The sequence below is a fragment of the Kribbella sp. NPDC002412 genome (assembly GCF_053592935.1).
In genome coordinates this window covers 1-109204 of sequence record NZ_JBSFBL010000001.1, presented here as the reverse complement: position 1 = coordinate 109204, position 109204 = coordinate 1, and the positions used below count along the sequence as shown (strand labels likewise).

116 protein-coding genes, 2 tRNA genes and 3 pseudogenes (1 of these 121 cut by a window edge) are annotated in these 109204 nt (G+C 68.4%); 61 read left to right on the top strand and 60 right to left on the bottom strand.

From position 1 onward, the window contains the following. On the top strand, positions 1-1360 hold the 3' portion of the coding sequence (locus ACWCOV_RS00605) for an MFS transporter (RefSeq protein ID WP_449827074.1). Its footprint begins 218 nt before the window's first position; the window shows 1360 of its 1578 coding nt (coding positions 219-1578); the start codon falls outside the window, past its left edge; it ends in the stop codon at positions 1358-1360. On the opposite strand, the gene ACWCOV_RS00600 is transcribed toward ACWCOV_RS00605, so the two are convergent. Further along, positions 1344-1880 (bottom strand): potassium channel family protein, encoded by a 537-nt coding sequence (locus ACWCOV_RS00600; RefSeq protein WP_449827073.1) that lies wholly within the window; start codon positions 1878-1880, stop codon positions 1344-1346. The genes ACWCOV_RS00605 and ACWCOV_RS00600 overlap by 17 nt on opposite strands. Before the next feature lie 179 nt (positions 1881-2059). Between ACWCOV_RS00600 and ACWCOV_RS00595 the strand changes: the two genes are divergently transcribed. After that, on the top strand, positions 2060-3508 hold the full coding sequence (locus ACWCOV_RS00595) for a DUF2252 domain-containing protein (protein WP_449827072.1): 1449 nt from the start codon (positions 2060-2062) through the stop codon (positions 3506-3508). A gap of 10 nt (positions 3509-3518) precedes the next feature. On the opposite strand, the gene ACWCOV_RS00590 is transcribed toward ACWCOV_RS00595, so the two are convergent. Continuing rightward, positions 3519-5654, bottom strand: a complete 2136-nt coding sequence (locus ACWCOV_RS00590) for a phage holin family protein (RefSeq protein WP_449827071.1) — start codon at positions 5652-5654, stop codon at positions 3519-3521. Between the two features lie 104 nt (positions 5655-5758). Next, positions 5759-6250, bottom strand: coding sequence for a DUF1269 domain-containing protein (locus tag ACWCOV_RS00585; protein WP_449827070.1), 492 nt, complete (start codon positions 6248-6250; stop codon positions 5759-5761). Positions 6251-6442: 192 nt separating this feature from the next. Here ACWCOV_RS00585 and ACWCOV_RS00580 point away from each other — a divergent pair, with 192 nt between their 5' ends. The 6 genes from ACWCOV_RS00580 to ctaD all read left to right on the top strand — a co-directional run bounded on the left by ACWCOV_RS00580 (position 6443) and on the right by ctaD (position 12031). Next, positions 6443-6928: a DUF6069 family protein gene (locus tag ACWCOV_RS00580; RefSeq protein ID WP_449827069.1), complete on the top strand. Its 486-nt coding sequence runs from the start codon at positions 6443-6445 to the stop codon at positions 6926-6928. 128 nt (positions 6929-7056) lie between these two features. Then, positions 7057-7260: a hypothetical protein gene (locus ACWCOV_RS00575; protein ID WP_449827068.1), complete on the top strand. Its 204-nt coding sequence runs from the start codon at positions 7057-7059 to the stop codon at positions 7258-7260. Between the two features lie 833 nt (positions 7261-8093). After that, on the top strand, positions 8094-8516 hold the full coding sequence (locus ACWCOV_RS00570; RefSeq protein ID WP_449827067.1) for a TraR/DksA family transcriptional regulator: 423 nt from the start codon (positions 8094-8096) through the stop codon (positions 8514-8516). A 60-nt stretch (positions 8517-8576) separates the two neighbouring features. Then, positions 8577-9521: a slipin family protein gene (locus ACWCOV_RS00565; protein WP_449827066.1), complete on the top strand. Its 945-nt coding sequence runs from the start codon at positions 8577-8579 to the stop codon at positions 9519-9521. 289 nt (positions 9522-9810) lie between these two features. Then, positions 9811-10005 carry a response regulator transcription factor gene (locus tag ACWCOV_RS00560; protein WP_449827291.1) on the top strand — a complete coding sequence of 65 codons (195 nt, stop codon included), beginning with the start codon at positions 9811-9813 and terminating at the stop codon, positions 10003-10005. Positions 10006-10300: 295 nt separating this feature from the next. Beyond that, a complete protein-coding gene (gene ctaD / locus ACWCOV_RS00555; RefSeq protein ID WP_449827290.1) occupies positions 10301-12031 on the top strand; it encodes an aa3-type cytochrome oxidase subunit I in 1731 nt (576 codons plus the stop codon). Between the two features lie 48 nt (positions 12032-12079). On the opposite strand, the gene ACWCOV_RS00550 is transcribed toward ctaD, so the two are convergent. Further along, entirely contained in the window at positions 12080-12778 is a 699-nt protein-coding gene (locus ACWCOV_RS00550) for a helix-turn-helix transcriptional regulator (RefSeq protein WP_449827065.1), read from the bottom strand. A gap of 88 nt (positions 12779-12866) precedes the next feature. Between ACWCOV_RS00550 and ACWCOV_RS00545 the strand changes: the two genes are divergently transcribed. Together ACWCOV_RS00545 and ACWCOV_RS00540 are read left to right on the top strand one after the other, a co-directional pair. After that, positions 12867-13298: a hypothetical protein gene (locus tag ACWCOV_RS00545; protein ID WP_449827064.1), complete on the top strand. Its 432-nt coding sequence runs from the start codon at positions 12867-12869 to the stop codon at positions 13296-13298. 2 nt (positions 13299-13300) lie between these two features. Continuing rightward, positions 13301-14533, top strand: coding sequence for an NAD(P)/FAD-dependent oxidoreductase (locus ACWCOV_RS00540; RefSeq protein ID WP_449827063.1), 1233 nt, complete (start codon positions 13301-13303; stop codon positions 14531-14533). 10 nt (positions 14534-14543) lie between these two features. Here the strand turns inward: ACWCOV_RS00540 and ACWCOV_RS00535 are convergent, their stop codons facing one another. Beyond that, positions 14544-14975 carry a hypothetical protein gene (locus tag ACWCOV_RS00535; RefSeq protein ID WP_449827062.1) on the bottom strand — a complete coding sequence of 144 codons (432 nt, stop codon included), beginning with the start codon at positions 14973-14975 and terminating at the stop codon, positions 14544-14546. Continuing rightward, on the bottom strand, positions 14972-15679 hold the full coding sequence (locus tag ACWCOV_RS00530; protein ID WP_449827061.1) for a helix-turn-helix transcriptional regulator: 708 nt from the start codon (positions 15677-15679) through the stop codon (positions 14972-14974). The genes ACWCOV_RS00535 and ACWCOV_RS00530 overlap by 4 nt, the downstream gene beginning before the upstream one ends. A gap of 249 nt (positions 15680-15928) precedes the next feature. Here ACWCOV_RS00530 and ACWCOV_RS00525 point away from each other — a divergent pair, with 249 nt between their 5' ends. Both ACWCOV_RS00525 and ACWCOV_RS00520 read left to right on the top strand, forming a co-directional pair. Then, the gene (locus ACWCOV_RS00525; protein WP_449827060.1) at positions 15929-16654 is read left to right on the top strand and encodes a DUF2249 domain-containing protein; all 726 of its coding nucleotides are present in this window, start codon (positions 15929-15931) and stop codon (positions 16652-16654) included. Continuing rightward, positions 16647-17051: a hypothetical protein gene (locus ACWCOV_RS00520; protein ID WP_449827059.1), complete on the top strand. Its 405-nt coding sequence runs from the start codon at positions 16647-16649 to the stop codon at positions 17049-17051. Before ACWCOV_RS00525 ends, ACWCOV_RS00520 begins: the two co-directional genes overlap by 8 nt. Positions 17052-17074: 23 nt before the next feature. On the opposite strand, the gene ACWCOV_RS00515 is transcribed toward ACWCOV_RS00520, so the two are convergent. After that, entirely contained in the window at positions 17075-17425 is a 351-nt protein-coding gene (locus tag ACWCOV_RS00515; protein ID WP_449827289.1) for a DUF488 domain-containing protein, read from the bottom strand. 417 nt (positions 17426-17842) lie between these two features. Between ACWCOV_RS00515 and ACWCOV_RS00510 the strand changes: the two genes are divergently transcribed. Next, positions 17843-18175 carry a transaldolase family protein gene (locus ACWCOV_RS00510; protein ID WP_449827058.1) on the top strand — a complete coding sequence of 111 codons (333 nt, stop codon included), beginning with the start codon at positions 17843-17845 and terminating at the stop codon, positions 18173-18175. 2 nt (positions 18176-18177) lie between these two features. Here the strand turns inward: ACWCOV_RS00510 and ACWCOV_RS00505 are convergent, their stop codons facing one another. Next, complete coding sequence (locus ACWCOV_RS00505; protein ID WP_449827057.1) at positions 18178-19152, bottom strand: universal stress protein; 975 nt, start codon at positions 19150-19152, stop codon at positions 18178-18180. A gap of 265 nt (positions 19153-19417) precedes the next feature. Between ACWCOV_RS00505 and ACWCOV_RS00500 the strand changes: the two genes are divergently transcribed. Beyond that, positions 19418-20167 (top strand): hypothetical protein, encoded by a 750-nt coding sequence (locus ACWCOV_RS00500; RefSeq protein ID WP_449827056.1) that lies wholly within the window; start codon positions 19418-19420, stop codon positions 20165-20167. A gap of 37 nt (positions 20168-20204) precedes the next feature. Here ACWCOV_RS00500 and ACWCOV_RS00495 read toward each other — a convergent pair whose 3' ends face one another. After that, complete coding sequence (locus tag ACWCOV_RS00495; protein ID WP_449827055.1) at positions 20205-21065, bottom strand: universal stress protein; 861 nt, start codon at positions 21063-21065, stop codon at positions 20205-20207. Continuing rightward, positions 21065-21214 (bottom strand): hypothetical protein, encoded by a 150-nt coding sequence (locus ACWCOV_RS00490; RefSeq protein WP_449827054.1) that lies wholly within the window; start codon positions 21212-21214, stop codon positions 21065-21067. The genes ACWCOV_RS00495 and ACWCOV_RS00490 overlap by 1 nt, the downstream gene beginning before the upstream one ends. 136 nt (positions 21215-21350) lie before the next feature. Here ACWCOV_RS00490 and ACWCOV_RS00485 point away from each other — a divergent pair, with 136 nt between their 5' ends. Genes ACWCOV_RS00485 through ACWCOV_RS00465 form a run of 5 tightly spaced genes read left to right on the top strand, consistent with a single transcriptional unit; the run spans position 21351 to position 23361 of the window. After that, on the top strand, positions 21351-21854 hold the full coding sequence (locus ACWCOV_RS00485; protein ID WP_449827053.1) for a Dps family protein: 504 nt from the start codon (positions 21351-21353) through the stop codon (positions 21852-21854). Next, positions 21854-22450: a sulfite oxidase-like oxidoreductase gene (locus tag ACWCOV_RS00480; protein WP_449827052.1), complete on the top strand. Its 597-nt coding sequence runs from the start codon at positions 21854-21856 to the stop codon at positions 22448-22450. The genes ACWCOV_RS00485 and ACWCOV_RS00480 overlap by 1 nt, the downstream gene beginning before the upstream one ends. 47 nt (positions 22451-22497) lie before the next feature. Beyond that, on the top strand, positions 22498-22908 hold the full coding sequence (locus ACWCOV_RS00475; RefSeq protein WP_449827051.1) for an FAD-binding oxidoreductase: 411 nt from the start codon (positions 22498-22500) through the stop codon (positions 22906-22908). Beyond that, the gene (locus tag ACWCOV_RS00470) at positions 22802-23152 is read left to right on the top strand and encodes a hypothetical protein (protein WP_449827050.1); all 351 of its coding nucleotides are present in this window, start codon (positions 22802-22804) and stop codon (positions 23150-23152) included. Before ACWCOV_RS00475 ends, ACWCOV_RS00470 begins: the two co-directional genes overlap by 107 nt. Then, a complete protein-coding gene (locus ACWCOV_RS00465) occupies positions 23098-23361 on the top strand; it encodes a hypothetical protein (protein WP_449827049.1) in 264 nt (87 codons plus the stop codon). Before ACWCOV_RS00470 ends, ACWCOV_RS00465 begins: the two co-directional genes overlap by 55 nt. A gap of 125 nt (positions 23362-23486) precedes the next feature. On the opposite strand, the gene ACWCOV_RS00460 is transcribed toward ACWCOV_RS00465, so the two are convergent. After that, on the bottom strand, positions 23487-24404 hold the full coding sequence (locus ACWCOV_RS00460; protein ID WP_449827048.1) for an NADP-dependent oxidoreductase: 918 nt from the start codon (positions 24402-24404) through the stop codon (positions 23487-23489). 218 nt (positions 24405-24622) lie between these two features. Here ACWCOV_RS00460 and ACWCOV_RS00455 point away from each other — a divergent pair, with 218 nt between their 5' ends. The 3 genes from ACWCOV_RS00455 (at position 24623) to msrA (ending at position 26048) form a co-directional block, all read left to right on the top strand. Next, positions 24623-24877, top strand: a complete 255-nt coding sequence (locus ACWCOV_RS00455; protein ID WP_449827047.1) for a hypothetical protein — start codon at positions 24623-24625, stop codon at positions 24875-24877. A gap of 131 nt (positions 24878-25008) precedes the next feature. After that, the gene (msrB, locus tag ACWCOV_RS00450) at positions 25009-25500 is read left to right on the top strand and encodes a peptide-methionine (R)-S-oxide reductase MsrB (RefSeq protein ID WP_449827046.1); all 492 of its coding nucleotides are present in this window, start codon (positions 25009-25011) and stop codon (positions 25498-25500) included. After that, entirely contained in the window at positions 25497-26048 is a 552-nt protein-coding gene (msrA, locus tag ACWCOV_RS00445) for a peptide-methionine (S)-S-oxide reductase MsrA (protein ID WP_449827045.1), read from the top strand. Before msrB ends, msrA begins: the two co-directional genes overlap by 4 nt. A 178-nt stretch (positions 26049-26226) precedes the next feature. Here the strand turns inward: msrA and ACWCOV_RS00440 are convergent, their stop codons facing one another. Both ACWCOV_RS00440 and ACWCOV_RS00435 read right to left on the bottom strand, forming a co-directional pair. Beyond that, positions 26227-26592: a uracil-DNA glycosylase family protein gene (locus tag ACWCOV_RS00440; protein WP_449827044.1), complete on the bottom strand. Its 366-nt coding sequence runs from the start codon at positions 26590-26592 to the stop codon at positions 26227-26229. Next, entirely contained in the window at positions 26540-26704 is a 165-nt protein-coding gene (locus ACWCOV_RS00435) for a hypothetical protein (protein WP_449827043.1), read from the bottom strand. The genes ACWCOV_RS00440 and ACWCOV_RS00435 overlap by 53 nt, the downstream gene beginning before the upstream one ends. Before the next feature lie 460 nt (positions 26705-27164). On the opposite strand from ACWCOV_RS00435, the gene ACWCOV_RS00430 reads away from it, so the two are divergent. Next, a complete protein-coding gene (locus ACWCOV_RS00430; protein ID WP_449827042.1) occupies positions 27165-27704 on the top strand; it encodes a sigma-70 family RNA polymerase sigma factor in 540 nt (179 codons plus the stop codon). A 124-nt stretch (positions 27705-27828) separates the two neighbouring features. Here the strand turns inward: ACWCOV_RS00430 and ACWCOV_RS00425 are convergent, their stop codons facing one another. The 3 genes from ACWCOV_RS00425 to ACWCOV_RS00415 all read right to left on the bottom strand — a co-directional run bounded on the left by ACWCOV_RS00425 (position 27829) and on the right by ACWCOV_RS00415 (position 30147). Continuing rightward, positions 27829-28131, bottom strand: a complete 303-nt coding sequence (locus ACWCOV_RS00425) for a DUF427 domain-containing protein (protein ID WP_449827041.1) — start codon at positions 28129-28131, stop codon at positions 27829-27831. Between the two features lie 160 nt (positions 28132-28291). After that, complete coding sequence (locus tag ACWCOV_RS00420) at positions 28292-29155, bottom strand: alpha/beta fold hydrolase (protein ID WP_449827040.1); 864 nt, start codon at positions 29153-29155, stop codon at positions 28292-28294. Positions 29156-29706: 551 nt separating this feature from the next. Further along, positions 29707-30147 (bottom strand): DUF5709 domain-containing protein, encoded by a 441-nt coding sequence (locus tag ACWCOV_RS00415; RefSeq protein ID WP_449827039.1) that lies wholly within the window; start codon positions 30145-30147, stop codon positions 29707-29709. A 181-nt stretch (positions 30148-30328) separates the two neighbouring features. Between ACWCOV_RS00415 and ACWCOV_RS00410 the strand changes: the two genes are divergently transcribed. Then, positions 30329-30967, top strand: a complete 639-nt coding sequence (locus tag ACWCOV_RS00410) for a TetR/AcrR family transcriptional regulator (protein WP_449827038.1) — start codon at positions 30329-30331, stop codon at positions 30965-30967. A 17-nt stretch (positions 30968-30984) separates the two neighbouring features. Here the strand turns inward: ACWCOV_RS00410 and ACWCOV_RS00405 are convergent, their stop codons facing one another. Both ACWCOV_RS00405 and ACWCOV_RS00400 read right to left on the bottom strand, forming a co-directional pair. After that, positions 30985-31299, bottom strand: coding sequence for a Rid family hydrolase (locus tag ACWCOV_RS00405; RefSeq protein WP_449827288.1), 315 nt, complete (start codon positions 31297-31299; stop codon positions 30985-30987). A gap of 81 nt (positions 31300-31380) precedes the next feature. Next, positions 31381-32178, bottom strand: a complete 798-nt coding sequence (locus ACWCOV_RS00400) for a GNAT family N-acetyltransferase (protein WP_449827037.1) — start codon at positions 32176-32178, stop codon at positions 31381-31383. Positions 32179-32422: 244 nt separating this feature from the next. Between ACWCOV_RS00400 and ACWCOV_RS00395 the strand changes: the two genes are divergently transcribed. Beyond that, positions 32423-32746, top strand: coding sequence for a hypothetical protein (locus tag ACWCOV_RS00395; protein WP_449827036.1), 324 nt, complete (start codon positions 32423-32425; stop codon positions 32744-32746). A 34-nt stretch (positions 32747-32780) separates the two neighbouring features. Here the strand turns inward: ACWCOV_RS00395 and ACWCOV_RS00390 are convergent, their stop codons facing one another. Together ACWCOV_RS00390 and ACWCOV_RS00385 are read right to left on the bottom strand one after the other, a co-directional pair. After that, positions 32781-33155 carry a GNAT family N-acetyltransferase gene (locus ACWCOV_RS00390; RefSeq protein WP_449827035.1) on the bottom strand — a complete coding sequence of 125 codons (375 nt, stop codon included), beginning with the start codon at positions 33153-33155 and terminating at the stop codon, positions 32781-32783. A gap of 4 nt (positions 33156-33159) precedes the next feature. Continuing rightward, positions 33160-34383, bottom strand: a complete 1224-nt coding sequence (locus ACWCOV_RS00385) for an MFS transporter (RefSeq protein ID WP_449827034.1) — start codon at positions 34381-34383, stop codon at positions 33160-33162. Positions 34384-34602: 219 nt separating this feature from the next. On the opposite strand from ACWCOV_RS00385, the gene ACWCOV_RS00380 reads away from it, so the two are divergent. Beyond that, entirely contained in the window at positions 34603-34983 is a 381-nt protein-coding gene (locus ACWCOV_RS00380; RefSeq protein ID WP_449827033.1) for a nuclear transport factor 2 family protein, read from the top strand. Positions 34984-35044: 61 nt separating this feature from the next. Here ACWCOV_RS00380 and ACWCOV_RS00375 read toward each other — a convergent pair whose 3' ends face one another. Then, positions 35045-35731 (bottom strand): SDR family oxidoreductase, encoded by a 687-nt coding sequence (locus tag ACWCOV_RS00375; RefSeq protein WP_449827032.1) that lies wholly within the window; start codon positions 35729-35731, stop codon positions 35045-35047. A 106-nt stretch (positions 35732-35837) separates the two neighbouring features. Here ACWCOV_RS00375 and ACWCOV_RS00370 point away from each other — a divergent pair, with 106 nt between their 5' ends. Next, entirely contained in the window at positions 35838-36446 is a 609-nt protein-coding gene (locus ACWCOV_RS00370; RefSeq protein ID WP_449827031.1) for a hypothetical protein, read from the top strand. Here the strand turns inward: ACWCOV_RS00370 and ACWCOV_RS00365 are convergent. Continuing rightward, a complete protein-coding gene (locus ACWCOV_RS00365; RefSeq protein WP_449827030.1) occupies positions 36339-38081 on the bottom strand; it encodes a DUF2207 domain-containing protein in 1743 nt (580 codons plus the stop codon). The genes ACWCOV_RS00370 and ACWCOV_RS00365 overlap by 108 nt on opposite strands. Positions 38082-38255: 174 nt before the next feature. On the opposite strand from ACWCOV_RS00365, the gene ACWCOV_RS00360 reads away from it, so the two are divergent. Together ACWCOV_RS00360 and ACWCOV_RS00355 are read left to right on the top strand one after the other, a co-directional pair. Then, the gene (locus ACWCOV_RS00360; RefSeq protein ID WP_449827029.1) at positions 38256-38669 is read left to right on the top strand and encodes a peptidoglycan-binding domain-containing protein; all 414 of its coding nucleotides are present in this window, start codon (positions 38256-38258) and stop codon (positions 38667-38669) included. Between the two features lie 327 nt (positions 38670-38996). Next, a complete protein-coding gene (locus ACWCOV_RS00355) occupies positions 38997-39212 on the top strand; it encodes a hypothetical protein (RefSeq protein WP_449827028.1) in 216 nt (71 codons plus the stop codon). A 132-nt stretch (positions 39213-39344) separates the two neighbouring features. On the opposite strand, the gene ACWCOV_RS00350 is transcribed toward ACWCOV_RS00355, so the two are convergent. The 3 genes and pseudogenes from ACWCOV_RS00350 to ACWCOV_RS00340 all read right to left on the bottom strand — a co-directional run bounded on the left by ACWCOV_RS00350 (position 39345) and on the right by ACWCOV_RS00340 (position 42089). Beyond that, positions 39345-40136, bottom strand: coding sequence for a class I SAM-dependent methyltransferase (locus ACWCOV_RS00350; protein WP_449827027.1), 792 nt, complete (start codon positions 40134-40136; stop codon positions 39345-39347). Between the two features lie 306 nt (positions 40137-40442). After that, a complete protein-coding gene (locus tag ACWCOV_RS00345; protein WP_449827026.1) occupies positions 40443-40913 on the bottom strand; it encodes a hypothetical protein in 471 nt (156 codons plus the stop codon). After that, positions 40910-42089: pseudogene (locus ACWCOV_RS00340) on the bottom strand (IS3 family transposase). Before ACWCOV_RS00340 ends, ACWCOV_RS00345 begins: the two are co-directional and overlap by 4 nt. A 346-nt stretch (positions 42090-42435) precedes the next feature. Between ACWCOV_RS00340 and ACWCOV_RS00335 the strand changes: the two are divergent. From ACWCOV_RS00335 to ACWCOV_RS00320, 4 genes are all read left to right on the top strand, one after another. Beyond that, complete coding sequence (locus ACWCOV_RS00335) at positions 42436-43191, top strand: class I SAM-dependent methyltransferase (RefSeq protein ID WP_449827025.1); 756 nt, start codon at positions 42436-42438, stop codon at positions 43189-43191. A gap of 293 nt (positions 43192-43484) precedes the next feature. Next, positions 43485-43745, top strand: a complete 261-nt coding sequence (locus ACWCOV_RS00330) for a hypothetical protein (RefSeq protein ID WP_449827024.1) — start codon at positions 43485-43487, stop codon at positions 43743-43745. Positions 43746-43886: 141 nt separating this feature from the next. After that, on the top strand, positions 43887-44018 hold the full coding sequence (locus ACWCOV_RS00325; protein WP_449827023.1) for a hypothetical protein: 132 nt from the start codon (positions 43887-43889) through the stop codon (positions 44016-44018). Positions 44019-44044: 26 nt separating this feature from the next. After that, the gene (locus ACWCOV_RS00320; RefSeq protein WP_449827022.1) at positions 44045-44863 is read left to right on the top strand and encodes a hypothetical protein; all 819 of its coding nucleotides are present in this window, start codon (positions 44045-44047) and stop codon (positions 44861-44863) included. Positions 44864-45102: 239 nt separating this feature from the next. On the opposite strand, the gene ACWCOV_RS00315 is transcribed toward ACWCOV_RS00320, so the two are convergent. After that, positions 45103-45420 carry a hypothetical protein gene (locus ACWCOV_RS00315; RefSeq protein WP_449827021.1) on the bottom strand — a complete coding sequence of 106 codons (318 nt, stop codon included), beginning with the start codon at positions 45418-45420 and terminating at the stop codon, positions 45103-45105. Between the two features lie 108 nt (positions 45421-45528). Here ACWCOV_RS00315 and ACWCOV_RS00310 point away from each other — a divergent pair, with 108 nt between their 5' ends. The 4 genes and pseudogenes from ACWCOV_RS00310 to ACWCOV_RS00295 all read left to right on the top strand — a co-directional run bounded on the left by ACWCOV_RS00310 (position 45529) and on the right by ACWCOV_RS00295 (position 49584). Beyond that, the gene (locus ACWCOV_RS00310; RefSeq protein WP_449827020.1) at positions 45529-45951 is read left to right on the top strand and encodes a site-specific integrase; all 423 of its coding nucleotides are present in this window, start codon (positions 45529-45531) and stop codon (positions 45949-45951) included. A 140-nt stretch (positions 45952-46091) separates the two neighbouring features. After that, on the top strand, positions 46092-48419 hold the full coding sequence (locus ACWCOV_RS00305) for a PKD domain-containing protein (protein ID WP_449827019.1): 2328 nt from the start codon (positions 46092-46094) through the stop codon (positions 48417-48419). Beyond that, positions 48420-48623: pseudogene (locus ACWCOV_RS00300) on the top strand (PKD domain-containing protein); the annotation flags it as partial. A gap of 121 nt (positions 48624-48744) precedes the next feature. Next, a complete protein-coding gene (locus ACWCOV_RS00295; protein ID WP_449827018.1) occupies positions 48745-49584 on the top strand; it encodes a galactose-binding domain-containing protein in 840 nt (279 codons plus the stop codon). Positions 49585-49798: 214 nt separating this feature from the next. On the opposite strand, the gene ACWCOV_RS00290 is transcribed toward ACWCOV_RS00295, so the two are convergent. The 5 genes from ACWCOV_RS00290 to tenA form a co-directional block, all read right to left on the bottom strand. Next, complete coding sequence (locus tag ACWCOV_RS00290; protein WP_449827017.1) at positions 49799-50359, bottom strand: helix-turn-helix domain-containing protein; 561 nt, start codon at positions 50357-50359, stop codon at positions 49799-49801. A gap of 162 nt (positions 50360-50521) precedes the next feature. Further along, the gene (locus tag ACWCOV_RS00285) at positions 50522-51025 is read right to left on the bottom strand and encodes a tyrosine-type recombinase/integrase (RefSeq protein ID WP_449827016.1); all 504 of its coding nucleotides are present in this window, start codon (positions 51023-51025) and stop codon (positions 50522-50524) included. A 222-nt stretch (positions 51026-51247) separates the two neighbouring features. Beyond that, positions 51248-51320: transfer RNA gene (locus ACWCOV_RS00280), tRNA-Lys, on the bottom strand. A gap of 71 nt (positions 51321-51391) precedes the next feature. Then, positions 51392-52939 carry a phytoene desaturase family protein gene (locus ACWCOV_RS00275; RefSeq protein WP_449827015.1) on the bottom strand — a complete coding sequence of 516 codons (1548 nt, stop codon included), beginning with the start codon at positions 52937-52939 and terminating at the stop codon, positions 51392-51394. Further along, positions 52936-53598 carry a thiaminase II gene (gene tenA / locus ACWCOV_RS00270; RefSeq protein WP_449827014.1) on the bottom strand — a complete coding sequence of 221 codons (663 nt, stop codon included), beginning with the start codon at positions 53596-53598 and terminating at the stop codon, positions 52936-52938. Before tenA ends, ACWCOV_RS00275 begins: the two co-directional genes overlap by 4 nt. Positions 53599-53692: 94 nt before the next feature. Between tenA and ACWCOV_RS00265 the strand changes: the two genes are divergently transcribed. The 4 genes from ACWCOV_RS00265 to ACWCOV_RS00250 all read left to right on the top strand — a co-directional run bounded on the left by ACWCOV_RS00265 (position 53693) and on the right by ACWCOV_RS00250 (position 58078). After that, positions 53693-55429 carry an aminotransferase class V-fold PLP-dependent enzyme gene (locus ACWCOV_RS00265; protein WP_449827013.1) on the top strand — a complete coding sequence of 579 codons (1737 nt, stop codon included), beginning with the start codon at positions 53693-53695 and terminating at the stop codon, positions 55427-55429. A gap of 63 nt (positions 55430-55492) precedes the next feature. Beyond that, complete coding sequence (locus ACWCOV_RS00260; RefSeq protein ID WP_449827012.1) at positions 55493-55660, top strand: hypothetical protein; 168 nt, start codon at positions 55493-55495, stop codon at positions 55658-55660. Then, the gene (locus ACWCOV_RS00255) at positions 55653-56777 is read left to right on the top strand and encodes a YcaO-like family protein (protein ID WP_449827011.1); all 1125 of its coding nucleotides are present in this window, start codon (positions 55653-55655) and stop codon (positions 56775-56777) included. Before ACWCOV_RS00260 ends, ACWCOV_RS00255 begins: the two co-directional genes overlap by 8 nt. Then, positions 56774-58078, top strand: coding sequence for a TfuA-like protein (locus ACWCOV_RS00250; protein ID WP_449827010.1), 1305 nt, complete (start codon positions 56774-56776; stop codon positions 58076-58078). The genes ACWCOV_RS00255 and ACWCOV_RS00250 overlap by 4 nt, the downstream gene beginning before the upstream one ends. On the opposite strand, the gene ACWCOV_RS00245 is transcribed toward ACWCOV_RS00250, so the two are convergent. Together ACWCOV_RS00245 and ACWCOV_RS00240 are read right to left on the bottom strand one after the other, a co-directional pair. Next, a complete protein-coding gene (locus ACWCOV_RS00245; protein WP_449827009.1) occupies positions 58075-59316 on the bottom strand; it encodes an amidase in 1242 nt (413 codons plus the stop codon). The genes ACWCOV_RS00250 and ACWCOV_RS00245 overlap by 4 nt on opposite strands. Next, on the bottom strand, positions 59313-60047 hold the full coding sequence (locus tag ACWCOV_RS00240) for a lipoate--protein ligase family protein (protein ID WP_449827008.1): 735 nt from the start codon (positions 60045-60047) through the stop codon (positions 59313-59315). The genes ACWCOV_RS00245 and ACWCOV_RS00240 overlap by 4 nt, the downstream gene beginning before the upstream one ends. Positions 60048-60087: 40 nt before the next feature. Here ACWCOV_RS00240 and ACWCOV_RS00235 point away from each other — a divergent pair, with 40 nt between their 5' ends. Then, positions 60088-60759: a DUF429 domain-containing protein gene (locus ACWCOV_RS00235; RefSeq protein ID WP_449827007.1), complete on the top strand. Its 672-nt coding sequence runs from the start codon at positions 60088-60090 to the stop codon at positions 60757-60759. On the opposite strand, the gene ACWCOV_RS00230 is transcribed toward ACWCOV_RS00235, so the two are convergent. Both ACWCOV_RS00230 and ACWCOV_RS00225 read right to left on the bottom strand, forming a co-directional pair. Next, positions 60756-61910, bottom strand: coding sequence for an ankyrin repeat domain-containing protein (locus ACWCOV_RS00230; RefSeq protein ID WP_449827006.1), 1155 nt, complete (start codon positions 61908-61910; stop codon positions 60756-60758). The two genes, ACWCOV_RS00235 and ACWCOV_RS00230, sit on opposite strands and share 4 nt — an antisense overlap. A gap of 17 nt (positions 61911-61927) precedes the next feature. Beyond that, positions 61928-62881 carry an SMP-30/gluconolactonase/LRE family protein gene (locus ACWCOV_RS00225; protein WP_449827005.1) on the bottom strand — a complete coding sequence of 318 codons (954 nt, stop codon included), beginning with the start codon at positions 62879-62881 and terminating at the stop codon, positions 61928-61930. A 138-nt stretch (positions 62882-63019) separates the two neighbouring features. Between ACWCOV_RS00225 and ACWCOV_RS00220 the strand changes: the two genes are divergently transcribed. Together ACWCOV_RS00220 and ACWCOV_RS00215 are read left to right on the top strand one after the other, a co-directional pair. After that, entirely contained in the window at positions 63020-64192 is a 1173-nt protein-coding gene (locus ACWCOV_RS00220) for a sensor histidine kinase (RefSeq protein ID WP_449827004.1), read from the top strand. Continuing rightward, positions 64189-64809 (top strand): response regulator, encoded by a 621-nt coding sequence (locus ACWCOV_RS00215; RefSeq protein WP_449827003.1) that lies wholly within the window; start codon positions 64189-64191, stop codon positions 64807-64809. Before ACWCOV_RS00220 ends, ACWCOV_RS00215 begins: the two co-directional genes overlap by 4 nt. Positions 64810-64965: 156 nt before the next feature. On the opposite strand, the gene ACWCOV_RS00210 is transcribed toward ACWCOV_RS00215, so the two are convergent. The 5 genes from ACWCOV_RS00210 to ACWCOV_RS00190 form a co-directional block, all read right to left on the bottom strand. After that, positions 64966-65751, bottom strand: coding sequence for a hypothetical protein (locus ACWCOV_RS00210; RefSeq protein WP_449827002.1), 786 nt, complete (start codon positions 65749-65751; stop codon positions 64966-64968). Between the two features lie 16 nt (positions 65752-65767). Beyond that, entirely contained in the window at positions 65768-66256 is a 489-nt protein-coding gene (locus tag ACWCOV_RS00205; protein ID WP_449827001.1) for a SigE family RNA polymerase sigma factor, read from the bottom strand. 611 nt (positions 66257-66867) lie between these two features. Then, a tRNA-His gene (locus ACWCOV_RS00200) sits at positions 66868-66940 on the bottom strand. Between the two features lie 31 nt (positions 66941-66971). Further along, a complete protein-coding gene (gene orn, locus ACWCOV_RS00195) occupies positions 66972-67619 on the bottom strand; it encodes an oligoribonuclease (protein ID WP_360526546.1) in 648 nt (215 codons plus the stop codon). Between the two features lie 51 nt (positions 67620-67670). Further along, positions 67671-68564 carry a class I SAM-dependent methyltransferase gene (locus tag ACWCOV_RS00190; RefSeq protein ID WP_449827000.1) on the bottom strand — a complete coding sequence of 298 codons (894 nt, stop codon included), beginning with the start codon at positions 68562-68564 and terminating at the stop codon, positions 67671-67673. Between the two features lie 217 nt (positions 68565-68781). On the opposite strand from ACWCOV_RS00190, the gene ACWCOV_RS00185 reads away from it, so the two are divergent. Genes ACWCOV_RS00185 through ACWCOV_RS00175 form a run of 3 tightly spaced genes read left to right on the top strand, consistent with a single transcriptional unit; the run spans position 68782 to position 72921 of the window. Then, complete coding sequence (locus ACWCOV_RS00185) at positions 68782-71985, top strand: tetratricopeptide repeat protein (protein ID WP_449826999.1); 3204 nt, start codon at positions 68782-68784, stop codon at positions 71983-71985. 33 nt (positions 71986-72018) lie between these two features. Beyond that, on the top strand, positions 72019-72432 hold the full coding sequence (locus tag ACWCOV_RS00180) for a M23 family metallopeptidase (RefSeq protein ID WP_449826998.1): 414 nt from the start codon (positions 72019-72021) through the stop codon (positions 72430-72432). A 9-nt stretch (positions 72433-72441) separates the two neighbouring features. Beyond that, the gene (locus tag ACWCOV_RS00175) at positions 72442-72921 is read left to right on the top strand and encodes a GNAT family N-acetyltransferase (RefSeq protein ID WP_449826997.1); all 480 of its coding nucleotides are present in this window, start codon (positions 72442-72444) and stop codon (positions 72919-72921) included. Positions 72922-72967: 46 nt separating this feature from the next. Here the strand turns inward: ACWCOV_RS00175 and ACWCOV_RS00170 are convergent, their stop codons facing one another. Further along, positions 72968-73171, bottom strand: a complete 204-nt coding sequence (locus tag ACWCOV_RS00170) for a cold-shock protein (RefSeq protein WP_396358985.1) — start codon at positions 73169-73171, stop codon at positions 72968-72970. Between the two features lie 354 nt (positions 73172-73525). Between ACWCOV_RS00170 and ACWCOV_RS00165 the strand changes: the two genes are divergently transcribed. Genes ACWCOV_RS00165 through ACWCOV_RS00155 form a run of 3 tightly spaced genes read left to right on the top strand, consistent with a single transcriptional unit; the run spans position 73526 to position 77091 of the window. Beyond that, positions 73526-74332 carry a hydroxypyruvate isomerase family protein gene (locus ACWCOV_RS00165; RefSeq protein ID WP_449826996.1) on the top strand — a complete coding sequence of 269 codons (807 nt, stop codon included), beginning with the start codon at positions 73526-73528 and terminating at the stop codon, positions 74330-74332. Positions 74333-74344: 12 nt separating this feature from the next. Beyond that, on the top strand, positions 74345-76114 hold the full coding sequence (gene gcl / locus ACWCOV_RS00160) for a glyoxylate carboligase (protein WP_449826995.1): 1770 nt from the start codon (positions 74345-74347) through the stop codon (positions 76112-76114). Beyond that, entirely contained in the window at positions 76114-77091 is a 978-nt protein-coding gene (locus ACWCOV_RS00155; protein ID WP_449826994.1) for a 2-dehydropantoate 2-reductase, read from the top strand. Before gcl ends, ACWCOV_RS00155 begins: the two co-directional genes overlap by 1 nt. A 47-nt stretch (positions 77092-77138) precedes the next feature. Here the strand turns inward: ACWCOV_RS00155 and ACWCOV_RS00150 are convergent, their stop codons facing one another. Genes ACWCOV_RS00150 through ACWCOV_RS00135 form a run of 4 tightly spaced genes read right to left on the bottom strand, consistent with a single transcriptional unit; the run spans position 77139 to position 82071 of the window. After that, the gene (locus tag ACWCOV_RS00150) at positions 77139-78887 is read right to left on the bottom strand and encodes a glycoside hydrolase family 35 protein (RefSeq protein WP_449826993.1); all 1749 of its coding nucleotides are present in this window, start codon (positions 78885-78887) and stop codon (positions 77139-77141) included. A 3-nt stretch (positions 78888-78890) separates the two neighbouring features. Next, on the bottom strand, positions 78891-80240 hold the full coding sequence (locus ACWCOV_RS00145; RefSeq protein ID WP_449826992.1) for an ABC transporter substrate-binding protein: 1350 nt from the start codon (positions 80238-80240) through the stop codon (positions 78891-78893). A gap of 11 nt (positions 80241-80251) precedes the next feature. Then, positions 80252-81169 (bottom strand): carbohydrate ABC transporter permease, encoded by a 918-nt coding sequence (locus tag ACWCOV_RS00140; RefSeq protein ID WP_449826991.1) that lies wholly within the window; start codon positions 81167-81169, stop codon positions 80252-80254. Beyond that, entirely contained in the window at positions 81166-82071 is a 906-nt protein-coding gene (locus tag ACWCOV_RS00135) for a carbohydrate ABC transporter permease (protein ID WP_449826990.1), read from the bottom strand. Before ACWCOV_RS00135 ends, ACWCOV_RS00140 begins: the two co-directional genes overlap by 4 nt. A gap of 125 nt (positions 82072-82196) precedes the next feature. On the opposite strand from ACWCOV_RS00135, the gene ACWCOV_RS00130 reads away from it, so the two are divergent. Next, positions 82197-83237 (top strand): LacI family DNA-binding transcriptional regulator, encoded by a 1041-nt coding sequence (locus tag ACWCOV_RS00130; protein ID WP_449826989.1) that lies wholly within the window; start codon positions 82197-82199, stop codon positions 83235-83237. On the opposite strand, the gene ACWCOV_RS00125 is transcribed toward ACWCOV_RS00130, so the two are convergent. The 3 genes from ACWCOV_RS00125 to sucC are packed head-to-tail and all read right to left on the bottom strand — an operon-like array spanning position 83226 to position 86156. Continuing rightward, positions 83226-84101, bottom strand: a complete 876-nt coding sequence (locus ACWCOV_RS00125) for a 2-hydroxy-3-oxopropionate reductase (RefSeq protein ID WP_449826988.1) — start codon at positions 84099-84101, stop codon at positions 83226-83228. The two genes, ACWCOV_RS00130 and ACWCOV_RS00125, sit on opposite strands and share 12 nt — an antisense overlap. Beyond that, on the bottom strand, positions 84098-84994 hold the full coding sequence (gene sucD / locus ACWCOV_RS00120; protein ID WP_449826987.1) for a succinate--CoA ligase subunit alpha: 897 nt from the start codon (positions 84992-84994) through the stop codon (positions 84098-84100). The genes ACWCOV_RS00125 and sucD overlap by 4 nt, the downstream gene beginning before the upstream one ends. Position 84995: 1 nt before the next feature. After that, positions 84996-86156, bottom strand: a complete 1161-nt coding sequence (sucC, locus tag ACWCOV_RS00115) for an ADP-forming succinate--CoA ligase subunit beta (RefSeq protein WP_449827287.1) — start codon at positions 86154-86156, stop codon at positions 84996-84998. A 136-nt stretch (positions 86157-86292) separates the two neighbouring features. On the opposite strand from sucC, the gene ACWCOV_RS00110 reads away from it, so the two are divergent. Further along, positions 86293-87669 (top strand): OFA family MFS transporter, encoded by a 1377-nt coding sequence (locus ACWCOV_RS00110; RefSeq protein ID WP_449826986.1) that lies wholly within the window; start codon positions 86293-86295, stop codon positions 87667-87669. Beyond that, positions 87666-88259, top strand: a complete 594-nt coding sequence (locus tag ACWCOV_RS00105; protein WP_449826985.1) for a hypothetical protein — start codon at positions 87666-87668, stop codon at positions 88257-88259. Before ACWCOV_RS00110 ends, ACWCOV_RS00105 begins: the two co-directional genes overlap by 4 nt. On the opposite strand, the gene ACWCOV_RS00100 is transcribed toward ACWCOV_RS00105, so the two are convergent. After that, entirely contained in the window at positions 88190-88468 is a 279-nt protein-coding gene (locus ACWCOV_RS00100; RefSeq protein ID WP_449826984.1) for a hypothetical protein, read from the bottom strand. The genes ACWCOV_RS00105 and ACWCOV_RS00100 overlap by 70 nt on opposite strands. A 137-nt stretch (positions 88469-88605) precedes the next feature. On the opposite strand from ACWCOV_RS00100, the gene ACWCOV_RS00095 reads away from it, so the two are divergent. From ACWCOV_RS00095 to ACWCOV_RS00075, 5 genes are all read left to right on the top strand, one after another. After that, entirely contained in the window at positions 88606-90324 is a 1719-nt protein-coding gene (locus tag ACWCOV_RS00095; protein WP_449826983.1) for a thiamine pyrophosphate-binding protein, read from the top strand. A gap of 12 nt (positions 90325-90336) precedes the next feature. After that, positions 90337-91563, top strand: coding sequence for a formyl-CoA transferase (frc, locus tag ACWCOV_RS00090; RefSeq protein ID WP_449826982.1), 1227 nt, complete (start codon positions 90337-90339; stop codon positions 91561-91563). A 24-nt stretch (positions 91564-91587) separates the two neighbouring features. Beyond that, the gene (locus tag ACWCOV_RS00085; RefSeq protein ID WP_449826981.1) at positions 91588-93729 is read left to right on the top strand and encodes an acetate--CoA ligase family protein; all 2142 of its coding nucleotides are present in this window, start codon (positions 91588-91590) and stop codon (positions 93727-93729) included. Between the two features lie 118 nt (positions 93730-93847). After that, complete coding sequence (locus tag ACWCOV_RS00080) at positions 93848-95347, top strand: Nramp family divalent metal transporter (protein WP_449826980.1); 1500 nt, start codon at positions 93848-93850, stop codon at positions 95345-95347. 2 nt (positions 95348-95349) lie between these two features. Then, positions 95350-95883, top strand: coding sequence for a hypothetical protein (locus ACWCOV_RS00075; protein ID WP_449826979.1), 534 nt, complete (start codon positions 95350-95352; stop codon positions 95881-95883). Between the two features lie 99 nt (positions 95884-95982). Here ACWCOV_RS00075 and ACWCOV_RS00070 read toward each other — a convergent pair whose 3' ends face one another. The 4 genes from ACWCOV_RS00070 to ACWCOV_RS00055 all read right to left on the bottom strand — a co-directional run bounded on the left by ACWCOV_RS00070 (position 95983) and on the right by ACWCOV_RS00055 (position 99337). After that, complete coding sequence (locus ACWCOV_RS00070; RefSeq protein WP_449826978.1) at positions 95983-96741, bottom strand: GntR family transcriptional regulator; 759 nt, start codon at positions 96739-96741, stop codon at positions 95983-95985. A 110-nt stretch (positions 96742-96851) separates the two neighbouring features. Next, a complete protein-coding gene (locus ACWCOV_RS00065) occupies positions 96852-97037 on the bottom strand; it encodes a hypothetical protein (RefSeq protein ID WP_449826977.1) in 186 nt (61 codons plus the stop codon). A 125-nt stretch (positions 97038-97162) separates the two neighbouring features. After that, on the bottom strand, positions 97163-98320 hold the full coding sequence (locus ACWCOV_RS00060; RefSeq protein WP_449826976.1) for an NAD-dependent formate dehydrogenase: 1158 nt from the start codon (positions 98318-98320) through the stop codon (positions 97163-97165). Between the two features lie 45 nt (positions 98321-98365). Beyond that, complete coding sequence (locus tag ACWCOV_RS00055) at positions 98366-99337, bottom strand: LysR family transcriptional regulator (protein WP_449826975.1); 972 nt, start codon at positions 99335-99337, stop codon at positions 98366-98368. Between the two features lie 197 nt (positions 99338-99534). Here ACWCOV_RS00055 and ACWCOV_RS00050 point away from each other — a divergent pair, with 197 nt between their 5' ends. After that, a complete protein-coding gene (locus ACWCOV_RS00050) occupies positions 99535-100302 on the top strand; it encodes an alpha/beta fold hydrolase (protein WP_449826974.1) in 768 nt (255 codons plus the stop codon). On the opposite strand, the gene ACWCOV_RS00045 is transcribed toward ACWCOV_RS00050, so the two are convergent. The 6 genes and pseudogenes from ACWCOV_RS00045 to ACWCOV_RS00020 all read right to left on the bottom strand — a co-directional run bounded on the left by ACWCOV_RS00045 (position 100284) and on the right by ACWCOV_RS00020 (position 105854). Continuing rightward, positions 100284-101345, bottom strand: coding sequence for an acyltransferase family protein (locus tag ACWCOV_RS00045; protein ID WP_449826973.1), 1062 nt, complete (start codon positions 101343-101345; stop codon positions 100284-100286). The two genes, ACWCOV_RS00050 and ACWCOV_RS00045, sit on opposite strands and share 19 nt — an antisense overlap. Positions 101346-101405: 60 nt before the next feature. After that, a complete protein-coding gene (locus ACWCOV_RS00040) occupies positions 101406-101696 on the bottom strand; it encodes a hypothetical protein (RefSeq protein WP_449827295.1) in 291 nt (96 codons plus the stop codon). Between the two features lie 17 nt (positions 101697-101713). Beyond that, positions 101714-102037 (bottom strand): annotated as a pseudogene (locus tag ACWCOV_RS00035) (YdcF family protein); the annotation flags it as partial. Positions 102038-102129: 92 nt separating this feature from the next. Continuing rightward, the gene (gene dnaN, locus ACWCOV_RS00030) at positions 102130-103263 is read right to left on the bottom strand and encodes a DNA polymerase III subunit beta (protein WP_449826972.1); all 1134 of its coding nucleotides are present in this window, start codon (positions 103261-103263) and stop codon (positions 102130-102132) included. 33 nt (positions 103264-103296) lie between these two features. Continuing rightward, complete coding sequence (locus ACWCOV_RS00025) at positions 103297-103947, bottom strand: response regulator transcription factor (RefSeq protein WP_449826971.1); 651 nt, start codon at positions 103945-103947, stop codon at positions 103297-103299. Continuing rightward, positions 103935-105854: a histidine kinase gene (locus ACWCOV_RS00020; protein WP_449826970.1), complete on the bottom strand. Its 1920-nt coding sequence runs from the start codon at positions 105852-105854 to the stop codon at positions 103935-103937. Before ACWCOV_RS00020 ends, ACWCOV_RS00025 begins: the two co-directional genes overlap by 13 nt. 137 nt (positions 105855-105991) lie before the next feature. Here ACWCOV_RS00020 and ACWCOV_RS00015 point away from each other — a divergent pair, with 137 nt between their 5' ends. Beyond that, positions 105992-106315, top strand: a complete 324-nt coding sequence (locus ACWCOV_RS00015) for a hypothetical protein (RefSeq protein ID WP_449826969.1) — start codon at positions 105992-105994, stop codon at positions 106313-106315. On the opposite strand, the gene ACWCOV_RS00010 is transcribed toward ACWCOV_RS00015, so the two are convergent. Next, positions 106312-108417 carry a galactose oxidase-like domain-containing protein gene (locus tag ACWCOV_RS00010; RefSeq protein WP_449826968.1) on the bottom strand — a complete coding sequence of 702 codons (2106 nt, stop codon included), beginning with the start codon at positions 108415-108417 and terminating at the stop codon, positions 106312-106314. The genes ACWCOV_RS00015 and ACWCOV_RS00010 overlap by 4 nt on opposite strands. A gap of 187 nt (positions 108418-108604) precedes the next feature. On the opposite strand from ACWCOV_RS00010, the gene ACWCOV_RS00005 reads away from it, so the two are divergent. Continuing rightward, positions 108605-109108 carry a hypothetical protein gene (locus tag ACWCOV_RS00005; protein ID WP_449826967.1) on the top strand — a complete coding sequence of 168 codons (504 nt, stop codon included), beginning with the start codon at positions 108605-108607 and terminating at the stop codon, positions 109106-109108. Positions 109109-109204: the final 96 nt, after the last annotated feature.

Sequence of the window (109204 nt, the reverse complement as noted above, 5' to 3'; positions counted from 1 at the left end):
CAAGGTCGGAGACCTGATCGGCCGCAAGCGCGCGTACCTGCTGGGACTGTGCGGCTACGCGGTCGGCGCCTTGGCGATGGCACTTGCGCAGAGCCTCTGGGCGATCATCGTCTTCTGGGCCTTGATCGGTGGCCTCGGGGCGTCGCTGCTGCTGCCCGCCATGCAGTCGCTGATCCACGGCAACTTCGAAGGAGCGGCGCAGACCAAGGCTTACGCGCTGGTCGGCGCCGCCGCCGCGCTGGCGGCCGCGATCGGACCGCTGCTCGGAGGCTTCATCACCACCTACTTGTCCTGGCGGGTGGCGTTCCTGCTCGAGGCCGCGGTGATCGCGGTCGTGCTGATCGGCCGGGGGCTCATCCACGACGCGCCGTACACCGGACCCAGGCGGGTGGACGTGGTCGGCGCCTGCCTGTCGGTCGTGGGGATGGGCGGCATCGTGCTGGGCATCCTGGTGTGGCAGGAAGGGGGCGAGTTCGTCGGCCTGATCCTGGCCATCGGCGTGGCCGGGCTCGCCGCGCTCGCCTACTGGCTGCTGCGACGCAAGCGCCGGGACGAGCCGACGCTCCTCGATCCGGGTCTCTTCAGCTCCGCCGTCTTCAAGCTGGGGGTCACCCAGCAGATGCTCCAGCAGATCGCGCTGGGCGGCACGATGATCGCGCTGCCGATCTATCTGCAGATGGTTCTCGAGTACAACGCGATGGAGGCCGGCCTGTCCCTGGCGCCGCTCTCGCTCAGCATGTTCGGGATGGCGATCCTCGCCGAGAAGCGGGCGGGACGGCGGCTGCCGGGCACCATCGTCAGGTGGGGATTCGCGCTCCTGACCACGGGCCTGGTGCTGCTGCTCCCGATCGTGCCCCGGGCCGACTCCGGCTGGGCCCTGGTCGGGCCGCTGCTGCTCGCGGGGATCGGTCTGGGCCTGCTCGTGTCCCAGCTCAACAACTACACGCTGTCGCCGATCTCGCAAGAACGGGTCAGCGAGGCGGCCGGCGTCAACTCCGCGGCGGGTTCGTTCGGACTGTCGTTCGGACTGGCGTTCGCCGGCGCCATCCTGCTGGCAACGCTGTCCTTCACGTTCACCAGCCTGGCGCAGTCGAGCACAGTCCTTCCGGCGGCGCAGCAGGAGCAGGTCGCAACCGCGCTGGAACAGGACGCGGAAGTCATGACCAACACCGAGCTCGAGAAGCTGCTCGCCACGCAGCCGGCGGAGATCCGCGAGGAGATCGTCGACATCAACACGACCGCGCGCCCGATCGCCCTGCAGGTGGCGCTGTGCATCCCGATTCTGGCCGGAATCGCCGGGCTGGTGAACTCGTTCCGGATGGTGCGCCTGCAGAAAGCGCCCGTCACTCCCGGCGACTGAGATTGTGCTGGACGGCGCCGAGAAGCGTGCGAGCGACCAGGCCGACCATGATCAGGTCGCCGAACATCTGGATCGTGGACACCGCCCGGGCCGGCCCGGACACGGGCACGATGTCGCCGAAGCCGACGGTCGCGAAGACGGTCACGGTGTAGTACGCCGAATCGAGCCGGCTCATCGGCTCGGAGAAGCTCGCCGGCTCGGCGGTGGCCATCAGGACGTAGGTCGTCGCGAACACCGCGAGGAAGAGCGGCACCGACGTCGCCAGCGCGCCGATCGCCCGGATCCGGGGGTAGGGCGACCGGGCGATGTCGAGGATCTGCCAGGCCAGCACGAGCCCCACGGCGACCAGCCCGACGACCAACGCGGCCACCGGCAGGCCGCTGTCGAGGCGCATGGGCAGGAGGAAGTACCCGGCGATGATGACCAGGCTCACCAGCAAGGAACGCAGCAGCGACCGCGTGGCGAGTCGCCGGCGGGTGCGCGGGGCGAGCTGCCGGTAGTCGATCTCGGCGCCTTTCACACGTCAAGTCAAGCCCGGACACCGCGCTGGTGGTTCATCCGGCGGGGGTGATGCTGGCTGGATCGGGTCAGGTGTTCGGTGGAGTTCTCACCGAGATCACGTGACTCGACCATGACCGGAGGGGGACGGGCAGCATGAGTGCATCGACGCCGATGGCGACGACATCGACCGCAGCGCGCATGACGAGGTCAGCCCGTGCCGGCAGCGGATCGGCGCCTGCTGTCCGTCGGCTCACCCCGTCCGACCGGGCCCGGTTGGGGCTCGCGGCGCGGGCATCGCTGCCGCCGCGCGAGCAGGCTGAACTCGTCCTGCCGTCGGATCGCCCGGACCCGGTCTCGCTGCTCGAGGACCAGGCCCGGTCCCGCCTTCCCGAGCTCGTGCCGGTGCGGTACGGCAGGATGATGGTGTCGCCGTTCGCCTTCTTCCGTGGCAACGCCCTCGGTATGGCGACCGATCTCGCCGTGGCGCCCGTGTCCGGCCTCGGAGTGCAACTGTGCGGTGACGCCCACCTGTCGAACTTCGGAGTGTTCGGATCTCCCGAGCGGCGCCTGCTCTTCGACGTCAACGACTTCGACGAGACCATCGCGGGTCCGTGGGAGTGGGACGTCAAACGCCTCGCCGCGAGCCTGGTCGTCGCCGGCCGGTCCAACGGGTTCTCGCGGAAGGAGCGCCGCAAGTGCGTCCTGGAGACGGTACGCCGCTATCGCGACGCAAGCGCCGAGTTCGGGACCATGCGGGCTCTCGACGTCTGGTACGCCCGCGCCGACATCGACGAGGTCCAGGAGATGCTGCGCGCCAAGATGAGCTCGAGCCGGCGCCGGAACGTCGACCAGGCCTTGCTGAAGGCACGCGGCAGCGGCAGCCTCAAGGCGTTCGCCAAGCTCACCGAGATGACCGACGACGGGGTTCGGATCAAGGCCGACCCGCCGCTGGTCGTGCCGGTCGCCGATCTCCTGCCCGACGTCGACCGGGAAGAGCTCCAGACCGGGATCAAGAACCTCCTGAACCTGTACCGCCGATCGCTGCCGGTCGAGCGGCGGGTGCTGTTCGACCAGTTCGAGTTCGTCGACATGGCCCGCAAGGTGGTCGGGGTGGGCAGCGTCGGCACCCGGTGCTGGATCGTCCTGCTGCGCGGCAGGGACGACGGTGACCCGCTCTTCCTGCAGGTCAAGGAGGCAGGGCCCTCGGTGCTGAAGGGGAAGGTCCCGACCGCGCTCCGGCAGCGGTCCGCCCCGCGCAACGACGGGGAGCGGGTCGTGGTGGGGCAACGCCTGATGCAGGCGGCCAGTGACATCTTCCTCGGCTGGCAGCGGGTCGACGGCATCGACGGACAGACCCGCGACTTCTACGTCCGGCAGTTGCGAGACATGAAGGGGTCGGCTGTGGTCGAGAAGATGGACCCGGGCGGCATGATGATGTACGGCCAGCTGTGCGGCTGGACGCTGGCGAGGGCCCACGCGCGTTCAGGTGACCGGATCGCGCTGGCGACGTACCTCAACAGCGACGACGCGTTCCCCGAAGCGATGGCCGAGTACGCCGAGGCGTACGCCGACCAGAACGAGCGCGACTACCAGGCGTTCCTGGACGCTGTCGGCAGCGGCCGGCTGGAGGCTTGGAGCGGGCTGTAGCCGGCACTGCTCAGGTTCCCGACTCCGCGGTGGACCGCGCGTCTCGCGGCACGCCGGCGCCATGCCCGCAGTACCGGAGGATGTCTTTCAGGGCGACGTGCAGGGCATCGGCTCCGACCACCCGTACAGCCGGGAACGGCACGTCCGCCGGAACGGCGACGAACGCGCGGTCCTGCCAGCCACCCAGCCCGCCGTGGCATCCGACGAGGCCCTCGAAAGCAGCGACCTCCTCGGTGCCGGGTTCGACCAGGCTGTTGACGTAGATGTCGGGCGCCTCGGGTCGCAGTGCCACCCGGCGGACGAAGGCCGGGGCGTTCGTCCCGAACGGGGCCAGCGGGTCGACTCCGTCGACGCGACCGTCGTTCAGCCGGTGCCGGCCCGCGGCGCCCAGCGCGACCGGCCCGGCGACCTCGTCGAGGACGACGACGAAGCCGACGCCCGGATGCGTGACCAGCCCGGCCACCAAGGCGGGATACCGGTCGTCGAGCTGACCCCGGGTCAGTCGCTGCCGGGCGCCGCGGACGTAGATGAGTCCGAGGTTCCCCGAGCCGAACACGTGGAACTCCTCGTCGCCCTCGGCCTTGCCCGTCCGGCGGCTGTCACCTGCGTCGACGGCGTCGGCCTCGTCGTGCCCGCGGCGCTGCATGGCCTCGGCGGCGTTGCGCATGGTCCGGCCGCTGACGCCGCTCCCGTCGGCCAGTTCGTCCACCAGGATCCGGGTCCGGCCCCACCCCTCGACCGGTGCGGACGACACGGCGACATCGGCCGCCGCCAGTCGCGACACGACGACCGCAAGCTCCTCGCCGTACCGGTCCGCGAAGGTCGTTCCCTGCGCCTGGCCGTGGTCGGACAGGACCACGAAGCGGTAGCGGCGTGGCGCGACGGACGCGATCAGCTCGAGCTGATGGAGCACCCGGTCGACCGCTTCCAGCGCCTCGAGGCTCTCCGGACGCAGGATTCCCGCGTGGTGGGCGACCTCGTCGTAGTCCACGTAGTCGACGTAGATCGACCTGGTGCCGTGCAGCATGTGGTATGCGACGAGCGCGGTGTTGAGGTCGCGCAGCGCGCCGTTGGTCACCGCGCGCAGGGCTGCCGTCGTCCACGAGCGGTGGCATCGTGGGCGAAGGTCTCGCCGAACACCACGGCGGGCCTGGAACCGGTCGCGCAGCAGTTCCGAGATCGAGCGGGACAGCCCCCGGGTCAGCCCGCTCGGGCTGGCGACGAACCGGGCGACCGCCTGCCTGGTGATCTCTCCGCGGCCGGCCCGCCGGCTCATTGTCAGAGCGGCCTGCGGGGCGTCGCCGGTGAACAGGTTGCTGATGCTGACACCGCCGTCCACGAGCAGACCCCGCCCGGTCGTGAGGGCCGCCTCGATCAGGGCGGCGTCGGCCGGGCGGTTCGCCACCAGGATCCTGTCGTTGGCACGGTCGTACCAGCGGAACGCGGGGATCCCGTCGATCACCCCGTGCAGGATGCCCATCTGACTCGCCGGTGTCGTGGCCGGCAGCTTCGGCGTCCACTCGTGCAGCCGGTGACTGCCCGAGCGGATCCAGCGCGTCAGTGTCGGCACCGTCCCGCCCGTGACCGCCATCTGGAGGACCGGGAACGGCACGCCGTCCAGCTGGACGAAGACCACGCCGTCCACCTCGGCGTCGTCGAGCTTGACCGGACGGCGACGGCCGGACGCCACGAGCCGCTCGACCAGGGCTTCGTCGGTGCCGGACGTACTGAGCCAGCCGACGACGGTGCCGACGATGCCGACGATCCAGGCGACGAAGAACGCAGGCCAGAAGCCGTCGACCCGCACTCGCGGCAGCAGCCAGGCGGCCACGAGGACGATCAACGCCTGCCCGACGAGCGCCAGGAACAGCACGCCGACCCAGCCCAGCCGCACGGCTCCGGCCACCAGCAGCGGCTGCAAGGTCATGCCCGCGATCCCCAGCACGATGGCGAATCCGAGCGGACCGAGCGGCCGGTCCGCGTGGAACCCGGGCACGATCGCGTCCGCGAGCAGGACCGCCAGTGCCGTGGCCACCAGCCACAGCGCCGCCGACGCCAGCGACGAGTACCACCGCCGGTGCCGCACGCCATGGGCCAGACGTCCGGCGAGCTCCGATCGCCGCCCGGCAGTGGCCGGTGACGTCATTCCACCTCCTCGTCGTCATCCCTGAGGTATGACCAGGACGTACGACGTCCGTCGTGTGGCCGCTCGACGATCCAGGCTGCGGCCACACGCGCGACGGCTCCGGGTTACTGTGCGAGCATCTCGCGAAGCTCAGCCTCCTGGTCGGCCGAAAGGTTGGACTGGATGAGCTCGGGCCGCAGCCCGCGCTCGGCGAACGCCGCCTTGACCTTCTCCGGCACGGCCTGGCTCGACATCACGAACAACGCCGAGGTTCCAGGGGTGATCTTGTCCCGGGCGGACTTGATGAAGTCGTCGTCGATGCCGACGTCGCTCATCGATCCGGCCAGCGCACCGGTCGCGGCGCCGATGGCCGCGCCGAACAGCGGAACGAAGAAGATCAGCCCGAAGAGCATCCCCCAGAACATGCCGCCCATCGCCCCGGCGCCGGCCAGGTTGTGCAGTTGCCGCGTCTTGGGCTTCTTCTTGCCCTCCTCCCACGACACCGTCGCCGCATCGTGCAGCTGGATCAACTCCTGCTTGGCCAGGGACTCCAACGTTTCGATCGCGTCGTCGGCTCCCGTCGGGCTGTCGAACTTCCACACCGTCAGTGTCGCCATCGTGTGCTCCTTGGATCGGTCGGTACGTCACCTGCAGCCTCGGCCGACAGCGGGGCGACCGCCTCATCCCCACCGGGTGAACGCAGCCGGGCCGGCCGCGCGTGAACCGGCGAATCATCCGTCCCGGGTGATGCGACCGGACCCGCGGCGTGGCCAAGGTCTGGAGAACGTCGCCGGACAGGAGACCGACGCATGACCATGCCACCGCCGCCGCACGCTGCCGACCGAGCGCCGCGAGTGAACGCCGGCCGCCTCTGGGCGGGCGGAGCGGCCACCGCTGTCGTGGCCGCGCTGGTCGCGGTCGTCGGGATCCTGCTCGCCCGCGGCGTCTTCGGCCTGGCCGTGCTCGCCCCCGAGGGCGAGGGGGTCTGGGGCGACGCGGACACCTGGACCTACGCAGCCTGCGCGGCCGCCGCCGCCCTCCTGGCCACCGGGCTCGTCCACCTCCTGATCCTGTCCACCCCCAGCCCGCTCCGCTTCTTCCGCTGGGTCGTCACCCTCGTCACCCTGGCCGCCATGCTCGCCCCCTTCGCCGCCGAACGCTCTTGGGAAACCGTGGCAACCGCCCTGATCAACCTCTCCCTCGGCATCACCATCGGCACCCTCCTCTCCACCACCGCCCGCAGCGCAACCACCACCACCCCAAGAGGCCCGTCCACCCCACCGCCGTACGTGTGAAACTCAAATCAGCTACCTGACCTGGGCTCAGGTGCGCCACCAGGGACTCGATCCCCAACCCGCTGATCGGCGCGTCGGTCGGCGTCGGTGGACAGGACTGGCATGGTCGTGATGATGAGCGTCGGGCGATGACCGGGAGCTCCGCGGCTGTTGAGCCGGCGGTCGAGCATGCGTGTCGCGCCGACGGCATCGACGACGCTGCCCCGGCGTACGGGGGAGTCGGGTTCGGTGGGTGTGATCGTGGGTGCGTCCACGACCAGGCCGCGGCCGGGCATCCAGGCCCGGGTCTGCGCGCTGCCGAGGTCGAGTGCGAGGTATCGGCGGGCGGATAGCTCCACAGGAGTTGGGCACTGATGGCGCGAGCGCATCGACTGCACCTGCCGTACTGCCCTGTGTTCATTTTGGCCGGCGCGGCCTCGATTTCCTCGAGCGCGCGCTGCGACTGCGAGTTTGCGACTGACCTCGATGTGCGGCGTGGAGCCTGCCCGGGACGCCCAGCCTGCTTCCTCCGGCAATCTCGCCCAGCTGCTGCAGCCGGAACCGCCGGTTCTCTTGCAGGGTCGCACGGAGCGCGCTCAGGTCGGCGTCGCCGAGCAGTTGGTTGTCGGCCGCCACATCCGAAGTACGCCGGATCCGCGCCGGGTGCGTGGTGTGCCCGGTGGCGTGCTGGGTCCTGCCCCCATCCGTTGTCATCTGGACCGAAGTCCTTCCGAACTGCCCGCGATGATGACAGCCGGCGTGCGCCTAGGAGGCATCGCACACGCCGGCTGAGGGACGCTGGTCGGGTTGGGTGACTGCGTCGTACCACCACCATGACCCAGGCCCTGGCCGGAGACCATCGGGCCTGACACCCATTTGTGCCGGGCGCGTGTTCAGCTCGGCCATCGAACCCTGCCGGACGGCGCATCGGCGAGACCCGGCCCTCCAACCCAGCTGCACTCGGCCGGTGCGTCGTCACAGCAACGTTCGATTCCAAATTAGGGCGCAGCACGATGCAAACCAAGCGTCGCCGGGAGGTTGCCGAGACTCGGCAGGCGGAGCGTCCGACGTTCGCCGACCGCGCCCGTACCGCGTCCGCGCGCCCGGCGCGATGGTGGCCTTGTGCGGACCGGAAGCCCGCCGCGGTGTCCGCGGCTGAGTGATCTGTCGCGCAGAGGAGGTTTCGATGAGTCATCTGGATCAGGCAGCGCCGCCCAGCAGACCACGTGGCCGAGACGCCATCGACCTGCAGTGGTTCCGCAGTGAGCTCGAACAGCAACGTCGATTTCGTCTCGACCAGCTCACCGACCTGTCGTACGAAGCGGCAGGCGTCGCCGACGACGCCCAGGCCGAGGTGACCGCCGCGCTGATGACCGGAGCCAGAGTCGTTCTGGCCGAGATCGACGCCGCTCTCTTCCGGCTCACGATCGGCTCGTTCGGCATGTGTCAACGCTGTGCTCGCGCAATCCCCGTGGACCGGCTGCAGGCCATCCCGATGGCGGGCCTTTGCCTGACGTGTCAGTACGCCAAGGAGTCTCACCGGCCCGACATCGTGGATGTCTGGGGCGCGGATTCTTTCCCGGCTAGCGATCCGCCGGCGAACTGGTGAGCAGACGCTGCCGACCTCCAGACGACGCCGACCTGTCGAGTCCTTCCCTACGGAGCAGAAATGATTGTGCTGGATGTGCTGCTTGTCGCCTTGATCGTCGGCGTGATCGGAATCGCGTCGAGTGTGCGCGTGGTCAGGCAGTTCGAGCGGGGCGTGGTGTTCCGATTCGGTCGGGTCCTTCCGAAGGTCCGCCGGCCCGGCTTGGTGCTCCTCGTGCCGGTCGTGGACCGGCTGCAGAAGGTCAACATGCAGATCATCACGATGCCGGTCCCCGCACAGGACGGCATCACCCGTGACAACGTCACGGTCCGAGTGGACGCCGTCGTGTATTTCAAGGTGATCGATCCGGTGCGCGCGGGCGTCGACGTCCAGGACTACATGTCCGCGGTCGGCCAGGTCGCGCAGACTTCGCTGCGGTCGATCATCGGCAAGAGCGAGCTCGATGATCTGCTCTCCAACCGGGAGCGCCTCAACGAGGGCATGGAGCTGATGATCGACAGCCCTGCCGTGGACTGGGGCGTGCACATCGAACGGGTCGAGATCAAGGACGTCGCGTTGCCGGAGACGATGAAGCGGTCGATGTCGCGTCAGGCCGAGGCGGAACGAGAGCGTCGTGCCCGCATCATCACCGCTGACGGCGAACTGCAGGCGTCGGAGAAACTGGGGCAGGCGGCCGAGGTGATGTCGCACCATCCGGCGGCGCTGCAGCTGCGGCTGCTGCAGACGGTCGTCGAGGTCGCGGCCGAGAAGAACTCGACGCTGGTGCTCCCGTTCCCGGTCGAACTGCTCCGCTTCCTGGAACGGTCGACGCCTCCTGAGGCCGCCAAGTCGAGTGGCGCCCGCGTGCCGGAGAACACCGAGCCGACGGCCGGCGACGCCGTACCGGCCCTGACGACAAGACCATCGGGAGCGGCGTTGGCCGCGCCCCCGGAGACCGCCGGGTTGGCACAACCAGAGTGGGGCGGACTACCCACCGGTTGTGCCGACCCGGCGTGGCAACCCTGAAGGCATTCCTGGCCTGGTGTTGCCTAGAGAGTACGGCGATGCCGACGTCACCACAGGTGCTTGGGATCCGAGCGCTGGCGTGCGGTGAGCTGAAGCTTCGGTCGCTGGAAGGAAGGCCATTCGCGGCAGTGGTCCGGCGGGAGCGGACAACGGCGACAGGACAGGCGGCGTGGTGCAACACGGCCTGGCTCACCGCAGCGAGCAACAGTATTTCTCCAGGCGCCGCGGGCCGGTGCCGCGGGATACGTGCTGATCCGCAACTACCTGAACCGGGTCCGGCTCGGACAGGATCCCGGAGCAGATCCTGACCGCCCGCGAGGAGGAGGTCCTCAAGCTCGTCGCGGAGGGACACTCCTCAAAGGAGATCGCCGAGACCCTGTTCATCAGTGTCAAACGGTCGAGCGGCACTGGGCGAACATGCTGCAGAAGCTGGGACTGCGCGACCGTTTGGAGCTCGCCCGCTACGCCGTCCGGGCCGGCCTGATCGAGCCTTGGGCACGGCAGCCGCGGATCGGCGACCAGATGAGCCGTTGCCGATGTCCGGCAACATCGCAGGGTGACCTTCGCCGGGGGAGCACCTACCTGGCCCCGACGCGGAGCGGCATCGTTGGCTCGTGTGTCCACGCCGGCAGGCGATCGCCGCCGCGATTCGTTGTGACGAGGAGGTGAGCCGGCCCGTGGGAACGACCCGAACCGGCGACGATTCCCTGAATGATCAGTTGACCCAGGTCGGTGCCCACCAGGACCGGCCGTGGTCGGTGGCGGACCGAGCCGGACCCATCGAACCCGCACCACTTCCGCGTCGCCGTCTTGGCGCCGCAGCCGTCAAGTGGCTGACCAGCACCGACCACAAGCTGATCGGGCACCTGTACCTGATCACATCGTTCGGCTTCTTCCTGATCGGCGGTGTGATGGCGCTGGTCATCCGCGCCGAGCTGGCCAAGCCGGGCCTGCAGATCGTGAACGAAGAGGTCTACAACCAGCTCTTCACCATGCACGGCACGATCATGCTGCTGCTGTTCGCGACGCCGCTGTTCGTCGGCTTCGCGAACGTGATCATGCCGGTCCAGATCGGCGCCCCCGACGTCGCGTTCCCGCGGCTCAACATGTTCAGCTATTGGCTGTTCCTGTTCGGCGGCCTCATTGCGTTCAGTGGCTTCCTGACCCCCGGGGGAGCTGCGGACTTCGGGTGGACGGGCTACGCCCCGCTGTCCGACGCCGTGCGCTCGCCGGGTGTCGGCGGTGACCTGTGGATCATGGGCCTGTGGATGGCCGGTCTGGGCACCATCCTCGGCGCGGTCAACTTCGTCACCACGATCATCACCATGCGGGCCCCGGGTATGACGATGTTCCGGATGCCGATCTTCACCTGGAACATCCTGGTGACGTCGATCCTGGTGCTGATCGCCTTCCCGATCCTCGCCGGTGCACTGTTGATGCTTGCCGCAGACAGGATGCTGGGAGCACATGTCTTCGACGCGGCCAACGGCGGGCCGTTGCTGTGGCAGCACCTGTTCTGGTTCTTCGGCCATCCCGAGGTGTACATCATCGCGCTGCCGTTCTTCGGCATCGTCACCGAGATCCTCCCAGTGTTCAGCCGCAAGCCGGTCTTCGGTTACATGGGCCTGGTCGGGGCAACCCTCGCGATCGCGGCGTTGTCAGCGACCGTTTGGGCCCACCACATGTTCGTCACCGGCGCGGTCAGTCTGCCGTTCTTCTCGTTCATGTCGTTCCTGATCGCGGTGCCGACCGGGGTGAAGTTCTTCAACTGGATCGGCACCATGTGGGGAGGCTCGGTATCACTCGAAACTCCCATGCTCTGGTCGATCGGCTTTATGACGACGTTCCTGTTCGGCGGTCTGACGGGGGTCATCCTGGCCTCACCCGTCCTGGACTACCAGGTCACAGACACCTACTTCGTGGTCGCGCACTTCCACTACGTGGTGTTCGGCACGGTGGTATTCGCGATGTTCGCCGGGTTCTACTTCTGGTGGCCGAAGATGACCGGCCGGATGCTCGACGAGCGGCTCGGCAAGCTGCACTTCTGGCTGCTGTTCATCGGCTTCCACACCACATTCCTCGTCCAGCACTGGCTGGGTGTCGAGGGCATGCCGCGGCGCTACGCGTCGTACGGCGCCAACGAAGGCTTCACCACGCTGAATCAGGTGTCCAGCATCGGCGCCTTCATCCTCGGCGCCTCGACTCTGCCGTTCCTTTACAACGTCTACAAGTCGCGCAAGGCGCGGCTCGTGGGCGTGGACGACCCGTGGGGTTGGGGCCGCTCGCTGGAGTGGGCGACCAGCTCGCCGCCGCCGCGGCACAACTTCGACCGGCTGCCGCGGATCCGGTCCGAGAGCCCGGCCTTCGACGTACACCATCCGCGCGTCGCGCTGGCGGAGTACCCGGACAACCGGGCGCCGAAGGACAAGCTGCTCGACGCCGGTGAGGACCAGGGCCGGGCCGAGAACCTGATGGAGAACGCCGAGACCGAGGGGAGCGTCGACAGGTAAGGCATGGGGGACAGTCCGCGATGTGCAGACGGTAGGTCGCGGGACCGATCAGCCGGATGCCGAGACGGGCTCTATGCGGACGCAGCAGTGGCCGGGTTCGGGCTTGAGGTGGGCCTGCAATTCGGTGGAATCCAGCCCTGTCAGCAGGCCGTCAAGCAGGCAGAGGTTCATCGCGCAGACCAGGTCGGTGTGCTGCTGGGCAAGCGTGTGGAACGGGCAGTTGCCGAGCACGATCGCGTCCTCGTCGGCTCGGGGTTCGAAGCCGTGCGCGTCGAGGATGCGCATCAGGGCTTCGGGGCCGGTTTCCGCTGGGGTGGCAGCTCGGGCTGCGGCGGCCAGTTCGTTGCCAACCTGCCGGGCGCGTCGGTCGAGCGCCTGTCGTGGTGAAACGCCGGTGGCTTCAGCATCTTCGATGGCCGTCGCCAGCAGGCGGCCGACCAGGTCGTAGCGATGCTCGGGCAGAGAGACCTCGACATGCCGCTCCGAACGTCGATACAACTTCGACGGCCGGCCGGCGCCCGGGCCGGAGCGGCCGGTTCGGCGCTCGTAGACCACGTCCAGCAGGCCCTCCTCGGCCAGCCGGTCGAGGTGGAATGCGGCAGTGGCCCGAGGCAGACCGAGTGCCCTGGCGGCCTCGTCGCGGGTCACCGCGGCGGTCTGCCGTACGACGTGGTCGTACAGGCGCCGCCGCGTTGGTTCCTCCAACGTGGCGACCGCCAAGATCCGCGCTTCCTTGCTGTCGTCCACAGCACGCATTCTAAAGCTAACTCCCATTGACGAAAACCCTGGCGACTTCTAAAGTCAAGATATATCTTCTTTAGAAGGAGTGATGGTCATGACAAGTGACGTGCACAGGCCTCGGACACCAGGCCGGGAGGCGCTGTCCGATCCGGCGTACCAGGCCTTCCTGGTGCTGCGGACGGTCTTCACGGTGGCGCCGATCCTGTTCGGTCTGGACAAGTTCGCCAACCTGCTCACCGACTGGCCCGGCTACCTGGCCCCGTGGATCAACGACCTCGTCCCCGGCTCCGGCCAGGACGCGATGTACGTCGTCGGGGTGATCGAGATCGTCGCCGGCGTTGCGGTAGCCCTGATTCCACGGTACGGCGGGCTGCTCGTCGCGGCCTGGCTCGCGGGCATCATCCTCAACCTGCTGACCATCCCCGGCTTCTACGACGTCGCGCTGCGCGACTTCGGCCTCATGGTCGCGGCCCTGGCGCTGTCGCGTCTTGCGGTCAAGTACGCACCGGCCCGGCACGGGTCCTGATCATGGACAACCGATCCACCTACCTCATTGTCGGCGCGAGTCTGGCGGGAGCCACGGCTGCTCAGACACTGCGGGAACAGGGTTTCGCGGGGCGGATCGTCCTGGTCGGCGACGAGACCGAGCTGCCGTACGAGCGGCCGCCGTTGTCGAAGGGCTATCTGCTGGGCAAGGAGGAGCGAGCGAAGATCTACCTCCACGACGAGCAGTGGTACGTCGAGCACGCGGTGGAGCTGCTGCTCGGCCGGCGCGTCACGTCGGTGGACCGCGAGGGCCATGAGGTCGAACTCGACACCGGTGACCGGATCGGCTACGGGAAGTTGCTTTTGGCAACAGGTTCGTCTCCCCGCCGCCTCCGGGTACCGGGGGCGGATCTGGAGGGCGTGCACTATCTGCGCCGGGCTGAGGATTCCGATCGGCTGCGCGAGGTGATCGGCGCCGGTGGGCGGATTGTCATCGTGGGTGCCGGCTGGATCGGTCTGGAGGCCGCGGCCGCAGCCCGGGAGTCCGGCTGCGACGTGACAGTCGTCGATCCGCAGCCGGTGCCGCTGCTCGCTGCGCTAGGTCGTGAGATGGGCGCGTTCTTCGCCGGGCTGCATCTGCGCCACGGTGTCGACCTACGGTTGAGTCACATGGTGAACGGGCTCGAGGGCAGCGGTCGCGTGACCGGTGTCCTGACCGAGACCGGCCGGTTCGACGCGGACGCCGTTGTCGTCGGAATCGGTGCGTCCCCGAACGTCGAGCTTGCGGAACGGGCGGACCTCAGCTGCGACAACGGGATCGTGGTCGACGAGTCGCTGTGCACTCAGGACCCGGACGTCTACGCGGTGGGCGATGCGGCGAATTCCTACCATCGCTTCTACGGTGGGCATCTGCGGACCGAGCACTGGGCGAACGCGTTGCGTGGGGCTCCGGTCGCGGCCAAGGCGATGCTCGGTCAGCAGGTAACTCATGATCGGTTGCCGTACTTCTTCACCGACCAGTACGACGTCGGGATGGAATTCGTCGGCTGGATCGGCCCGGGCGGCTATGACCGGGTGCTGACCCGTGGCGATGTCGACGAGCAGGCGTTCCATGCGTTCTGGCTGTCGGATGGCCGGGTAGTCGCCGGCATGCACGTCAACCGATGGGACGACGGCATCGCCCCGGTGGAGGAGTTGATTCGCAGTCGGCAATCCATCGACCCGGATCGGCTCGCAGACAACTCGGTGCCACTCGCCGCGCACGTCCTGGTCTAGTGCTGTCGAGTCAGCCAGTCATCAGGAGGCGGATGCCGAGTGCCACCAGGGCGATGACCTTCGCGGTCTCAAGGGCGACGTAGTACAGGTGAACTGTCGAACGGGGCAGGTCCTCGCCGGCCAGCACTCGGTCGGAGCGCCGGTTGAGCTGTGGACGGATGACCGTCAGTTGTCCGGCGAGGATGACTGCGACGGCTGCGGTAAGGGTGGCGGCCGCGGTCGAAGGCCGCCCGATGGCGATCGCTGCGAGCGTCACCGCAGACAGTGCGATCTCGGTGCGGTTGAGCGCCCGGAACACGATTCTCCCGATGCCGAGGCCGACCGGGATGGTGACGCCGGGCGCCCGGAACTTGAGCGGGGCCTCCAGGAACGAGATCGCCAGCACCATGCCAAGCCAGACGAAGACGGCGGCAGTTGCCACCGCAGTTGCGGTCGCGTTCACCTTGCTTCTCCCAGGATCCCGGTGGCCTGTGTGGTCTGGGCAGGGTCGCGGGTCGGGGCGAGGTGAACGATGCAGGCATCGGGCTCGGCGAACGGCTCGAGGCTGGTCGCCGTGATCGGTGCGCGGATCTCGGTGAGAGCGCCTTGCATCAGGCCTAGATGCAGCGGACACAAGGTGGACGAGTACTCCTCCGCGAGCTCGAGGAAGGGGCAATGCCGCAACCTGAGGCGCTCCGCTGCGTCGCCGCCGTACTCTGGGGCAAATCCCAGGTCGGTCATCATCGCGCTCAACCGTTGGGTGGCCTCGGCAACGTCGGGTTGATGGGACGGCGGGACGTGCTCGATCAGATAGCCGCCCCAGTTGCGGCCTGCCGCCTCGGCTGCGCCGCCTGCATCAGTACTCGTGGACAACTCACCGAGCAGGATCTTGGCCAGCAGTTGGTACTGGCGCTGCCCGCCACGGTCCATCCCAGGCCGTGGAGTGTGCACGGTCCGGGGCCTGCCCCGCCCGCTCGGCTTCTCCAGTCGCCGATCGACCAGTCCTTGCGTCACGAGCGCGTCGAGGTGGAAGCGGACCGTGTTGGGATGGATGCCAAGTCGTTCGGCGAGCTCAGTGACACCCACCGGTGCGTCGGAGCCTCGCAGAACTTCGAGCAGTGCCTGCCGACGTGGCTGGTCGCCGGCTGTCTGATCAGTCCTGGTCATGGCGGTCAGCTTGCCTGAGCCTGCCGCGGTAGCGCCGCGACGCGCGAATGGTCGTGTGCGACGGCGCCGATCCTGTAGGCCCCGCCAGGCGAGCCGATGACCGGGCACTCCTCGACGCAGGCGCGGTCCTGAGGTCTACGCATGGCAACGCGATCACGTACGTCACAGTCGGCTCCCTCACAGCGTCTTGTATTTACTACAAATATCACATGTAATAATTATAGAAAACCAGCTGAGGGGAGTGGCAGCATGCCGGCTTCGGAGATCTTCATCCAGGCGACCGAGACCGATCCGGACGTCATTGCCCGTGGCGCGATCCGAGAGGCCCATGAGCGGTTGCGATCCGGCCTGGCGGAGTTGACTGCGGCGCAGACGGGTGCCGGTGGTGCTCAACCACGGTCGGCCGAGTTGACGGACTACTGTCTCCATGAGGTGCGTCGGTACTTGGTGACCGCGGAGCGGGACCTGTACGCGCCCGCGGCCGGGGACGACGAGACCCGGCTCCTGGTCGACGCTCTCCGAGTCGGCGCCGCAGCACTCGACGCGCAGATCGACGAACTGACGGCGGCCGGCCCGGTTGACACGGCCAGGCTCGGCGTGATGATCGCGGCGGCCTTGGATGTTCACCTCCGGATCGAGGCGTCGGTGCTGCTCCCTGCGATCGCCGGCCTGCCGGGCGTGGACCCCGTGCTGCTGGCCGCTGACGTGCGGGCCTACCTCGCGGGGACGGATGCCGAACAGCCGGCGGTCATCGACGTACGGAACATCGCGCGAGGTGGACGCCACCCACGGGTCTTCGCTCACTACGCGCGGCTGGCGCCCGGAGAGGCGTTCATCCTGGTCAACAACCACGACCCCAAGCCGTTACGCCGGGAGTTCGAAGCCATCCACCGTGGCGCTGTCAGCTGGGACTACCTGCAGACCGGGCCGGAGGAATGGCGCGTCCGGATCGGCAAGGTCGCTGCTGATGTCTGAGGCGTCGCCGGTCGCTCCAGGCGTCGCGTTGCCGGAGCAGCCGACGGTGCGGGTTCTGGTGGACGTCAACGAACTCGTCGATGACTCGACCGTGCCGTCGGGCGCGCGGTGGACGCTCGCCGAGCCAGGACGCCAGCTCGACGCAAACCTCATCCATCTGCCTGCCGGGCACCGCGTGGACACCCACGTCGAGCCCGATCTTGACGTCGTCCTCGTCGTCGTCGCGGGTGGCGGCACGATAGGCACCCCTGACGGCGAGCAGGTTCTTGCCGACGGCAACGTCGTTTGGTTGCCTCGCGGCGCGACCCGCAACGTCACCGCGGGCAACGACGGCCTGTCCTACCTGACCATTCATCGACGCCGTCCGGGCCTGCAGATCAGGAAGCGCCGGGGTTAGCAGGCTCGGAGCTGACCTGCCACTCAGCGTGGCTCCTGCAGGCGCCGGGCAAGGACTGCGGCCTGGCTGTGGTCGACGTCCCTGGTCGCCGTCACCAAGGTCAGGGTGTCGCGTTCTGCCAGCGTTCGCAGGTGGTCCAGGGCCGCTCCTGCGGTGTCTGTTGCCAGTTCGTCGCGATAGCGTGCCTCGAACTGCGCGAACCTTTCCGGGATGTGGCCGTACCACTTGCGGAGCTCCGTGGACGGTGCGACGTCTTTGATCCATTCATCGATGCCGGCCGCATCCTTGCGGATCCCGCGGGGCCACACGCGATCGACCAGGACCCGGATGCCGTCGTCGGTCGCGGGTTCGTCGTAGATTCTGCGAACCCGGATCTTTCGGCGTCATACTTTGCCGCCGGCGGGTTCGTCCTTCATCGTGTCGGGCCGCATGTGATCACATCCTCAATCTAGTGGCCGGACCGGTCCTCGTGCTGTTGGGCTCCAGGAGACGCCTGTGCTGATTTCGGGGACGTGGACGGGCTGAGGTGCGCCTCATCGTGGAGTTGGGGGAGCACGATGTTGTCCAAGGCATTGACCTGTTTGCTGGTCCGGGCGATCTCCGTTGCCAGCGGCCAGCCGCGTCGACACCGAGGTCGACCGGCGCCTCGAAGCAATCGGGACCCCCGAGGCACTGGCGCTGCGCGGCCAGGCTGCGGTGGCCCAGGCCAAGCTGGCCTACAAGCTGTTCACAGACCGGTTCTCCAGCGACCGTTGGCACCAGTTGGTCGCCGGGGCGCAGACGTTCAGCGGTTGCTGTGGGCCTCGACGTCCAACAAGCGCCCGGGGGCGCGCGACACCCGCTACGTCGAGGAGCTCATCGGCGCCGACACCGTCACCACCTTGCCGGAGGCCACTGTCACCGCTTTCGAGGACCACGGCGCACTGAGCCGGACCGTCGACACCGACCTCCCGCGAGCCTCGGAAGTGATGTCGCGATTGGTGGCCCTGGGCATCGACCTGGACGACGTCGGCCGTGCCCTGGAGGTGAACGGCCTCGCGGTCTTCGATGCGGCGTACGACGACGTGCTGGCGGGCCCGTCCGAGTTGGCCGGCGTCGCCGCCACTTGGGCCGTACGACGCTGACGTCACAACAGTTCTTCTAGTTCGGGGAGCCGGCGTGGTGCGGTGAGTTGGCGTGTGGACCGACGCGCGGTCCGGTTCGCCGCGGTGCGGCGCACGTGAACCACTGCAACCGGACTGTGGGCGTGTTGCAGGACAGCGTGGCTGACCGATCCGAGCAGCATGCCGGCGAAGCCTCCCCGGCCGCGCGATCCGACGACGACGAGTTCGGCGCCGAGCGATTCGTCGATCAGCACCTGCGCAGGGTGGCCGTGTACGACCCTCGCCTGCAGGTCGATGCCGGGGACCCGCAGTTGATCAAGCGACTCGTCGAACAGTTGCCGTTCTGCCTGGTCGATGATGACGCCGGGCGCGGCCGGTTGCCTGCGTGGCGGCATGGTCACGTGTACGGCGGTGACCCCGACGTGGCGGCGGGCCGCCTCTTTGAGCGCGAACCGGATCGCGGCGGTCGAGAGCTCCGAGCCGTCGACGCCGACGATGATCCGGCCGGTCGGGTCGGCAGGGAACGCCGTACCGTCTCGCTGCGGGCGGACGACGATGACCGGGCAGGGTGCGTGAGCGGCCAGGGTCGCGCTCACCGATCCGACAAGTAGACCGCGGAAGCCGCCAAGACCCCGGCTGCCGACGACCACCAGCTCAGCGTCCTCTGCCTGGCTCAGCAACGTCGGCGCGGCGCCGGCGACGAACAGCTCGGCACTGACCACGAGGCCAGGAGCCAGGTGGCGCGCGTGGTTCTCCGCCTCGTCGAGGATCCACCGGGACGCCTCCCGAACGCCGTTGCCGATGGGTGTCGCGCCGGTCATGTCGAGCGGGTTGCCGATTGCCGGCCAGGTGACGGTGTGAACGATCTGTAGTGGGCAGTGCCGGTACGACGCTTCCGCGGCGGCCCAGGCCAGTGCTCCCTGGGCGGACACCGAGCCGTCGACACCGACCAGGACCGGTCGCCGGCCGCGAAACCTCACCGCGCTTGATGTCCTCATACTGCCGCTCACCTTCAGCTCTGGGCGCCTGCGGTCCTGACTGTGCCGGTGAGGTGGGCGAAAGCGTATGGCCACGACCGGCGAACCTGTGACCCGCCTCATGGCCGACGCCCGGCAAGAATGCCCGACCCGCGCCAGTTGTTGCCGGGCGCCGGAAATCACGCCTCCGAGACGTTCGCCGACTGCAGCCCTACTGGTCAGCGCCGCCGCGAGGCAAGGTGGCAGTGAAGGAAGAAACCGATGGAGCACTGTTCGGAGGTGCGTCGTGCAAGGTGCGAGACGCGTCTACCGCGTCGTCTGGCTGCTCGTGTGCGGGCTGCTCGGCGTGGTCGGAGTGATGGCCGCATTGACATTGTCGCTAGGGACAATCATCACGGCCCTCGTGATGGCGGCCATCGTCGGCGGTGTTCTTTCGTGGGTCGTTCTGATCCCTGACGGCGACAACCCTCGGCTCCCACCGGGTGGACGACGAGTGGTGGCGACCTGCATGGCCCTCAGTGGGGCAGGCTGCGTGGCCTTCGTCGGTCTGGTGATCCTACTGGGTGCCCCGACGGCGGTGCTGTTGCTGGCGTTCATGATCGGTGGATCGCCGCACCTCATCCGATTCAGCCTGCATCAGCTCGGTCTGCGCGGCTACTTGTCAACGGTCCCACGCCACGACGACGCGCGGGGGAACGACAGGACCTTGCCGGACGCTGCGCCGGAGCCCAGTTCCTCCCCCAAGTCCGAGAAGGTATCTGCCCGGACTGCGCCGGCCGACCTGAGCGACGATGAGCTAGTTCTGGCATGGCGGGCCAGTTTCCCTGCCCTGCAAAGTGCCACGTCGGTGCAACGCTTGCGGATCGTGGCGGAACGCCAGGAATACCTCGATGAGCTCGAGCGCCGAAACCCCCGCGGCCTGGCGGCATGGCTGGCATCAGGTGCCAGAGCTGCAGGAGACCCCAAGCCCTACGTTCAAGGGGACAGCGGAGCGGGTCGTTCCCCGATCGATTGGGACGGTCTGATCGGGAAATAGGTCCGGCTCACCCAGCGGTACGACGACCCGCTTGGTGTCAGCGCGCGATCACGACCGGGACCGACGCGTGGCGAAGGAGGCCTTGGCTCACTGATCCGAGGAATGCCCCGGCCACGACGGATCGTCCCCTTCCGCCCACGACGACGACCTCACCGTCGGCCGCCGATGCCGCTGCGAGTTCGGCCACGACGTGTCCTCGGACTGAGCGCGTTTCCACGGGCACGTCGGGAAACCGGTCCTGCCATGGGGCGACGGCGTGTGCCAGCAAAGCCCCCGAGTCGCTCCGATGACGTTCGATCTCTGGCTCTGAATGCCCGCTGAACTGCATCGGAAGGTCCCACGCCTGCAGCGCGACGAGTCGGGCACGGCGCTGTGCGGCACGAGCGAAGGCGAACTCCAGCGCCGGCTCGCAGCCGGCGGAAGCGTCGACACCGACGATCACGGCGCCGGATCGGTTCTGGCCATCGGCATCTGGTGGGACCACCACGACAGGGCATGCGGTCCGCGCCGTCACTTCGACGGCTGTGGAGCCCAGCAGCAAGTTCGCGAAGCCGCCCTGTCCGCGGCTGCCCATCACCAGGAGCGCGCAGTGGCGTGACTCCTCGATCAGCACCTTGACAGGCAGGCCGTCGACAACCTCGTTGGTCACGGTCAGGGGCCTGCGATCCAGCCGCGTGGCAAGTGCGGCGAGGTCGGAGAGGCCGCGCGCCGCAGCGTCGACGTGCGGATCCGGACGACCGCTGCTGGTCAGCCCGGCGGGGAGCGCGTGCACGATCCGCAGCACCGCTGCGCGCAGCCGGGCCTCTCCTGCTGCCCACTCCAAGGCACGCCGGCTGTGCTCGGAGCCGTCGACTCCCACGACCACGGAGGTCGGTGAGGCATTCGTTCCGTCTGCCATCAGATCCTCCTCGTGTCCAACGTACGGGAGTCCCGGACGGGCGGGCGGGTCAGGATTGCCGGCGCGACCTGGCCCCACTGCGTCCGGACAGCGTCGGCTGCCGCCTGGACCCAGGATTCGTCCAGCACGTCGATCGGCAGATTGGTCACGCCGGCGATCTCTCCCCTCGCCCGCGGGCGTCCGAGACGCCGGAGGTGATGAGCCGGAGTGAGTCGGTGTGCGGCTGGCAGCGATTGGTTTGTATTGGGAGGAAAGGTACGGCGGTGGGCGTGACACTGGGGAGGTATGTCTACTGGAGCTGTTGCTAATTCGGTGCAGTTGCCGCCGTTGGAGAATCCGAACGAGCGGGCGGCGGTTGGTGCGGAGTTGCAGGTGGTGCTGCAGGATCTGATCGATCTGTCGCTGGTCGGGAAGCAGTTGCACTGGAGTGTGGTCGGGGCGGCCGCTCATGGCGTGCATCTGTTCCTCGATGAGTTGGTGGGGGAGTGGCGCGACTTGGCCGATGTCGTCGCTGAGCGTGCGGTGACGTTGGGTTTCGTACCCGATGGACAGAGCTCGGCGGTGGCGGCCGGGTCGCGGGTTGCACCTGTGGAGGTGCGGTCGGTGGCTGACCATGCGGTGGTCTGGGAGCTGGGCCGGCGGGTGGCGGCGGTGGCTGAGCGGATCCGGGCGCGACTCGAGTCGATCGGGGCCGCGGACCTGGTGACGCAGGACGTACTGGTCAGGGTGGTCGGGGCGTTGGAGAAGCAGCAGTGGCTGTTGCGGATGCAGCTTGGTGAGAAGGCCTGATGGCTGTCACCAGAGGGTTCGTCGGCCGGCGTACTGCGGATTCTTCGCGAGTACCGCCCGGGCAGTACGCCACGCGGGACTTCCCGGTGTTGTCGGCCGGCCCGACCCCGTACACGCCGTTGGACGCATGGGACTTCACGATCCGTGGAGCCGTCGACAAGCCGGTCTCATGGTCGTGGACCGAATTCCAGGCCTTGCCGCGCGAGACGTTCACCGTCGACATCCACTGCGTGACGAAGTGGACGAGGTTGGACATGGTCTGGTCGGGAGTGTCTCTCGACACGTTCCTGGACGCGGTGCCGACCCAGGCGGCCTATGCACTGGCGTTCTCCGACGGCGGCTACACGACGAACATTCCGGTGGCGGATCTGCGCGGTCGGAAGGCATGGATCGTCGACGGGTACGACGGGCGCCCTCTTGATCCGGAGCATGGCGGGCCGGCGCGACTGCTGGTACCGCACCTCTACTTCTGGAAGAGCGCGAAGTGGATCCGTGGTCTGGAGTTGCGCACCACCGATCAACCCGGCTTCTGGGAGATGTTCGGCTATCACAACTATGGAGACCCGTGGAAAGAGCAGCGCTACTACGGCGACTGACGTGGCAGACAGGCACGGTGATCTCTACGACCTTCGAGACTCCGCGAGTGAAGACCATCACGCTCGCCGTGCCTGACTGGCCCGGGCATCGTGCAGGTCAGCACGTGGATGTGCGGCTGACGGCACCCGACGGGTATCAGACGGAACGGAGCTATTCGATCGCGTCGGCGCCGGAGGACGAGTACCTGTCGGTCACCGTCGAGCGACTCGACGACGGCGAGGTTTCGCCTTACCTGGTGGACGAGTTGCGAGCAGGCGACGAGCTCGAGTTCCGTGGTCCGATCGGCGGGCACTTCGTCCGGAACGACGACTTCGGTGGTCCGTTGTTCCTGGTCGGCGGGGGGATCCGGCATGGTGCCCCTGCGGGCGATGCTTCGGCATCACCGTGCGATCCGCAGCCGGGCGCCTGTCCGGGCACTGTGCTCGGCGCGCTCGCTCGAGTTGCTGATCTACCGTGACGAGCTGATGAAGATGTCTGCGGACGACCTCATCGATGTCTCGATCACCTTGACTCGTGAGGCCCCGAGTAGCTGGCGTGGCCATCGCGGACACATCGACCCGATGCTCTTGGGTCTGTCCGGATGGGCAGCCGGTCACATGCCGCTCACGTATGTCTGCGGACCGACCGCGTTTGTCGAGACGTGTACATGTCAGGACCCGGCACGGTGGCGCGATGCAGGGACTGCGACACGATTCTGCTGATGCTCACCGAACGCCATGGGATGTACTGCGTCGACTTGAGATCCACCGCTGGCGGGAGACCGAGACCAGCGAGTACACCTATACGGTCGAGATCAGTCACGTTGAGAAGTTCGACGACTCCCGATACGTCGTCACCAATCACCTGGAGGGTGACTTCCCCGGCGGTGTCGTCGACATCATCTGCCGGTTCACCCTCGCCGACGGTCTGATCACCAAGCTCGAGATCGCTCCCTGACTCCGTCGCTCGCGTCAGGCATCGAGGGGTGCTGCAGAACAGCCTCAGCCGTTTCTGCAGCACCCCTGCCCGACGGCACCGCAGTACAGACGAGATGTACTACGGACGAACGCTGATGATGACCTTCCCCTTGAGCCGCTCGGTCGAGTTGAGGGTGGTGACGGCGTCGTCGAGAGATGTGACGGTACCGATGTTCGTCCGCAGTCGCCCGTCCCGCACGCGCTGGACGACCTCGGTCAGCTGGGCGCGATCGGCCTCGACGACGAAGTCGATCGCCAGGCCGTCCGCGGGCCGTGACTCCGGTGGTCCGACGACGGTGACCAGCATTCCTCCGGTCTTGATCAGGGCCGCGGACCTCTTCTGGATGTCGCCGCCGATGACATCGAACACCAGATCGACCTGCCCGATGTCCTCGAGCGAGTCGTTGGCGAGGTCGACGAACTCGTTCGCGCCGTAGTCGAGCGCCTTCTCCCGGTCGGCGGCGCGTCCGGTGCCGATGACGTACGCACCGGCCTCGCGGGCGAGTTGCGTCACCATGGTGCCGACCGCGCCGGCTGCACCGTGTGCGAGGACGGTCTGCCCGGATTGAAGGCGGCCGTGCTGGAACAGTCCCTGCCAGGCGGTCAGTCCGGAGATCGGCAGGCTCGCGCCGACGGTGAAGTCGACGTCGCCCGGGAGTGGTGCGAGGTTGCGTGCCTCGATCGCCACGTACTCCGCCAGGGTTCCGTCGCGATGCCAGTCGGCGAGGCCGAACACGCGCTGTCCCACGGACAGCCCAGTCGTGCCATAGCCGAGCGCGGTGACCACTCCGGCCAGTTCGTGCCCGGGGATCGACGGTGATCGGTCCCGGTCGGCACGGTCGGTCCAGGTCGAGGGCCACTCCAACTCGGTCGGCACGTAGCCCGAGGCATGAACCTCGACGACGACGTCGTTGATCGCCGCCGGTGGCTCGGGACGCTCCGCCAGCGTCATTCCTGCCGTCCCCGCTGCCTGGTCCGTCACCACGATCGCCCTCATCAGGCACCTCCTTGTTCCGGTCTTTGCCTACGCGGCACTTTCGGCTCGTAAGCATTCGCGGCGCCACACCCTCGACGTCTTACCACGCGAGGGATGGAAGTTGGGCACATCGCGAAATTGCTTCGATGCGGGCCGTAAGATCCGTGCCTGTCCAACCACCAACGGATATCTGTACAGAGCACCGACGGATTCTGATCAACAGGTAGAGGTGAAAGTCATTGACCGGGTGGAGGGAGGGGCTCGAGCGATTCCTCACCACCGACCCGAACGACGTCGGGTGTGACGAGGCGATGGCTGCTCTGCACCTCTATGCCGAACTACTCGCAGCCGGAGTCGACGCCGCCGAGCACTATCCCGGACTGGCGGCGCACCTTGCCGCCTGTGAAGCATGCGCGGAAGATGCCGACGGCCTGCTAGCCGCTGTGCGGGACCCCGATCAGCACAGCGGCGACCGGGATGACACCGGGCAGTGACCCGATCAGGCTGATCCGTCTGAACTGAGATCGCGGTCACAGCGAGTTCTGCGGAACCCGGGACCAAATCAACTGCCTGTGATGTTGTTCCCAGTGACGGCGCAGCCAGCGACGTCAGAAAAGGAGAAACCGTGTCACACGACTACAGGAAGACTCCGGAGGCGATCAGTCGCCTCACCGACAGCCAGTTCCGCGTGACGCAGAAGGACGGGACGGAACCCGCATTCCGGAACGAGTACTGGGACAACCACGAGCCCGGGATCTATGTGGATGTGGTCTCCGGTCAGCCGCTGTTCTCGTCGACCGACAAGTACGACAGCGGTACCGGGTGGCCAAGCTTCACCAGGCCGATCGCGGCGGACGCAGTTCGCACAGTTACGGACAGGTCGCTCTGGATGACTCGCACGGAGGTGCGATCCGCTGGAGCCGACAGCCACCTCGGTCATGTCTTCGATGACGGCCCTGCCGCGGCGGGAGGCCAGCGGTACTGCATGAACTCCGCCGCACTGCGTTTCATTCCGGTCTCGGAACTGGAGAGCCAGGGGTACGGCGAGTACCGGTCTCTGTTCGAGACGGCCGACACGTCCCGCGACATCACGCGCACAGAGGAGCATGCATCATGACCAGTGGAATCGACGACACGGGGCAGGTCACCCGCAAGCCCGGCACCGAGACAGCCGTCCTCGCCGGCGGGTGTTTCTGGGGTATGGAGGACCTCATTCGCCAGCAGCCCGGCGTACTCGAGACGCGTGTCGGGTACACGGGCGGGCAGAACGACCATGCGACGTACCGCAATCATCCCGGGCACGCCGAAGCCGTCGAGATCCTCTTCGACCCGGCGAAGACGACGTACCGCGACATCCTGGCGTTCTTCTTCCAGATCCACGACCCGTCGACGATGAACCGTCAGGGCAACGACATCGGCACCAGTTATCGCTCGGCGATCTTTCCGCTCACACCGGAGCAGGACACGGTCGCTCGCGACACGATCGCCGACGTCGACGCCTCGGGCCTGTGGCCGGGCAAGGCCGTGACGACGATCGAGCCTGCGGGTCCGTTCTGGGAGGCCGAGCCGGAGCACCAGGACTACCTGATCAAGTACCCCGCCGGTTACACCTGCCACTTCGTCCGCCCGGACTGGGTGCTGCCGCGGCGCGCCACCACCGCCTGATCCGACCCTGAGGGTGTGCCCATCGCCGACGCGACGGGGCACACCCTCCCTGGTCCCGTGGTGTCGCGGACATCCTCGCGAGCCGGTACGCCGACGGTGCGACTCAGGTCTTCGCGATCGACGGTGCTTCGCTGGATGGTTGAGGACAGGCGGATCGTCGGACTCGGATTCAACGGGCTCAGCCTGGGCGTGATGTTCGAAGGCCGCTACGAACAGCGTCCGCGACCAGGGTCTGCAGAGCGGGAATCACGTCCGTCTCGAACCAAGGGTTCTTCGCCTGCCACCGGAAGTTCAGGGGTGAGGGGTGCACCAGCGGGATCCGGTCCGGCGCATAGTCTCGATAGGCGCGGACGGTCTCGGTGAGGTTCTTCTTGGCGCTGGTTCCCAGATAGTGCTTCTGGGCGTAGCTCCCGACGAGGACGGTGAGACGAACGGCCGGCATCAACGGTGACGCCCAGCCACTGCCGCAGTTTGATGCCGCTGGCGTCGTTTCACGGGATCTGGCTGTCCTGAGCCTGCTTGCCGGGCGCCTGGCCGATGACAACGATCCTCGAGCGCGGCGATGCGGAGTAGATCGGCTCGTAGCCGCGTTCCCTGGCCCACGCGCTCGAGGCGTGGTTCCTGATCTCCTGGCGTATCGCAGTGAGTTCGTCCACCCGGATCTCCCGTCCGGTCGGGTCTCGTGCCCGACGCGTATTGGTGACACTGACCTGACCCCTTGGCACGGCCGGACCCTGGTTGGTGACGGTCCTGTTGCCGGCCGCCGCCGTCGGCTGCGGCGACAAACAGGACTGAATCGACCAGTTATCGACTTGGTGCCAGGGCTGATCTGTGAGTGATTGGGCTTGTTTCGACGTGAGTCGCGTCGCTCGGCGCTGAGTGGACGGAGTTGCGAATGGACGGTATCGTCCATGTTGTTGTTCCACCGTTCGACACACCGAGGTGCCGGACAGTTGATCACTACGTTCCGCTGATCGCCGGAGATCCATGAAGAGCGAAGGTTCCGAGTCGTTGTCGCAGGTACGGGTGGTTTCCGCAGAGGTGGCCCGGGAGAACCGTGCCTGGGTTCGCGATTTGAGCAGCTCTGGGGATCGGCGTGAGCTAGCGAGCCGGCGCTTGTACGAGGTTCTCCTGCGCGCCGCGAGAGCGGAGGCCGGCCGACGGGCGGCGAAGCTGCGGCTCGTCGGCCCGGAGTTGGACGACATTGCCCACCAGGCCGCCGCAGATGCACTTCTGGCGATCTGCGGCAAGGTCGAGACGTTCCGCGGTGATTGCAAGTTCACCACCTGGGCGTACAAGTTCGTGGTCTTCGACGTGGCGGCCAAGGTCAACCGGCACTTCTGGCAACGTGCCGGTGTCGCGTTCGACGAAGAGGACTGGGACCGCCTTCCCGCACGGCTGGGGATCGAACCGGAGACGCATGCCGAGAGCCGGGACCTGATGACCGCCGTACGTCGCGCCGTCGACGAGAATCTGACGGCGAAGCAACGGATGGTTTTCGTCGCGCTGGTGCTGAACGGCATGCCCACCGATGTGCTCGCCGATCAGCTCGGCGCGACACACAACGCGATCTACAAGATGATGTTCGACGCCCGCCGGAAGCTGCGCGCCGCGTTGGTCGACGCCGGCTACCTGCCGGAGCAGCAGATCGCCTGAGCAGCGTCGCGGACGGGCAGGAGTGTCCGTCGATGCCGTCCTAGCGGCCGTGAGTGAGCACGTGAGCACTGAGGTCCTGTGCGTCTGCTCGTCCCGCATCTGTACTGCTGGACGTCGGCCAAGTCTACCCGACGACCACTCGCGTGGTATCGAACGCGACGTACCCGGTGAAGTCGTGTCCGACCGTTTCGATCGCCGACCGCTTGGGATGCGGGTAGCACCATGCAGCGTCGAGGTACTGGTGGTGCGGCGTCTCCACACTGTAGTAGCGAGCCTGCCCCTTCCAAGGGCAGACATAGGGAGTTGCGCTCTCCTTCAAGGTACCGATCGTCAGCGAGTCCGGCGGAAAATATCGATTCCCTTCGATCGAGATGATGTGTTCACCGTCTGCGTCGGCGAGTAGAACGCCGTCGATCGTCGCACGCACTGTCGTCCTTCCGGTAAAGGTGTTCGCAGACTCTGTGTCCTGTCGAGGCATCGGCCTTACCGGCCGCCTCCGGGGTCGGGTGCGTCGCGCCAACCGCACCCGGCAGCCCGAGATCCAGCGATGCCGCTCGATCTCGTGGTTCGCTGGAAGGTGCCGGACACTACTTGACGATCTCGTCGTAGAAACTGTTGATGCCGTCAACGATCTCCTGCAGGCAGTCCTCGGTCGCGAAGTGTCCGGAGTCGAGGCGGACCAGTCGCGCGTCAGGGAGATCGCGCAGGTAGGCCTCGCCGCCGGCCGGGGTGAAGAAGATGTCGCCCTGACCCCAGAAGATCAGCGTTCTGGGCTGGTCACGGCGCAGCCGCCGTTGCCAGGCGGGGTACTGCGCGGCGTTCGTCCGGTAGTCGTGGAAGAGATCCAGTTGTACCCGGCGCGCGTTCGGCCGGGCCAGGAAGTGCAGATCCAGATTCCAGTTGTCCGGGCTGATCTTCGCCGGATCGGGGTGGCCGGTGAGGTAGATCGCCTTAACGGCGTCCGGCTCGAGCAAGGCGTCGAGCGGCGCTTCGTTCTCAGCGTTGCGGTCGGTCCAGAAGGCGTGACGCATCTCGTCCCAGATCTCGGTGAACCCCTCCTCGTAGATGTTGGAGTTCTGGATGACCTGCCACTGCAGCCAGTCCGGATGAAGCGAGATCAGCCGGTTCCCGATCGGTCCCCCGTAGTCCTGCATGTACAGCCCCATCGGTCCGGTGAAGTCGATGGCGAGCAATGCTTCGTCGACGATCTCTACGAGGTGGTCGAAGGTGTACTCCCACTCCGCCGGATCTGGCATCTCGGTGTTCCCGAAGCCGGGGTAGTCGATCGAGACCAGGTGGAACCTGTCGGCAAGTGCCGGCATCAGGTTCCGGAACTGGTGGGACGAGGAGGGGAATCCGCCCAGCAGCAGGAGTTTCGGCGCTCCCGGCTTCCCCGCTTCGCGGTAGAAGACCTCCAGTCCACCGGCAGACACGGTCTGAAAACTCGTCATCGGCACTCCACACTCATTCCACAGGGACGTGATCCAGCGGTCAGCGACGTCGTTGGGGATGACCTGATCGGTCCGGCAGCCGCGGTCGTAGGAGTTGGCCGCCGCCACAGATCGGTTTCTTACCGGCAACTCCGGCCGGGATGAAGCCTTTGTACTGGGGTATGGCCACGGCCGCGTCCCTCCAGTTCGTCCCACGATTCGTGCTCGGCCGGCACGCGCTGCGTCGGCACCGGAGTGTGGCTTGGCCGCGGTCAGCAAGACGTCAGCGACGGCCGCGGCATGCTGTACGGCGACCGCGGCGAACTGATCCGTGACGCGACGCCGGTAGCGCTCGAGTGCAGGGCAGTAGTTCGTCACCCGGACGCCCGTGGCGACGAGGTCGTCCCGGACTGCCTTGATCAGTGTCGTGGTGCCGCAGAACACGCCGCCGTCCGAGGACACGGAAGTCGAGGGTTCCTACCGTCGTGCCTGCGACGAGTAACTCGTACCTCCGCAACTCCCGTCCTCGACCACGGTCAGCTCGCGCTGGGCGTCGTTCACCAAGGTTCTCATCAGTTGACCTCGTCGAGTTCCAGCGGCTCGTCTTCGACGACGTGGATCGCGGCTTCTTCGGCGCTCGCGGCGCCTCCGTCGATCCCGACGTCGGCCGCGACGAGCTCTTCATCGAGATCGAGGTGCGACCCCTCGTCCGGAGCTACCAGACGTCCGGCGCGTTCCCGGCCGACCTCCGGACCGTCGACAAACTCCGGCGGTACGGCGTACGGGTCGATATCAGGCTCCTCCTGGGCAAACCGCTGCTCGAAGGTCTCACCCCGCAACGCCTCCGCCGCGGTGGTACCGAAGCCCTCGCCGGCCGACCACCTCTCCGGCGGCGAGTAACCTTCGTCGAGAAGGTCGGAGACACCGCGCCCGTCGAGCGTGTCGGAGAACTGGAGCTGGTCCTCGTCGTCCACGCTGTAGCTGCCGTAATACTCCCGACTGACCTCGCTCATCCGTCCTCCTGCCGACCGGCCGGCGGCGTGCCGGCTCCTCACGGGATTCGTGTCGGCCACGGCACGCGTACTTACCGGTCGAGCAGGACCACGGACGGCAGGTGGGTATCCTGCCCTGATGGTGGACCGTTCATCTCCAGAAGCGGCAGCAATCGTTGCTCGGCCCCGATAAGCTCGTTTCGTGTCCGAGACAGTGAACGAGCTCGATCGCCGCCTGACCGCCCGCGGCGCGGCCACGCGAGCCCGGATCGTCGCCGCTGCCGACGAGTTGATGTCTCTCAAGGGTGCCGCGGCGACCACGCTCGACGAGGTGACCGCGGCGAGCGGGACGAGCAAGTCACAGTTCTACCGGCACTTCAGCGACAAGAGCGCCCTGGTCCAGGCAGTGATCGCACTGCGGGGCGGCCGGGTGCTCGAGCGTGAGGAGCAGTACCTCCGCAGGGTCGACTCGTTCAGCGGACTCGATCGCTGGTGCCGGGCCATCCTGCAGCGAGTCACGGCGCGCCGTGGGGCGCTCGGCTGTGAACTGGGCTCACTGTCGACCGAGCTCTCCGACCAGGATGAGGCAGCACGCATCGATCTCGAGGCGCACCTGACATCCTGGATCTCGCTGCTGGCCGGAGCGCTCGAGCGGATGAAGTCGAACGGCACGCTGTCCGAGGCCGCTGACCCACAAGCGCTGGCGACGGGAATCATGGCTGCTCTCCAGGGTGGGTACGTTCTCGCTCAGGCCGCCCGTGACCCCGGACCGATGCAGGTCGCCCTCGACCTGGCGATGGACTCGGTCCGGGCGTACGCAAAGCCGGCCGGCAAGAAGTAGCCGTCCACGCGCTTCCTTCACCCGTCCTGATGACAAGCCGTCGACCTGACGACGGCGACGACATCGATCTGCACCCGGATGCTCGGACGGGCCAGCTGTGGAACCACGACGAGTACGTACGACGGCTTGGGCCCGATGAGCTCGTTGTGGAGCATGCCGTACGTACCGACGTTCTCGGCATCGGTCAGCCAGGTGCGGACCTGGACGATGTCGCTGAGCTCCGCGCCGGCGCAGAGCAGAGCTTCGCGCACGTTGTTCCAGGCTTGGCGAACCTCGTCGGCGAAGTCGACAGGGCGAGTGCCGTCAGGTCGGAGTCCTGAAGTGCCGGTCACGACCACCTGGACCGTTCCGGGTAGGATCCCCACGGTGCCGAGGTGTTGCGATTTCGCCGTCACGGTCGCTCGTTCCTTCGGTTACGAGGTCGGAGCAGGCCCCGGCGCGCCAAGGACGTCGCCGTACTCCGGGTTCTTCTCGATGAAGCGGCTGACGACGGCGCAGTAGTTCGACACCGTTACGGACCGCGTGCGGATGTCGTCGAGAGCGCGGCCGACCAGGACCCACGAAAGTCCTCGTCCGCGGTATGTCTGTTCGATGACGGTGTGCGTGATGGACAGGTGCGAGCCGATCAGGTGGTAGACGAGGAGCCCGGCCTGTTGACCGTCGACGAGGAGCTCGTAGTACTCGTCGTCTGCGTGGTGGACCACAGTGATGGTCGGGGAAGCCGGCGTGCCGGTGGGTGTTTGCGCAACCGCCCCCGCGTCGTCGATGGTCAGCAGGTCGGCCAACGGAGCCGGCCAACCTGTACCGAACGCCTCGGTGGGAAGATTGGCGTGCCAGGTCAGGCTCGATCCCGCGTGGTTGCGGAAGCGAAGGACGAGCCGCCAGGCGCCCTCGCTTTCGTGCAGGCCAGCTCCGTTACGCAGCTGCACCCGCACCTTGCTCGGAAGCGAGTTGAGCATCACCGGCTGCGTTCGCAACGGCAGGACCAGGTGCCCTTCCTCCTCCCGCACGATGCCAGGGTCGTCCGTCCGCGTGCCGCTCCAGCTGGCCAGCATCAATTCCAGCTCGGCGTTGCCGAACAAGCTCGCGGTGACGCTGAAGTCGACCGGCGGGGTGCCGGTCATCGTCTGCTCTTCCGGGCCGGTCACCGACAACTCGCCACCGGCGAGGTAGAAGCCCGTTCCGTCGGGCCGAAGAACCTGGTCAGTCATCGCTACTTCCTCTGTGCTGCGCTCTGAACGGACTGCGGGGTGCTCGCGTCCATGAAAGGACTATATAGTCCTCTGATGGATATCGCATCGCAGCCACCCTCTTCGACTGCAAGCTGTCAGGAGTCCCGATTCTGGGCATAGGTTGTGCGAGCTTGCTTGCTCTGAAATGGACTGATCAGGCCTGTTTTGTGGCGACCGAGGGAGCCGGTGGCGTGGGGAAGATCTCGATCGACAGGACGGCGAAATGACAGTGATCATCGAAAGCGACCGGCTCGTGATCCGGGAGTGGACCGAGACTGACGCGGACGCCGCCTTGCGGATCTACGGGTCTGCCGAGGTGGCACGGTGGCTGTCGCCCGCGATGGACCGGGTCCCGAACAAGCCGGCCATGCGCCTGCTGCTCCGCGCGTGGATCGAGGCCCGCGAGAGTCTCCGCCTTGATGCGCTGGGCATTCGCAACCGGGACGATCGACGAGTTGTACGCGGTCGCCCGACCGCAGAACCGTCGTGCCTGCGCGACCGCACGGCGTCTCGGGATGGCGTGGGTCATTCGACCCGCTCGGCCTGACGCGGGATTGCCCGGGCCTGGATCGCCGTCGGCGTCAGCTCTTGCCGGCGGCTTTCGCCTGCGCTGCCTCGGCGGTGGCGCGGTCGGGGTAGCCCGGGTGCCTCGGGTCGAGCAGATCGGCGTACGTCGTCGTACGCGAGAGGTAGTCGGCCACGAAGGGGCAGATTGCGGTGATCGTGCCCTCGCGGGTGCGGACCTCGTCGAGCACTCGCCGTACCATGGCGCCAGCCACGCCCTGGTGCTGATGACTCGGCTCGACTTCGGTGTGCCGGAGGGCGTACCGGTTGGGCCTCAGACGGGTGTAGTAGAGCCATCCGACCAGATCACCACCGCGGCAGAGCTCGAAGCGGCCTTGCTCGGTGTTGTCGATCAGCTCCTCGGCCACCGACGCCGGTTCTTCGTTGCTCATCAACTCAACCTTTCACATTCTGGGCCTGCGGATTACGTGCGGCGAAGACCGTGAACAGCGTGGCGATGAGGGCGAGTCCACCGTACCCGAGGGAAATGTGTGGCACGGAGAAGATGCCGGAGAGTCGGGCGGAGATCAGGCTGGGAACGGTCGCGCCGCTGTAGCTGAGCAGATACACCACCGCAAAGATTGGTGCCCGGTCGGACAAGGTGCTGCCGTATAGCAGACCCCGGGTGGCCGCGCTGATGGCGATGCCTTGACTGGCGCCTGCGACGACGGTTGCGGTGATGAACAGCACCAGCGTTCCGGTGGCGATCGCGGTGATGATGCCGATCCACCCGAGCAGGAAGGTGATCATGCCGAGACGTTGCGCTGCTGCCGGTGAGAACCGGCCGCCGAAGGGAGCGCCCAGAGCGCTGGGGCCCATGTACGCGGCGAACACCAGGCCGAGGATGAGTGAGTTGTCGGTGTGCAGTTGATCCTCGACCAGTGCGGGCACGAAGGCTTGGTAGAAGGCGCCGGTCGCCCAGGTGGCCAGGAACACGGCGGCCGCGACAGGCAGCAGATGCCTGACTCGGACCGGCATGCGAACGCTCGGGCGCAGTGATCGCCAACCACCCGGCGCTGAGACCACGGTCTCCGGGCTGATCGCGACGAGCGCGGCGGACAGCAGAAGCAGGCCGATGACAACCAGGTAGATGAGGTCACGTGGCCACGGCCCGAACTGGACCAAGGCACCGGACGCGATGGCCCCGACGGCCAGTCCGAGCATGACTGTCTGGCTGGAAGCAACGGAGGCCAGCCAGGCCGGCCGGGTCAGCGCAGCGTCGACGATGTAGGCAGTGAGGGTACTGCTTCCCAGCCCGGCGCCGAGGCCCATCAGGAGCCAGCCCGCAAGCAGGATGCCGATGTCGTGCACGTTCAAGAGCAGTAGGCAGGCCAGTACGAGCAGTCCGAGGCCGGCGAACGCGAGCGGCCGTCGGCCCACGTGACTGGACAGCCGTCCCAGGACCAACAGTGTGCTGAGAGTCGCGGCGGAGTAGGCGACAACGGTCAGCGAGATGTCGGCGTTGGTGAACCCTTCCTCGGCGCGATAGATGTTGAAAAGCGGGATCGTCGACCCCACCGCGGAGAACGTCGCCACCAGGGCGATCACCGCGGAGACGAACGCCAGCGTGAGCGTCCTGTCCCGGCGGTGCAGATTGATCACCGGTGCCACGTCGTGCATCGAGCCGTGCCTCTCTCCAGGTCGACTGCCCCGCGCCACGCAGTACCGCCATGGCGTCCTGGTACCTCTGATCAGCGTCGATCCCGTCGTGCTGTCTTACCGGCAGCGGCGGAGGAACGAGTTCGTGCGTGTCGGTAAGACGTCCTGGCGGACCGACACCCATCACTTGCACGACACACCTATGACCACCACCGGACCGGACACACAAAGGGGCAGGAAATGAGCGACACCATTCAGCCGGCCGAGGACCTGGCGATCCTCGAACGACTGAACCTCGACTACGTCGAGGCCGATCAGGCCGGCGATGCCGAGCGCTTCAGCGAGTTGCTCGCCGAAGACTTCGTCGTGCAGACTCCGGGCGTCACCCGCAACCGCGAGGAGTTCCTCGAGTACATCGCCAAGCCGCGGCCCTTCAAGGATCTCGCCGTCCATGACGTCAAGGTCCGCATCCTCAGCGATGTCGCGTTGATCCATGGTCGCAGCACCTACACGATGCTTGCCGACGGCACGGAACAGGAAGCGCTGTACACGGACGCGTATCAGAAGCGCGAGGGCACCTGGGTCTGCGTGTCAGCTTGTGCGATCGCTCCGGGGACCTGACCAGGAATGCCGCGGCCCGGCTCCATCCCGGAGCCGGGCCGCGAGGCTTTCTGCCGGCCGGTCAGACCGCCAGCCCTGCACCGCCGGCCACTACGATCTCTTGCCCGGTGACGTACGCGGCTCCGTCCGAGGCCAGGAACGCGACGGTCTGGGCGACGTCTTCGGGCGTGCCGAGGCGACCGAAGGGATTGTTCGCCGCCATGGCGGCCGGCATCGCGTCCACCTCATCGGGTCCCATGCCGTGCGTGGCCCGCAGCATGGGAGTGTCGGTGTATCCCGGGCTGACCGCGTTGATTCGGATGCGCCGTGGGGCGAGCTCCAGGGCCAGCGTCGGGATCATGGTCAGCAGGGCACCTCGAGACCCGGCAGTGAGACTGTTGCCCGTCAGGCTGCGCGTTGCGCCGATCCCCGCGGTGACAATGATCGAGGCGCCGTCGGCCAGGTGCGGGAGCGTCTTGACCAGAGTGAAGAACTGTCCTTTGGTGTTGACGGTGAACACCTCGTCGAAGGCGGCTTCGTCGCAGGCGTCCAGTGTGACGGGACGGCTGACGCCGGCGTTCAGGAAGAGCGTTGTCAGAGTCCCGAAATGTTCGCGGACCTCGGACACCACCGCGTCGGTGTCAGCGAGTGAGCGGAGGCCGGCATGCAGGACCAGTAAGTCGTCGGGCAGTTGGTGATCAGAGCTGCCGGTGCCGGCATGGTCATCGCTCCCATCGTTTGATGCACTGTGGTGCTCATCCTGCGGCATTTGGGACTATCTGGTCCAGTTGTGCCGGTGGCCGGTAGGCCTGTAGTCATCTCAGACTTCGTTCTGGACTATCCAGACCAGTTTCGCCAAGATTGCGAGGGTGACCATGACTAGGACGGGGACGCGGGCGACCGGCGAACAGCGCGTCGCGTTCAGGTACTTGGGCTCGCTCGGCGACTCACTCGCCCCGTGGGTGCAGTCGACAGGGCCGATCGATGCGTACGAGCCGCACGTCCCCGTCGAGGTCCGCAGTCCGCTCGAATGGTTCTCCTTCGCCGTCGTCTCGCGGCAGCTCAGCAGGGGGTCGGCCGTCGCGATCTACCACCGGCTCGTCGCGCAACTGGGCGGCTCCGTCACCGCCGAACGTGTCGTCGCGACCGGTGAGCGGACCATGCGCGGTGTCGGCCTGTCCTCCCCGAAGGCCAGAGCGATCCGCGGGCTTGCCGAGCGCGCCGATGACGGCCTGCTGGAACCGGCCAACCTAGAGGCCTCGAGCGACGCCGCCACCAAGTCCGCGCCCGCGACCACCACCACAGCCGACAAGCACTCCAACAGACCCGATCACGAACTACGGCTGGACTGCTCGGACGTGCGCGGAAGCCCTACGTCACCAGGAGCCGCCGCCTCCGCCGCCGGAGCCGCCGCCGACGCCGCTGCTGGAGCTTCCGCTGTAGCTGCTGCTGGAGGACGACCCCCCGGAACCGCCGGAGGCTGACCTGGCGCTGTCGGTGGCCATCGGCAGGTACAGGCCCAACTGCCAGCGGACGTGGTCGTACTCGGGCTGGGTCTGACGGGCCGAACCGCCCGGCTTCGTCGCGCGCTCGGCTTCGATCGTCCAGGAGGTGGTTTCGCCGAGTCCGGCGGCCCAGGCGGTGAGCAGGTCCTCGTCGCGGCCGTCCCACCCCTCAAGGCCGGCAAGATAGAGGCGGTACGCCTCGACCTGGCACCACAGCTCCGAGCCGCGCGCCGTACGGGCCCTCAGCTCCCAGGGCCGCAGTGCGGCCGCGAGACCGCCACCAGCCAGTGCCGCGCCGACGGCGGTCGGCGTGCGCCAGGTCGTGCCCGAGTCCAGCGCGCCGTCGGCCGTGAGGATCAAGACGATCACACCGGCGACAGTGGCCAGCACACCGGCGATCAGGGTCACGCGGCGCGCTCGCTCCGCACCTGGCACCCACAGCTCCATGTCATCGGACAGCCGCCAATCGTTCAGCCCAGTCTCCAACTCGCGCCAGGCCTCGGCGAAATTCTTGCTGTACTTGCGCAGCGAGACGTCCGGATTCCTGGCGAACAGGGTGCCTACGACTCGCTTGGTCAGTTCGTCGGCGTTACCGGGCTCCTCGACGGCTCTACGCAGTACCGGTTGGGTCGCCCCGGTGATGCGCAGGTGGCCGTCCAGTGCGGCGCCGAGCAGCCAAGCGACCAGATGGTTCTTGCGAACCTGTCCGGTCAGGAGGATGCCGCCTTGGGCCGGGCCGAGCTCCGCCGGCGGGACGGAGGAGGGCCGAACAGTCCGGGCCAGCTTGCCCAGGTCCATCCGGCGGCCGCCCCGGACACGCTGACGTCCCGCGAGCCGGATGAGTTCTGCGATCACCAGGGCGGCCAGCAGGGCGATCCCCGTGATCCACAACCAGCCCTGTACGAGGTGCCCCTCGGGCTCGGCGGGCACCGGTCCGGTCGGCGGCTCGGGCAGTGTCGCACCGCCACCGCTGGCCTCCGTGAACGTGCCGTATACGGTCAAGCCCTGTCCCTTGTCCAGGCCGCCGTGGCCGGCATCCAACTGCCCTGGCCGGGGCTGTTGCGTCGTTGCGCAGGAATCTCCCGAACCGTAGGAACCCGCGTTGCACTGCACTGACCGCAACGCGTACGGCGTGGCGACATGCACCTCAACCCGCCTGATCGGCACCTCCCACTCGGTGCCCACGGCGTCCCATGCCAGCCGCTCGAGGTTTCCCAGCGTCCGCAGGGTGTACTCGATCCGGTACCGACGTGTCCCCGTCACCGTCGACGCCGGGTCGCCGATCACCATCTCGGTCACGAGGGACCCGTTGAGCCGGAACGGTACCTCCGCACCGTCCATCGTGATCGAGACGTCCCGCAGATCGCCAGGCTTGTCCAATGGCACGGTCCGGTAGATTCCGTGCTTGTCCTTGCCGGCGAAGTCGTAGTCGATGACCTCGGTGATCCGCGCGCTTCCGTCCGGGCGCACCTCGGCCCCGACCCACATCCGCGCGACCTGCTCGCCTGTTTGTGCGAGGAGCCCGACCACCAGCCCGGCCAGGCCGATCAGCAGGACACCCGCGACCAGCCAGAGGGCGTCCTTCTTCCTGCGCCTTGCGACCGAACCCGCCATCGTCGTACGTCCTCTTCTCCCCCCGGTGCCCGGCACGGACGGTCCACCATCCTTCCAGTCCCAGGGGTGCATCACCCCAGAGCATCGGTACGGGCGCGGTACGGGCAGAGCGGCAGCGGTGGCGGTTCCTAGGCTCGACCATTGATCTCGAACGTCCCCCTGAGAGGAATTTCCGTGCGCAAAGAGCTCGTCGGCATCCTGGTCGCGGTCACGGTCCTGTTCGGCGGTTCCGTCGTCGCCGGGCCGGCTTCGGCGGCCACCGCCCCCTGCAGGCAGAACATTTACGGCCCGGGCGGCACCGGCTCCTGCGTGAAGGCGATCCAGGGCCTCGCCAACGTGTTGTCCATCAGCAACTCCGCCCGCCGCGAGGCCGGCCCGATCGCCATCGACAGCATCTACGGCGACCAGACGATGAACGCCATCATGAAGATCCAGCGCGCCGCCCGCGCCGCGAACCACCCGAACACCAAGGTCGACGGCTGGGTCGGCGCCCAGACCTGGACGATCCTCTGCTACTACGGCGCGTTCTGGGGCCACGACACCAAGGCCAGGGACGCCTACCGCTGGGCCAAGTCCTACGCCTGCTGACGAAGCCGCGTACCCGCTGCCGGGCCGGTGGGTCCTGCCTGCCCGGTACCGCGGTGCGGCACGCGAAGACCGGACCGTCGTCGATCACTGGACTAGCCTATTCGAGCTCGCTTCGCGATATCCCGCAGAAGAGCGCTGTCGAGGTCCATTCCATGAACCCGCCGATCACCGAGTACGCCGTCTGGCGTTGGCGTGCGCGAGCGAGGCTCTTGACACTGCCTGACGTCTGCAGATCACGCCGCGCTCGGCGGGCGTTACCAGCTCGCCGAGCGGTGGTGGCAGACCTGCCAGTCTCGTTTGAGGTCACGCACCGCTCGATGACTCTCGATGAGCGTCGAGGACCCTTCAAATGAGCTGGCACGCGACCTGGCCGCTGCTCGAGGGCGCAACCTGTCGACGGAAGGCGTTATCGCCGAGTTGAGATGCGGTGAGTTCCTCTCGACGTACCTCGGGCAAGTGCAATCCGGCTCGGTCGAGACTTGGCTTGAGACGCTGACCCTTGACGCTCCCCCTGCTGCGAAGACGCCGGATGGGCGCAGCTGATGAATCATCGATCATCCGATGCAGCTAGTCACGGGTGCCCGGACAGGGATCGATCACCGGGCACCTGGTGCGGAGATGTCCAGTTGGCGGAGCCGACGAGATACCCATGGGAGGAGATGGCTGGTTGGTTGCTCACGCGACCTTCGTGCCGAGGAGGGCTCGCACCGGGACCTGCTCGATGTACGGCCGATAGGGATGAAGCAGTTCCCGGAGCTCCGCTGCGATCTGTGGACGCTCCTTGGGCGAGGGAAGGCGGTCGACCGGTAGCGCGCTGTAGACCCCGCCGAGTAGGTGATCGAAGTCGAGCTCGTCGGCATAGTCGAGCTCGACCTTGCTGACCTCGAAGCCATTGGCCGTCAGGCTCTGGCGATAGCGCTGTTGCGTTGCCTTGTCGGTGCCGCAGCTGTTGGCTGGACGCGCGCCAAACCAGTCGGACAGCCATTCGCGTAACGCCCGTGACCAGTCCGAGTCCTGCAGCCACAGCGGGATCCCGTTGGCCACGACCATGACACCACCTCCAGGACGCAGGAGCGGACCGACCGCGGCAAACAGCGCCTCATGGTCCATCCAGTGCAGTGCTTGTCCGATCGTCACAGCACCAACCGACTGTTCAGCCAACAGCGATCGCAGCAGCGGAAGGTCGGAGTCGCTGCCGACCATCCACGCCACATTCGTGACACCCTGGTCCTGGGCGGCTGAGCGGGCGCGGGCCAGCATGTCTGGTTCGGGATCGACCCCTATCACGGCCCGAACATGCGGGGCGATCGGTGTCGCCAGTTGCCCCGTGCCACAACCGAGATCGATCACGAGATCGTCGCCCTTTAACGAGAACGCATCGACGCACGCGCCGATCAACCCTGACGGATAACCGCGGCGGTATCGGTGATACAGATCAGCAACCTCGCCGCCAAACCCCAGATCCATCGTCTCAGAGTGCCTCCTCACGTCGATGATCCGACAGGGCTTCTGCCACCGGCATAACGCCTGTCGGCCGTTCTGGAAGCTGACCGCTGACCGTTCCACCACCGGGCCGGCACTGAGCGATTCTTGCGCGCGGAGCGACGAGGTGCCCGCAACACCCGCACGGCTCCCCTGCCCGGTCAACGGGCGACGTGCGGGCGCCCGGATCAGGACCGAATACGCCCGAACTCAGTACGCAGAGACTCCGGTACTAATCTCTGAACAGTCCTTACAGAGACAATGCAGGCCTGACCGGACTCCCTAGCGCGCCTATCGGAACCGGCGCCACCACGCGTTGGCCCGCAGTCGTGCCAGCTGGACAGGTGATAGCCGCAACTCGTTGGTCAGTCGGGCGTACTCGTTGGTGAGTGTTGTGGCTGACATCGTCCGGTTGTCCGTGCTGATGGTTACGGCTACGCCCTCCTCAAGCAGCGAGGCTGCTGGATGGGGCTCGCCCGGCCTAACTGCGCGGGTCTGATGATTGGAAGTTGGACACATCTCCAACGCCACACCGTCATGGGCCAGGCGCGAGATGAGTGCGATGGCGGTGGCTGCAGCGACGCCGTGTCCGATCCGTTGAGGCCCGAGGCGATCCAGAACCTCGCGGACGCTGTCGGGGCCAGCCGCCTCACCAGCATGGGCTGTGATGTGCAGTCCTAGCGAGTGAGCAGCTTCGAACGCCGGCAGGTGTGGCGTCAAGGGGAGGGGACTGCTGCACGAGTAGGTGACGGTTTCGGTCACGCGGCCTGACTGGCCGGTGTGGTCATGATTGTTTCGTATTCGATGGGGGTCAACCGGCTGAGCGTGGCTTGCCTTCTACGTCGGTGGTAGGTGCGTTCGATCCAGGTCACGATCGCGATCCGGAGTTCTTCGCGGGTGGACCAGGTCCGCCGGTCGAGAACGTTCTTCTGCAGCAGTGCGAAGAAGCTTTCCATGGTGGCGTTGTCACCCGCGGCGCCTACCCACCCCATGGAACCGACCAGCCCGTGGCGTCCGAGTGCGCGCACGAACTTCCTGGACCGAAATTGCGATCCGCGGTCGGTGTGCAGAATGCAGCCGGCGACCTCATCACGGCGGGCGACGGCGTTGTTGAGCGCGGCCACGGCGAGGCGGGATTCATCCGGGAGTCGATGGAGTAGCCCACGATCCGGTTGGAGTAGACGTCCTTGACCGCGCACAGGTACAGCTTGCCCTCGGTTGTGCGGTGCTCGGTGATGTCGGCCAGCCATAGCTGGTTCGGCGCCTGGGCGGTGAAGTTGCGGCGCACGAGGTCGTCGTGGACCGGCGGGCCGGGCTTCTTGCCGTTCTTGCTGCGTCTCTTGCCGAACGCGCTCCACCAACCCATGGACGAACAGATCCGCCACGCGGTCCGGTCCGCCATCGGTTGGCCGGCGTCACGAGCCTCGTCGACCAGGAACCGGTAGCCGAACTCCGGGTCGTCGCGGTGGGCGTCGAACAAGGCGTTGGCGCGGTAGGCCTGCTCGAGCTCGGCAGGAGTGACCGGCTGGGCCAGCCAGCGGTGGTACGGCTGGCGAGCGAGGTTCAGTACCCGACACGTCACCGCGACAGGGATCCCGTCGGCGGCCAGCCCTTTCACGAGCGGGTAGAGCCTTGTCCCGGAAGATGCGCCTGCGACAGGTACGCGGCCGCGCGGCGCAGTACCTCGTTCTCCTGTTCCAGCAGTTTGATCCGCCGACGGGCCTCGCGAAGTTCGGCCGACTCACCACGAGATACACCGGGCTTGGCGCCCTCGTCGACCTCGGCCTGGCGCAGCCACTTGAACAACGTCATCGGATGGACCCCGAAGTCCTTCGCGATCTGCTCAACCGTCACTCCGGGTCCCCGATCGCGAGCCACGCGAACGACATCGTCTCGGAACTGCGAGGGTAGGGCTTTGCCACAGCAACGTCCTCTCAGGCCACCTCTCGGCAAGCCACCTCAGATGTCGCCTATCCGTGCAGCAGACCCCCGGAAAGCAGGCGAGCGATGTGGTCCTGCGCCGCTTCGCGTATGTCAGGCTGGGGTGGTGCGCGTACAGCGCGAGCTCCCCGTACATGTCATGGAAGTTCAACCGCTCGCGCAGATGCTCGCACGCCGGACGACGCGATTCGCGAGTTGCGGCAGTAGCGTGCGGCGCCGCACGCACGCACGCAGAGCGGCATGACTGGGCGGGTTGCCCTTGCAAAACCATTGGTGAACCGACTTTCTCCGCTGATGTACTGATATCCGACCGTGAGTCGGCCCCGTGTCGGAGGTAGCAGTTGTGACGAGCTATAACGCGCTTGCCGAGGTGTACGAGTGGCTCATCTCGGATGCAAAGCTGGCCCCGGCCGAGTTCGCTGCGTCGTTCGACGACGTCCTCGGTCTCCTGCCGTCGAACGCTCACGTCCTCGATTGTTCGTGCGGAACCGGACAGTTGGCGGTCGGCCTCGCCGGTCGTGGCATGCAGGTGGTCGCAACTGACGCCAGCGAAGCGATGGTTCGTCGGACTGCGGAGTTGTCTGAGGAGTTCGGGGCACCTGTCCGGACAGTGCGGGCGGACTGGCAAGAGTTGCCCGACCATTTCGATGACGACACCTTCGACATGGTGTTCTGCGTTGGCAACTCGCTGCACCATGCCGTGGGCGCGAGAGGCAGGTTTGCTGCTCTGGAGTCGATGTCACGGCTTCTGCGCCGTGGCGGGCGCTTGGTACTCACCTCCCGCACCTGGGAACTCGTGAGGGCCAGAGGTTCCCGGCTGGACATCAGTGACCGTCTTGTCCGCCGGAACGGGCGCAATGCCGTCGTGGTCTACCGCTGGGAGATTGCGTCACATTGGGAGGAGGAGCACCACATCGAGATTGCGGTCGCGCAAGTTGATGCGGGTAGGTCGGTTCTTGTCCGCTCGGAACTGCTGTCGTGCTGGCCCTACCGATACGACGAACTCGCAGCCGAGTTGCACCAGGTCGGACTCCGGACGGAAAGGAGCACGTACAACCCTGAGGCCGAGAACTACATGGTGGTGGCGAGCAAGGTATAGACAACGGGCTCACAGTCCCTGGCCGGACCGCGCGGTTGCTCACAGGAGGCTTGCGCTCTCTCATCGGCATGTGAGTGCGCTTCCGTGTGCAGTCTGGACGGTCAGGTCAACATCGGCAGACAACCCTCTAACTGGCCTCGGACGGGTGCACGAGACTGCAACTCGTCGCACCTCGACATGTCGCTTCGCCAGTTATTCAACGGAGTCACGCGAAAGGCGCCGCGACCACCTACGCCGCCTACGTTGCCACTCGCCGCTGACGGATGCTGCCGATTCCTCGCTAGCGTTCGATCATGACCGCACAAGAGCAGTTCATTGCCGCAGCCGGAAACATCGTCGTGCCCTCAATCCTGGCCCTTCAGGCCGCCGGCTTTTCAGGTCGAACAAATAGGCGAGGACCTTCTGCCGGCGGCGTCCCGACAGGACGATACGTCGCTGCCGACCCGCTCGAACTCCTTGGACTGATCAAACTGATCGAGGTTCGCGGCTGGTCTTGGCAAGCCACAGACAGCCAAATCGACTCCGTACTGGAACGGTTCGGCTGGACAGGCTGACCAGCTACTCCCGGCACTCCAACATCCGCCGTTACCAGTTAACGTCGGGAGTTGCATCTACAGCCCTGAGCACCTGCGCGGACGTGGTGGACATGCGCCAGAAGCGAGTCGAGCTCGCCCACCGCATCGGAGAATGAAACCATGGAACGGCCGATCGACTTCTCGCGCGACCGGCACATGCTGTGCGGGGGCTGCGGTCAACGATTCCTCGTCGATCTGGACTGGATCGACCGATGGGAGCAGGGACAGGAAAGTGCCCCGGCTGCGGCATGACCTGCGAGAACGAGGACGCTCCGCGGGTGACAGTCGATCCCGCCGACCCCGCGCTGGACGACGACCGCGTCACGCGGCTGTTCTGGTACCACACCAGCACGCAGCCGGACTGGCCGACGCAAAACGTCGACCCGGCGGCCAGGCTGACCGCCGATACCCGTCTGATGATGGGCGGAGACCGACGGGTCGCCGCCTGGGCCGAGCGTCAGCGAGCGAAGGCTCCCCACGTCGGCACGTACGAGGCCGCGATCCACAACATGCTGCGGCGCATCAATGACCAAACCGATCACGGCAGTCAGTTCTACCTCTACCGCGTCCGCCTCCAGCCGACGACCGCCGTGAGAGAAGGCTGGGTCATCGATCCCAGCGACTTCGTCGGCGACGTGATGCTGCACGAGGTCTGCCCTCCGGAGGTCGACGCCGCCCGCTACCTCAAGTACCACGAAGACCCCGGGGGACTCTCGCTGGCACTGGGACGAGACGCGATCGCCAGCGTTCAGCGAATCCCCATCCCAGCGCCTGACGCCTGCGACATCGGCTGGGTCCGTGATTCAGTCGTCGCTCTCAGCGACGCGACGGAAGGAGCCGCCCCACCTGCCGACGCACTCAGCCGGTTCCAACGGTTCCAGCCATCACCGCAGGCCCTGGCCGGCCGGGAACTTGCAGAGGGTCTCGCCACCCGGCTGCCGATCAATCTTCAGTGGCAATTCACATCGGCTGCGGCGTTCGTCGACGGTGCGGACCCTACGCGGTGGGCACGTCGGACGAGCGGCCTCATCGACGCGATCGAGAATCCTGCACACGTGCTCGCTTTGCTCGACGGCCAAGAGTGCCGACAGCTTTGAGCGCGGACACCCCTTGGACATCCTCCGCTCGCCGGGATCAAGGCTTTTCGAGCCTACGACCAGCTACTCCCGTCACTCCAACACCCGGCGGTACCAGCTCCGAGTTCGCCCCGCGGACTGCGTCAGGCACAGTGGTGATCCGGGGACTGGCACGGACAGCCTAGGTGGCGCGTCGAAGCCCGGAGTTCAGCGATCATCGGCCCTGTCGAACGAATGTCTGCTGCGGTGAGATCTGTGCTCTATGTGGGGCGGAGGTCGGTGCCTGGGATCCAGGCGACCCGGCCGGACTTGTCGCGGACGCGGCCCAGCCACTCGCGGTTGTCGCGGATCCAGATGTCGAGCTCGCCGTTGGCCCACTGGGCGCGCTGCACCGGCTGCGGCGGGTCCACCTTCCGGATGGCGTCGGCGGGCCGGGGGCCGTGCGCGTCGTACTGGACGTCGAGGTCGCTGGCTATCCGGTGTGCCTCCGTCTCGTCGTCGATGTCTGTTGCCCGCCACCCGTTGACCGCGCCGTCCCAGACGCCGAATCTGTTCGATCCGTCATCGGAAGGCCGCACCGTGAACCGCCCAAGCAGGGCTCCAGATTAGCGCTATATCGAACACATGTTCCCTTAAGCCTTCGTAACTATGTCTTCCATGTAGCTGACGGCAGGGTCTCGTGGACGGTGCTGGACGAGCAGTACGCCATTGTCGGGCCAGTTGATCGGTTCCTGGCGCATCTGAGTGCGGGGGACCGGTCGCCGCAGACGGTGCGGTCGTATGCGTTCGATCTGCGGGACCTGTTCGCGTTCCTGCTGCAGTCCGAGGTGGCGTGGGATGCGGTGCGCCTGGAGGACCTGGGGCGATTCGCCGCGTGGCTTGGCCGGTCGCCGGCGGAGCGGGCCGGAAACGTCAGCCGACACTCACAGGCGCACAGCCACTGCTCGCTCACCTGGGCGAGGGCCGCAGCGCCGTCGGGAGATCAAGCTGAAAGCGGCGTACCCCTCATCACCCAAACCTGGCTAGCCGGCCGCCCCTCTGATGACCACTACGCTCTGCACCCGCCGCGAGCCCTTCAGTCCCGCGATCTCCCCGTTTCTCATCAATGAGTAATGCGGATTTTCCGTAGCGTGATGAAGTCCATAACAAATGGTTCGTGGTTGCATCTTTTCGCTTCTTTTTCGGTTGACAGAGAGCGACTTGGGCTACGGTTTTCCGCAAGGGGAGAGTCACGATCCGGGGGGCCGGCATGCCGAGACGTTTCGCGACCGCATTTTTCGTTCTCGCCACTGCGGTCGGCATGATGCTAGGCCTCACCGCCCCGCCCGCGCTGGCAGCCGAGGGTGATCCTGCGTCCTCCGTTGTGGCGACGTGGTCCTGCACCAGCAGCCCGTGCCCGTGGGGCCCGTCGGACACCAGCAACACGGCGGTCTGGCCGGCTGCGGCCGAGCCGGTCCGGGCCCGCTACGGCTATACCGTCTCCCACGACGTGTACGCCCCGGCGCCCAAGGTGGCGGGCTGGAAGATCACCGTCACGTCCGGGAGCGCCACGGTTTACGCGGGCCCGGCCGACGACTCGCACGCGTCGCTGGCCAATCTGCAGACCGGCGACAGCTACACCCTGCCCAGCACGCTGAGCAGCAGCAGCCTCGTCAGCGTGCAGAGCGGTGGGTCGTTCGAGTACACGATCACCCCCGGCACCCCGACCGACCCGCCGCCACCGGCCTCCGGTGACGGCTCGGTGCTGGCCACCTGGAACTGCACCAGCAGCCCCTGCCCGTCGGGCCAGAGCTACACCAGCAACGCGGGCGTCTGGCCGGCCGCGGCCCAGCCGGTCCGGGCCCGCTACGGCTACACCGTCTCCGCCGACGTCTACGCTCCGGTGTCCAAGGTGGCCGGCTGGAAGATCACCGTCATCTCCGGCAGCGCCACGGTTTACGCGGGCCCGGCCGACGACTCGCACTCGTCGCTGGCCGCGCTGTCGGCAGGCGAGAGCTACACCGTGTCCAGCACGCTCAGCAACAGCAGCATCGTGAGCGTGCAGGACGATGGCGCGTTCCGGGTCACCTTCACTCCGGGCGAGCCGACCACGCCGCCGCCGGCGTCCGGCGACGGTTCGGTGCTGGCCACCTGGAACTGCACCGGCACGCCTTGCCCGTCGGGTGCGAGCTACACCAGCAACGCGGCGGTCTGGCCCGCGACCGCCGAGCCCACCCGGGCCCGCTACGGCTACACCGTCTCCCACGACGTGTACGCCCCGGCGGCGAAGGTGGCCGGCTGGAAGATCACCGTCACCTCCGGCAGCGCCGCCGTGTACGCGGGCCCGGTCGGGGACTCGCACTCGTCGCTGGCCGCGCTGTCGGCCGGCGAGAGCTACACCGTGTCCAGCACCCTGAGCAGCAGCAGCATTGTCAGCGTGCAGGGCGGCTCCGCGTTCGAGTACACGTTCACCCCGGGTGGGCCGGTCACGCCCCCGCCGGCCGGCGACGGCGAGTCGGCCCGGGTGACCTGGACCTGCACCAGCAGCCCGTGCCCGTGGGGTCCGTCGGACAGCGGGTACGCCGCCGTCTGGCCGGCCGAGACCAACCCCAGCCGGGCCCGCTACGGCTACACCGCCTCGCACGACGTCTACGCGCCGGCCCCGCAGGTGGCGAACTGGAAGATCACCGTCACCTCGGGCAGCGCCACCGTGTTCTCCGGCCCGGTCGGGGACTCGCACGCGCCGCTGGCCAACCTGTCGGCCGGCCAGAGCTACACCGTGCCGACCACTCTGAGCGGCAGCAGCATCGTCAGCGTGCAGAGCGGTTCGCCGTTCGAGTACGCCTTCGTGCCCGGCCCGCCGGTCCCGCCGACGCCGCTCGCCTGTACCGACCCCACCACCTGCGACCCGGTCTCCTGGGTCAACGCCCGCTGGCGCTACGCCGGCACCGGCGAGAACCCCGGTGACTGGTACGGCGGCGTGATCACCTGGCCGGTCGGCACGGCCTACCAGGGCAACGGCCGCTCCGGCGACAACGCGCGCACCGTCTACTCGGAGTCGGGCGGTCCGCTCTACCCGTATATGGGTGCCTGGGCCGACGGGTGCACCGTCCGCGTGGTCACCGGACGGGTCCTGATCATCGAGTGGGAGCGCGGTACGGACGAGTGGCGGGAGACCCGCGTGAACGCCGGCCAGGCGTACACCATCTCGCTCAGCGGCTCCGAGGACGGCGCCATGATCGAGACGGACAACGACGTCGAGCCCTTCACGGTCTCGGTGAGCAACTGCACCCCGCGGCCGCTCTCGGAGTCGAACAACCGCCTCCCGGTGGCGAACGCCGGTGCGCCGCAGTCGGTCGTGGCTGGTACGACCGTGACCCTGAACGGGTCCGGCACCGACGCCGACGGCGACGACCTCACCTACGCGTGGACCCAGACCGGTGGACCGGCGGTGACGCTGTCCAGTACGACGGCGGCGAAGCCGACCTTCACCGCCCCGTCCTCGGCGTCCACGCTGACGTTCAGCCTGGTGGTGCGGGACGGCCGGGCCAACAGCGCGGCGGCGACCACCACGGTGACCACCACCCCGGTCAACTAGGTGCCGGTGGCGAACGCCGGTACGGCGCAGACGGTCAACACGGGTACCACGGTGACGCTGGACGGCTCCGGCAGCCGCGACGCCGACAACGACCCGCTGACCTACACGTGGACCCAGACCGGTGGGCCGGCGGTGACGCTGTCCAGCCGGACGGTGCAGAAGCCGACGTTCACCGCCCCGTCCACCAAGACCACGCTGACGTTCAGCCTGGTCGTGCGGGACGGCAAGGTGGACAGCGCGGTGTCGACCACCACGGTGACCGTCACCGGTCCGAACCTGGCCCGGGGCAAGACCGCCACCCAGTCGAGCTACCAGCGGTACCGCGGTGGCGGCCCGGGCGGTGGACGGCAACACCAACGGCGTGTTCGCGAGCGGCTCGGTGACCCAGACCAACACCTCCACCCGGCCGTGGTGGCAGATCGACCTCGGTTCCGCGGCGACCGTCTCCACGGTCACGGTGTGGAGCCGGACCGACTCGAACCGGATGGGCAGCGGCTCGGTGTTCATCTCCTCGACCGACATGAACGGCCGGTCGATGTCCTCGCTGCAGGCCGACGACTCGGTGAAGGAGATGTCGTTCTCGGCGTTCTCGTCCACCACCAACAGCCTGACCCTGAACGCGGGCAACGCCACCGGCCGGTACGTGCGGGTGCAGCTGTCGAGCATCTTCACCACCCTGAACCTGGCCGAGGTGCAGGTCGGCGGCACCACCGGCGCCGTGAACCTGTCCACCAACCGGCCGGCCACGCAGTCGTCGACCGACGTCGGCACCGCGGCCCGGGCCGTGGACGGGAACACCAACGCCGTCTTCGCCGCCGGGTCGGTGAGCCGGACGGCGTCCAGCTCGCAGCCGTGGTGGCAGGTCGACCTGCTGACCAATTCCCGGGTCGGCAACGTCACGGTGCACAACCGGACCGACGCCTCGGCCGACAAGCTGAACAACGCGGTGGTATTCCTCTCCACCGCCAGCATGTCGGGCCGGACCTACGCCCAGCTGATGGCCGACTCCACGGTGACCAAGCTGAACCTCGGGGCGACGCCGGGGGCGGTCACCAGTCTGCCGACCAACACCGTGGCCCGCTACGTCAAGGTGCAGTCGCCGGCCACCAGCGCCGGTGTGATCAGCCTGGCGGAGGTCACGGTGACGGGCACCCAGCCCAACTGACGCACGACCAGGGACGGGACGAGATCACTGCTCGCCTGACGACTGCAGGATTCACGGATGTCGACACGACTCAAGGAGTCGGCCGGCGCACGCCCGACAGGCTCTTCGTGACAGCTCGTCGGCCACTCTGACCCAACGTCAAGAACAGCGTCCACAACGCAGACACCCAGGTCACGGCCATACACCAGAGCGTGAGCTTGAGGGAACCTATGTTCTAGTCTTGTGTGCTTGGCGAGGAGATCGGGGTCGTCGAAGGCCAGCAGGGTGGGGGAATCCTCGAGGTGATGTCGTAGGCCTTGACGAGGTCGGAGATGAGTTGGTGGTCGGCCTTGATGCGGCCGGTTTCGATGAGTTCGATCCTGGTTTGGGGCCAGGTGAGGGTGTCGGCGACCTGTTTGCGGGTCAGGCCGGCTTCGCGGCGGAGGGCTCGGAGGGTGAGGCCTAGGTCGCGGCGGGCGGTGCTGCCGACTGGGGAGAGGGCGGTGCGGAGGCAGCGGCGGACGTTGGAGGGGTCGCGGAAGCCGCCGAGGGTGTCGGCGAAGATCGGGTCGTCGAGGCGGATCCTGGCGGCGTGTCTGGTCCGTAGGACTGTGACAGCCCACTTGGGTAGGTAGAACAGGCGCTGGCCAGCTCTCGACTTCGTGCGTTTGCGGAGGAGGCCTTCGCCTTTGACTCGGACGATGGTGCTGGTGATCTCGACGGTGCCGGCTTCGAGGTCGACTTGGGACCAGAGGACGGCGAGGGCTTCGCCGATGCGTACGCCGGTGCCGAGCATGAAGGCGACGAGGTCAGGCAGGTCGGCCTGTACGGCGCGCTCGTCCGCAGCGAGGCTTTGTCTGAGGAGGGTGACTTCTTCGTTCGTGAGTGCGCGGGGCGGGTCTTTGGGGTGCGCCTCGATGGCCTCGATCTCGCGGACTGGGTTGACGGAGATTGCGCCCTAGCGGACGGCGAGTTTCATCATGCCGGACAGGACGGCGCGGCAGGTTTTGGCTCTGGGGGCGCCTGCTCGTTGCTTGATCTGGGAGATGACGGTGTCGATGCGTTGGGTGGTGGCTTCGCCGATGCGGAGTTCGCCGAGTGCGGGGCGGATGTGGTTCTTGATGGCGCCCTGGTAGTTGTCGAGCGAGGTGGGTGAGCGCTTCCCGTCCGCGACCCAGTCCTTGAACTTCCTCTCGTACAGGTCGATCAGGTGATTGATCTTGTGCAGGGCGGTGAGCTCGCCGGACTGGTTGGTCTTCGCGCGGTCCTGAAGCTTGCGGAGGAGCGTGCGCTCGGCTGCGGTCTTGGTCTTGCCGAAGGCGGACACTGGGCGGACACGGCCGTCGTGGTCGCGGAACCTGGCCTGGGACGTGTGCTTGACTGCCTGGCCCTTGTCGTTGTGCTTCACGGCCCAGGTGGAGATCTCTCCCCAGGTTCCGAGGGGCAACGGCGGTCTCGGCATCTCAAGCCTCCAACCTGTGTGACGGCTGAAGGCTCAACGCCCGGAGTGGTCGATCATGAGAACGATGCGAGGCAGTGTGATGTGACACACAGTCACGATCAGATGACGGGAGGGAGTGCGTCTCGACGGACCGGTCCGACGCGGGTGGTCGGCAAAGTGGGGCGTAAGTGGTGCGCGCCAGACATGAAGAAACCCAGGCCAACGCTGTGACCTGGGTGGATGTGCGCCGCCAGGGACTCGAACCCCGAACCCGCTGATTAAGAGTCAGCTGCTCTGCCAATTGAGCTAGCGGCGCCTGTGTTGTGTTGTGTCTTGCGGTCGAACGATGAGGATCGTAGCAGGGGTGGATGGGAGATGCGAAATCGGTTATCGGGTGAGCAGGGACATGGCTGCGTTGTGGCCGCCGATGCCGGAGACGGCGCCGCCGCGGCGGGCGCCGGAGCCGCAGATGAGGAGGTTGGCGACGTCGGTCTCGGTGCCCCAGCGGCCGGCGTCGGCGTCGTCGGCGGCCCAGGGCCACTGCAGGTCGCCGTGGAAGATGTGGCCGCCGGGCATCCCGACCGATTCCTCGATGTCGTACGGCGTCTTGGCCTCGACGCACAGGTTGCCGTCCCGGTCCCGGGCGATGCAGTCCTCGAGCGGTTCGGCCAGGTACGACGACAGCCCCGCGAGCACCCGCCGGGCGGACTCCGCCCTCGCCGCGTCGTTGTCGGAGGCAAACAACCGGGCCGGGAAGTGGACGCCGAACACCGTCAGCGTGTGGTGGCCGGAGGCAACCAGCGACGGGGACAGGATCGACGGGTCGGTCAGCGAGTGGCAGTACACCTCCGACGGGGGTACGGCGGGCAGCACGCCGGACGCGGCCGCCTGGTAGGCGGCCTCCAACTGGCTGTAGTCCTCGTCGATGTGGAAGGTGCCCGCGAACGCACGCCGCGGGTCGTCGCCCGACTTCAGCGCGGGCAGCCGGGACAGCAGCAGGTTGATCTTGAGCTGCGACCCCTCGGGCTTCGCCCCGACCGGCCGGCCACGCAGAGCGTCCAACGTGGTCGGCGCCACGTTCGACAGCACGTACGAACAGTCGACGGACCGCTCGCCGTCCCCGCCGAGCCAGGTCACCGACCCGCCGACGCCGTCCGCCTCGACGGACGTCACGGCGGCGTTGGTGACCAGTACGGCGCCCGCCCGTCGAGCCGCGGCCGCCAAGGCGTCCGTGACCGCGCCCATCCCGCCGACCGGCACCCGCCACTCGCCGGTGCCGTTGCCGATCAGGTGGTAGAGGAAGCAGCGGTTCTGGATCAGCGACTCGTCGTGCAGGCTCGCGAACGTGCCGATCACCGCGTCCGTCGCGACCACACCGCGGACGGTGTCGTCGGCGAACCGCCGCTCGACGGTCTCGCCGAGCGGACGCTCGATGACCTCGTCCCACATCCGGGCATCGACCCGAGAGCGCAGCTCAGCCGCCGGGACCAACGGCTCGAGCAGCGTCGGCGCGATCACCTCCGCCAGCGACCCGACCGCGCCGTAGAACTCGGACCACGCCGCGTACTCCGCGTCGCTCCCCGTCAGGGCCTCGAAGGACGCACGCGTGCCCGGACCTTCCGGTCGCTCGACAAGCAGGCCGACGTCGCGGCCGGAGCGCCGTACCGGGGTGTACGACGCCACCGCGCGCGACCGGAGGTCCAAGGACAGGCCCAGGTCGGCGACGATCTTGTCCGGGAACAGGCTGACCAGGTAGGAGTACCGCGACAGCCGGGCCTCGACGCCGGCGAACACCTGCTGGCTGACCGCGGCGCCGCCGGTGTGGCGCTGCTGCTCCAGCACCAGCGTGGACATCCCGGCCTGGGCCAGGTACGTGGCGGCGACGAGCCCGTTGTGCCCGCCGCCGACGATCACGACGTCGTAGAAGTCCTTCATCCGACCGGCCAATCCAGCTTGTGGTACGCGGCGTCCCAGAACATCCATTCGTAGCGGCACGTCGTACTGAAGTGCTGGTGACAACGCTCCCGCTCCGACGCGCTCACGTCCAGACCGTCCGTCACCGCCAGCACCGACTCGACGACGGCGTCGAACTCGTCGGAGCCGTACGTCTCGATCCACTGCCGGTACAGCGGGTCCGGCGACGACCGCTTCAGCAGCTCGCGCCCGACGTCGCGGTAGATCCAGTAGCAGGGCAGTACGGCGGCCACGGCCTCGGCGTACGTCCCTGTCGCGCACACCGCGGTCAGGTAGGACATGTACGCCGTCGTCGTCGGACCGGAGCCGGCTGCGTCGACATCGGCCGCAGTCAGGCCGAGGGTGCCGAGCAGAGAGGCGTGCAGCTCCCGCTCGACCGCGATCGCGTTGGCCGCGTGCAGGGCGAACATGCTGACCGCGTCCTCGTCGACCGCGCGGCCGGCGACCAGGGTCAGCGCGCGGGAGTACGAACGCAGGTAGTGACTGTCCTGAACGATGAAGTAACGGAACGCGTCGTGGTCCAGCGTGCCGTCGGTCAGCCCGGTGATGAACGGATGCCGGACGATCTCGTCGTACACGGGCGCCCCACCGCGGTCCCACAGCTCGGCGGAAAACGTCATCCCCAACTCCCTCGCCGTCGACTGCGACGACCTTATCCACAACGCGGCACGGCAGCACGAGACGAAAGTCACTCGCTCGCTCTACTCTGGCGCCATGACCATCCAGGGGGAGCGGGTCGAGGCGACGGTCGGTATGCCGCCCGACACCCCCTTGCTGCGCCGGATCCGGGCCTCGGTGATCGGCGACGACCAGGTCATGTACGGGCCGTACGGTCCGCGCCGGGTGACGTACGCCGACTACACCGCCTCGGGCCGCGCCCTGACCTTCCTCGAGGACTTCATCCGCGCCGAGGTGCTGCCGCGGTACGCGAACACCCACACCGAGTCCAGCGGGACCGGCCTGCAGACCACGCGGCTGCGTGAGGACGCCCGCCGGATCGTCCGCGACAGCGTCGGCGGCGACGACGAGACCGCGGTGATCTTCTGCGGCTCCGGCGCGACCGGCGCGATCGACAAGCTGATCGGGATCATGGGACTGCGGATCCCGGCCGAGCTCGACGACACCTACCACTTCACCGACCAGATCCCGCCGGAGCAGCGTCCGGTCGTGTTCATCGGGCCGTACGAGCACCACTCCAACGAGCTGCCGTGGCGCGAGTCGATCGCCGACGTGATCGTGATCAGCCAGGACCACGACGGCCACATCGACATCGACCAGCTCGAGTCGCGGCTGGCGCAGTACGCGGACCGCCCGCTCAAGATCGGCTCGTTCTCCGCGGCCAGCAACGTCACCGGGATCGTCAGCAACACCCGTCGCGTGTCCGCTCTGCTCCATCGGTACGGCGCTCTGTCGTTCTGGGACTGTGCCGCGGCGGCGCCGTACGTGGAGATCGACATGTACGGCGACGACCCGCTGGAGTACAAGGACGCGATCTTCCTGAGCCCGCACAAACTCATCGGCGGTCCGGGGACTCCCGGCGTACTCGTGGCCCGCCGGGAGCTGCTTCGCAACCGGGTGCCCGACGTGCCGGGCGGTGGGACCGTCGCGTACGTGAACCCGCTGGAGCACCGCTACCTCGAGGACCCGGTGCACCGCGAGGAGGGCGGGACGCCGGCGATCATCGGCTCGATCCGGGCCGGGCTGGCGTTCCAGCTCAAGCAGGCGGTCGGGATCGACGTGATCCGCGCGCATGAGGACGCGTACCTGCGGCGCGCGGTCGAGGCGTGGCAGCAGGAGCCGAACCTCCAGATCCTCGGCAACCTGGACGCCGAGCGGTTGTCGATCGTGTCGTTCGTGGTGAAGGCGCCGTCCGGGCGGTACCTGCACCACAACTTCGTGGTCGCGCTGCTGAACGACCTGTTCGGGATCCAGTCGCGCGGCGGGTGCTCGTGCGCGGGTCCGTACGGGCACACGCTGCTCGGGATCGACCTCGAGCGGTCGAACGAGTTCGCCGCGGAGATCCTGCACGGCTGCGAGGGGATCAAGCCGGGCTGGGTGCGGGTCAACTTCAACTACTTCATCTCCGAGGCCGTGTTCACGTACGTCGTCGAGGCGGTCAAGCTGGTCGCCCGCGACGGGTGGCGGCTGCTCGGTGACTACCGCTTCGACCCGACGAACGGCCTGTGGCGGCACCACCGTGGCCCGATCGAGCCGCCGATGCGGCTGTCTCAGGTCGGGTACGACGCCGACGGCACGCTCCGCTACCCGCACCACGACCACACCGCTCCCGAGTCCGCCCTCGAGGACTACCTGGCCGAGGCCCGCGACCTGCTCTCCACCTGCCAAGGCGCCCCCGACCACGAAGGCCACGTCAACACCGACTTCGACCACCTCCGCTGGTTCGACCTCCCCTCCCGCTGCCTGACCTCCCTCCCACCGCTCCAGGCGTAGTCCGGCGGTAGATCCTTCTTTGGCTTAGACTCCGGGGACAGGAATCGGCCGTGGGGAGGCAGGATGTCTGTGGGTGTGAAGTCGCCTACTGCGGAGGAGTTGCGTGGTGAGTTGGCGGCGGAGGCTCGGGTGGTGTTCAGCGGGAACGAGTGGTCGCTGATCGGGGATCAGCTCGGGGGCGGGGCGGTTCTGCCGTCGGACGAAGTGGGTTCGACGCCTGCGGATGAGTGAGGGGCGGGCTACCGCCACCTCGAAGCGGGTGCTCGTCGGGACTCATCGTGCTTGTAGCCCCGACGAGACGTTGCGGCGGCTCGGGCCGCTGCTGCCGCGGTTCGGGATCACCCGGCTGGCCGAGGTCACCTGGCTCGACTCCATCGGGGTGCCCGTGTATCAGGCGGTCCGGCCGACCGCGCGCACGCTCTCGGTCTCCCAGGGCAAGGGCGTCACACGGGAGCTGGCCAAGGTCTCTGCAGCGATGGAGGCGGTCGAGCTGTGGCACGCCGAGCAGGCCGGCAGCGTAGTGACGGCAGAGGTCGGTGAGTTGGCGCCGACGCTCGACTTCCGCCTGGACGAGTTGTCGCTGCTGCCCCGGCACCATCTCAACGACGCGCTGCGGATCGGCTGGAGCCGGGCGCGCGGGCTCGGCGACCAGCAGCCGACCTTCGTCCCGACGGACTGTGTCCGACTGGACGCCACGACCGGGACGGACTGGGCGCCCAAGGTGTTCCGGGCCTCGAGCAACGGCCTCGCGAGCGGAAACATCTTGCCGGAGGCAACGTTGCACGGGCTGTACGAGGTCGTCGAACGCGACGCCCTGCAGCGAACGGCGCAGGCGGTCGATCCGGGCACCGTCACCGGCTCGTCGGCCGAGGTGCTCGACCGCTTTCGCGCGGCCCGGATCGACGTCCGGATCGAGCACAAGACCAGTCCGACCCGGCTTCCCTGCTTCCGGGCGGTCATCTGGGACGAAGCATTCCCGGTGCACTTCGTCGGCGCCGGCTGTCACCTGGATGCCGACGTCGCGCTCTCGCGCGCGTTGACCGAAGCCGCACAGTCCCGCCTCACCACGATCGCCGGCACCCGGGACGATCTGGGCACGGAGGAGTACCAGCTGGCCCGGACCGTCCGGCCACGGCCATCCTGGCCGGCCTCCCGTTCGATCCCCTTCGACGAGGTCGAGTCCATCGTGTACGGCGATTTCGCCGACGACCTGCGGTTGGTCGTCGACCGGGTGGTCGCCCACACCGGGAGACAGCCGCTGGTCGTCGACCACACCCGGACCGACCTCGGCGTACCCGTCGTGACCGTGGTGTGCCCGGGACTGCGCTTTCAGCCGGACGCCCCGTGAACCGGTACCTGTTCGTCGGCCCCACCCTGCCGGACGCCGCGACGATCGCTCGCTCCGGCGTCGAGGTGCTGCCCCCGATCCAGTCCGGGGACCTGTTCGGCCTGGATCTCGCGCCGGGCGATGTCGTCGGCATCGTGGACGGGTACTTCCACCAGCGGCCCGCCGTACGGCACAAGGAGATCCTCGCGGTCCTGGCCGGAGGTGTTCGGGTCCTCGGTGCCGCGAGCATCGGCGCGCTACGCGCCGCCGAGCTCGATCAGTACGGGATGGAGGGCGTTGGCGAGATCTACCGGGCGTATCGCAGCGGCGAGCTCGAGGCCGACGACGAGGTCGCGTTGCTCCACGGGTCTGCCGAGGACGGCTACCGGCCGCTGTCCGAACCGCTGGTCAACCTCCGGGCGACGCTGAACGGCGCGGTCGACAAGGGCGTGCTCGACGCTGCGACCCGTGCCGAGTTGCTGGCTCGGCTTGCGAACATGCCGTACGGCGCGCGCACGTACGACCGCGTCATCGCACTCGCCGAGGAGCGCGGCGCCGCACTACGCGACTTCCTGACCACCCAGGGAATCGACATCAAGCGCGCCGACGCGTTGAAGCTCGTCCGCCTGCTCCAGGGGGAGCCGACGCGACGATCGGTCGTGCGCCTGAACCCCACCGTCTACTTGGACGGATGGCAGCTCAGGGCGACAGTCTCCGACCTGAACGACGGACACGGTCCGGTCAGTGACCTGGATGTGCTCCGCGTCTGCCAACTGTTCGCCGAGGACTTCCCGGCCTTCTACCGGACCTGGGTCATCGAGCAGTTGCACGCCGAGTGTGCTCTGCAGTGTCACGAGTACGACGTTGCTCGGTCGCCGCTCCAGACCGCGATCGCACATGGGACACACAAGGGCCTGTACGCCGACATCCACGAGGCGGCCCGCAACTGGGTTTCACCTCCGGAAGATGTCAGCCTGTTCCTGACCCGCAGCTACCTGGTCACACCCGGGGTGCGCGACCTTGCCGGGCTGACCGACGCGGTCATGCGGAGCCCAGCAGCCACGCCCGCTCGCCGGCTCGTCCGCGCCGCCGAACACGTCAACGAACAAGCACAGCTGACCGAGCCGACCTACGACGTACAACAACTCTCCGGCCCCCGAATCATCGACTGGATCACCAAGCACTGGGACCACCCGTTCGACCTGAGTTTGCTCGACCGCGCAATCGACTCACCCACCGCCCTGGAGACCATCGCCCGCCCGTTCTACCTGGCCGCCCGCTACAACCCCGACCTGATCACCTTCCGGATGTCTGGGTTCTAACGCAGGCGGCGTTCGAGCCAAGCGGCGGTGGCGATTGCCTGGTCGTTGTCCTTGGCAATTACCTGGAGGCCGACCGGGAGACCTGGAGCCGGTAGGGGGACCGTGATGGCGGGGTGCCGGGTGAGGTTGGCGAGGCGGGTGTTCTTGAGGAGCTGCGTGCGTACGGCGACGGCGCCGGAGGGCGTGTCGACGGCGTCGATGGGTGGAGCGGTGGTCAGGACCGTGGGGGTGAGGACCGCGTCGACGTCTCGGAGTACGGCGTCCAGGGCGGCGGTGAACTCGGTGGCCTTGGTGCGGGCGGCGTCATAGCGGGCCTGGGGGACGGCTGCGGCTTCGCGGAGGCGTTGCTGGATGTCGCGCTGGTAGTGGCTGGTGTCCCGGCCGGCGTGGTTGGCGGCCGCTTCCGGGCCCTGGAGGTCGGCGGCGGTCTGGAAGCTTTCGGCCCAGTCGGGGAGGCGTACGTCGATTGTCGACAATCGACCGATCGCGTCGGACCAGGCGGCGCCGACCTCCGGCGTGTAGTCCAAGTACTCCTCGTTCACCACAACACCCAACCGCTCGGGTTCAGGCACGGCGCCGTGGGGCCGACCGGTCAGGGCTGCGACGGCGTAGGCGGCGTCGGCAACAGTTGTGGTGAGTACGCCGACGTGGTCGAGGCTGATCGCGAGCGGGAAGACCCCGTCGATGGACGGTGTGCCGTAAGCGGGCTTGAAGCCGACCACGCCACACAGCGCGGCCGGGATGCGGACCGAGCCGGCGGTGTCCGTGCCGATCGCCAACGGAACGATGCCCGCGGCAACGGCAGCACCGGCGCCGGAGCTCGACCCACCGGTCATCCGGCTCGGGTCGTGCGGGTTGCGGCACGGCCCGACGCGGTTCGACGTACCGGTGCAGCCGTAAGCGAACTCGTGCGTGTGGCTCAGCCCGATGACGATCGCCCCGGCCGCCCGCAGTCGCGCGACCACCTCGGCATCGCGCCGGCCGACCTCGTTCATCCCAGCCGACCCACAGCGGAATGGCAGCCCCTCGACCTCGATGATCTCCTTCACCAGCACGGGTACGCCGGCCAGCGCACCCGACCGCGGATGGTCTGCAGCCGCCTTGCACGCACCCTCGGCGTCGAGATGCACCACGGCGTTCAGGTGCTGATTCTCCTCAGCCCGCTGGAGCGCCTCCTCGACCAGTACGACGGGATCCAGCCGACCGACGCGTACTCCTTCAGCGATTTCCTGGATCATGCGTCGACCCGGTGATCGGCCGCGAGCGACACCGCGAGCTCAAGGGTTGCGTCGTCCACAGCGGTCGGGGGTGGGGCGCCGTACGCGTCGAGAAGCTGACGCTGGACGGTGTCGATGGTCAGGCCTGGCACCTCGGTCGAGAGCGAGCCGACCGACGCTGGGTCGAAAGGCAACTCCAGGTGCCGGTAGACGTCCGTCAGCACCGCCCGCAGCCGCGCGTCGTCACCCACGACGACCAGCGCGCTGAACAGCCAGCCGTTGCGGACGACACGCTGGCCCGTGCCGACCAGCTTCACCACACCCCGCGCGTTGATGCTGTGCGCACCCGGACAGTACTCACCGGGCACCGCTCCCACGCGCGCGTCGATTCCGAGAGCGTGCAGTACGTCGGCGTACAGCAAGCCGTACTCCTTGAACCGGGTCTCCAGGCCGTCCGGCGCCAGTTGCTCATGCTTGACGTGGTCCACGACCAGCGCCTCGGTCGTATAGGCGACCGGCCGCCCACCGACAGCACGCACGAGCGGCTCGAACCCAGCGGCCCGAGCAGCCAGCGCAGCGGCTCCGAATCCCGGCAGCCGCGTGTCCCGCCGGCCGAACACCACCGCCGGCGACACAGGCCGATAGACCCGCAACGCCTCATTCACCTCACCGGCCGACACCCGCCGTACCAGCGCATGCCCCACCGCCAACTCAACAGCCGCGTCGTCGACCCCGCCACCGATCACCAGCACCCAGCCATCGTGTCACGCCCGCCGTGGAAGGCTGTGAGCCATGGTGCTTGGAGTCGATGCCTGCAAGAAGGGGTGGGTCGGGGTTTCGGGGGAGCTGCGGGGCTACTTCGGCCGGACCATAGGCGAGCTGATCGAGGCGGCTCAGCAGGACGGGCCCCTGGACGTGGTCGGGATCGACATCCCGGTCGGGATGCCGGCGACCGGAGTGCGGCAGGCCGACGTGCTGGCTCGGCGGCTGGTCGGGAGGCGGGCGTCGTCCGTGTTCTCGACGCCGGTGCGGGACGCGGTCGCGGCGGCCACCTACACCGAGGCGTTGGAGGTGAGCCTGCGGCTGACCGGGAAGGGGGTCAGCAGGCAGTCCTATGCCTTGGCGCAGCGGATTCTGGAGGTGGATGCGTGGGCGCCGACCGCGGGCTGCCCGGTGATCGAGGTACATCCGGAGCTGTGCTTCGCGACGATGGCTGGTCACCCGCTCGAGCATCCGAAGTCGACCTGGGCGGGCAGCGAGGAGCGCAGGCGGCTGCTGGTGAGCGTTGGCCTGCCGATGCCCTCCGACGTCGGGGCGGCTGGTGAATATGGAGCCGTCGACGACGTGCTCGATGCGGCCGCCGTGGCCTGGACGGCCGGGCGGTACGCCGACGGCAAGGCGGTCGCCTACCCGGATCCTCCTGAGGTGCTCGGCGAGGGCGTGACAGCCGCTATCTGGGTCTAGCGCGCGCCGGCCTTGCGCAGGAGGCCGGCGATCTCGTGGTACCCGCGGTTGGTGGCGTGCTGGAGTGGGGTGACGCCGTCTGCGTCGGCGAGGGACGGGTTGGCGCCGGAGGCGAGGAGGATGCCGACGATCTGCTGCCAGGGCGCGGTGCCCTTGCCGAGGATGATGGCCTCCAGCAGGGCGGTCCAGCCAAGGTTGTTGACGTGGTTGACATTGATCGGCGTCTGGACCACGCGGCGGACGTAGTCGACGTGCCCGCGTTCGCTGGCCGGGATGACGGAGATGCCGCCGTACCGGTTGCGCAGGGTGAGGTCCGGGTCGGCCGGCAGCAGGGTCTCCAGCATGGCGACGCTCCCGGTGACGCCAGTGACCAGCCAGGCGGAGTCCTGCCGGTCGTCCTGCGCGTCGGGGTCTGCGCCCAGCGTGACGAGCAGACGGGCGACATCGACGCGGTCGTGCAGCGACGCGAGCAGCAGCGCAGTACGACGGTGTGCGTCGCGGGATTCCAGTGCTGCGCCGGCCCCAAGAGCGGCTGCCACGCGGTTGGCGTCACCTGCTTCGGCTGCTGCTAGCAGTGTGTTCTTGGCGTCGTCGCGCGCCGGTGGCTTGGTGCCTAGCGCGGCCGCAACGTCGCCATCGCCAGCGGGGACCGGAGTGGTGCCGGGCGGGTTGCGGTCCGCGCCGGCAGCGATGAGCAGGCGGACGGTGTCGACGTACCGTGGGCTGCCGTCGCCTAGCTGGACCGCCTCGTGCAGAGCTGTCCAGTTGAGCCGGTTGACGTGGTCGACGGCGACACCGGCGCGGAGCAGGCGGCCGACGACGGCTGCGTGACCACGCTCGGCTGCGCGGATGAGCGCCGTACCGCGGTAGCTGTCCAGGCTGCGTACGTCGGCGCCGTGCTGCAGGGTCAGCTCGAGCAGTTCGAGGTAGCCCTCGCTGGCCGCGATGAGGAAGGCGCTCTGCACGGTGTCGTCGACCGCGTTCACATCGGCGCCTGCCGTGATCAGGCGACCTGCCGCGCGTACGTCGTTCTTCCACGCGGCGTCGATGAGTTGCTGGTCAAGTGATCGCACAGTGGACGTCCTCGGGGTCGGCGCGGGCGGCGGCTCAGCGGGGGAGCAGGCTGCCGCCATCAGGATGACGGCAGCCATGACGACAACTCTGTTCATCAGCGTGGCGGGGTCAAGGCGACGACCTGGTACGGCGGTACGGCGACCTGCTCGTCGAACTTGCTGTCCACCAGCAGCAGCCGGCCCTGAGCGAGCTTGGCAGTGGTGAACACGCGGGTCGGGTCGGTCGGGGTTGCCGAGACCAGCGTCGCGGTCCGGCCGTCGTCCGACAGCTGCAGTGTGCTCAGCACCCGCGAGAAGTTCCGCACGACCCACAGCGCGTTGCCGTCTCGCACCAGACCGTCCGCGTTGACCAGGTCCGCCGTACCGGTGTCCACAGCAGACACCTTGCCGCTGCGCAGGTCGAACCGCCACAGCTTGCCGACGTTGCCCTGGGCGACGACCAGTGCGCGCCGGTCCGGCGAGAGCACGATGCCGCCGAGGTTGAACCCGGTCTGCGTCGGGATCGCAGTGGCGTCCGCCCAGGTCCGCACGGTCCACCGGCCGTGCCGCTCGGCCACGCGGAACACCTGTGGCGCGTTGGAGTTGGTGAAGTACGCCGCTCCGTCCGGCCCGATCACGACGTCGTTCAGGAACGCGTTCGGCACACCGGTGCGCAGGGCGGCCAGCAGCCGGCCGGACCGGTCGTACACCCACAGGTCGGGTGCGCCCGGGTGGTCGATGCCGTTCGGGCCGCCGGCGACGTACACGCGGCCCTCTGAGTCGACGGTGACGCCGCGCGCGGTCCAGCGGCCGTCAGTGCCGTCGCCGCGCAACCACTCCGTCGCGGCAGCGGAGCGCAGGTCCCCACGGTGGATCTCACCGCCGGTCGTCTCCGACACGTAGAACCGCTGCGTGCGTACGTCGTACCCGATGCCCTCGTACTTGGACCCGCCCGCGTCACCCGGCAGCTCGTAGCTGGCGGGCTGGGCGGACGCGGAGGCGGTGGCAACGCCGGCACCGAGCAGTGCGGCGGACAGCGCCAGCGTGGTGGACAACGAGCGGACGGACATGAGTACCTCGCTTCGAGAAGGGGTGGATGTCTCCAGCCTGCTCTGTGGACGGCCCGGGTACGACGGGCATTCGGGGACGATCGGATAGCCGAACGGATGATTTTTCCGACCGCGGTTGGGGCCTACCATCGGCTGGACATGACCACTTCACGAGCACAGCTGCCTTGGGTGACCGGGATTCTCGCCCGCGCCGACGGGCTGGTGACGGCGCTGCACGCGGCGTTCGTCGTACTCGTGCTGGCGTCCACCGTGCGCTACCTGACTGGTCACGGGTTCGGCGACCGGGCGCCGTGGGTGCTTGCCGGGGCCGGGGTGCTCTTGGCGACCTACGCGGCGTACCGGGTGCTGCCTGGGCGGGTGTGGCTGGGGCTGCTGGTGGCGGTGTGGTTCGGGCTGGTGCTGCTGGCGCCGTCGTTCGCGTGGTGCGCCGTACCGCTGTCGTTCGTGGCGCTGCGGGTGCTGCCGTTCTGGCCGGCCTGTGTGGTCGTGGCCGGGATGGTGGCGACCACTGTGGTCACGTGGACCCGGATGACCGACCGTCTGGACCCGACGATCGTGCTCGGCCCGGTGTGCGTCGCCGTACTGGCTGTCAGCGCCTACCGGGCGTTGGAGCGGGACGCGCTTGCGCGGCAGGCCTTGCTGGACGACCTGCACGCGGCGCAGGGCGACCTGGCCGACGCGCAGCATCAGGCCGGCGTACTGGCTGAGCGGGCGCGGCTGTCGCGAGAGATCCACGACAGCGTCGCGCAGGGGCTGTCCAGCATCAATCTGCTCCTGCAGGCCGCCGAGCGCGAGTGGGACGACCGGCCGGTCGCTGCTCGCCAGCACGCGTCCCAGGCGGCCGCGACTGCCCGCGACGGTCTGGATGAGGTACGGCGAGTGGTCCGCGACCTAGCGCCCGCGGATCTGGTGAGCGGCTCGCTGCCGGACGTGTTGCGGCAGACGTGCGAGCGCTTGGCCGAGCACAGCGGAGTCGACGTGCGGGTCCAGGTGCACGGCACGCCGGTAGTGCTCCGGCCGGACGTAGAAACCGCACTACTGCGTACGGCGCGTGGTGCACTGGCTAACGTGCTCGAACACGCTGCCGCGACCACTGCGGTCGTCACCCTGACCTATCAGCCGGACGCCGTCGTACTGGACGTCCGCGATGACGGCCGCGGTCTGGGCGCCGGTAGCTCCGACCCGGACCGTGGCCGCGGCCTGGCCGGCATCCGGGAGCGACTGCAGGCGCTCGGCGGCACGCTGGTGCTGGAGAGCGAGCCTGGCGAGGGTACGGCGCTCGCGGCTTCGGTGCCGCTGGAGCAGCCGTGATCCGGGTGGCGCTGGTAGACGACCACCCGGTGGTGCGTGCGGGCATGCGTGCACTCGTCGAGGGGCAGGACGACCTGACTGTGGTTGGTGAGGCCTCCGACGCGCACAGTGCTGAGCAACTGGTCGCGGCTGTCCGGCCGGACGTCGTACTGATGGATCTGAACCTCGGCAGCGGGCCAGGTGGGGCCGAGGTCACCGCACGGTTGCGTGCGTTGCCGGACGCGCCGCAGGTCCTGGTGCTGACGACGTACGACACCGAGGCCGACATCATGAGCGCGATCGATGCGGGCGCGTCGGGCTATCTGCTGAAGGACGCGCCGCCGGAAGACCTGTTTCGCGCGATCCGGGGCACTGCGCGCGGCGAGGTGGTCCTGGCACCGGCGGTCGCCGCCCGCTTGGTACGGCGGACCGGCCCTAGCCTCACCGATCGGGAAGTCGAGATCCTCGGTCTGCTCGCGACCGGCCAGTCCAATCGCGAGCTCGCCAAGCGCCTCTTCGTCAGCGAGGCGACGATCAAGTCGCACCTCTCGCACATCTACACCAAGCTCGAGGTGGACACCCGGGCCGCGGCCGTGGCCCGGGCGATCGAGCAGCGCATCATCCGGCCGCCGGCGTGACTACTCGCCGTTGAGGTTGGAGCCCGGTGACGGCCGTGACAACCCCACCAAGACGCTCCGGCGCTTGCTGCTCGTCAACACTCCTTCATTCCGTTGACCCGTCCAACAGCCTGATGGACGGACCGCCAGGAATGTTGTAGCCAGCCCCGGTGCGTGCTACTTGGTCTTGCTCGGCGGCGTGGCCCCCTTGGACGGCTTCACGACCGAGCGGAGGTCAGGCAGCTTCCAGGCCGGGCTCTGCACCAGCTCGGTCAACTGCGCAACGGTGTAGAGCGGCTTGGCCCGAGTGTGCGGCGATCCCTTCTCGGCCGGAGCGTTGTAGCTCGTCAGGCTCATGAACCGCCCGTCGGGCAGATAGCGGGCCACGTAGTTCCCGACGACGCCGTCCACGTTGCGCGAGCCGGCGTACGTCGGCTCCTCGACCAGACTGAACACCTTGGAGCCGTCCGGAAGCGTCGTGCAGCCGGCACCCGCCTCAGCACACCGGTTCGCCTCCCCACCCCCGGTCAGCAACACCTCCACCCGAGACGCTCCCTGCCCGTCATCAATCACGTACGCCGCACCCAGCGCACTCTGATCGCCCCACGTCTGCGGCTGCGAGAGCTTGCGACCGGGCGCCTGCACAAGAGCCCGCAACGTACCCAGCGCCTCCCGAGCAGTCGGAGCGGTCGCCTTAGGCGCGACCGGCTTCACCGACGGCGATGTCGTCGTACCAGCGACTGCCGCGTCGGACGGCCGGCCGACAAGCTGGGTAGCACCAACCACCAGCCCGGCCGTTGCCAGCATGGCGCCCGCGCCGGAGACCGTGAGCAGAGTGGTACGGCGCCGCCGCAGCCGAGCCCCCTGCTGCAGACTGCGTTCGAGCAGGTCGTTGGAGACCGGCTCGAGGTTCTCGGTGGCCCGGTGCATCAGTCCGGGCAGGGTGTCATTCAGGTTGTTCATAGTTCTCCCGGTGAGTTCAGTGCACGATCAGTTGAGCCGCGTCCTCGCCGAGAACGGCACGAAGCCGATCCAAGGCACGCGACGTCCGAGTGGTGATCGCGCTGGCGTTCTTCCCAAGATCGAGCGCAACCTGCTCGACGCTGCGATCTTCGAAGAACCGCAGCACCAGCACCGCCCGATCCAACGGCGCCAACTCGCCCAACGCGCTCTGCAGCGCCAACCGCAACTCAGGATCCCCAGCCCGCTCGACCCGCTCCGGCACCTCCGCGGTAGGCCGCTCCGACCAACTACGCCGCCGCCGCTGCGAGACGAACGTCCGCGCCATCGCGGCCCGCGCGTAGGCCGCCGGGTTCTCGACCCGATGCCACACCTTGAACATGTTCGCCAACGTGTCCTGCACGAGATCCTCGGCATGATGCCGATCCCCGGTCAGCAACCAAGCAGTCCGGTACAGGTGGCCCACCCGAGCCCGCGCAAACTCCTCAAACTCTTCAGAACCCCTCATCCCAGCCCTTCGATCGACGCTCCTGCCAGAAAGACGCATCGACCCACCGGCCAGATCACACCCCAGTCAGAAGACTTTCGAGAGCACCCACACCGCAAACGCAAGAAACCCCACCACAAACGTGACGACGACCACAGCGCCGTACCCCAACCACAAACTCCCAGAAGACTTCACCCGCACATCCTCCCTCACCCACCGAGGTCAGCCGACAACAAACCCAGCCCCGCAACCGAGCGAAGCGAAGGCCCAGCGAGCTGCCGACGAAGGCGACCACGGAGCCGAGCGAAGCGAAGGCCGCCCGGCGAGCGACCCGCCCAACCCAGCCACGGAGCCGAGCGAAGCGAAGGCCGGCGAGCTGCCCGCCCAACCCAACCACGGAGCCGAGCGAAGCGAAGGCCGGCGACTGACCCGCCCAACGCAACCACGGAGCCGAGCGAAGCGAAGGCCGGCGAGCTACCCGCCCAACGCAACCACGGAGCCGAGCGAAGCGAAGGCGCAAGGGGGTGCGGGTGGCGAAGCCCCCGCCCCGCGCCGAGCGAAGCGAAGGCGCACAACATGCCGAAGGCGACCAGGTCCGCGCTCTCCGCGGACACAGGTCGCCCTCGCCTTCGGGTGAGTGACGGGACTCGAACCCGCGACCACCTGGACCACAACCAGGTGCTCTACCAGCTGAGCTACACCCACCATTGCCGCCCGGACTGCGACGGCTGAGCAATCATAGCGATGATGGCCGATTACCAGAAATCGGGTCGGCAGGGGCCCCGTTGACGCCGTCGGCGACCAGGCTGGCGGCTGCCCGGGCGGTGTCGGAGTCGGGTCCGGGCTGGGGCACGAACACGGTTTCGCGGTAGTAGCGGAGCTCGGCGATGCTCTCGGTGATGTCCGCGAGCGCACGGTGGTTGCCGGTCTTGGCCGGGGTGGCGTAGTAGACCCGCGGGTACCACCGCCGGACGAGTTCCTTGATGGAGCTGACGTCGACGTTGCGGTAGTGCAGGTGGGCTTCGACACGGGGCATGTCGCGGACCAGGAAGGTCCGGTCGGTGCCGACGGAGTTGCCGGCCAGGGCCGCCTTGCGGGGCTCTTTGACGTACCCGGAGATGAAGTCGAGCACCTGCTGCTCGGCGTCGGCGAGCGGGATCCCGGTGGCGAGCTCGTCGAGCAGGCCGGAGGCGGTGTGCATGTCGCGGACGAAGTCGCCCATCTGCTCGAGCGCGGCAGGGGGTGGCGCGATGACCAGGTCGATCCCGTCACCGAGCACGTTCAGTTCGTAGTCGGTGACGAGTACGGCGACCTCGATCAGGGCGTCTGCCGCCAGGTCGAGGCCGGTCATCTCGCAGTCGATCCACACCAGCCGGTCGTTCATGGGCACCCACCTTACGGCGACCCGCCGACACCGGCGCGTTCGCCAGGCCGGTCAGCGTGGTGCGTGCCCGATGTGGATACTGCGCACGGACAGTACGGCGAGGTCGGTCCGCCGCCCGAGGTAGTGCTCACCCTCGGGATCGAGCAACTGCTCCCACACCGCGAGGTCCTCAGCCGACAACCACTCCTGATACTCCATGTGCCCATGTCCGTGCCCGTGCTCATGCCCACCGGCGTCCGGCTTGAGTCGCTCGACCCGATGCTGGAACTGGGTGACGACCCGCTCCTGCTGCTCGGCCGCCAGCGGCGGGGACGACTCGGTCAGGATGCTCCGCGTCCCGACCTCGACCAGCCCGGCCCGGGTCAGCGCGTCGGTCCACCCGTACGGCATCGGCACCGTCCCCGGTAGCGAGTCACGCATCGCCGCGAACCATCGGTCCTGCGCGAGGTCCAGCCGCAACTCCAGACCGGGCTCACCGATGCCCAGGTCCCACGGCAGGCTCCTGGCCGGCAGACCGCTCTCCGCGAGCGCCAGCCGGCCGCCCGGCGCGAGTAGCGAAGCCAGCGCATCGATCGCGGCCTGCTGGTCGGCTGCGTGGTGCACCGAGGCCGAGGCCCAGATCAGGTCGGCCGGCGCATCGATTGCCTTGCGCAACGGTTCGGCGCCGTCGTCCATCGAGGCCAGCTCGCACCGGACGGCGCCGGCGGTGTGCTCCCGGGCCTGCTCGAGTACGTCGGGATCCGCGTCGATCGCGACCACCGTCGTACCGGCCGGCATGGCCGCGGCGAGCGCCTTCGCCATCCCGCCGCCTCCGCAGCCGACGTCGACGGCCACCTTGTCGCTGTCCCGCACCAGTCCGGCGGCCACCGCGGCGTTCCAGTCGGCCTCGTTCGCGGCCGACTCCCGTAGGTGCCCGGCCCATTCACCCCATTCGATCTCCACCATGAGCCAAGTCTCCGCCGGGCCGGCCGCAACCCGCACGAACAGTTGCCATTTCGGCAACACTCATTTCGGCTCCCCGGCGTTCCGCAACGTCCGGGACGGCAATCCCGCCCGGACCGGGAGATTGTGACGTTCAACCGGGAGATCAGGGCCAGCACTGTTGCGGCGCTCTCATCCGGGGTGCTGTCCTTGTCAGGTCTGGGGAGGAGGTGGGCCGGCGGTGGATTCCGTGGCGGGGACGGTGGCGCGACCCCGGTTGACGACGTTGCTGGACGAGGGTGCCCAGCGGCGACTGCTGACCGTGGTAGCGGATGCCGGGTTCGGGAAGTCGACACTGCTCAGCTCGTGGGCCGCCGGGCGTCCCTGCGCGTGGCACACAGTCCGGGCAGAGGACGCGTCGCTCGCAGCGATGGTGTCCGGCCTGGTCGAGGCTCTTCGCCGCCAGGTGCCCGCGCTTGAGGCGATCCCGGCCGAGTTGCAGAGTCCGCGCGGCCCGGATGCCGACGCGGAGCAGCAGACCCGTGCACTCGCGTACGCCGCTCTGCTCGCCGACGGCCTGGAACAGAACCTCAGCAACGACCTGGTCCTGGTCCTGGACGACCTGCACGAGCTGGATCCACTGGCTCCGGCCACCAGACTGATCGAGGGCCTGGTCCGCACCGCACCGCCGCACCTGCACCTGGTCGTTGCCTCTCGCACCCAGATGCCGTTCGGTATCGACCGCCTCCGCGGCCGCGGTCAGGTCTTGGAGATCGACGCGCCCGCGCTCGCGTTCACGGTGCCCGAGACGCTCGCCGTACTGCAGAAGGTGCTCGGTGAGGGCACCGACGAGCTGGCCGAGTCGCTGCAGACCGCAGTACAGGGCTGGCCGGCCGCCGTACGTCTTGCTGTCGAAGCCCTCCGGACAGCGCCGCCGGACGAGCGCGCCAGCCGGCTGCGGCGTGCACTGCGGTCAGACGGCCCGCTGTACGACTATCTGGCCGAGGAGGTCTTCGCAGCCGAGCCCCCAGCGGTACGGCGCTTGGTCGCCGGCGTGGCCGTGCTGCCGCGGTTCGGGTCGGAGCTGTGCAAGGCAATAGGACTGACAGACAGCGCCGAGACGCTCCAGCAGTTGCGGACGCGCGGACTGCTCGTCTCAGCCGGTGAGGCGGACGGCTACGAGCTCAACCCGCTGGTGAAGAACTTCGCCAAGGACCGACTGGCGGTGGACGAGCACGAGGTGGCAGAGCTGTCACTGGCAGCCGGCAAGTGGTTCGAGTCGACTGGTGAAGACCGTGACGCGCTGGCCTGCTATCAAGCCGTCGACCCGGCTGCCGCGGCTCGCATGCTGGCTGAGCGCGGCCATGCGATGGTCACTGGTGGTTCGGCCGAGATCGTGGTCGCTGCTGTCACCGCACTGCCCGCTGACCTGCGTGACGCCGGCATGGACCAGTTGGAAGGCGAAGCCCGGCAGGTGCTCGGCGACTGGCAGGGGGCGAAGGAGTGCTTCGACCGGATCATCGGGCCGGAGGGGGAGATCCCGGTTGCGATCGCCTGGCGGCTCGGACTGATCCACCACTTACGCGGCCAGACCGACGTGGCGATCGCGACGTACCAGCGGGGACGTATCGACGGGCAACACCCGACGGACGAGGCCTTGCTGCAGGCGTGGTGGGCGGGAGCGCACTGGCTGCGTGGCGAGTTCGACGAGTGCCGTGCGCTGGTCGCCGCTGCCTATGAGACAGCGAAGGTCTCCGGTGACGACGGGGCACTGGCCATTTCGTACACCGTGCTCGCCATGCTGGCTGCGGTCGACAGCGACCCGCACGGCAACTACACCAACTACGTGCGGGCGCTCGAGCATGCGGAGCGGGCGGGCGACTTGCTGCAGTCGATCCGGATCCGGGTGAACCGGTCGTCGCACCACATCGCCGAGGGCGACTATGCGCACGGGTTGGAGGAGCTGGACGTCGCTCTGGAGCTTGCTGACCGGGCAGGCTTCGCAGTGTTCCGTGCGCTCGCGCTGAACAACCGTGGTGAGGCTCTGCTCCGGCTCGGTCGGCTGGACGAGGCCATCGGCGAGCTGGAGGCGTCGCGAGCGCTCTACCAGAAGCTGGACTCGAAGCGGGTGGCACAGCCGCTGTCCGTACTGGGCGAGGTCTACCGCGAGCGTGGTGACCGGGCGATGGCCAGAGCGTGCTTCGAGGAGGCCATCCCGATCGCCGAGGAGACCAAGGACATGCAGTCCCTGGTCCCGGCGCTGGCCGGCCTAGCCCGGGTGCTTGCGGTCGAGGAGCCGCAGCGTGCTGCAGAGCTGGCGGCGCTGGCTCGGCAGGCGGTTGCCTACGGCCCTGTCCTCGGCCTGTCCGGTGCACTGGTCGCGCTGGGCTGGGTCACGCTGCACGCCGGCAACGAGACGGAGGCCGCGGCCACAGCAGAAGAAGCAGCCGCGCTCTGCCGCAAGCGACGGGACCGGGCCGGGCTGGCCGACGCACTGGAGCTCTACGCCGCGGCAGGCGGCGGCGAGGTGCTGCATGAGGTGCTGAACATCCGCAGCGAGCTAGGCGACCAGCTGGGCGAGGCGCGCGCCGAGCTGATGCTTGCCAAGCGCACCACCGGTCCGGACGGCCGTGAGCTCGCGCTGCGCGCCCACGAGCAGTTCCTGGCGGCCGGGGCGACCCGCTACGCGGCTGCTGCTCTGGAAGCGAGTGAGGAGACCGGTCCGGTTGCGGTCCGGATCGAGTGCCTCGGTGGCTTCCGCGTGCTGCGAGACGGCAAGGCCGTCCAGCTGGGGGAGTGGCCGTCGAAGAAAGCACGTGACCTGCTGAAGATCCTGGTGGCCCGCCGCTGCCGTCCGGTCGCCCGAGTGCAGCTGCTGGACCTGCTCTGGCCGGAGCAGGACGAGTCGGTCGCGTCACCCAGGCTGTCCGTGGCCCTGTCGACCGTGCGGTCCGTGCTCGACCCGGAGAAGCGGTACCCGGCGGACCGGTTCGTCGGCGCCGACCGGGCCACCATCTGGCTGGACGGCGAGCAGGCCGCCGTCGACGTGGAGCACTTCCTGCACGACGCGCGGGAGGGACTCACCACTAGCGACCTGCGGTTGCTCCGGGCAGCAGAGGCGGCGTACAGCGGGGACTTCCTGGAGGAGGACGTGTACGCCGACTGGGCGGCCGGGATGCGAGAGGAGGCCCGGGCGCTGTACGTCCGGGTGGCCCGCGTGCTGGCCGAGCGGGGCCGACGCGACCCCGACGCGGCGGCCGGGTACTTACTCCGGATCCTGCAGCGGGACCAGTACGACGAGCGCGCCCACCTAGGCCTGGTCGGGGCGTTCCAGGCGAGCGGTGCGCACGGCGAGGCGCGTCGGGCCTACCGCACCTACGTGCAGCGGATGGGTGAGCTGGAGGTCGAGCCGGCCCCCTATCCGGCGGTGCCGGCCCGGCTTTAAGACTTTCTGAAGGTACGGCCGCACCATCTGACCATGGCAGCGCCGGTGCACAACCCAGTGGTGGTCCGCGAGTACGACAGCGCGGGCCACACCGGCCGGGACTACCGCTCCGAACCAGGCACGCCCGTCCGGGCTGCGTTGGCCGGCGTGGTGGTCCAGGCGGAGCCGGGCCGGGTCGCGATCGAGTCGAACGCGATCTGGCACGTCTACGACCATCTGTCCGAGCTCACGGTCAGCCAGGGGGAGACCGTGGAGACGGGGGACCTGCTGGGGGTCGCGGCCGGCTCGCACCTGCACTACGAGGAGCGGGTCGCGCCGTACGGGGTGGGGGATCAGCGGAGTCCGCAGTTCGATCTGCACACGAATGCCCGGATGCGGATGGTGGCGCAGGGCGGGTCGGCCGTGGAGGGAGCGGCCGAGCCGTCCGGTGCCACCCCCGAGCCGTAGCGTGAAGCGGTGATAGCCACCAGCTTCCACACCGCCCGGCTCGTCATGCTTCCGCTGCAGGTGGAGTACGCGGGGGAGATGGCGAGCGTGCTCGCCGACCCGGACCTCTATACCTTCACCGGCGGTGAGCCACCGACCGTCGAAGCGCTGGAAAGCCGTTACCGCCGCCAGTTGGCCGGGCCGGGGCGCGAAGACGAGCACTGGCTCAACTGGATCGTCCAGCACGACGCCCGGCTCATCGGCTACGTGCAGGCGACGGTCACCAGCCGTACGGCGGAGATCGCCTGGGTCATCGGGACCGCCTGGCAGGGCCGTGGCTACGCCAAGGAGGCCGCCCGCGGTCTGGTCGACTGGCTGGGCGACCACGGCGTCGAGCGGATCGTCGCCCACGTCCACCCCGACCACACCGCCTCAGCGGCCGTCACCGCTGCCGCCGGTCTCACTCGCACGGATCAGGTCGACGACGGCGAGTATCTCTGGACAACATGACAGCAGGCCCAGCCGCGATGCGACTGGGCCTGCTGTGCTGCTCAGATCAGAGCGGACGGACGTTCTCCGCCTGCAGGCCCTTCGGGCCCTGGGCTACGTCGTACTCCACCTTCTGGTTCTCCTCGAGCGAACGGAAGCCGTTCGTCTGGATCGCCGAGTAGTGGACGAACACGTCGGCGCCGCCCTCGTCCTGGGTGATGAAGCCGAAGCCCTTTTCACCGTTGAACCACTTCACTGTTCCGCTGGCCATGATCTGCTCCTCGCGTTAGGGCCGGTACGAGCCCCGGCCCTGTGCCGGTTCTCGGGTTGCGGTATTGAGCCCTTCCACCACAGACCAAGCCTGAGATGAGAAAACGCCCTGCGGATTACAAATCCGCGGGCGCTGAAACACGAACGTGGAACTGCAAAACTGCAACCGCAGGCAACCCTAGCAGACCCCGAGCCATCCGTCGCGCCCCCTGGCGATCTTCGGCCGGTCGGCGCGTCCTGCCCCGAGCCGGCGGCGAACGAAACGGGCGAGCGCTTGCCGAGAGTGTGATCTTGACCGCATTCGGGCTCCCGCCTACTGTATCCCGTATACCGAGCCCCTCCGGAAGGTGGGACCATGGACTCTGCCCTTTTTGCGGTCAACTGCTCGATCCTGTTCACCGAGCTCCCGTTGCTCGACCGGCCGGCGGCCGCCAAGCAGGCCGGTTTCGACGCGGTCGAGTTCTGGTGGCCGTTCGAGACCCATCTGCCCGGCGACGCCGAGGTGGACGCGTTCGAACGCGCCGTCACCGACGCCGGTGTTCAGCTCGCCGGGCTGAACTTCGCGGCCGGCGACCTGCCCGGCGGCGACCGCGGCCTGGTCTCCTGGCCGCAGCGATCACTGGAGTTCCGGGACAACATCCCGGTCACCCTCGGCATCGGCGAACGACTCGGCTGCCGCGCCTTCAACGCGCTGTACGGCAACCGCGTCGACGGCGTCCGCCCGGAGGCCCAGGACGACCTGGCCGCCGAGAACCTCGCCCTCGCCGCCACCGCGGCCGGCTCGTTCGGCGGCGTCGTACTGGTCGAGCCGGTCAGCGGCGCCGACCGCTACCCACTCCGTACGGCGGCCGACGCGATCAGGGTGATCGACCGCGTCCAGGCCGAGTCCGGCGTGACCGGCCTCGGCCTGCTCGCCGACCTGTACCACCTGACCGTCAACGGGGACGACGTGACGGCGGCGATCTCGACGTACGCGGACCGGATCGCGCACGTCCAGCTCGCCGACGCGCCCGGCCGGAACGAACCCGGCACCGGGAAGATCCCGGTCGACCAGCATCTCGACGAGCTCCGGGCCGCCGGGTACGCCGGCTGGATCGGGCTGGAGTACAAGCCGTCCGGTACGACGGCCGAGAGCTTCGACTGGATCTCACCCTCCGACTGAAAGGCAGCTGGCATGCCCCGAATGACCGCCGCCCGCGCCGCGGTGGAGATCCTTCGCCGTGAAGGCATCTCCCACCTGTTCGGCCTGCCCGGCGCGGCCATCAACCCGTTCTACGCCGCCGTCCGCGCCCAGGGCGAGCTCCAGCACGTGCTCGCCCGGCACGTCGAGGGCGCCTCCCACATGGCCGAGGGCTACACCCGGGCCGCACCCGGCAACATCGGCGTCTGCGTCGGTACGTCGGGACCGGCCGGCACCGACATGATCACCGGGCTGTACTCCGCGAGCGCCGACTCGATCCCGATCCTGTGCATCACCGGCCAGGCCCCGGTGGCCAAGCTGCACAAGGAGGACTTCCAGGCGATCAACATCGCCGACATCGCCAAGCCGGTCGCCAAGTGGGCGGTCACCGTGCTGGAGCCGGCCCAGGTGCCCGGCACCTTCCAGAAGGCGTTCAAGCTGATGCGCGAGGGGCGTCCCGGCCCGGTGCTGATCGACCTGCCGCTGGACGTCCAGCTCGCCGAGATCGACTTCGACCCCGATCTCTACGTCCCGCTCCCGATCGCGACCCCGCGCGCCACTGTCGCGCAGGCCGAGTCGGTCCTCAGGCTGCTTGCCCAAGCTGCACGCCCGCTGATCGTCGCCGGCGGTGGCATCATCAACGCGGACGCGGCCGACCTGCTGGTCGAGTTCGCCGAGCTGACCGGCGTGCCGGTCGTCCCGACCCTGATGGGCTGGGGGACCATCCCGGACGACCACCGGCTGATGGCCGGCATGGTCGGGCTGCAGACCTCCCACCGGTACGGCAACGAGACCCTGCTCGCCTCCGACCTGGTGATCGGCATCGGCAACCGCTGGGCGAACCGGCACACCGGGTCGATCCCGACGTACACGAAGGACCGGAAGTTCGTCCACCTCGACGTCGAGCCGACCCAGATCGGCCGGGTGTTCGCACCCGACCTCGGCATCGTTTCGGACGCCAAGGCCGCGCTGGAGACGCTCATCCACGTCGCCCGGCAGCAGGTGCCGTTGCCCGATCGCTCGGACTGGGCGGCTGCCTGCCGCGACCGCAAGAAGACGCTGCTTCGCCGTACGGACTTCGACAACGTGCCGGTGAAACCGCAGCGGGTCTACCAGGAGATGAACAATGCCTTCGGACCCGAGACCCGGTACGTGTCGACAATCGGATTGTCCCAGATCCAGGCCGCCCAGATGCTGCACGTCTACCGCCCGCGGCACTGGATCAACGCCGGCCAGGCCGGCCCGCTCGGCTGGACCGGCCCGGCCGCCCTGGGCGTCGCGGTGGCCGACCCGGACGCGACCGTCGTCGCGCTGTCAGGTGACTACGACTTCCAGTTCCTGATCGAGGAGCTCGCGGTCGGGGCGCAGTTCAACATCCCCTACATCCACGTGGTGGTGAACAACTCCTACCTCGGCCTGATCCGGCAGGCGCAGCGCAACCTGGACATGGACTACTGCGTCCAGCTCGCCTTCGACAACATCAACAGCCCCGAGGTCGAGGGGTACGGCGTCGACCACGTGAAGGTCGCCGAAGGCCTGGGCTGCAAGGCGCTGCGGGTGTTCGAGCCCGACGGCATCCTGCCCGCCCTCGACGAGGCGAAGAAGCTGCTGCTCGAGTTCCAGGTGCCGGTCGTGGTCGAGGTGATCCTGGAACGCGTCACGAATGTTGCCATGGGCACCGAGATCGACAACGTGGTGGAGTTCGAGGAGCTGACCGGCGTGACGAACCCGGTTCCGACGCTGTCCGGCCTGAGGAGGGACTGATGAAGGTTGCTGTTCTCGGCGCCGGGGCGATCGGCGCCTACGTCGGCGCGGCCCTGCACCGCGGCGGGACCGAGGTCCACCTGATCGCCCGCGGCGCCAACCTGGAGGCGATCCGGTCCGACGGCGTGCGGGTGCTCAGTCCGCGCGGCGACTTCGAGGCCCGGACGCCGGCCACCGACGACCCGGCCGAGGTCGGCCCGGTCGACTACGTCTTCCTCGGCCTGAAGGCGAACTCCTACGCCACCGCCGGCCCGCTGCTCGAGCCGTTGCTGCACGACGAGACCGTCGTCGTCGCGGCGCAGAACGGGATCCCGTGGTGGTACTTCCACGGCCTGAAGGGCCCGTACGAAGGCCGCCGGATCGAGTCGGTCGACCCCGGCGGCGCGGTGACCGAGGTCATCCGGCTCGACCGCGCCGTGGGCTGCGTCGTCTACTGCTCGACCGAGCTCGAGGCGCCGGGCGTCGTACGCCACCTGGAAGGCACCCGGTTCTCCATCGGCGAACCCGCAGGCGGGCTGTCGCCGCGGTGCGAGGCGTTCAGTACGGCGATGATCGCCGGCGGACTGAAGTGCCCGGTCGAGGAGGACATCCGCAAGGACATCTGGATCAAGCTGCTCGGCAATGCGGCGTTCAACCCGATCAGCGCGCTGGCCCGGGCGACGATGGTGGAGATCGCCACCCATCAGGGCACCCGGGCGATGGTCCGGCTGATGATGGAGGAGTCGCTGGAGATCGCGGCCGCGGTCGGCTGCCATCCGGAGATCTCGGTGGACAAGCGGATCAACGGCGCCGAACGGGTCGGTGAGCACAAGACCTCGATGCTCCAGGACCTGGAGAAGGACAAGCCGCTCGAGCTCGACGTCATCCTCGCCGCGGTCGTCGAGCTGGCCGACCTCACCGGGACCAGGGCCCCGACCCTGCGCGCGGTGCACGCCGTCGCGGACCTCCTCGCCACGAAGGTCGGCGTGCCTTCCTGAAAGCCAGGTGGGTCCGGCCACAGCGACGTCGGACCCACCTGTTCCACTTACAGCTCGGTCGGCCCCAGTGACAAGCCGGACACGAAGTGGGCAACCGGCTCGGCCATCACATCAAGCTCGAGTACGACGAGCTCGTTGCGCCCGGATCGCAGTACCGGACCCGGAACGTACAGCGTCTCCTGCGGCCCGCGGCGCCAGTAGCGCCCGAGGCAGAAGCCGTTCACCCACGCGATGCCCTTGCCCCAGGCAACCGTGGACAGGAAGTGGTCGACCGGCTCGGCGACGTCGAAACCGGCCCGCCAGGCCGTGGGTCCGACCCCGGGGGCATCCGGCGTCAGGCCCGCGGCGTCCCACAGCCGCGGTACGGCGGCCAGGTCGATCACGGTCGCCGACCAGTCGGCCAGCTCCGTGGACCCGAGATGCACCGGACCGATCAGACCCTTCGGCTCGCCGATCCGCTGCCCGTAGTTGACCCGGCCCTGGTCCTCGACGACGATCTCGAGCCGACCCCGTCCACCCGGCACCATCAGCGCCCGGTCGTGACGCTCCCGATCGAGGACGCCGACCGGACGGCCGTCGAGGAACACGTACGCCCGGTCCCGCACCTCGTCGACGCTGAGCAACATCGGGCCGTCGATGTCGATCGAGGTCGCGAACAGCGCCAGGTGGGCGTCCAGCTCGTCGAGGGTCGGCATCTCGTCGTGCTGCGACGCCGTACCCCAGGCCGACGGGTCGGCGAGCAGCCGGATCGGCGAGCCCAGCGCCGCGGAGGTCTCCGGTGCGGCCGGCCCCGACGCCGGGACAACGTCGGGGACGGGCGCGTACCGGGCGATGACCTCCCGGAAGGCGTGGAACTTCGCGGTCGGGTTCCCCGCCTCGTCCAAGGGGGCGTCGTAGTCGTACGACGTGATGGTCGGCCGGTAGACGCCCTTGTCGTTCGCCCCGCTGGTCAGCCCGAAGTTCGTGCCGCCGTGGAGCATGTAGATGTTCACCGACGCGCCCGCCGCGAGCAGCGCGTCCAGCTCGGCGGCGGCCGCCGCGACACCGGTCGTGTGGTGCGGACCGCCCCAGTGGTCGAACCAGCCGTCCCAGAACTCCATGCACATCAACGGCCCGGTCGGCTGGTGCTTGCGCAGCGTCGCCAGCCGCTCGTCGGCCCGCGACCCGAACGAACCGGTCCGCAGCACGCCGTCCAGCCCGCCGGCCGCCAGCATCGCGTCGACCGGCTGGTCGACGGTCACCAGCGGCACCGTGATGCCGGCGTTCCGGATGATCTCGGCGACCGACTTCAGGTACGTCGGGTCGTCGCCGAACGCGCCGTACTCGTTCTCGACCTGGACCAGCAGGACCGGGCCGCCATGCTCGACCTGCAGCGGCTGGACGATCCGCAGCACGTTGCGCAGGTACTCCTCGACCGCGGCCATGAACTTCGGCTCGTACCGCCGGACCCCCATGCCCGGCTCCCGGAAGAGCCAGGCAGGGAGCCCGCCGTTGTCCCACTCCGCGCAGATGTACGGGCCGGGGCGGACGATCGCGTACAGACCGGCATCGGCGATCTCCCGCAGGAACCGCTCGAGGTCGAGCATCCCGGAGGTGCCGAAGACGCCGGGAGCCGGGCTGTGCGCGTTCCACGGCACGTACGTCTCGATGGTGTTGAGTCCCATCAGGCGGGCCTTCTCGATCCGGTCGGCCCAGCTGTCCGGGTGCACCCGGAAGTAGTGCAGCGCACCGGACAGGATCCGGAACGGCCGGCCGTCGAGGAGGAAGTCGGACTCACCGATCGCGAAGTGGGTCACCGGTCAGCCGTTCACCTGGAACCCCTGCTGATTGCCGTAGGCAACCAGCGCGTCCTGCCAGGCTTGCAGGCCGGTGTTCAGGTCGGACTTGGACTGGTACGCCTTGCCGACCGTGTCGCCGTAGATGCTGTTCGCGTACAGCTCGTACGGCAGGTAGCTCCAGCCCTTCACGACGTTGTCGGCCGCGCCGGTGAGCACCTGGTTGATCTGCTGGCCGCCGAAGTAGGCGCTGGCCTTGTCCACGAACGCCGGGTCCTTCAGGTCCTTCGTGGTGGCCGGGAAGCCGCCGCTGGCGAGGAACGGCTTGACGCCCTCGTCGTGGTTGAGCCAGCGCACGAACGCCGCCGCCAGCGCCGGGTTGGCGCTCTGCTTCAGCACGGACTCGGTGCTGCCGCCGTTCTCCGCGGTGGCCGGCTGGCCGTCGTACGTCGGCATCGGGGCGACCGCCCACTTGCCCGCGCCGGCCTTGACCGACGCCTCCATCACGCCGGGCATCCAGGCGCCGGTCGGCAGGGTGGCGATGGTGCCGTCGCCGAGCGCCTTGAACCACTCGTCGGTCCAGCCGGGGATCTGCGAGACCAGACCACCCTCGACCAGCTGGTTCCAGGTCGAGGTCCACTTCTTGGAGCCCTCGTCCTGCAGGTTGATGGTGATGTTCTTGCCGTCGGTCTTGAACGGCTGACCGCCGGCCTGCCAGATCATGCTGGTGGTGAAGCCCGCGTCACCGGAGTCGTTGGTGATGTAGGACTTCGGGTTCGCCGCGTGCAGCTTCTTGGCCGCGGCGATGTACTCGTCCCAGGTCTTCGGCACGGTGATGCCGTACTTGTCGAAGACCTCCTTGTTGTAGAACAGCGCCATCGGGCCGGAGTCCTGCGGCAGGCCGTAGAGGCCGCCACCGGCGTGCACGGCGGCCCAGGTCGAGGCGGTGTAGGCCGACTCGTACTGGTTGAAGCCGTACTGGTTCAGGTCGACCAGCGAGCCGGGCAGCGCGAACTGCGGCAGCGCCTGGTACTCGATCTGCGCCACGTCCGGGGCGCCCGAGCCGGCCTTGATCGCGTTCTGCAGCTTGGTGTAGTGGTCGTTGCCGGTGCCGGCGTTGACGTAGTTCACCTTCACGTTCGGGTACTGCGCCATGAACGCCTTCACCTGGGCCTCGGCCGACGGCGTCCAGCTCCAGTAGGTGATCGTGCCGCCCGCCTTGAGCGCGGCGTCGACGGCGTCGGGCGAGCCCGTGGTCTGGCTGCCGCTGCCGCCGGAGGTGTCCGACCCGCCGCACGCAGCCACGACCGCGAGGGCCGTGAGAGCGGCTCCGGCAACCACCAGTCGCCGGAGGCCACGCCAATGTGACTTCATCGATGTTCCTTTCACTTGACGCTGCCCGCGCTCAGGCCCGACTGCCAGAAGCGCTGGAGGAGCAGGAAGGCGATCACCAGGGGCACGATGGTCAGCAGTGAGCCGGTGATCACCAGGTTGTAGATGGGGCGGGCACCCACGCCGGTCGCCTGGTTGCTCCACTGGGTGAGCCCGACCGTGAGCGGGTAGAGGTTGGGTTTGCTGAGCATGATCAGCGGGAGGAAGTAGTTGTTCCAGGTCGACACCACCGCGAACAGCAGGGTGGTGACGATGCCGGGGGCCAGCAGCCGCAGCGCCACGGTGAAGAAGATCCGCACCTCGCCGGCGCCGTCGATCCGGGCCGCCTCGAGCAGCTCGTGCGGCACCGCCTCGGTCGAGTACACCCACATCAGGTACAGGCCGAACGGGCTGACCAGCGACGGGATGATGATCGCCCAGACCGTGTTGGTCAGGCCGAGGTTCGAGAACATCAGGAACGTCGGCACCGCGAGCGCCGTCCCCGGTACGGCGACCGCGCCGAGCAGCACCGCGAACACGGCCCGGCGGCCGGCGAACTTGTACTTCGCCAGGCCGTAGCCGGCCGCGGTCGCGAGCAGGGTCGCGCCGCCGGCCCCGACGACCACGTACAGCAGCGTGTTGCCGAGCCACTGCAGGAAGATGCCGTCGTTGTAGGTCAGGGTGTCCTTGATGTTGTCGAACAACGCGAAGCTCTTGCCGAACCACAGGCCCGGCGTCGACAGCAGGTCGGCCTGGGTTTTGGTCGAGCTGATCAGCAACCAGGCCAGCGGCACCAGCGTGTAGATCAGGTACAGGACCATCACACCGGTCAGCAGCGGCGACTTCCGCGGCCGCAACGGCGATGTGGTGGTCTTCTTCTTCGTCCGGGGCGCCGTACTCACGGCGCGCGGAGCGTCCACAGTGGTGGTCACAGTGCCTCCCGGGAGCCACGCAGCTGGACGACGTAAGCGATGATCGCGGTGATGACGCCCATCACGATCGCGACGGTGGCGGAGTAGTTGAACTGCTGCCCGGCGAAGGACAGGTTGTAGGCGTACATGTTCGGCGTGTAGTACGTGGTGATCACGTTCGGCGCCAAGGTCCGCAGGATGTTCGGCTCGTTGAACAGCTGGAAGCTGCCGATGATCGAGAAGATGGTCGCGATCACGATCGCGCCGCGCAGCGCGGGCAGCTTGACCGCGCGGATGGTCCGGAAGGTGCCGGCCCCGTCGATCGCGGCCGCCTCGTACAGCTCGCCGGGAACCGTGCGCAGCGCCGAGTAGAAGATCAGCATGTTGTAGCCGACGAACTCCCAGGTGACGATGTTGGCGATCGACGGCAGCATCCAGGTCCCGCTCAGCGGCTGGATCGCGGTGGTGCCGAACAGATCGTTCAGGTTCGCGGCCAGGCCGAAGTTGTCGCCGTAGATGTAGCCCCACATCAGCACCGCGACCACCCCCGGCACGGCGTACGGCAGGAAGATCACGATCCGGAAGAAGCTCGCGCCGTGCAGCCGGGCGCTGTCGATGGCCAGCGCGGCCAGCAGCGCCAGCCCCAGCATCACCGGCACCTGGACGACCAGGAACACCGCGACCCGGCCGAACGCCTCCCAGAACTTCGGGTCCCGCAACGCCTCGGTGTAGTTGTCCAGGCCGACGAACACGGTGCCGCCGAAGAACGCCTGGTCCCGGAACAGGCTCAGGTAGATCGCGTACCCGATCGGGGCCAGGAAGGTCAGCGCGAACACCGCCAGGAACGGGCCGACGAAGACCCATCCCTTCCCGTTCTGACCGAACCTCCCACGCCTCCGGCGCAGTGCTACGGACTGACTCATGCGCCCGCCGGCCTCCTTCGTCACTTGTCGCCGACACGCGATGTTGACGTCAACATCGATCGCCGAGACGGTAGCGTGTTTACGTCAACATGTCTACACTGCGGGACAAGCGAGGAGGGGTGCCGATGTCAGCGGAGGAGTCTCCGGTACGGCGGCGGCGCGGCCCGTCGATGGCCGACGTGGCCCGGCTGGCCGGGGTGTCCGGGCAGACGGTGTCCCGGGTCGCGAACGAGCGGCACAACGTCGACGCGGCCACCCGGGACCGGGTCCAGGCCGCCATGCGCGAGCTCGGCTACCGCCCGAACAGCGCCGCCCGGGCGCTGCGCAACGGGCAGTTCCGCAGTATCGGCGTGATCGTCTTCGAGCTGCACAGCTTCGGTACGACGCGGACGCTGGACGCGGTCGCCGCGGCGGCCACCATCAGCGGCTACGCGCTCAACCTGCTGCCCGTGCTCGACGTGAACCAGAGCGCGGTGACGAACGCGTTCAGCCGGCTGGGGGAGCAGGCGGTCGACGGCGTGATCATCCTCATCGAGGCGCACACGCTGGACGAGGCCGGCGTACTGCTGCCCGAGGGGCTGCCGGTCGTGGTGGTCGACTCGAGCGCCCACTACGACTACCCGATCGTGGACACCAACCAGGCCCAGGGCGCCCGGCTGGCCACCGAGCACCTGCTGGATCTCGGGCACGCGACGGTGTGGCATCTCGGTGGCCCGCCGACGTCGTTCGCCGCGGACCGGCGGCGGCGCTCGTGGGAGCTGACGCTGAAGCAGCGCGGTTGCGAGGTCCCGCCGGTCCTGGACGGCGACTGGACGCCGGGTTCCGGGTACGAGGCGGGCCGTGAGCTGGCCGCGAACCCGGACGTCACGGCCGTGTTCGCGGCGAACGACCAGATGGCGCTCGGGCTGCTGCGCGCGCTGCACGAGCGGGGCCGGGTGGTGCCGCACGACATCAGCGTGATCGGCTTCGACGACATGGAGGAGGCCGCGCACTTCTGGCCGCCGCTGACCACCATCCGGCAGAACTTCGCCGAGGTGGGCCGGCTCAGCGTCGACGCGCTCATCCGCGAGATCCAAGCCGGCGAACACCACCACGACCCGGTCGCCGTACCGACCAAACTAGTGGTCAGGAGCAGTACGGCGCCGCCCCGCAAGTCATCGAGCTGACAACTGCTCGACGACCTTCAGCAAGGCGGAGTGGTCGAGCGAGCCGTGGCCCTGGGCGCGGGCCGCGGCGACCAGTTGGGCGACCACACCGGTGACGGGCAGGGCGACGCCGGCCGACCGGGCGGAGGCGAGGGCGATACCCATGTCCTTGTGGTGCAGGTCGATCCGGAAGCCCGGCTCGAACTGACGGGCCAGCATCGTGGCGGCCTTCAGGTCGAGGATCCGGTTGCCGGCCAGGCCGCCGGCCAGCACTTCCAGGCCACGTTCGCCGTCCACGCCGGAAGCCTCGAGCAGCACGATCGCCTCACTGACCAGGCTGATGATGCCGGCGACCAGCAGCTGGTTCGCCGCCTTCACGGTCTGGCCGGCGCCGTGGCCGCCGACGTGCACGATGGTCCGCCCGAGATCCTCGAAGATCGGCTTGGCCGTCTCGAAGTCCGCTGCGTCGCCGCCGACCATGATCGACAGCGACGCCTTGATCGCGCCCTGCTCGCCGCCGCTCACCGGCGCATCGAGCACCCGCACGCCGCGTTCGGCCCCGGCCGTCGCGACCTCGCGCGAGGTCTCCGGCGCGATCGAGCTCATGTCGATCAGCAGTACGCCGGGTTGCGCCGCAGCCAGCACGCCGCCCGGACCGAGAACGACCTCGGCGACCTGTGGCGAGTCCGGCAGCATCGTGATGACCACCTCAGCGCCGTTCACAGCGCCGGCGATGTCCGCGGCCGGCTTGCCACCGGCTTGTGCCAACCGATCCACGGCTGCCGGTACGACGTCGTACCCGGTCACTGTGTGTCCGGCCCGGACCAGGTTCGCCGCCATGTGCGAACCCATGATCCCGAGGCCGATGAAGCCGATGGCCGTCATACCGCGACCTCCTCGACCGCCATCACGGCTCGCATGAGCTGAGCGGTCTCGGTGGGGGTTTTGCCGACCTTGACGCCGACGGCCTCGAGGGCCTCCTGCTTGGCGGCCGCGGTGCCGGAGGAGCCGGAGACGATGGCGCCGGCGTGGCCCATGGTCTTGCCCTCGGGGGCGGTGAAGCCGGCCACGTAGCCGACCACGGGCTTGGTCACGTTCTCCTTGATGAACGCGGCCGCCCGCTCCTCGGCGTCGCCGCCGATCTCGCCGATCATCACGATCGCGTCGGTGTCCGGGTCGTCCTGGAACGCCTGCAGCGCGTCGATGTGGGTGGTCCCGATGATCGGGTCACCGCCGATCCCGATCGCGGTCGAGAACCCGAAGTCCCGCAGCTCGTACATCATCTGGTACGTCAGCGTGCCGGACTTGCTGACCAGCCCGATCCGGCCGGGACCCGCGATGTCGGCGGGAATGATGCCCGCGTTGGACTGTCCGGGGCTGATGATGCCGGGGCAGTTCGGGCCGATGATGCGCGTGGTGCCGGACGCCTGCGCGTGGGCGAAGAAGGCCGCGGTGTCGTGCACCGGCACGCCCTCGGTGATCACCACCACCAGCGGGATGCCCGCGTCGACGGCCTCGATCACCGCGCCCTTGGTGAACTTCGGCGGCACGAAGACCACCGACACGTCCGCGCCGGCCGACTTCACCGCGTCGGCGCACGAGCCGTAGACCGGGATCGACCGCTTCGCGAAGTCGACCGACTGGCCGCCCTTGCCCGGGGTCACGCCGCCGACCACGTTGGTGCCGGCGGCAAGCATCCGGCTGGTGTGCTTCTGTCCTTCGGACCCGGTCATGCCCTGCACGATGACCCGGCTCTGCTCGGTCAGGAAAATCGCCATGTCACGCCTCTCGGTTCTGCGTTGCCAGCTCGGCGGCACGGGCGGCCGCGCCGTCCATCGTGTCCACCACGGTCACCAGCGGATGGTTGGCCTGGGCAAGGATCCGGCGGCCCTCGTCGACGTTGTTGCCGTCCAGCCGGACCACCAGCGGCTTGTCGGCCTGGTCGCCGAGCAGCGCGAGCGCCTGGACGATCCCGTTCGACACCGCGTCGCAGGCGGTGATGCCGCCGAACACGTTCACGAACACACTGCGGACCTGGGCGTCGCCGAGGATGATGCCGAGTCCGTTCGCCATCACCTCCGCCGACGCGCCACCCCCGATGTCGAGGAAGTTGGCGGGCCGCACGCCGTACGGCTCGCCGGCGTACGCGACCACGTCGAGGGTGGACATGACCAGGCCGGCGCCGTTGCCGATGATGCCGACCGAGCCGTCCAGCTTGACGTAGTTCAGGCCCTTCTCCTGGGCCGCGGCCTCGAGCGGGTCCGCGGCCGCCTTGTCCTCGAAGCCCGCGTGGTCGGCGTGCCGGTACGCCGCGTTCGCGTCGAGGGTCACCTTGCCGTCGAGGGCCTCGAGCGAGCCGTCGCCGAGCTTGACCAGCGGGTTCACCTCGACCAGTGACGCGTCCTCGGCGATGAACACGTCCCAGAGCTTCCGGACGACGTCCTCAGCACCGGCCGGGAAGCCCGCGGCCGCGACGATCTCGGCCGCCTTGGCTTCGTCCACGCCGACCGCCGGGTCGATCGCGACCTTGGCGATCGCGTCCGGGTTGGTGTGCGCGACCTCCTCGATCTCGACACCGCCCTCGGTGCTGGCGATGCAGAGGTAGTCCCGGTTGGCCCGGTCGACCAGGAAGGAGAAGTAGTACTCCTCGGCGATGTCCGCGGCCGGCGCGAGCAGCACCCGGCGGACGGTGTGGCCCTTGATGTCCATGCCGAGGATCTCGCCGGCCCTGGCCACGGCCTCGTCGGGGGAGCTCGCCAGCTTCACCCCGCCGGCCTTGCCGCGGCCGCCGGTCTTCACCTGCGCCTTCACCACCACGCGGCCGCCCAGGTCCGCGGCGGCCGCGGCGGCGTCGGCCGGGTCCTCGACCACCCGGCCGAGCGTCACCGGGACGCTGTGCCGGGCGAACAGCTCCTTGGCTTGGTACTCCATCAGGTCCACGGCAGCCTCCATCTCCAGGGGTTACGGACGACTGTATGCGGTATACAGTCGCCGTCACAAGGGTTTGGGCTCTGGACAACGACGACGCGGAGGAGTACCACAGATCTCATACGGTATGCAGTAGTCAGGAGGCGGAATGAATCACGCGATGGCCACGCCCCGGGACGTGCGTGACGTCTACGGGCGGCAATACCGCATCGGCGAGGATGCCGAGGAGCTGACCGGACACCCCCGCGGATGGCAGCTGTGGGCGACCTGGGCCTGCATGGTCGCCATCAGCCCACTGCAGTACTCCTTCGGCTCCGCCGCGATCGGCTTGCAGGACGGACGCGGCTGGGACGCCGTCGCGACCATGTGGCTGCTGGCCATCTTCGTCGCCTGCCAGGCGCTGATCGCGATCCCGGCCGCCTGGGTCCAACGGGTACGGCGGGCAACGCCCACTCAGCTCGTGGTTGCCGGTGGTCTGCTCGCGGCGGTCGGCCTGGTGACGCTCGCCCACGCGGACAGCTACGCGCTCGTCGTCCTCGGCTACGCGGTGGTCGGCGGAGCCGGCGCCGGACTCGTGTACGCGGCCTGCATCACCACCGCCGCACGCTGGTTCCCTGATCGCCGCACCGCCACGATCGGCTTTGTCACCGGTGGCTTCGCTGTCGGCGCCGTACCCAGCATTGCGCTACTGACCGTCTTTCAGACGGCGAGCGGGCAGCGGATCGTCTTCGACCTGACTGCGCTCGTTGCTGTGGTGATCGTGCTGATCGCCGGCGGAGTGCTCAAGGATCCGCCGCGGCACTGGTGGCCCGCGCACATCGACGCGCAGGTGTGGGCGATCGACCGCAAGCTCAACCGGAGCATCCCGCACAACGCGCCCGCGGTCCGGCACTACCGCCCGGCCGAGGCGATGCGCACCGGAGCGCTCCCGCTGATGTGGCTGACGCTCGCCCTCAGTACGGCGCTCTCCCTGTTCGGCATCGCGTTCGTCGTGAGCTATGCGGTCACCGCGGAGCTGGGGGTCGCGGTCGCCGGGTTCGCGGCCGGGATGCTTGCCGCAGTCAACGGTCTTGGCCGTTCGCTGGCCGGGCACCTCTCGGACCGGTTCGGCCGGCGCCGGGTGCTGGCCGCCGTACTGATGGTCGAAGGGTTCACGCACGTCGGGCTCGTGGTCGCGGGTGAGGCGGGTGCGGGCTGGGCGTTCGTGCTGTGCGCGATGTTCGCCGGCCTGGGTGGCGGCGCCTTCTACGCGATCATGGCGAACCTCGTGCTGGAGTTCTTCGGCGAGAACAGCCTGCTGCAGAATCAGGCGATCCTGTACTCCGCGAAGGCTGCCGGCGGACTCGTCGGCGTCGGTGTCGCTGCGTCGGTGGTGGCGTCGGTCGGGTATCGGCCGTTGTTCCTCGGCGCCGGGTTGCTCGGTGTGCTGACGGCCTTGATCGTGCGGTTCCTGAAACAACCAGGTCGACCAGCGTTGCCGGTCCGGCCGCAGTTGGGCACCCCGGTCGCCGGGTCGGGCGAGTGAACGGCTACGGCCGGGTCGCGCGGCCCGATCCGTGCGTCATGGAGCTGGTGTCGAAGCTGGCCCGGGAACCGTGGACCGATCGCCCGACCTGCGTTCACCCCACGCTGAGCGCGGTGGCAAGGGCGGTGCACGACCACAGCAGCTCGTCCGGCCGCAAGGCCCTGCTCCCACTGGCGCCGAGCTTCATCGGTACGGCGCGGACCGGCTTCGAACCGTCCGCCCGCGTCGTCGCCCTGTGCGTGTCGACCGCGCTGACGGGCGGCGAGCTCACGAAGGACGAACGCATCCGGTTGGCGAACGCGCATCGGACCGCGATCCACCTGATGAACGGGCACGAGGAGCCCGGCGGAGCGGCACGCTGGTGGTTGCCGCTGCTCGGCCGGTTCGGCTGGAGCGAGCCGTTCTACCGGACCTTCGTCGCCACCGAGCACGCCGCAGAAGCGGTCGCGGTCACCGCCCGGCTGTCGGACGGTGACCGCGACGTACGCCTGCGCCAGTTACTGAAACAGTGTCTGGCCGCTCACGGCGCCCGCCGGCCGGGTGCTCCCAAGCCCTCGTGCTCGACGTCCGCCCAGAAACCGTGGTCGTAGTCGCCGTCGGGAATTGCTACCAGTTCGGGCCGACGAGGGGCGCGGAGCTGCTGCTCGAGGCGCTCCAGGTCCGCCGCGCACCGTTGCAGGTCGTCCATCAGCCGCAGTACGTCGAGATGCGGACCGAGCTGATTCCTCAACGCCAGAAGGGATTTCTCCAAGGCCTGCACGGCTTCGCGGGTCCGGTCGAGGTGTTCGTGAATCGTCATCGCACCCTCCTGGCTTCGAACTCTGGACAAGCACCACGGCGTGCGATAAGACTACGACTACACCATACGGTATGCAATCTACATTCTGTGTGACACGACAGGGGCGAACCCCGGCCCTTCCGAGGAGATGACTGCAGATGGCGCAGACAGTGTCGGAGACCCAACCAGCCGCAGCCGTGAAGGAGCCGGAGACTGCGACGATCTCGGGCGGTCACCTGGTCGCCAAGGCCCTGAAGGCCGAGGGGATCGACGTGATCTTCACCCTCTGCGGCGGGCACATCATCGACATCTACGACGGCTGTGTCGACGAGGGCATCGCGGTGGTCGACGTCCGGCACGAGCAGGTCGCCGCGCACGCGGCCGACGGCTACGCGCGGATGACCGGCAAGCCCGGCTGCGCCGTCGTCACCGCCGGCCCCGGCACCACGGACGCCGTCACCGGTGTCGCGAACGCGTTCCGGGCCGAGAGCCCGATGCTGCTGATCGGCGGGCAGGGCGCGCTGAACCAGCACAAGATGGGGTCCCTGCAGGACCTGCCGCACGTCGACATGATGACGCCGATCACCAAGTTCGCCGCGACCGTGCCGCACACCGCGCGGGTCGCCGACATGGTGTCGATGGCGTTCCGCGAGTGCTTCAACGGCGCCCCCGGCCCGTCCTTCCTGGAGATCCCGCGCGACATCCTGGACAACTCGGTCCCGGTCGAGTCCGCGACGGTCCCCGAGCCCGGCCGGTACCGGGCGTCCACCAAGAGCATCGGCGACCCGGCCAACATCGAGGCGCTGGCCGACCTGCTGGTCCGGGCCGAGAAGCCGGTGGTGCTGCTCGGCACCCAGGTCTGGACCTCGCGCGGCACCGACGCCGCGGTCGAGTTCGCCCGGAAGCTGAACATCCCGGCGTACATGAACGGCTCCGCCCGCGGCTCGCTGCCGCCCGGCGACCCGCACCACTTCCACCTGTCCCGCCGGTACGGGTTCAACAACGCCGACCTGATCCTGATCGTCGGGACGCCGTTCGACTTCCGGATGGGCTACGGCCGCCGGCTGCCGAAGGGCGCGACCGTGGTGCAGATCGACATGGACTACCGCACCGTCGGCAAGAACCGCGACATCGACCTCGGCCTGGTCGGCGACCCGGGCGCGATCCTGGCCGCGGTCACCCAGGCGGCGTCGGGCCGGATCCAGAAGGCCGGCGACCGGAAGGCGTGGTTCGCCGAACTGCGGGCCGAGGAGGACGCGGCGTACCAGAAGCGGCTGCCGAAGCAGCTGTCGGACGCCAACCCGATCCACCCGCTGCGGCTGGCGCACGAGATCAACGAGTTCCTCACCGAGGACTCGATCTACATCGGCGACGGCGGCGACATCGTCACCTTCTCCGGCGGCGTGGTGCAGCCGAAGTCGCCCGGCCACTGGATGGACCCGGGCCCGCTCGGCACCATCGGCGTCGGCATCCCGTTCGTGATGGCGGCCAAGTACGCCCGCCCCGACCAGGAAGTGGTCGCGCTGTTCGGCGACGGCGCGTTCTCGCTGACCGGCTGGGACTTCGAGACGCTGGTCCGCTTCAACCTCCCGTTCGTCGGTGTCGTCGGCAACAACTCCTCGATGAACCAGATCCGCTACGGCCAGGAGGTCAAGTACGGCCAGGCCCGCGGCCGGGTCGGCAACACGCTCGGCGACGTCCGGTACGACGAGTTCGCCAAGATGCTCGGCGGGTACGGCGAGGAGGTCCGCGACCCCAAGGACATCGGGCCGGCCATGCAGCGCGCCCGCGAGTCCGGGCTGCCGTCGCTGATCAACGTCTGGGTCGACCCGGACGCGTACGCCCCCGGAACCATGAACCAGACCATGTACAAGTAACGGAGGACCAGCATGTCCAAGGCCCTCGAAGGTGTCCGCGTACTCGACATGACCCACGTGCAGTCCGGACCGTCCTGCACCCAGATTCTCGCCTGGCTCGGCGCCGACGTCATCAAGCTGGAGGCGCCCACCGGTGACATCACCCGCCAGCAGCTGCGCGACCTCCCGGACGTCGACAGCCTCTACTTCACGATGCTGAACTGCAACAAGCGCAGCATCACGCTGAACATGAAGTCCGACCGGGGCAAGGAGATCTTCACCGACCTGGTGAAGGACGTCGACATCCTGGTGGAGAACTTCGCCCCCGGCGCGATCGACCGGATGGGCTTCACCTGGGAGCGGCTGCAGCTGATCAACCCGCGGCTGATCTTCGCCTCGATCAAGGGCTTCGGCCCGGGCCGGTACGAGGACTTCAAGGCCTACGAGGTGGTCGCCCAGGCGATGGGCGGCGCGATGAGCACGACCGGGTTCGAGGACGGGCCGCCGACCGCGAGCGGCGCCCAGATCGGCGACTCCGGCACCGGCATCCACCTGGTCGCCGGCATCCTGGCGGCGCTGTACCAGCGGACGCACAGCGGCAAGGGCCAGCGGGTCAGCGTGGCGATGCAGGAAGCCGTGCTGAACCTGACCCGGGTGAAGCTGCGCGACCAGCAGCGGCTCGCCCACGGCCCGCTGCGCGAGTACCCGAACGAGCACTTCGGCGACGCGGTGCCGCGGTCCGGGAACGCCTCCGGCGGCGGCCAGCCCGGCTGGGCGCTGCGGTGCGCCCCGGGCGGCCCGAACGACTACATCTACGTGATCGTCCAGCCGCCAGGCTGGGCCCCGATCGCGAACCTGATCGGCAGGCCCGAGCTGGCCGACGACCCGGACTGGTCCACCCCGGCAGCCCGGCTCGGCAAGCTGGACAAGATGTTCGCGCTGATCGAGCAGTGGACCGAGCAGCACACGAAGTTCGAGGTGATGGACAAGCTCAACGCGCTGAACGTGCCCTGCGGGCCGATCATGTCCACCCGGGAGCTGATCGAGGACGAGACGCTGGCCGAGCTCGGCGCGGTGGTCGAGGTGAAGCACGCGCAGCGCGGCAGCTTCAAGACCGTCGGCTGCCCGATCAAGCTGTCCGACTCCCCGGTCCAGGTCGAGACCTCACCCGGTCTCGGCGAGCACAACCCCGAGATCTACGGCGAGCTCGGCATCGACACCGCCGAGCTCGAGGAACTCAAAGCCGCCGGCGTCGTCTGACCACTCTGAATTGGAGCAACTGGCATGACCTATGACAAGGCAGCAGTCCAGACCATCCTCGACCAGGCTCTGGCGGACGGCCGCACCTCGCTGAGCGCGCCCGAGGCCAAGCAGGTCGCGGACGCGTACGGCATCCCGACGCCGGGTGAGGGGCTGGCCACGACTGCCGAGGGAGCGGCCGGCCTGGCGGCCGAGATCGGCTTCCCCGTCGTGCTGAAGATCGTCTCGCCGGACATCCTGCACAAGACCGACGCCGGTGGGGTGGTGGTCGGCGTCGACTCCGAGGACGCCGCGAAGGAGGCGTTCCAGAAGATTGTCGACAATGCGAAAGCCTACAAAGCCGACGCGGCCATCACCGGTGTCCAGGTGCAGAAGATGCTCGTCACCGGCGGTGACGTGCAGGAGGTCATCGTCGGCGCGGTCACCGACCAGACGTTCGGCAAGGTGGTCGCGTTCGGGCTCGGTGGCGTCCTGGTCGAGGTGCTGAAGGACGTCACCTTCCGGCTGGCCCCGCTGTCGGCCGACGAGGCCCGGTCGATGATCGACGGGATCGGCGCGCACGAGATGCTGGACGGCGTCCGCGGCGCCAAGCCGGTGGACAAGGAGGCCGTCGCCGACCTGGTCAAGCGGCTGTCCGACCTGGTCACCGACTTCCCGCAGTTCGCCGAGGTGGACCTGAACCCGGTACTGGCCGGGCCGGACGGCGCCACCGCGGTGGACTTCCGGATCATCGTCGACGCCGAGGCCGGCAAGCCGGTCGAGCGGTACAGCCAGGACGAGATCCTGGCCGCGATGACCCGGATCATGAAGCCGCGCGCGGTCGCGGTGATCGGGGCCTCGAACGAGACCGGCAAGATCGGCAACTCGGTGATGAAGAACCTGGTCAACGGCGGCTACCAGGGCGACATCTACCCGATCAACCCCAAGGGCGGTGAGGTGCTCGGGCTGAAGGCGTTCCCGAGCATCCTGGACGTCCCGGGGGACGTGGACGTCGCGGTGTTCGCCGTACCGGCCAAGTTCGTCGGCGGCGCGCTCGAGCAGTGCGGCGAGAAGGGCGTGGCCGGGGCGATCCTGATCCCGTCCGGGTTCGCCGAGACCGGTGACCAGGAGCTCCAGGACGAGGTGGTGGCGATCGCGCGCAAGCACAACGTGCGCATCCTCGGGCCGAACATCTACGGCTACTACTACCTGCCGGAGAGCCTGTGCGCGACGTTCTGCACGCCGTACGACGTCAAGGGCAGTGTTGCGCTTTCGTCACAGAGCGGAGGCATCGGGATGGCGATCCTCGGCTTCAGCCGGTCCAGCCGGATGGGCGTCTCCGCGATTGTTGGAGTAGGCAACAAGGCCGACATCGACGAGGATGACCTCCTGACGTTCTTCGAGAACGACGACAACACCAACCTGATCGCCATGCACCTGGAGGACCTGAAGGACGGCCGGGCGTTCGCCGAGACGGCGGCCCGGGTGTCGAAGAAGAAGCCGGTCGTCGTGCTGAAGGCCGGCCGCACCGACATGGGCGCGCGGGCGGCCAGCTCGCACACCGGCGCCCTGGCCGGCAACGACAAGGTGTACGACGACATCCTGCGGCAGAGCGGTGTGGTCCGGGCGCCGGGGCTGAACGAGATGCTCCAGTTCGCCCGCGGCATCCCGCTGCTGCCGACGCCGAAGGGCGAGAACGTCGTCATCATCACCGGCGCGGGCGGCTCCGGCGTCCTGCTGTCGGACGCCTGCGTGGACAACGGCCTGCAGCTGATGTCGATGCCGGCCGACCTGGACGAGGCGTTCAAGAAGTTCATCCCGCCGTTCGGGGCCTCCGGCAACCCGGTGGACATCACCGGCGGCGAGCCGCCGTCGACGTACCGGAACACGATCGCGCTCGGGCTGTCCGACGAGCGGATCCACGCCTTGATCCTGGGCTACTGGCACACCATCGTGACACCGCCGATGGTGTTCGCGAAGCTGGTCGCCGAGGTGGTCGAGGAGTACCGCGCCAAGGGCATCGACAAGCCGGTGGTGGCCTCGCTGTCCGGCGACGTCGAGGTCGAGGAAGCCAGTCAGTACCTGTTCGACCACGGCGTGGTCGCCTACCCGTACACCACCGAGACCCCCGTCCAGGTCCTCGGTGCCAAATACCGCTGGGCCCGCCACGCCGGCCCGCTCGGCTGAACTGATTGGAGGAAGGAGCGCGGGGGAGTAGGGCGTACCGGACGATTCCCCGCCTACTGCGCGGAATCGTCCGCCACGCCCTTGATCCGCTAGTTGGCGTCGATCTAAGGAGTCCGCCTTGGACGTCACAAGCAACACCTCAGAAGTACCCGAAGGGCCGGCCGCGGCAGCTGTGACCGAGAAGGTCTGGAAAGCGGGCAGGCTCGAACCGATGCCGATCCGGAAGCTGCCGGACGCTCCGCCGTCGCTGCACATCCTGGGCCCGACCGTGTTCCTGGTCGCGCTGGGCGTCGGCATGGGCGAGTCCTACATGTGGCCCCGGCTCGTCCTGGTGTTCGGGCCGGACATCCGCTGGCTGTTCATGGTGGGCGTCACACTGCAGGCGTTCGTGCTGCTGGAGATGGCCCGGTACGCGATGGCCACCGGCGAGAGCATCTTCTTCGGCGCGGCCCGCATCTTCAAACCGATGATGTGGTTCTTCTACGTCGCGGCGATCCTGATCTACATGTGGCCCGGCCACCTGTCGGCCGGCGCCGCCGCGTTCGAGGAAGTCAGCGGCATACCTTGGCAGGTCTCGGCCTGCGTCGCGCTGATCTTCGTCGGAGTGCTGTTCAGCATGCTCTCGGTGATCTACAACTTCCTCGAGAAGCTGCTCGGCCTGCTGATCGGCCTGCTGGTGGTCGGCACGTCGGTGATCGCGGCGATCGTGGGCAGCTGGGACGACCTGGCGAACACCCTGTCCGGGATGTTCGCGTTCGGGTACTTCCCGGACAAGGCGCTGACCGACGCGTGGTTCCCGATCGTGGTCGGCTCGATCGCGTTCGCCGGCCCGTCCGGTATGCAGCAGATGTGGTACACCCTGCAGTTGCGCGACAGCGGCGCCGCGATGGGGTCGCACATCCCGAAGATCCGCGGTCTGCGATCGGCCGGCGAGGCCGAGTCGATGCCGTCGCGGGGCTTCATGTTCGACACCGACGACCCGGCCGAGATGCAGAAGTGGAAGGGCTGGCGCAAGTGGGTCACCTTCGACGCGCTGCTGCTCTTCTGGGGTATCACCATGCTGGTGACGGTCTCGTTCACCGTGCTGGCCATGTCGGCGGCGCGGACCAACCCGAACGTGGCCAGCCTGATCGAGGGCGGTGACCGGGAGGCGGCGCTGAAGGCCATGTCCGACGCGTTCGCGTCGGCCGGCAGCCCGATCCTCGGCACGCTGTTCTTCGGCTTCATCGCGCTGATCGGGCTGAACGCGACCCTCGGTCTGTTCGACTCGTTTTCCCGCGGCCAGGCGGACATGACGTACTACTTCGTGCCGGGGGCCAAGCGGTTCTCGATGTCGAGGCTGTACGCCGGGTTCCTCTGGGGCGTGATCACCTTCGGCATCCTGATCCTGCTGTTCGGGCCGGCCGACGGTCCGGCGGGCATCCTGGACATCCTCGCCTTCCTGTCCACGTTCGCGATGGGCGCCTACTGCATCGTGTTGCTGCTGGTGAACAACATGCTGCTGCCCAAGCCGATCCGGCCGGGTCCGGTGCGGAACGTGATCATCGGGTTCGGCGCGGTGTTCTACCTCGGCCTGCTGTTCTACTGCCTGATCCGCTTCGGTGTGGTCGTGGACTGATCATGGCCGATCTGAAGCAGCTCGCGGAGTTCTCGGTCCCGGCCGCCGCGGTCGGCGCCGCGGCCGGAGTCATCGCCGGAGGGCTGGCCGCGTTCGTCGGCCAGCCCCTCGGCTGGGCGGTCGCGACCGGCCTCGGTCTCGGCGTCCCGCTGGTCCTGTTCGGCGCGGGGTACGCCGTACTGGTCGCGCTGGGCAAAGTCCCCGCCGGTGTGTTCGCGCCGGCGGCGGTCTACTGGGTGATCGGCTTCCCGCTCGCCCTGCTGGTGCATTCGGTGGTGACCGAGTGGGTGGTGGCCGGCTCGCCGGGACTGCCACCCGAGCCGTGGAAGTTCCTCGCCTTCCGGGCCCTGGTGAGCATGGGCTTCGCGATCGGCTTCCTCTGGATGCACGAGCAACTCGGCCGCCACTGGTGGCCGCGCATCCTGGATCGCAACATCTACGCCAGGCGAACCGTCGAGCAGTACGCGCACCTCGCCGCCGCGCTGGAGGCCCGCAAGGCCGCCACCGGCCGAGGCCGCAAGAAGAAGCTGGCCTGACGTTCGAGGGGATATCCACCGATGTTGTGCCTTCTCCCGTGGTGTACGAGGGGAGAAGGCACAACCCGGTCGGATATCCCCTCGAGTTGTGTCGCGGGGTCAGGTCGTCGTACGGCGGCGGCGCCGGGGAGCCGCTTCGGTCTCCGGGGCGCTCTCGTCGGGGCCGTTGGCGGCCTGGAGGTCGTGGTAGGCCTTGCGGGTGTGCTCGGTGTGCTCGCGCATCGTCTGCGCGGCCTTGTCCTCGTCACCCTCGCTGATCGCCTTGACCAGCCGGTTGTGCTCCCGCCAGGACGCGGCGCCGCGCACCGGCGCGACCGGCGTGTAGTACCACCGGACCCGGCGGTCCACCTGGGCCGCGAAGTCCACCAGGAACCTGTTGCCGGACATCTGCGTGATCAGGCTGTGCAGCTCGCCGTTCGTCCGTACGGCGCCGTCGATGTCGCCGGCCTCGTGGAACGCCGTGCCGACCTTGCAGAGGTCCTTGAGCTTGGCCACGTCGTCCTTCGTGGCGTGCCGGGCCGCGAGCCGCGCGGACTCCGACTCCAGCGCCGCACGGGCCGCCAGCAACTGGTCGACCTCGTCCTCGGCCGGGACGTGCACCATCGCGCCGAAGCCCGGTCGCAGGTCCACCCAGCCCTCGTTGTTGAGCCGCTGGAGGGCCTCCCGGACCGGCTGCCGGGACACCCCGAGCATGCCGGCCAGCTCGACCTCGACGAGGTGCCGGCCGCGCTCGAGGGTGCCGTCGATGATCATCTCGGTCAGGGCCTCGTAGACGGACTCCCGCAACGGCGTCGGGCGCTTGACGTGCCGCACACCGGGGGAGACGGGATCGCTGGTACCCGCGCTGATGGTCGTCATGAGGTCCTTCCCGGAACAAATGCTGAGGGATCAGGATGGCACTTGGTAGACAGTCTACCAAGTGCCATGACCGAACATATGGTTTTCGGCCCCGGGATTCCGGGAGCCGGTCAGGCGGCCGACTCGTCCGCCCGGCGGCGGTCGTCGTCGCCGGAGGTGAGCCGGACGTCGCCGGCGGTCAGCCGGGCCAGTTCGGCGTCCAGGTCGACCGGAGTGTTCAGCTCCTCCTGCAGTTCCGGAGCATCCGGGAACTGCGGGCGAGCCGCCAGAGCACCGAACCTACGCGTGAAGATCATTGTCTACCTTCCTGCTCCTCGTGGGAGCTTGCTTGAATTCTGCCTTCTGTATACATTCAACCAGGCGTACTGACCGGTTATGCCCGCGTCTCACGTGATCCCGGTTACGTACGACGTGATCCCGCTTACACGCGCGCCTTCGTGGAGTAGGAGCGCGCGCCGGTTCCGGCCAGCCGGCCGCCGTCGACGATCAGGTACTCGTCGCGGATCGGGGTGCCGGCGAACCAGGACTCGAGGATCTCCCGGGTGCCGGCGGCGTACCGGGCCTGGGCCGACAGTGACGATCCGGAGATGTGCGGTGTCATTCCGTGATGCGGCATCGTCCGCCACGGGTGGTCGGCCGGCGCCGGCTGCGGGTACCAGACGTCACCGGCGTACCCGGCCAGGTGCCCGCTCCGGAGGGCGCGGTCGACGGCGTCCTGGTCGACGATCTTCGCCCGGGCGGTGTTGATCAGGTAGGCGCCGCGCTTCATCGCGCCGAGCAGCTGGTCGCCGAACAGTCCCTCGGTCTCCGGGTGCAGTGGCGCGTTGATCGTCACCACGTCGCAGTGCGGCGCCATGTCGGCCGCGTCCGGGTGGAAGGTCAGGCCGAGCTCGCGCTCGACCGACTCCGGCAGCCGGTGCCGGTCGGTGTAGTGCAGCTTCACGTCGAAGGGCGCCAGCCGGCGCAGTACGGCGAGACCGATCCGGCCGGCGGCGACGGTGCCGACGTGCATGCCCTCGAGGTCGTACGAGCGGGCGACGCAGTCCGCGATGTTCCAGCCGCCGTCCAGCACGACCTGGTGCGACGGGAGGTAGTTGCGGACCAGGCTCAGTGTCATCATCACCACGTGCTCGGCGACGCTGATGCTGTTGCAGTAGGTGACCTCGGCAACGGTCACGCCGTGCGCGATCGCCGCGTCCAGGTCGACGTGGTCGGAGCCGATGCCGGCGGTGATCGCGAGCTCGAGGTTCGGCGCGTTCGCGATCCGCTCGGCGGTCAGGTACGCCGGCCAGAACGGCTGCGAGATCACCACGTCGGCGTCGGGCAGCTCGCGGTCCAGCACCTCCTCCTTGTCGGAGGTGACGACCAGCGTGTGGCCCTGGCTTTCCAGGAAGTCGCGCAGTCCCAGCTCGCCGGAGACGCTGCCGAGCAGCTGGCCGGGCGTGAAGTCGATGTCCTTCGGGGTCGGCGCGGTCTGGCCGCCGGGGTAGTGGTCGATCACCGGGATGTCGTCACGCGCGTACGACGTCGGGTAGCCGCCGGCGGGATCGTCGTACAGGACGCACAGGATCTTGGCCATGGTGTGGAATCTCCTTGTGGTGAAGGGACTTCCACACTTGCCGCGTCACGGTCCGGCGGTCAAAGACTTGCTTGCTATGTCGAGATAGCCAGAACCCATCAAGTGCACGTCGAGCAGCGCGTCCAGCGCGTTGTGGACGCCGGCCTGCCGCGCGACGTCGAGGAGCGCGCGGGCGAGCACCGGCTCGGGGCTGCGGGCCGCGATCACCAGGCCGACCCGCGGCCCGTGCGCCGGGCCCTTCAGCGGTACGACGCGCATGCCGTCGGGCACCCCGAACATGTGCAGCCACGCGTGCGAGATCACGGTCGACCAGTGGTTGCCGTGCAGGTGGCTGTAGAGGCCGGAGACCGTGTCGCTCTCGATCGACGGCGCCGCGGTGACGCCGTCGTCGGTGAAGTAGCCGTTCATGATCCGCCGGTTGCGCATGTCCGGGGACAGCAGGCACAGCGGCAGCTCGGCGACCTGCGCCCAGGTTGCCATCGGCAACTCGGCGAGCGCGGTGTGCTGCGGGGTGAGCAGCAGGTAGCGCTCTTCGTACAGCGGGGTCTTGCGGACGTGGCCGAGGGTGTCGTCGTCGAGGTAGGTCATCGCCACGTCCAGGTCGAACTCGGCGAGCTTCTGGGTGATGTCGCGCGAGGACAGCGACTCGATGGTGACCTTCCCGTTCGTGTGCCGTTCGCAGAACGGGGTGGTGAGCAGCGAGACGACGGGCATCGCGGTCGGGATCGCGCCGAGCCGGAGCGTGCCGGTCAGGCCGCCGCGCATCACCGACAGCTCGTGCCGCAGCGCGTCCTGCTCGGCGAGGATCCGCTGCGCCCAGAGCAGCACCCGCTCACCCTCGGGGGTGAGGCCCTCGAACCGGCGGCCGCGGCGGACGATCGGCACGTCGAGCTCCTGCTCGAGCTTGCGGATCGCGGCGGACAGCGACGGCTGGGACACGTAGCAGGCGTCCGCCGCCCGGGCGAAGTGCTTCTCCCGGGCCAGGGCGACGAGGTACTCCAGCTGGCGGAGCAGCATCAGGACCCGGCCTGGCGGTGGACCGCATACCAGTCGTCTGTATACATAATCCAACTGTAGTGACGTCACCTGACTCCGGGAAGGGCTGGCGGGTCGCGCCCTTGTCGTGTGACGTGGATCACATCAGTGCTGGTCTAATCGAGACGGGCTCGTTCGACGGATGAGTAGGAAGTCCCGTTTTCCTAAGGAGCAGGGTGATGGAGAAAGTTGTCTCGAACGACGGCACCGAGATCGCCTACGACGCAGTCGGCAGCGGTCCGGGGCTGGTGCTGATCGCCGGCGCGTTCACCGACCGGTCCTTCTTCGCGCCGTACGCCGAGGCGTTGTCCGGCGCGTTCACGGTGGTGAACTACGACCGGCGTGGCCGCGGTGACTCCGGCGACACGACGCCGTACGCGGTCGAGCGGGAGTGGGAGGACCTGGACGCCGTGCGGACGGCGACCGGGGCGCGGTACGCCTGCGCGTTCTCGTCCGGGGTGATGGTGCTGCTGCAGGCCGGGCTGCCGTTCGAGAAGGTGGCGATCATGGAGCCGCCGTTCCGCGTCGAGGGCGCGCCGCCGGCGCCGGAGCGGTACCTCGAGCGGCTGCAGGAGTACGTCGACGCCGGAAACCCCGGCGGTGCGGCCGAGTTGTTCATGGTGGAGGCGGTCGGTCAGCCGAAGGAGGTCGTGGACCAGATCCGGGAGACGCCGATGTGGGCCGGGCTGGAGGCGATGGCGCCCACCCTCGTGTACGACGGCCTGCAGATGCGGGACAGCGCCGTACCCGTGTCGCTGCTGTCGTCGATCTCCACGCCGGTGCTCGGGCTGTACAGCAACGCGAGTCCGGAGTGGATGCAGCTGGCCGTGCAGGAGGCTGTGGCCGCATTGCCGAACGGTACGGCGGAGGGGCACGACGGGACGTTCCACACGCTCCCGCCGGAGACGCTTGCTGCTGTTCTGACCGGCTACTTCATCGCTGGCTGACGTCTGCCGGACAGGACGCGCTTGAGGCCCGGCGCCAGCGGTCGCTCGATCCAGTAGTGCAGGGCGGCGGCCGCGGCGGTCATCACGGTCATCGTGGCGGCGACCAGGAGGACATGGTTCACCTGGTCGCCGAGCCGCTCGAACACGATGAACCCGAGGTGCGCGTGGATCAGGTACAGCGGGTAGGTGAGCGCGCCGAGGACCGCGAACCACGGGCGGCCCAGGTGCTGGGTGAGCCGCATCGCGATCGCGAGCAGGACCGCGAAGATCAGCACGATGACGGCGACCACGACCGGGCGGTGGATCTCGGTGCCGTAGCGGACGCCGACCCGGTCGGCGAACCCGATGCCCCGGAAGATCGCGTTGCCCAGCGCGATGCCGACGATCAGGAGGTACTGCGGTTTCGCGCCATGTTGGTTGATCAGGCAGAGCGCCATACCGGCGATGAAGTAGTGCGCGAACTGGGTGTTCAGGACCAGATCGGTTGCGGACGGCAACAGGCCGGCCTCGAAGGCGAACGTCGCGGCCAGCCAGGCCCAGAGGAAGACGGTGACCCGGCGGCGGGTGATGCCGATGGCGGTGAGGACCAGGATCATCGCGTAGAACCGGAGCTCGGCCCACAGGGTCCAGTAGACGACGTCGACGTTCTCGATGTTCGGCACCGAGTTGAACATGGTCAGGTTCGCCAGGTACTGCGGGAGCGAGACCGGGAAGCGGCCCTGGCTGAGCGTGACCGAGACGACCGTCGTGAGGGTGACGGCGACCCAGTACGCCGGGTACAGCCGAACGGCCCGGGAGACCAGGAACGCTCGCGGGGTGCGGTCCCAGGCGCTGAGCAGGACGACGAAACCGCTGATCGTGAAGAACAGGTCGACGCCGAGGTAGCCGTAGCGCGCGATCAGGTCGGCGTGCGGGAAGTGGGTCGGCGCGAGGCCGCCGGCATACGCCGAGAAGACGTAGTGGTACGTCATCACCGAGACGGCAGCGATGATCCGTAGCAGGTCGATCTCGTACAGCCGCGCTGGAGGATGCTCGAGTTCCACCCAGCTACTAGACCGCGTTCGGCCGCCGCAATCGTCAGCCCACGGCGTGATCCCGGCGTGCTACTGACGGATGAGGCCGGGGTGCTCCGCGGCGAGATGGTTGTACGCGGCAAGCACCTCCGGTGGGATCTCGACGTGGTCGATGAAGTTGCGGCCCCGTGGGCCGTAGCCGTCGGCGTCGTCGCGCAGCCGGCGGATCTCGCCGAGGACGAGCTCCGTGAATCGCCGGGGGCTCCAGATCTCGGGGAGGGCCGGGCCGGCGCTGACGTGGTCCGGCCCGATCCACGGATGAGCGGTGCGTGGCTGATCAACGTCGTCCCGGGCAGATCGCTGAACGAGCGCTCGAAGCATGCGTGTGTCCGGCGTTGCATGGTCGGGTCCTGGATCAGCAGGAGGGTCTCCGGGCGGTCGACGAGCTGCCGGGTCAGGTGTGCGTTCTCGCCGCAGTTGGTCGACTTGTCCTCGACCACGATGGACTCGGGCGGTACGCCGTACCTGGTGATGAGCAGGTCGCGGAAGACGTGGGACTCGGGGCGCCCGGTGGTGTGGACGTCGAGTCCGCGTCGTCGTACCGCTTCTTCGAGGTGGTGCGTCGAGTGGCCGATGCCGCCGCTGATCAGGATCTGTGGAGCCAGGCTTTGGTGATACAGCTCGGCCGCCGTCTCGACGGACTCGAGGACGGCGGAGCCCATCAGCGCGATGCGGTCGGCAGGGGCGATCTCGTCCCGCCGGGCGAGGTACCGTCCGATCAGCGCCTCAGCCGGCGGCGTCACAGCCTTTGCCATCAGCTTGGCAGGCGCATGGGCATCAGGATGTACGCCGAGTCGCCGGACGGCTCGTCGTCCGGGGAGCGAAGGCCGGTGAGGTTGGCGGGCTTGGTCGGCTGGGTGAAGGCGAAATGCGCGACCGGGGCTCCGATCGAGGCCAGTCCGTCGAGCAGGTAGCCCGCGTTGAACCCGGTCGACACCGGCTCGCCCGTCAGCGCGACCTCGACGGACTCGGACGCCTGAGCCTCGTCCCCGCTGCCGGCGTCCAAAGTCGCCGTACCGTCCGTGATGGTGAGCCGGATCGGCGTCGTCCGCTCCGCCACCAACGCGACCCGCTTCACCGCCTCGACCAGCACCGCGGTCTCCACCCGGACGGTGCTGGTGATCGCGGCCGGCGCCGGGATCAGGCTGCGAACCTTCGGGAACTCGCCGTCGATCAATCGGCTCGTCGCCCGCCGGCCGGCGCTCTCGAACCCGATCAACCCGTCCCCTGTGCGGGTCGAACCGAGCGCGAGCGTGACGTCGTGGCCCGCCATCGCCTTGGACACGTCGGCGAGCATCTTGGCCGGCACCAGGGCGTTGGCCTCGACGCCCGGATCGACGGGCTCCCACTCCACGGTCCGCACGGCGAGCCGGTACCGGTCGGTGGTCAGGAGCTCGATCTTCGGCCCGCGGATCTCCAGCCGGATCCCGGTGAACACCGGCAAGGTGTCGTCCCGCCCGGCCGCACTCACGACCTGGTGCACGGCACGCGAGAACGCCTCCCCACTCACCACTCCGGTCGCCCCAGGCAGCTCCGGCAGCGCCGGATACTCACCCAACGGCAAGGTCTGCAGCACGAACCGCGAGCTCCCGCTGCTCACCTGCACCCGAGCCGCGTCGCCGCTCAGCTCCACGGAGTCCCGCGGCATGCTCCGGCAGATATCGGCCAGCAACCGGCCGGACACCAGGTAGCGTCCCTCGTCGGCGACCTCGGCCGGCACACTCACCTGCGCCGAGCTCTCGTAGTCGAACCCGGACAGCGTCACCTGCCCGTCGCCCGCCTCCACCAGCATCCCGGCCAGGATCGGCACACTCGGCCGGCTCGGCAGCCCCTTCGCCACCCAGCCGATCGCCTCGGCCAGCACCTCACGCCCAACCCGAACCTTCACACCCACTCCTCCCCATCGGCAGCTTCCACCCAATCACCCACCTCCGACATTTCCGGTTCGCAGGTAGGCCAGGACGGCCAGGACGCGGCGGTGGCTCAGGGCCGACTCGTGGATGTCGAGTTTCTGGAAGACGGAGCGGACGTGGGTTTCCACGGTTCGCTCGGTGATGACGAGGCGGGCTGCGATGGCTGCGTTCGAGTGGCCCTCGGCGGCGAGCGCCAGGACCTCGCGCTCGCGGGCTGACAGCTTGCCGAGGCCTCCGTCGTCGGCCGCCAGCAGGGCTGCGACCACGTCTGGGTCCAGAGCGGAGCCGCCTGCGGCCACGCGCTCGAGGGCGTCGAGGAAGTCGATCACTCGGAGCACGCGGTCCTTCAGCAGGTAGCCGAAGGCGCCGGTCGACACCAGGTGCACCGAGTGCCTGGTCTCGACGTGCTGCGACAGCAGCAGCATGGGCTGGTCGGGTGCAGCCTTCCTGATGAGATGCGCTGCCCGGGCTCCGTCGTCGGTCATCGTCGGCGGCATCCGTACGTCGATCACCGCGATGTCTGGCCGGAGTACGTCGACCAGCTCGGGCAGACCGTCCGCAGTAGCCGTCGTCTCGACCACGTCATGCCCTGACTCGGTCAGCAAGCGCACCAGGCCTTCACGAAACAGCACGGAGTCTTCGGCGATCAGGACACGCACGGGAGCACCACCTCGATCGCCGTACCGGATTGTGCTGGGCTGGAGATGGTCAGGTGACCGCCGACGGAGTCGACCCGGTCCCGCAACGTGACGAGGCCGTTGGACGGCGTACCGCCGACGCCGTCGTCGGTCACCGACACGTGCAGTTGATGGTCGGCCTCCCGCACGACGACATCGATCCGGGTGGCTTGCGCGTGCTTGAGCACGTTGGCGACCGCCTCGGCGACGACGAAGTACGCGGTCGTGGCGATCAGCTCCGGCGGCATCACGTCGGGTACGGCGAAGTGGATGGGGATGGGGGAGTCAGGGGCCAGCCGACGCAGTGCCGTGGCCAGACCGTCGTCCAGGCTCGCCGGACGGACCCCGTGCGCGAGGCGACGCAGTTCGCGGACCGTCTGCTCCAGTCGCTCGACGGCCACATCCAGCTCATTCCGCACCGGGTGCTCTGGTGGCAGTTGGCGCTGGGCGGCCTGTAGCTGCATGCCAATCGCCAACAGCTGTTGCTGGGCGCCGTCGTGCAGGTCACGCTCGAGTCGGCGGCGTTCGGCCACAGTGGCGGCGACGATCCGGTTGCGGCTGTCGTCCACCTCCTGCAGAGCCCGGCGCAACCCCAGCCGCAGCCGGCTGACCTCGATCGGCAGTCGAGCGGCCGACGCCGCGAGCTGGACGCGTCGCAGCTGCCGTGCCGACGCGTCACTCAACACCACCAGCCCGATGTCGGTGTCGGCCGTCCGCAACGGCACCTGTACGGCGTCCTGCGGAACGGGCACCGGCTCACCGGACAAATCGACGTACCGGCCGTCGTCGACGCTCGTCAGCAGCAGCGACAGCTGTGGGTCGCTCACCGCATCTCGGAGCACCTGCTCGACGGCCTCCGGCTCGGCGGAGCCGTCACGGACCTGGTCGACGAATCCTCTGATCCGCTCCAGCAGTACGACGCGGTCCCGGTCGATGACCCGCCCGACGGCGTTGTGGAACCACCGGTGCAGCGGGAGGAGTACCAGCGCGACCAGGAACACCGATGCGGTCAGTCCTGCTGCCGACTCGCGTCCGGCCAGGTAGCCGATGCCGATCACGAGGCCGGCCATCATCAGCGCGGCCACCACAGCGGTCAGCACCCAGGCGACCGAGTCGCTGAGGATGCGGTCGATCTCGAAGAGGTCGTGGCGCAGGATCGCGATGGTCACCGCGGCCGGCACGAGGACGACGATGCCCAGCAGGAACCCGGCGTACGCGCCCTGACCCACCCAGCCGAGCGTGGTCACCACCCAGCTCGCGACCATCAGCACCACAACGGCTCCGGCGGCCAGGATGAGCCAGCGCAACTGCTGCCTGGTCCGCTGATCGCCGTACCGGTACCGGACGACCACGCTGGCGATGCATGCCACGCTGACCGCCAGAACGATGCCCAGGGCACCGAACATCACGGGCATCCACAGTGCCTCGGGTACGGCGACCGGCGAGTGAGCCGGCGGCATGTCGTGGTAGTTCATCGTCACGACGAAGGCAGCGGTCATCAGCACAGCCGCGGTCGGCACCAGCCAGAACAGCACCTTCCAGCGCAGGCCGTCCGGGAACACCAGCAGCAGGATCAGGAAGCCGACCAGCTGCCACGCCCACACGCCCGCGCCGATCACCGCGATCCAGCCGCCGCTCATGTCCCCCCACGACTCCACAGCCGGAGTGGCGACCAGGAACGCAGCAAGCCAGGCCAGCGCGGGCCCGACCGGGCTGGCCGGCACCCGTACGGCGATCAGCCAGGACAGGCCGAGCGGGACGAGCACCAGCAGGTCGGCGATGGTGGCCGGGCCGTCACGCGCGTCGGACGGACCGAAGGCGGCGACGGCGAGCACAGCCCAGGACACAACGCAGACCGTCGTCGCCCCCAGCATCAGCCCGAGCCTCATGGCCAGATTGTGCACCGATTCGCCGCTGGGTGGACTCAGTGCCAGCACTGGCCTCAGATCCAGCGATGGCCTCGATGCCGCGGACCGGATCGGCCGAGGACGGTGGTGGTCAACTTCTACGGGTCCTGGAGGACACCATGATCGCCATCCTGACCGTCCTGGTCGCACTGCCGCTCGGCCTGCTGGTCCGCAACCGGCTGGCGGCCTACCTGATCTTCGCCGTCGCCTTCAGCCACGTGTACACGTTCCAGACCGCGAACCTGGTGATGGAGTGGGTCAACGGCTCCACCGCCGCGTTCCCGGCCAACCAGTCGAACGAGCTCCTCGACGGCACCCTCGGCTACTTCACCTTCACCACGATGATCTACGCAGTCGGTTTCGCCCTGGTCACCCTCGGCCACTGGCTCCGCAACCGCCGCCGCGCCCGCCCCGAGGTCCGCCTCGACCAACCGGCGTCCTAGTAGCGGAACAGCTGCGTCGGCGAGCTGTTGCAGTTCGCCAGAACGACCTGCTCGGCGTTGGCCTTGCCCGGCGCCGAGAAGCAGAGCTTCGGCTTGGTGGCCGACTTGATCCGGCCGTCGGCGCCGATGGTCCACTTCTGGGCCGGGTCGGTGCTGCTGCAGATGTCGGTTCGCACCGGTGCGCCCACCTTGAGGGAGCCGCCAGGCACGTCCGCGCACACCCCCAGGGCCCGCAGGGTGCCGTCTGCCGGACGCGTCCAGCGCTGGGCCGGCGTGCCGTTGCAGTCCCACAGCTGGATCTTCGTCCCCGGCACGACCGAGCTGTGGTCGATGTCCAGGCACCGGTCGCCCGGTCCGCTGATCGTGAGCCGGATCGGCGCCGGGGCCGGCGGTGCGGCCGCGGTCAGCTGCACCATCTTGGCCACGGACGGCACACCGTTGCTGTCGACAACGAACAGCATGTAGTAGCCGGGCGGGGCGATGTTGACGTTCGCCGGTGAGCTGACTGTGAGCGTCGTACCCGTGGCACTGAACGAGAGCGGCACGTACCGCTGCCCCTGGTCGTCGCCGTGGGTCGGCGCACCCAGCCCGACCAGCCCCACCTTGGTGATCGCCGCAGCTTGCGGCGACGTCAGCGAGAAGAGGCTGCCGTACGACGCGGTGGCCGGCGCCGACGTGATCGTCGGCCGCGCGGCGAGCTGTCCGTCGGGTCCGTACAGGTACGGCGGGGTGAAGTACTCGATGTTCTTCTCCAGATAGCCGACCCGCTGGCACTCGCCGCAGATGCCGCCACCACCGGTCATGACGCGGCCGTCGGGCAGCAGCAGCGCGGTCGAGTGGTACTGCCGGATCCGGTTGGCCGCGCCGAGTGTGCGCCACGCACCCGTCTCGGTGTCGTAGAGCTCGGCGGCGTACACCGGACTCGCGAGGTTGACCCCGCCGTCGCTCATCACCGCATTCATGCCGCCGGTCGCCAGTGCGTCACCGTCGGCGAGGACGGTCAGGTTGTGCTGCCGTCGTCCGGTGGCCATCGAGCCGGTCGGGAGCGCCAGCGTCGTACTGTTCGAGTCCACGATCACCGCGGTGCGGGTCGGCACGCCGACCTTGCCGTCCTCGGCGACCACGCCGCCACCCGCCACCAGCGTTCTGCCGACGCGGATGGTGGCGAAGCTCGCGTAGTCGCGGTTGATGAGGTCCCGGACGGAGGTGCCGACCTGGGCGCCGGCCGCACTCGTCTGGAGCGTGCGCATCACGGGGCCGGTTCCGACCAGGTCGACGTTGCCGTCCGGCCGGACGGTGAGCAGCGGGTACAGCCGGCTGGACGGTGTGGTGAACCCGGTGAGCAGCCGGATCCACTGGTTCGTCTGGTGCACCTCGGCGTTCTCCGGCCCGCCGCCCTGGATGAGGGCCTCCTGGTTCGGCAGCGCGGTCACCGACGGGTACCAGCGCTCGGCGGCCATGTCCGGGCCGCGGCGCCAGGTCTCGGTGCGCCAGTCGAACAGGTGGGTCTTGCGGATGCCGTTGAGCGACATGTCCCGGTTGCCGCCGGCAACCAGGATGGTGCCGTCGGAGAGTTGGGCGTACCCGGCGCAGAAGATGTTGTAGCCCTGGACGTCGACACGCTTGCTCGTGTTCGTCACCGGGTCCCACACCGCGGCCCGGGTGAACGACTGGTCGCTGTACGACTCGGCCGGACCTTCGCCGACGGAGTCCCACATCAGCACCTTGCCGTTCGGCAGCGTGGCGCTGAACACCGGTACGACGGGAGCGGGAATCACACCGCCCCAGGTCCCGGACGCGGCCGGGTCCGCGGCCGCGGCGATCCGGTCGGCCTCCGCCTGCTCCTTCGGCGAGCGGCGGCCGGGCCGCTGACCGGTCTGCCGCTGGACCTCGTCGGCCCGGGCCTTCGCGGCGCGCTCGATCTCGTTCATGGGAACGCCGACCAGGTCCTCGGCCGCATGGTCGTGGTCGTGACTGTGGTGGCCGTGGCCCGGTGGCGTCGGCGGCGGGTCCGCGGTGGCCGGCGCGGTGGCGGCAAGGCCGACCACCAGCGGAACGACGGCGGCGATCGCCACCCGGGCATGCGAGACACGAGTGCGCATGACAGGTCCCCCCTGCAGCAGACGCGATCATGGCGCGATCGCTGGGGTCAGTGTGTGAGATCCACGACCTCTGGTCAACGGGGAACCGGAGTCGTACCGTCGAAAAGTCCGTCATGTGGGGACGGGTCAGGGGGAGTGCCGCCGAGGCGCCTGCCCGGCGGTGTGATTTCACAGAGGGGGGCCTGAGATGGGCCGCAACCGTGGGGTGCTCGCTGTCGTAGCCGCTGTTTCCGCTGTAGCCGCCGGAGGCGTTCTCGGCATGGGCTTCGTGTCCCAAGCCGGCGCCACCTCGAGTACGACGAGCACAACGACCACCACAGCCACCACTACGCCGCCGTCGACACCACCGTCGACGACGACTCCACCGACCACACCGCCGACCACGCCGCCGCCTGGTGGCGAGTTCTGCACACCTGGGTTCTGGAAGAACAACCCGGGCGCTGTGGCCGAGACCGGCGTCGACATGACGCAGTCGTACAACGCGCTGTTCGACCCGGACGTCAACGGCACCAGGAAGGGCGGCGTCGCGAACCCGACCCTGCAGCAGGTGCTCGACGACCCGCAGTTCTACGGCGGCGAGGCGGCCAACAACGTTGCCGCGCTGCTCAGTGCCGCGCACCCGGACGTCGACTTCACCGGTGACCGCACCGAGGACACCTGCCCGCTGGACGCGGATGAGAGCAACAACTAGTTCGTGCGGTACGAGCCTGGCCGACAGGTCGCGGCCAGGCTACGACAAGATCCTGGACGCGGCGGTCGACGACAAGGGCGGCGTCGAGTTCCTGCT

What these genes read in the sequence shown, in the direction of transcription:
- ACWCOV_RS00075 (WP_449826979.1), top strand. Translation starts at nt 95,350, where the DNA reads ATGGCCGATCTGAAGCAGCTCGCGGAGTTCTCGGTCCCGGCCGCCGCG.
- ACWCOV_RS00005 (WP_449826967.1), top strand. Translation starts at nt 108,605, where the DNA reads ATGGGCCGCAACCGTGGGGTGCTCGCTGTCGTAGCCGCTGTTTCCGCT.
- ACWCOV_RS00575 (WP_449827068.1), top strand. Translation starts at nt 7,057, where the DNA reads ATGACCGGGAGCTCCGCGGCTGTTGAGCCGGCGGTCGAGCATGCGTGT.
- ACWCOV_RS00190 (WP_449827000.1), bottom strand. Translation starts at nt 68,564, where the DNA reads ATGGTGGAGATCGAATGGGGTGAATGGGCCGGGCACCTACGGGAGTCG.
- ACWCOV_RS00095 (WP_449826983.1), top strand. Translation starts at nt 88,606, where the DNA reads ATGGCGCAGACAGTGTCGGAGACCCAACCAGCCGCAGCCGTGAAGGAG.
- ACWCOV_RS00545 (WP_449827064.1), top strand. Translation starts at nt 12,867, where the DNA reads ATGACAAGTGACGTGCACAGGCCTCGGACACCAGGCCGGGAGGCGCTG.
- orn (WP_360526546.1), bottom strand. Translation starts at nt 67,619, where the DNA reads ATGAACGACCGGCTGGTGTGGATCGACTGCGAGATGACCGGCCTCGAC.
- ACWCOV_RS00285 (WP_449827016.1), bottom strand. Translation starts at nt 51,025, where the DNA reads ATGCCGAGACCGCCGTTGCCCCTCGGAACCTGGGGAGAGATCTCCACC.
- ACWCOV_RS00085 (WP_449826981.1), top strand. Translation starts at nt 91,588, where the DNA reads ATGACCTATGACAAGGCAGCAGTCCAGACCATCCTCGACCAGGCTCTG.
- ACWCOV_RS00110 (WP_449826986.1), top strand. Translation starts at nt 86,293, where the DNA reads ATGAATCACGCGATGGCCACGCCCCGGGACGTGCGTGACGTCTACGGG.
- ACWCOV_RS00245 (WP_449827009.1), bottom strand. Translation starts at nt 59,316, where the DNA reads ATGATCCAGGAAATCGCTGAAGGAGTACGCGTCGGTCGGCTGGATCCC.
- ACWCOV_RS00565 (WP_449827066.1), top strand. Translation starts at nt 8,577, where the DNA reads ATGATTGTGCTGGATGTGCTGCTTGTCGCCTTGATCGTCGGCGTGATC.
- ACWCOV_RS00595 (WP_449827072.1), top strand. Translation starts at nt 2,060, where the DNA reads ATGACGAGGTCAGCCCGTGCCGGCAGCGGATCGGCGCCTGCTGTCCGT.
- ACWCOV_RS00485 (WP_449827053.1), top strand. Translation starts at nt 21,351, where the DNA reads ATGTCTACTGGAGCTGTTGCTAATTCGGTGCAGTTGCCGCCGTTGGAG.
- ACWCOV_RS00480 (WP_449827052.1), top strand. Translation starts at nt 21,854, where the DNA reads ATGGCTGTCACCAGAGGGTTCGTCGGCCGGCGTACTGCGGATTCTTCG.
- ACWCOV_RS00230 (WP_449827006.1), bottom strand. Translation starts at nt 61,910, where the DNA reads ATGGCTGCCGTCATCCTGATGGCGGCAGCCTGCTCCCCCGCTGAGCCG.
- ACWCOV_RS00460 (WP_449827048.1), bottom strand. Translation starts at nt 24,404, where the DNA reads ATGAGGGCGATCGTGGTGACGGACCAGGCAGCGGGGACGGCAGGAATG.
- ACWCOV_RS00070 (WP_449826978.1), bottom strand. Translation starts at nt 96,741, where the DNA reads ATGACGACCATCAGCGCGGGTACCAGCGATCCCGTCTCCCCCGGTGTG.
- ACWCOV_RS00015 (WP_449826969.1), top strand. Translation starts at nt 105,992, where the DNA reads ATGATCGCCATCCTGACCGTCCTGGTCGCACTGCCGCTCGGCCTGCTG.
- ACWCOV_RS00060 (WP_449826976.1), bottom strand. Translation starts at nt 98,320, where the DNA reads ATGGCCAAGATCCTGTGCGTCCTGTACGACGATCCCGCCGGCGGCTAC.
- ACWCOV_RS00050 (WP_449826974.1), top strand. Translation starts at nt 99,535, where the DNA reads ATGGAGAAAGTTGTCTCGAACGACGGCACCGAGATCGCCTACGACGCA.
- ACWCOV_RS00495 (WP_449827055.1), bottom strand. Translation starts at nt 21,065, where the DNA reads ATGGCAGACGGAACGAATGCCTCACCGACCTCCGTGGTCGTGGGAGTC.
- ACWCOV_RS00375 (WP_449827032.1), bottom strand. Translation starts at nt 35,731, where the DNA reads ATGCCGCAGGATGAGCACCACAGTGCATCAAACGATGGGAGCGATGAC.
- gcl (WP_449826995.1), top strand. Translation starts at nt 74,345, where the DNA reads ATGCCCCGAATGACCGCCGCCCGCGCCGCGGTGGAGATCCTTCGCCGT.
- ACWCOV_RS00010 (WP_449826968.1), bottom strand. Translation starts at nt 108,417, where the DNA reads ATGCGCACTCGTGTCTCGCATGCCCGGGTGGCGATCGCCGCCGTCGTT.
- ACWCOV_RS00260 (WP_449827012.1), top strand. Translation starts at nt 55,493, where the DNA reads ATGTCTGTGGGTGTGAAGTCGCCTACTGCGGAGGAGTTGCGTGGTGAG.
- ACWCOV_RS00255 (WP_449827011.1), top strand. Translation starts at nt 55,653, where the DNA reads ATGAGTGAGGGGCGGGCTACCGCCACCTCGAAGCGGGTGCTCGTCGGG.
- ACWCOV_RS00165 (WP_449826996.1), top strand. Translation starts at nt 73,526, where the DNA reads ATGGACTCTGCCCTTTTTGCGGTCAACTGCTCGATCCTGTTCACCGAG.
- ACWCOV_RS00330 (WP_449827024.1), top strand. Translation starts at nt 43,485, where the DNA reads ATGACCGCACAAGAGCAGTTCATTGCCGCAGCCGGAAACATCGTCGTG.
- ACWCOV_RS00220 (WP_449827004.1), top strand. Translation starts at nt 63,020, where the DNA reads ATGACCACTTCACGAGCACAGCTGCCTTGGGTGACCGGGATTCTCGCC.
- ACWCOV_RS00225 (WP_449827005.1), bottom strand. Translation starts at nt 62,881, where the DNA reads ATGTCCGTCCGCTCGTTGTCCACCACGCTGGCGCTGTCCGCCGCACTG.
- ACWCOV_RS00170 (WP_396358985.1), bottom strand. Translation starts at nt 73,171, where the DNA reads ATGGCCAGCGGAACAGTGAAGTGGTTCAACGGTGAAAAGGGCTTCGGC.
- tenA (WP_449827014.1), bottom strand. Translation starts at nt 53,598, where the DNA reads ATGACGTTTTCCGCCGAGCTGTGGGACCGCGGTGGGGCGCCCGTGTAC.
- ACWCOV_RS00355 (WP_449827028.1), top strand. Translation starts at nt 38,997, where the DNA reads ATGAGCGTCGAGGACCCTTCAAATGAGCTGGCACGCGACCTGGCCGCT.
- ACWCOV_RS00370 (WP_449827031.1), top strand. Translation starts at nt 35,838, where the DNA reads ATGACTAGGACGGGGACGCGGGCGACCGGCGAACAGCGCGTCGCGTTC.
- ACWCOV_RS00020 (WP_449826970.1), bottom strand. Translation starts at nt 105,854, where the DNA reads ATGAGGCTCGGGCTGATGCTGGGGGCGACGACGGTCTGCGTTGTGTCC.
- ACWCOV_RS00390 (WP_449827035.1), bottom strand. Translation starts at nt 33,155, where the DNA reads ATGAGCAACGAAGAACCGGCGTCGGTGGCCGAGGAGCTGATCGACAAC.
- ACWCOV_RS00350 (WP_449827027.1), bottom strand. Translation starts at nt 40,136, where the DNA reads ATGGATCTGGGGTTTGGCGGCGAGGTTGCTGATCTGTATCACCGATAC.
- ACWCOV_RS00470 (WP_449827050.1), top strand. Translation starts at nt 22,802, where the DNA reads ATGGTGCCCCTGCGGGCGATGCTTCGGCATCACCGTGCGATCCGCAGC.
- ACWCOV_RS00530 (WP_449827061.1), bottom strand. Translation starts at nt 15,679, where the DNA reads ATGACCAGGACTGATCAGACAGCCGGCGACCAGCCACGTCGGCAGGCA.
- ACWCOV_RS00505 (WP_449827057.1), bottom strand. Translation starts at nt 19,152, where the DNA reads ATGAGGACATCAAGCGCGGTGAGGTTTCGCGGCCGGCGACCGGTCCTG.
- ACWCOV_RS00235 (WP_449827007.1), top strand. Translation starts at nt 60,088, where the DNA reads ATGGTGCTTGGAGTCGATGCCTGCAAGAAGGGGTGGGTCGGGGTTTCG.
- ACWCOV_RS00155 (WP_449826994.1), top strand. Translation starts at nt 76,114, where the DNA reads ATGAAGGTTGCTGTTCTCGGCGCCGGGGCGATCGGCGCCTACGTCGGC.
- ACWCOV_RS00520 (WP_449827059.1), top strand. Translation starts at nt 16,647, where the DNA reads ATGTCTGAGGCGTCGCCGGTCGCTCCAGGCGTCGCGTTGCCGGAGCAG.
- ACWCOV_RS00365 (WP_449827030.1), bottom strand. Translation starts at nt 38,081, where the DNA reads ATGGCGGGTTCGGTCGCAAGGCGCAGGAAGAAGGACGCCCTCTGGCTG.
- ACWCOV_RS00385 (WP_449827034.1), bottom strand. Translation starts at nt 34,383, where the DNA reads ATGCACGACGTGGCACCGGTGATCAATCTGCACCGCCGGGACAGGACG.
- ACWCOV_RS00290 (WP_449827017.1), bottom strand. Translation starts at nt 50,359, where the DNA reads ATGCTCGGCACCGGCGTACGCATCGGCGAAGCCCTCGCCGTCCTCTGG.
- sucD (WP_449826987.1), bottom strand. Translation starts at nt 84,994, where the DNA reads ATGGCGATTTTCCTGACCGAGCAGAGCCGGGTCATCGTGCAGGGCATG.
- ACWCOV_RS00125 (WP_449826988.1), bottom strand. Translation starts at nt 84,101, where the DNA reads ATGACGGCCATCGGCTTCATCGGCCTCGGGATCATGGGTTCGCACATG.
- ACWCOV_RS00210 (WP_449827002.1), bottom strand. Translation starts at nt 65,751, where the DNA reads ATGAACAACCTGAATGACACCCTGCCCGGACTGATGCACCGGGCCACC.
- ACWCOV_RS00325 (WP_449827023.1), top strand. Translation starts at nt 43,887, where the DNA reads ATGGAACGGCCGATCGACTTCTCGCGCGACCGGCACATGCTGTGCGGG.
- ACWCOV_RS00205 (WP_449827001.1), bottom strand. Translation starts at nt 66,256, where the DNA reads ATGAGGGGTTCTGAAGAGTTTGAGGAGTTTGCGCGGGCTCGGGTGGGC.
- ACWCOV_RS00065 (WP_449826977.1), bottom strand. Translation starts at nt 97,037, where the DNA reads ATGATCTTCACGCGTAGGTTCGGTGCTCTGGCGGCTCGCCCGCAGTTC.
- ACWCOV_RS00395 (WP_449827036.1), top strand. Translation starts at nt 32,423, where the DNA reads ATGACAGTGATCATCGAAAGCGACCGGCTCGTGATCCGGGAGTGGACC.
- ACWCOV_RS00380 (WP_449827033.1), top strand. Translation starts at nt 34,603, where the DNA reads ATGAGCGACACCATTCAGCCGGCCGAGGACCTGGCGATCCTCGAACGA.
- ACWCOV_RS00525 (WP_449827060.1), top strand. Translation starts at nt 15,929, where the DNA reads ATGCCGGCTTCGGAGATCTTCATCCAGGCGACCGAGACCGATCCGGAC.
- ACWCOV_RS00145 (WP_449826992.1), bottom strand. Translation starts at nt 80,240, where the DNA reads ATGAAGTCACATTGGCGTGGCCTCCGGCGACTGGTGGTTGCCGGAGCC.
- ACWCOV_RS00400 (WP_449827037.1), bottom strand. Translation starts at nt 32,178, where the DNA reads ATGACTGACCAGGTTCTTCGGCCCGACGGAACGGGCTTCTACCTCGCC.
- ACWCOV_RS00590 (WP_449827071.1), bottom strand. Translation starts at nt 5,654, where the DNA reads ATGACGTCACCGGCCACTGCCGGGCGGCGATCGGAGCTCGCCGGACGT.
- ACWCOV_RS00465 (WP_449827049.1), top strand. Translation starts at nt 23,098, where the DNA reads ATGTCAGGACCCGGCACGGTGGCGCGATGCAGGGACTGCGACACGATT.
- ACWCOV_RS00580 (WP_449827069.1), top strand. Translation starts at nt 6,443, where the DNA reads ATGACCATGCCACCGCCGCCGCACGCTGCCGACCGAGCGCCGCGAGTG.
- ACWCOV_RS00180 (WP_449826998.1), top strand. Translation starts at nt 72,019, where the DNA reads ATGGCAGCGCCGGTGCACAACCCAGTGGTGGTCCGCGAGTACGACAGC.
- ACWCOV_RS00570 (WP_449827067.1), top strand. Translation starts at nt 8,094, where the DNA reads ATGAGTCATCTGGATCAGGCAGCGCCGCCCAGCAGACCACGTGGCCGA.
- ACWCOV_RS00130 (WP_449826989.1), top strand. Translation starts at nt 82,197, where the DNA reads ATGTCAGCGGAGGAGTCTCCGGTACGGCGGCGGCGCGGCCCGTCGATG.
- ACWCOV_RS00135 (WP_449826990.1), bottom strand. Translation starts at nt 82,071, where the DNA reads ATGAGTCAGTCCGTAGCACTGCGCCGGAGGCGTGGGAGGTTCGGTCAG.
- ACWCOV_RS00265 (WP_449827013.1), top strand. Translation starts at nt 53,693, where the DNA reads ATGACCATCCAGGGGGAGCGGGTCGAGGCGACGGTCGGTATGCCGCCC.
- frc (WP_449826982.1), top strand. Translation starts at nt 90,337, where the DNA reads ATGTCCAAGGCCCTCGAAGGTGTCCGCGTACTCGACATGACCCACGTG.
- ACWCOV_RS00275 (WP_449827015.1), bottom strand. Translation starts at nt 52,939, where the DNA reads ATGAAGGACTTCTACGACGTCGTGATCGTCGGCGGCGGGCACAACGGG.
- ACWCOV_RS00585 (WP_449827070.1), bottom strand. Translation starts at nt 6,250, where the DNA reads ATGGCGACACTGACGGTGTGGAAGTTCGACAGCCCGACGGGAGCCGAC.
- ACWCOV_RS00540 (WP_449827063.1), top strand. Translation starts at nt 13,301, where the DNA reads ATGGACAACCGATCCACCTACCTCATTGTCGGCGCGAGTCTGGCGGGA.
- ACWCOV_RS00055 (WP_449826975.1), bottom strand. Translation starts at nt 99,337, where the DNA reads ATGCTGCTCCGCCAGCTGGAGTACCTCGTCGCCCTGGCCCGGGAGAAG.
- msrA (WP_449827045.1), top strand. Translation starts at nt 25,497, where the DNA reads ATGACCAGTGGAATCGACGACACGGGGCAGGTCACCCGCAAGCCCGGC.
- ACWCOV_RS00100 (WP_449826984.1), bottom strand. Translation starts at nt 88,468, where the DNA reads ATGACGATTCACGAACACCTCGACCGGACCCGCGAAGCCGTGCAGGCC.
- ACWCOV_RS00420 (WP_449827040.1), bottom strand. Translation starts at nt 29,155, where the DNA reads ATGACGAGTTTTCAGACCGTGTCTGCCGGTGGACTGGAGGTCTTCTAC.
- ACWCOV_RS00040 (WP_449827295.1), bottom strand. Translation starts at nt 101,696, where the DNA reads ATGCTTCGAGCGCTCGTTCAGCGATCTGCCCGGGACGACGTTGATCAG.
- ACWCOV_RS00305 (WP_449827019.1), top strand. Translation starts at nt 46,092, where the DNA reads ATGCCGAGACGTTTCGCGACCGCATTTTTCGTTCTCGCCACTGCGGTC.
- ACWCOV_RS00415 (WP_449827039.1), bottom strand. Translation starts at nt 30,147, where the DNA reads ATGAGCGAGGTCAGTCGGGAGTATTACGGCAGCTACAGCGTGGACGAC.